General features: G+C 68.1%; 76 protein-coding genes, 1 tRNA gene, 1 pseudogene and 1 CRISPR repeat array (2 of these 79 running past the window's edge). Of the genes and pseudogenes, 47 read left to right on the top strand and 31 right to left on the bottom strand.

Annotation, left to right across the window (positions count from 1 at the left end):
• Both ASG37_RS03550 and ASG37_RS03545 read left to right on the top strand, forming a co-directional pair.
• Window positions 1-1,425, top strand: the 3' portion of a protein-coding gene (locus tag ASG37_RS03550) for a tryptophan halogenase family protein (protein WP_055756104.1). Its footprint begins 96 nt before the window's first position; only the last 1,425 of its 1,521 coding nucleotides appear in the window; the start codon falls outside the window, past its left edge; the stop codon is at window positions 1,423-1,425.
• 110 nt (window positions 1,426-1,535) lie between these two features.
• Complete coding sequence (locus ASG37_RS03545) at window positions 1,536-4,076, top strand: TonB-dependent receptor domain-containing protein (protein WP_055756102.1); 2,541 nt, start codon at window positions 1,536-1,538, stop codon at window positions 4,074-4,076.
• A 152-nt stretch (window positions 4,077-4,228) separates the two neighbouring features.
• Here ASG37_RS03545 and ASG37_RS03540 read toward each other — a convergent pair whose 3' ends face one another.
• Genes ASG37_RS03540 through ASG37_RS03530 form a run of 3 tightly spaced genes read right to left on the bottom strand, consistent with a single transcriptional unit; the run spans window position 4,229 to window position 8,816 of the window.
• Window positions 4,229-5,350 carry a glycoside hydrolase family 68 protein gene (locus ASG37_RS03540; protein ID WP_055756100.1) on the bottom strand — a complete coding sequence of 374 codons (1,122 nt, stop codon included), beginning with the start codon at window positions 5,348-5,350 and terminating at the stop codon, window positions 4,229-4,231.
• A 23-nt stretch (window positions 5,351-5,373) separates the two neighbouring features.
• Window positions 5,374-7,482: an alpha-galactosidase gene (locus ASG37_RS03535; RefSeq protein WP_055756098.1), complete on the bottom strand. Its 2,109-nt coding sequence runs from the start codon at window positions 7,480-7,482 to the stop codon at window positions 5,374-5,376.
• Complete coding sequence (locus ASG37_RS03530) at window positions 7,479-8,816, bottom strand: MFS transporter (protein WP_055756097.1); 1,338 nt, start codon at window positions 8,814-8,816, stop codon at window positions 7,479-7,481. The genes ASG37_RS03535 and ASG37_RS03530 overlap by 4 nt, the downstream gene beginning before the upstream one ends.
• Before the next feature lie 173 nt (window positions 8,817-8,989).
• Here ASG37_RS03530 and ASG37_RS03525 point away from each other — a divergent pair, with 173 nt between their 5' ends.
• Window positions 8,990-9,838: a family 16 glycosylhydrolase gene (locus ASG37_RS03525; protein ID WP_082447961.1), complete on the top strand. Its 849-nt coding sequence runs from the start codon at window positions 8,990-8,992 to the stop codon at window positions 9,836-9,838.
• 1 nt (window position 9,839) lies between these two features.
• Here the strand turns inward: ASG37_RS03525 and poxB are convergent, their stop codons facing one another.
• Window positions 9,840-11,594: a ubiquinone-dependent pyruvate dehydrogenase gene (poxB, locus tag ASG37_RS03520; RefSeq protein ID WP_055756095.1), complete on the bottom strand. Its 1,755-nt coding sequence runs from the start codon at window positions 11,592-11,594 to the stop codon at window positions 9,840-9,842.
• Between the two features lie 157 nt (window positions 11,595-11,751).
• Between poxB and ASG37_RS03515 the strand changes: the two genes are divergently transcribed.
• Complete coding sequence (locus ASG37_RS03515) at window positions 11,752-12,861, top strand: ABC transporter ATP-binding protein (RefSeq protein ID WP_055756092.1); 1,110 nt, start codon at window positions 11,752-11,754, stop codon at window positions 12,859-12,861.
• Here the strand turns inward: ASG37_RS03515 and ASG37_RS03510 are convergent.
• Genes ASG37_RS03510 through ASG37_RS03500 form a run of 3 tightly spaced genes read right to left on the bottom strand, consistent with a single transcriptional unit; the run spans window position 12,822 to window position 15,813 of the window.
• Window positions 12,822-13,670, bottom strand: a complete 849-nt coding sequence (locus ASG37_RS03510) for a carbohydrate ABC transporter permease (protein ID WP_235525113.1) — start codon at window positions 13,668-13,670, stop codon at window positions 12,822-12,824. The genes ASG37_RS03515 and ASG37_RS03510 overlap by 40 nt on opposite strands.
• On the bottom strand, window positions 13,667-14,548 hold the full coding sequence (locus ASG37_RS03505) for a carbohydrate ABC transporter permease (RefSeq protein ID WP_055756087.1): 882 nt from the start codon (window positions 14,546-14,548) through the stop codon (window positions 13,667-13,669). Before ASG37_RS03505 ends, ASG37_RS03510 begins: the two co-directional genes overlap by 4 nt.
• Window positions 14,545-15,813, bottom strand: a complete 1,269-nt coding sequence (locus ASG37_RS03500) for an extracellular solute-binding protein (RefSeq protein ID WP_055756085.1) — start codon at window positions 15,811-15,813, stop codon at window positions 14,545-14,547. The genes ASG37_RS03505 and ASG37_RS03500 overlap by 4 nt, the downstream gene beginning before the upstream one ends.
• Before the next feature lie 174 nt (window positions 15,814-15,987).
• Between ASG37_RS03500 and ASG37_RS03495 the strand changes: the two genes are divergently transcribed.
• Genes ASG37_RS03495 through ASG37_RS03480 form a run of 4 tightly spaced genes read left to right on the top strand, consistent with a single transcriptional unit; the run spans window position 15,988 to window position 21,946 of the window.
• Window positions 15,988-18,873 carry a TonB-dependent receptor plug domain-containing protein gene (locus ASG37_RS03495; RefSeq protein WP_082447959.1) on the top strand — a complete coding sequence of 962 codons (2,886 nt, stop codon included), beginning with the start codon at window positions 15,988-15,990 and terminating at the stop codon, window positions 18,871-18,873.
• A gap of 38 nt (window positions 18,874-18,911) precedes the next feature.
• A complete protein-coding gene (locus ASG37_RS03490; protein ID WP_055756084.1) occupies window positions 18,912-19,658 on the top strand; it encodes a glycosyltransferase family 2 protein in 747 nt (248 codons plus the stop codon).
• 51 nt (window positions 19,659-19,709) lie between these two features.
• Complete coding sequence (locus ASG37_RS03485) at window positions 19,710-21,065, top strand: ABC1 kinase family protein (protein ID WP_055756082.1); 1,356 nt, start codon at window positions 19,710-19,712, stop codon at window positions 21,063-21,065.
• Entirely contained in the window at window positions 21,065-21,946 is an 882-nt protein-coding gene (locus tag ASG37_RS03480; protein WP_055756079.1) for a type 1 glutamine amidotransferase, read from the top strand. The genes ASG37_RS03485 and ASG37_RS03480 overlap by 1 nt, the downstream gene beginning before the upstream one ends.
• A gap of 14 nt (window positions 21,947-21,960) precedes the next feature.
• On the opposite strand, the gene ASG37_RS03475 is transcribed toward ASG37_RS03480, so the two are convergent.
• The 3 genes from ASG37_RS03475 to cas3 all read right to left on the bottom strand — a co-directional run bounded on the left by ASG37_RS03475 (window position 21,961) and on the right by cas3 (window position 28,663).
• On the bottom strand, window positions 21,961-22,356 hold the full coding sequence (locus ASG37_RS03475) for a hypothetical protein (RefSeq protein WP_055756077.1): 396 nt from the start codon (window positions 22,354-22,356) through the stop codon (window positions 21,961-21,963).
• A gap of 5 nt (window positions 22,357-22,361) precedes the next feature.
• Entirely contained in the window at window positions 22,362-25,796 is a 3,435-nt protein-coding gene (locus ASG37_RS03470; protein WP_162233451.1) for a S8 family serine peptidase, read from the bottom strand.
• A 383-nt stretch (window positions 25,797-26,179) separates the two neighbouring features.
• Window positions 26,180-28,663: a CRISPR-associated helicase Cas3' gene (gene cas3 / locus ASG37_RS03465; protein ID WP_235525121.1), complete on the bottom strand. Its 2,484-nt coding sequence runs from the start codon at window positions 28,661-28,663 to the stop codon at window positions 26,180-26,182.
• A 248-nt stretch (window positions 28,664-28,911) separates the two neighbouring features.
• Here cas3 and drmD point away from each other — a divergent pair, with 248 nt between their 5' ends.
• The 11 genes from drmD (at window position 28,912) to cas2e (ending at window position 47,490) form a co-directional block, all read left to right on the top strand.
• Window positions 28,912-32,082 (top strand): DISARM system SNF2-like helicase DrmD, encoded by a 3,171-nt coding sequence (gene drmD, locus ASG37_RS03460; protein ID WP_235525112.1) that lies wholly within the window; start codon window positions 28,912-28,914, stop codon window positions 32,080-32,082.
• Window positions 32,079-36,011: an Eco57I restriction-modification methylase domain-containing protein gene (locus ASG37_RS03455; RefSeq protein ID WP_235525111.1), complete on the top strand. Its 3,933-nt coding sequence runs from the start codon at window positions 32,079-32,081 to the stop codon at window positions 36,009-36,011. Before drmD ends, ASG37_RS03455 begins: the two co-directional genes overlap by 4 nt.
• Window positions 36,008-39,469, top strand: coding sequence for a DISARM system helicase DrmA (gene drmA / locus ASG37_RS03450; protein ID WP_055756072.1), 3,462 nt, complete (start codon window positions 36,008-36,010; stop codon window positions 39,467-39,469). The genes ASG37_RS03455 and drmA overlap by 4 nt, the downstream gene beginning before the upstream one ends.
• A complete protein-coding gene (gene drmB / locus ASG37_RS03445) occupies window positions 39,466-41,337 on the top strand; it encodes a DUF1998 domain-containing protein (protein ID WP_055756070.1) in 1,872 nt (623 codons plus the stop codon). The genes drmA and drmB overlap by 4 nt, the downstream gene beginning before the upstream one ends.
• A 123-nt stretch (window positions 41,338-41,460) precedes the next feature.
• A complete protein-coding gene (locus ASG37_RS03440; protein WP_055756068.1) occupies window positions 41,461-42,963 on the top strand; it encodes a hypothetical protein in 1,503 nt (500 codons plus the stop codon).
• The gene (locus tag ASG37_RS17560; RefSeq protein WP_156349033.1) at window positions 42,953-43,501 is read left to right on the top strand and encodes a hypothetical protein; all 549 of its coding nucleotides are present in this window, start codon (window positions 42,953-42,955) and stop codon (window positions 43,499-43,501) included. Before ASG37_RS03440 ends, ASG37_RS17560 begins: the two co-directional genes overlap by 11 nt.
• 17 nt (window positions 43,502-43,518) lie before the next feature.
• Window positions 43,519-44,748 carry a type I-E CRISPR-associated protein Cas7/Cse4/CasC gene (gene cas7e / locus ASG37_RS03435; RefSeq protein WP_055757260.1) on the top strand — a complete coding sequence of 410 codons (1,230 nt, stop codon included), beginning with the start codon at window positions 43,519-43,521 and terminating at the stop codon, window positions 44,746-44,748.
• Between the two features lie 11 nt (window positions 44,749-44,759).
• On the top strand, window positions 44,760-45,497 hold the full coding sequence (gene cas5e / locus ASG37_RS03430) for a type I-E CRISPR-associated protein Cas5/CasD (protein WP_200909692.1): 738 nt from the start codon (window positions 44,760-44,762) through the stop codon (window positions 45,495-45,497).
• Entirely contained in the window at window positions 45,494-46,270 is a 777-nt protein-coding gene (locus ASG37_RS03425) for a type I-E CRISPR-associated protein Cas6/Cse3/CasE (RefSeq protein WP_162233449.1), read from the top strand. Before cas5e ends, ASG37_RS03425 begins: the two co-directional genes overlap by 4 nt.
• Window positions 46,271-47,170, top strand: a complete 900-nt coding sequence (gene cas1e, locus ASG37_RS03420) for a type I-E CRISPR-associated endonuclease Cas1e (protein ID WP_055756066.1) — start codon at window positions 46,271-46,273, stop codon at window positions 47,168-47,170.
• 5 nt (window positions 47,171-47,175) lie between these two features.
• Window positions 47,176-47,490 (top strand): type I-E CRISPR-associated endoribonuclease Cas2e, encoded by a 315-nt coding sequence (gene cas2e / locus ASG37_RS03415; RefSeq protein WP_055756064.1) that lies wholly within the window; start codon window positions 47,176-47,178, stop codon window positions 47,488-47,490.
• Between the two features lie 46 nt (window positions 47,491-47,536).
• Window positions 47,537-52,323: direct repeats of the CRISPR family, unit length 29 nt; unit sequence GGCTCCCCCGCATGCGCGGGGATAGACCC.
• A 422-nt stretch (window positions 52,324-52,745) separates the two neighbouring features.
• Here cas2e and ASG37_RS03410 read toward each other — a convergent pair.
• On the bottom strand, window positions 52,746-53,021 hold the full coding sequence (locus ASG37_RS03410) for a hypothetical protein (RefSeq protein WP_055756061.1): 276 nt from the start codon (window positions 53,019-53,021) through the stop codon (window positions 52,746-52,748).
• A gap of 76 nt (window positions 53,022-53,097) precedes the next feature.
• On the bottom strand, window positions 53,098-54,090 hold the full coding sequence (locus tag ASG37_RS17555; RefSeq protein WP_156349031.1) for a hypothetical protein: 993 nt from the start codon (window positions 54,088-54,090) through the stop codon (window positions 53,098-53,100).
• Window positions 54,091-54,150: 60 nt separating this feature from the next.
• On the opposite strand from ASG37_RS17555, the gene ASG37_RS03400 reads away from it, so the two are divergent.
• Together ASG37_RS03400 and ASG37_RS17245 are read left to right on the top strand one after the other, a co-directional pair.
• Window positions 54,151-55,152, top strand: coding sequence for an NAD-dependent epimerase/dehydratase family protein (locus tag ASG37_RS03400; protein WP_055756058.1), 1,002 nt, complete (start codon window positions 54,151-54,153; stop codon window positions 55,150-55,152).
• A gap of 243 nt (window positions 55,153-55,395) precedes the next feature.
• Window positions 55,396-55,635 (top strand): annotated as a pseudogene (locus tag ASG37_RS17245) (transposase); the annotation flags it as partial.
• Window positions 55,636-55,643: 8 nt separating this feature from the next.
• Here the strand turns inward: ASG37_RS17245 and ASG37_RS03395 are convergent.
• From ASG37_RS03395 to ASG37_RS03370, 6 genes are all read right to left on the bottom strand, one after another.
• Window positions 55,644-57,029: a hypothetical protein gene (locus ASG37_RS03395; RefSeq protein WP_055756056.1), complete on the bottom strand. Its 1,386-nt coding sequence runs from the start codon at window positions 57,027-57,029 to the stop codon at window positions 55,644-55,646.
• 76 nt (window positions 57,030-57,105) lie between these two features.
• The gene (locus ASG37_RS03390) at window positions 57,106-58,182 is read right to left on the bottom strand and encodes a helix-turn-helix transcriptional regulator (RefSeq protein WP_055756054.1); all 1,077 of its coding nucleotides are present in this window, start codon (window positions 58,180-58,182) and stop codon (window positions 57,106-57,108) included.
• Between the two features lie 79 nt (window positions 58,183-58,261).
• Entirely contained in the window at window positions 58,262-59,761 is a 1,500-nt protein-coding gene (locus ASG37_RS03385) for a hypothetical protein (protein WP_055756052.1), read from the bottom strand.
• 58 nt (window positions 59,762-59,819) lie between these two features.
• A complete protein-coding gene (locus tag ASG37_RS03380; protein WP_055756050.1) occupies window positions 59,820-61,451 on the bottom strand; it encodes a GDSL-type esterase/lipase family protein in 1,632 nt (543 codons plus the stop codon).
• Window positions 61,452-61,469: 18 nt separating this feature from the next.
• Window positions 61,470-63,134: a hypothetical protein gene (locus ASG37_RS03375; protein WP_055756048.1), complete on the bottom strand. Its 1,665-nt coding sequence runs from the start codon at window positions 63,132-63,134 to the stop codon at window positions 61,470-61,472.
• 289 nt (window positions 63,135-63,423) lie between these two features.
• Window positions 63,424-63,912: an Lrp/AsnC family transcriptional regulator gene (locus ASG37_RS03370; RefSeq protein ID WP_055756045.1), complete on the bottom strand. Its 489-nt coding sequence runs from the start codon at window positions 63,910-63,912 to the stop codon at window positions 63,424-63,426.
• Window positions 63,913-64,089: 177 nt separating this feature from the next.
• Here ASG37_RS03370 and ASG37_RS03365 point away from each other — a divergent pair, with 177 nt between their 5' ends.
• The 8 genes from ASG37_RS03365 (at window position 64,090) to ASG37_RS03330 (ending at window position 79,818) form a co-directional block, all read left to right on the top strand.
• Complete coding sequence (locus ASG37_RS03365) at window positions 64,090-67,167, top strand: TonB-dependent receptor plug domain-containing protein (protein ID WP_055756043.1); 3,078 nt, start codon at window positions 64,090-64,092, stop codon at window positions 67,165-67,167.
• Between the two features lie 73 nt (window positions 67,168-67,240).
• On the top strand, window positions 67,241-70,462 hold the full coding sequence (locus ASG37_RS03360; protein WP_156349030.1) for a S41 family peptidase: 3,222 nt from the start codon (window positions 67,241-67,243) through the stop codon (window positions 70,460-70,462).
• Window positions 70,463-70,648: 186 nt separating this feature from the next.
• Window positions 70,649-71,221 (top strand): RNA polymerase sigma factor, encoded by a 573-nt coding sequence (locus ASG37_RS03355; RefSeq protein ID WP_055756040.1) that lies wholly within the window; start codon window positions 70,649-70,651, stop codon window positions 71,219-71,221.
• Window positions 71,191-72,123: a FecR family protein gene (locus ASG37_RS03350; RefSeq protein WP_055756037.1), complete on the top strand. Its 933-nt coding sequence runs from the start codon at window positions 71,191-71,193 to the stop codon at window positions 72,121-72,123. The genes ASG37_RS03355 and ASG37_RS03350 overlap by 31 nt, the downstream gene beginning before the upstream one ends.
• 79 nt (window positions 72,124-72,202) lie before the next feature.
• A complete protein-coding gene (locus ASG37_RS03345; protein WP_055756035.1) occupies window positions 72,203-74,716 on the top strand; it encodes a TonB-dependent receptor domain-containing protein in 2,514 nt (837 codons plus the stop codon).
• Window positions 74,717-74,781: 65 nt separating this feature from the next.
• Window positions 74,782-75,705, top strand: coding sequence for a metallophosphoesterase family protein (locus ASG37_RS03340; protein WP_055756033.1), 924 nt, complete (start codon window positions 74,782-74,784; stop codon window positions 75,703-75,705).
• A gap of 265 nt (window positions 75,706-75,970) precedes the next feature.
• Window positions 75,971-77,599, top strand: a complete 1,629-nt coding sequence (locus tag ASG37_RS03335) for a Na+/H+ antiporter (protein WP_200909691.1) — start codon at window positions 75,971-75,973, stop codon at window positions 77,597-77,599.
• A 146-nt stretch (window positions 77,600-77,745) separates the two neighbouring features.
• The gene (locus ASG37_RS03330) at window positions 77,746-79,818 is read left to right on the top strand and encodes a catalase (RefSeq protein ID WP_055756031.1); all 2,073 of its coding nucleotides are present in this window, start codon (window positions 77,746-77,748) and stop codon (window positions 79,816-79,818) included.
• A 64-nt stretch (window positions 79,819-79,882) separates the two neighbouring features.
• On the opposite strand, the gene ASG37_RS03325 is transcribed toward ASG37_RS03330, so the two are convergent.
• Window positions 79,883-80,380, bottom strand: coding sequence for a hypothetical protein (locus tag ASG37_RS03325; protein WP_055756029.1), 498 nt, complete (start codon window positions 80,378-80,380; stop codon window positions 79,883-79,885).
• Window positions 80,381-80,613: 233 nt separating this feature from the next.
• Between ASG37_RS03325 and ASG37_RS17550 the strand changes: the two genes are divergently transcribed.
• Window positions 80,614-80,793, top strand: a complete 180-nt coding sequence (locus tag ASG37_RS17550) for a DUF6440 family protein (protein ID WP_156349029.1) — start codon at window positions 80,614-80,616, stop codon at window positions 80,791-80,793.
• Window positions 80,794-80,824: 31 nt separating this feature from the next.
• Here ASG37_RS17550 and ASG37_RS03320 read toward each other — a convergent pair whose 3' ends face one another.
• Both ASG37_RS03320 and ASG37_RS03315 read right to left on the bottom strand, forming a co-directional pair.
• Window positions 80,825-81,901, bottom strand: a complete 1,077-nt coding sequence (locus ASG37_RS03320; protein WP_055756027.1) for a DUF1176 domain-containing protein — start codon at window positions 81,899-81,901, stop codon at window positions 80,825-80,827.
• Window positions 81,894-82,244 carry a hypothetical protein gene (locus tag ASG37_RS03315; RefSeq protein ID WP_055756024.1) on the bottom strand — a complete coding sequence of 117 codons (351 nt, stop codon included), beginning with the start codon at window positions 82,242-82,244 and terminating at the stop codon, window positions 81,894-81,896. Before ASG37_RS03315 ends, ASG37_RS03320 begins: the two co-directional genes overlap by 8 nt.
• Before the next feature lie 226 nt (window positions 82,245-82,470).
• Here ASG37_RS03315 and ASG37_RS03310 point away from each other — a divergent pair, with 226 nt between their 5' ends.
• From ASG37_RS03310 to ASG37_RS03260, 11 genes are all read left to right on the top strand, one after another.
• A complete protein-coding gene (locus ASG37_RS03310) occupies window positions 82,471-83,328 on the top strand; it encodes a TorF family putative porin (protein WP_055757254.1) in 858 nt (285 codons plus the stop codon).
• 113 nt (window positions 83,329-83,441) lie between these two features.
• Window positions 83,442-83,531 (top strand): K(+)-transporting ATPase subunit F, encoded by a 90-nt coding sequence (gene kdpF / locus ASG37_RS03305; RefSeq protein ID WP_055756022.1) that lies wholly within the window; start codon window positions 83,442-83,444, stop codon window positions 83,529-83,531.
• A 13-nt stretch (window positions 83,532-83,544) separates the two neighbouring features.
• Window positions 83,545-85,248 (top strand): potassium-transporting ATPase subunit KdpA, encoded by a 1,704-nt coding sequence (kdpA, locus tag ASG37_RS03300; RefSeq protein ID WP_055756020.1) that lies wholly within the window; start codon window positions 83,545-83,547, stop codon window positions 85,246-85,248.
• 13 nt (window positions 85,249-85,261) lie between these two features.
• Entirely contained in the window at window positions 85,262-87,298 is a 2,037-nt protein-coding gene (gene kdpB, locus ASG37_RS03295) for a potassium-transporting ATPase subunit KdpB (RefSeq protein WP_055757252.1), read from the top strand.
• Window positions 87,299-87,310: 12 nt separating this feature from the next.
• Window positions 87,311-87,895, top strand: coding sequence for a potassium-transporting ATPase subunit KdpC (gene kdpC, locus ASG37_RS03290; protein ID WP_055756018.1), 585 nt, complete (start codon window positions 87,311-87,313; stop codon window positions 87,893-87,895).
• Window positions 87,895-90,564 (top strand): sensor histidine kinase, encoded by a 2,670-nt coding sequence (locus ASG37_RS03285; protein ID WP_055756017.1) that lies wholly within the window; start codon window positions 87,895-87,897, stop codon window positions 90,562-90,564. Before kdpC ends, ASG37_RS03285 begins: the two co-directional genes overlap by 1 nt.
• Complete coding sequence (locus ASG37_RS03280; RefSeq protein ID WP_055756015.1) at window positions 90,564-91,241, top strand: response regulator transcription factor; 678 nt, start codon at window positions 90,564-90,566, stop codon at window positions 91,239-91,241. Before ASG37_RS03285 ends, ASG37_RS03280 begins: the two co-directional genes overlap by 1 nt.
• 104 nt (window positions 91,242-91,345) lie before the next feature.
• Window positions 91,346-92,017 carry a PepSY-associated TM helix domain-containing protein gene (locus tag ASG37_RS03275; RefSeq protein ID WP_055756013.1) on the top strand — a complete coding sequence of 224 codons (672 nt, stop codon included), beginning with the start codon at window positions 91,346-91,348 and terminating at the stop codon, window positions 92,015-92,017.
• A 17-nt stretch (window positions 92,018-92,034) separates the two neighbouring features.
• Window positions 92,035-92,523, top strand: coding sequence for a DUF2271 domain-containing protein (locus ASG37_RS03270; RefSeq protein WP_055756011.1), 489 nt, complete (start codon window positions 92,035-92,037; stop codon window positions 92,521-92,523).
• 22 nt (window positions 92,524-92,545) lie between these two features.
• A complete protein-coding gene (locus tag ASG37_RS03265) occupies window positions 92,546-93,391 on the top strand; it encodes a DUF4198 domain-containing protein (RefSeq protein WP_055757250.1) in 846 nt (281 codons plus the stop codon).
• A 29-nt stretch (window positions 93,392-93,420) separates the two neighbouring features.
• Window positions 93,421-94,365, top strand: coding sequence for an FAD:protein FMN transferase (locus ASG37_RS03260; RefSeq protein ID WP_235525110.1), 945 nt, complete (start codon window positions 93,421-93,423; stop codon window positions 94,363-94,365).
• Window positions 94,366-94,377: 12 nt separating this feature from the next.
• Here the strand turns inward: ASG37_RS03260 and ASG37_RS03255 are convergent, their stop codons facing one another.
• Together ASG37_RS03255 and ASG37_RS03250 are read right to left on the bottom strand one after the other, a co-directional pair.
• Window positions 94,378-94,875 carry a metallophosphoesterase family protein gene (locus ASG37_RS03255; RefSeq protein ID WP_055756008.1) on the bottom strand — a complete coding sequence of 166 codons (498 nt, stop codon included), beginning with the start codon at window positions 94,873-94,875 and terminating at the stop codon, window positions 94,378-94,380.
• Window positions 94,872-95,963 (bottom strand): SPL family radical SAM protein, encoded by a 1,092-nt coding sequence (locus ASG37_RS03250; RefSeq protein ID WP_055756006.1) that lies wholly within the window; start codon window positions 95,961-95,963, stop codon window positions 94,872-94,874. The genes ASG37_RS03255 and ASG37_RS03250 overlap by 4 nt, the downstream gene beginning before the upstream one ends.
• Window positions 95,964-96,048: 85 nt before the next feature.
• Between ASG37_RS03250 and ASG37_RS03245 the strand changes: the two genes are divergently transcribed.
• Window positions 96,049-98,805, top strand: coding sequence for a TonB-dependent receptor (locus tag ASG37_RS03245; protein WP_055756004.1), 2,757 nt, complete (start codon window positions 96,049-96,051; stop codon window positions 98,803-98,805).
• Here the strand turns inward: ASG37_RS03245 and ASG37_RS03240 are convergent.
• Window positions 98,789-99,475 (bottom strand): acid phosphatase, encoded by a 687-nt coding sequence (locus ASG37_RS03240; protein ID WP_055756002.1) that lies wholly within the window; start codon window positions 99,473-99,475, stop codon window positions 98,789-98,791. The genes ASG37_RS03245 and ASG37_RS03240 overlap by 17 nt on opposite strands.
• Before the next feature lie 253 nt (window positions 99,476-99,728).
• Between ASG37_RS03240 and ASG37_RS03235 the strand changes: the two genes are divergently transcribed.
• The 3 genes from ASG37_RS03235 (at window position 99,729) to ASG37_RS03225 (ending at window position 104,047) form a co-directional block, all read left to right on the top strand.
• A complete protein-coding gene (locus tag ASG37_RS03235; RefSeq protein ID WP_235525109.1) occupies window positions 99,729-102,422 on the top strand; it encodes a TonB-dependent receptor in 2,694 nt (897 codons plus the stop codon).
• A 147-nt stretch (window positions 102,423-102,569) separates the two neighbouring features.
• Window positions 102,570-103,061, top strand: coding sequence for a sigma-70 family RNA polymerase sigma factor (locus tag ASG37_RS03230; RefSeq protein WP_055755998.1), 492 nt, complete (start codon window positions 102,570-102,572; stop codon window positions 103,059-103,061).
• Window positions 103,058-104,047, top strand: coding sequence for a FecR family protein (locus ASG37_RS03225; protein WP_055755996.1), 990 nt, complete (start codon window positions 103,058-103,060; stop codon window positions 104,045-104,047). Before ASG37_RS03230 ends, ASG37_RS03225 begins: the two co-directional genes overlap by 4 nt.
• Before the next feature lie 6 nt (window positions 104,048-104,053).
• Here ASG37_RS03225 and ASG37_RS03220 read toward each other — a convergent pair whose 3' ends face one another.
• Both ASG37_RS03220 and ASG37_RS03215 read right to left on the bottom strand, forming a co-directional pair.
• Entirely contained in the window at window positions 104,054-104,653 is a 600-nt protein-coding gene (locus ASG37_RS03220; RefSeq protein ID WP_055755994.1) for a DJ-1/PfpI family protein, read from the bottom strand.
• Window positions 104,653-105,495: a PhzF family phenazine biosynthesis protein gene (locus ASG37_RS03215; RefSeq protein ID WP_055755991.1), complete on the bottom strand. Its 843-nt coding sequence runs from the start codon at window positions 105,493-105,495 to the stop codon at window positions 104,653-104,655. Before ASG37_RS03215 ends, ASG37_RS03220 begins: the two co-directional genes overlap by 1 nt.
• Window positions 105,496-105,605: 110 nt before the next feature.
• On the opposite strand from ASG37_RS03215, the gene ASG37_RS03210 reads away from it, so the two are divergent.
• The gene (locus tag ASG37_RS03210) at window positions 105,606-107,015 is read left to right on the top strand and encodes a PLP-dependent aminotransferase family protein (protein WP_055755989.1); all 1,410 of its coding nucleotides are present in this window, start codon (window positions 105,606-105,608) and stop codon (window positions 107,013-107,015) included.
• Between the two features lie 5 nt (window positions 107,016-107,020).
• Here the strand turns inward: ASG37_RS03210 and ASG37_RS03205 are convergent, their stop codons facing one another.
• The 5 genes from ASG37_RS03205 to lon all read right to left on the bottom strand — a co-directional run bounded on the left by ASG37_RS03205 (window position 107,021) and on the right by lon (window position 114,923).
• Window positions 107,021-109,846, bottom strand: a complete 2,826-nt coding sequence (locus ASG37_RS03205; protein ID WP_055755987.1) for a TonB-dependent receptor domain-containing protein — start codon at window positions 109,844-109,846, stop codon at window positions 107,021-107,023.
• A 105-nt stretch (window positions 109,847-109,951) separates the two neighbouring features.
• On the bottom strand, window positions 109,952-111,589 hold the full coding sequence (locus ASG37_RS03200; protein ID WP_055755985.1) for a hypothetical protein: 1,638 nt from the start codon (window positions 111,587-111,589) through the stop codon (window positions 109,952-109,954).
• Between the two features lie 270 nt (window positions 111,590-111,859).
• Window positions 111,860-111,934, bottom strand: a tRNA-Val gene (locus tag ASG37_RS03195).
• 51 nt (window positions 111,935-111,985) lie between these two features.
• Complete coding sequence (locus ASG37_RS03190; RefSeq protein ID WP_055755983.1) at window positions 111,986-112,258, bottom strand: HU family DNA-binding protein; 273 nt, start codon at window positions 112,256-112,258, stop codon at window positions 111,986-111,988.
• Window positions 112,259-112,442: 184 nt separating this feature from the next.
• Window positions 112,443-114,923 (bottom strand): endopeptidase La, encoded by a 2,481-nt coding sequence (gene lon / locus ASG37_RS03185; protein WP_055755980.1) that lies wholly within the window; start codon window positions 114,921-114,923, stop codon window positions 112,443-112,445.
• Between the two features lie 84 nt (window positions 114,924-115,007).
• Between lon and ASG37_RS03180 the strand changes: the two genes are divergently transcribed.
• Window positions 115,008-115,343: the 5' end (the start) of a M1 family metallopeptidase gene (locus ASG37_RS03180; RefSeq protein WP_055755979.1), read on the top strand. 1,335 nt of this gene lie beyond the right edge of the window; 336 of the gene's 1,671 nt are visible here — the first part of the coding sequence; the start codon lies at window positions 115,008-115,010; the stop codon falls past the right edge of the window.

Here is a 115,343-nt window from a genome sequence, read left to right as displayed (position 1 = left end):
CCGCGCGGCTGCACGATCACGCTGATCGAATCCGATGCGATCGGCACGGTCGGGGTCGGTGAGGCGACCATTCCGCCGATCCGCGTCTTTAACCAGACGCTCGGCATCGACGAGGCCGAGTTCCTTCGCGAGACGAAGGGCAGTTTCAAGCTGGGCATCGAATTTGTCGACTGGGCGCGGACCGGGCAGCGCTATTTTCATCCGTTCGGGACGTTCGGCAAGCCGTTCGACCTGCTGGCGGTGCATCAGCACTGGCTGGCGGCGCGGGCCGGTGGATCGCGCGTTCCGCTCGACGAACTGTCGATGGCGTGGGGCGCGGCACGCCACGGCCGGTTCGCGCCGCCGGTCGGCGATCCGCGCAGCGTCGCCTCGACGTTCGACTATGCCTATCATTTCGATGCCGGGCTCTACGCCGCGTTCCTGCGCCGCTATGCCGAGGCACGGCGGGTCGAGCGGATCGAGGGCGCGGTCGTCGACGTCACGCTGCACGGCGACAACGGCCATGTCGCCAGCGTCACGCTTGCCGACGGGCGGCAGGTGGCGGCGGACCTGTTCGTCGACTGCTCGGGGTTTCGCGGGCTGCTGATCGAGCAGGCGCTCGGGACCGGGTATCAGGATTGGACCCACTGGTTGCCGTGCGACCGGGCGGTGGCGGTGCCGTGCGCCACCGGGGGCGAGGGCATGACCCCCTATACTCGGTCGACTGCGCGGGCGGCGGGGTGGCAGTGGCGCATCCCGCTCCAGCATCGCACCGGCAACGGTTATGTCTATTGCAGCCGCCACCTGTCGGATGAAGAGGCCGCCACGACGCTGCTGGCCAATCTCGACGGGCCGGCGCTGGGCGACCCGCACTTCCTGCGTTTCACGACCGGACGTCGCACCAAATTCTGGAACCGCAATGTCGTGGCGGTGGGGTTGGCCAGCGGGTTCATGGAGCCGCTGGAGTCGACCAGCATCCATCTGATCCAGGCGGCGATCGCCAAGCTGCTCGCGTTCTTTCCGACGCGCGACTTCGATCCGGCGGTCGTCGACGAATATAACCGTGTCGCGATCACCGAATGCGAACGGATCCGCGACTTCCTGATCCTGCATTACAAGCTGACGCAACGGAGCGATGCGCCGCTGTGGCGCGACTGCGCGGCGATGGCGATCCCCGACACGCTGGCGATGAAGATCGATCATTTCCGCAGCACCGGGCGGCTGATCGCGCGCGACATGGACCTGTTCGGTCCGGCAAGCTGGCTCGCGGTCCATATCGGTCAGGGTAATGATCCGCGCGGGGGCGATCCGCTCCTGGCCTATGCCGCCGGGGCGCAGACCAGCAGCGGCTTCGTCGACCGGCTGGCCGGCGCGATCGATGCGATGGCGCGGTCGATGCCGGGCCATGCCGCCTATCTGCAACGGATCGGCGCGATCCAGCCGTAACAAAAGACATAAATGCAATCCTTTGCAATTTATATTGCAAACGATTGCGAGACTGCTATTCCAACACTCGACAGCGTCCCCGCCAGTGGGACGAATCAGGAGGGATTGCCATGAAACCCACGCTTCTGCTCGCCTGCACCTCGACGATCGCCTTGCTCGTCGCCGCCCCGGCGCTCGCCCAGACCGATCCGGCCGCGCCCACCGCCCCGGCCGCCGTCGCCGATGCGACCGTGCAGGCCGGCGACACGCCCGACGCCGCCGCGCAGAGTGACGAGATCGTCGTCACCGCCAGCAGCGGCGAACGCTCGCGCTTCCGCAGCTCGATCTCGGTCAGCCAGATCAGCAACGAGGCGATCCAGAATTTCACGCCGCGTTCCGAAGCCGAAGTGCTGCGCAACATCCCCGGCCTCCAGCCCAGCGACACCGCCGGTCCGGGCGGCAACGCCAACATCGGCGTGCGCGGCATTCCGGTGTCGACCGGCGGTTCGGAATATGTCGCGCTTCAGGAAGACGGCCTGCCCACCGTCCTGTTCGGCGACATGAACTTCGGCAACAACGATTACTGGCTGCGCTTCGACCAGAATGTGCAGCGGGTGGAAGCGGTGCGCGGCGGTTCGGCCTCGACCTTTTCCAGCCAGGCGCCCGGCGCGGTCATCAACTATCTGAGCAAGACCGGCGACAAGGCCGGCGGACAGATCGCCTATTCGAACGGCGTCGGCTTCCGCGAACACCGCCTCGACTTCGATTACGGCGCGCCGATCGACGATACGCTGCGCTTCCATGTCGGTGGCTATGCCCGCAACGGCGGCGGCCTGACCAACGAGCGGTTCAACATCCTGCGTGGCTACCAGATCAAGGCCAACGTCACCAAGGATTTGGCCGACGGGCGCGGTTTCGTGCGGCTGTATTTCAAGCGGCTCGACGAACAGGCACCGACCAACACCACCACCCCGTCGATCGCCACGCTCGACGGCAACAAGGTGACGGACTTCAAGCCGCTGCCGACCTTCGACGGGCGCGACGGATCGTCCTATTCGATCTACAACCGCAGCTTCCAGTATCTGGACTATGACGGCCGAGGCATCCGCAACGCCGAGGTAGAGGGCATCCATCCGCGCGTCACCGGGCTCGGCGCGCAGTTCCATTACGAGGTCAACGACTGGCTGACGCTCGACAATGTCGCGCGCTACCAGTGGATCAGCGGCAACTTCACCACCCAGTTCATCAATGTCGCGTCGCGTACCGGTGCCGGCGGGGTGATCGGATCGACCGTTAACGGACAGGTCGTGGGTTCGCTGCGCTATGCCGCCGGGCCGAGCCAGGGGCAGGTCTATACCGGCGCCTATGTGAACAACAATCCGAACATCAACACGTTGATGAAGAACATGAACAACTTCGCCAACAATCTGGCGTTGAACGGCAAGTTCGACGTCGGCGGCGGCAAGACGACGGTGTCGACCGGTGTGTTCGTGATGAAGCAGAACATCGAGCAGGACTGGCACGTCAACCGCAACTTCGCCGAACTGAACGGCGAGAATGCGGCACCGCTCGACCTGTTCTCGACCACCGGCACGCAGCTTACCGCCGCCGGTCAGGCCGGGTTCAACGATAATTGGGGAAGCTGCTGCGCCCGTCGCGTCGACCTGAGCTACACCGACGTCGCGCCGTTCCTTCAGGTCGGTTATGAAACCGGCGGGCTGAACCTCGACGCCAGCGTCCGCTACGATACTGTCAGCGGTAACGGCACTGCGCAGGGCGGCGTCGCTGGGCCGACGACGCGGGTGTCGGATGCGCTGGGATCGGCGCTGATCCCGTCGCTGGTGCTCAGCCCAACGATCGAGAAGATCGACTATAGCGACAGCTACGTCAGTTGGTCGCTGGGCGCGCTCTATGCCTTCAGCGGCAATACCAGCGTGTTCGGTCGCGTCAGCCGCGGCGGTCGCTTCAACGCCGATCGCCGGGTGTTGTCGGGCAACTTCAATGCCGACGGCTCGCTCAACGCGCAGGGGCAGTCGACCTCGGTCAATTTCCTCAACCAACAGGAAATCGGCCTGAAGCAGCGGGGCCAAGTGTTCGGCGGGTCCTATTCGGTCGAAGTCACCGGCTTCCGCTCGACGCTGACCGAGAACAACTACGACTTCACCCGGATCAACAATCCGGCACCGAACAACGACCCGAACATTTCGAATGGGTATCGCTCGTTCGGCGTGGAATTCTCCAGCCGGCTCAACAGCGGCGGGTTCCACCTGTCGGTCGATGCGACCTATTCCAACTCGAAGATCGTCAGCAGCGTGACCCCGGCGCTCGTCGGCAACCGCCCCGGCGGCCTGCCCGAGTTCCTCTATGTCGTCTCGCCGTCCTATGACGCGGGGATCGTCGCCTTCGGCGTGAGCGTGAACGGGCAGACCGCCACGCCGTCGGACGATTTCAATCTCTACACGATCAAGGGGTCGACCTTCGTCAACGGCTTCGTGACCGTGCGGCCGATCGAGCGGGTCGAACTGGGGCTGAACGTCAACAATCTGTTCGACAAGCTCGGCTTCCGTGGCGGCGGCAGCCTGAACCCGATCCTGTCGTCGACCAGCGCTGTGTTCAACAACACCGCGCTCTATGGCCGGACGGTGACGGCGTCGGTGCGCTACCGCTTCTGACCATTTTCTCCCCAGCCTGACCATGGGCGGCAGGACTTCGGTCCCGCCGCCCTTTTTTTGTTCATTGTTTGCCGGGAGGCAGGCCACGCACAACAAAACGCCCGACCGGAGCAGTCCCGGCCGGGCGTCGGCACTTCACATGATACACCTGGTCAGTCGGTGACGATCCGGGCGGTCGTCCCGTCCAGTGCGAGGCGGAAGAACGGCGCGGCCGTTCCGCCGAAATGCGCGCGGCGGGTGGCGGCGTCGGTCGGCTCCGCCCCGGCGAGGCCCCAGCTATCGACGAAGCTGATGACGTCTAGCTCGCCCGTCACCCACCAGCAATAGGCCTGATACGGTTCGGCGGCCGGATTGGCGGCGACCAGCCCCGAGCTGTTGAGCGGCAGCCACGGCCCGGTCATGGTGTCGGCGACCATTCCGTACAGCCCGGTCGGCGCGCCGGTGCCGGGGGCGAACCGCTTCCCCTGCGTTGACCAGAACAGATAATAACGACCGTCGCGAAGCACGATATGCGGTCGTTCGAGTTCGCTGTTGACGCCGATCGCCTCGACCAGCGGGGGGTTAAGCCGCCATGGCGCAGCGGGCGCGGCGCGTTCGGCGACGCCGATGATGCCGTCGTGGACATCGTCGACCCAGCCGGCCGATCCGACGAACAGCAGATAGTCGATGCCGCTCGCGGGATCGCGGAAATAGCCGGGATCGCGGAACCCCTTGATACGGCCATCGACCGCGTCGCCCTGATCCGCGCGCAGATAGGTGACACCGTCCGCCGCGACCGATTCGACCGGTGGCGACCAGTCACCAACGCGGCCATCGGCGAACCGCCCGACCGTTTCGAACAGGCGTTGCTCGAAGGTACGCGCCTCCCCCCGCCGGCCCGAAGCGGTGAAATACATCGTCAGCGTCGTGCCGTCGTCGGCGAGTACCGCTGACCCGGACCATTCGCGGCTGCCCGGCGCGAAGCCGTCGGGAAAGGCATCGCCATGATCGCGCCAGCCGTCCGCGCCATGGCTGGTCAGGCGGATGCGCGCGGCGTCGTGGCGATCGTCGGGATCGGCGAACTGCGGCGTGGCGAGGAAGAACCACCAGCTCCGCCCGTCGACGATCGTGGTACGCCCGTCGGCATCGGCGATCTGCCACATGTCCCACAGGTCATGACCGGGCAGGATCGCGCAAACGTCCGCTTGCATGAACACCGGCAGCGCGGCGGCGGGTTGATCCGCCGCTAGTCGCGCGGCCTCGATCGACCAGTGGGTCGGGGTGGTCCGGGTCATGGCCGGGGAGCAGGCAGTCGTCGTCATAGCGTCTCCAGCGCGAAGAGCGCGACGCTCTCCGCCTTCATTGCGGGCATCGGCAGGCCGGCCTGCGCCAGCCAGTCGCCATCGAACGCCACGCCCTCCCCCCGCATCGCGGCGAACAGCGGGGCGTCGGGGGGCGGGTGGCCGTCCTCGCTCGCCAGATCGATCAGGCGGACGCGCACCGCGCCCGCTCCGCTGAGCGGCGGCAGCGGGATCGCCGGCGGGCGGCGGATGGTGGTCGGATCGGTGCGGGTGACGCTAAGCAGCCAGTCGCCCGGTTCGCCGTGCAACTGCCACACCAGCCCGTCCGCGCCCTCGCCTAGCCACAGCCGGCCATGATGAAGCCAGCCGCGCAGCGCCTTGTAGCGCGCGATCGCCGTTGCCAGGATTTCTGCCTCGCGATCGCGGATCGTCGCGGGGTCGAGTTCGACGCCGAGATGCCCCGGCAGCGCCACGGCGGCGCGGAACGCCATCCCCTGGCGGCGGCCGGTCGAATGCGCCGGGCTGGCGCCGACATGCGCGCCCATCATCTCGGGCGGCAGGAAATGGAGGAAGCCGCGCTGCATCCTGACCCGGCTGACCGCATCGATACAGTCGCTGGTCCAGAACCGGTGGCTGCGCGTGGCGATGCCGGCGTCGATCCGCCCGCCACCGCCGGCGCACGCCTCGATCTCGACCGCCGGGTGCGCCACGCGCAGCCGGTCGAACAGCGCATAGGCACCCAGCACCTGCGCATGATAGCCCGCGCGTCCGTCGGCCCCGCCGGCGGGGGCCAGATCGCGGTTGTGATCCCATTTGAGATAGGCGATCGGCAGGTCGCGCAGCAGCCGGTCGATCGCATCGAACAGATAGTCACGCACTGCCGGGCGCCCGAGATCGAGCACCCACTGGTTGCGCGAGGTAAGCCTGGGCACGCCGGCCACCTGCAACGCCCAGTCGGGATGGGCGCGGGCGAGGTCGCTGTCGGGATTGACCATTTCCGGTTCGACCCACAGCCCGAATTCCATGCCCAGCGCGACGACATGGTCCGCCAGCGGTTTCAACCCGCGCGGATATTTGACCGGATCGGTGCTCCAGTCGCCGAGCGCGGCGGTATCGTCGTTTCGCCCCGTGAACCAGCCGTCGTCGAGGACGAACCGCTCGACGCCGAGCGCGGCCGACCGGTCGGCCAGCGCCATCAACGCCGCTTCGTCATGATCGAAGTAGAAGCCTTCCCAACTGTTGACATGCACAGGGCGCGGCGGCGCGCCGGCGGCGGGCCATGGCGCGCGGGCGCGGACTGCCGCGTGAAAGGCTTGAATCGCCCCGTTGATGCCGTCGGTCGAGCACACCGCGAGCATCTCCGGGCTGTCGTAGCGCTCGCCCGGGGCCAGCCGGACCTCACCGGGGGCCAGCGCCTCGCCCATCTGCAACATCCAGACGCCGTCGTCGTCGCGCTCGACTGCCAGCCGGTGGTTGCCCGACCACGCCAGTTGCGCGCCATGCACCCGTCCGGCATGCCACCCCGCCGCCGGTCCGGTCACGAACAGCCCCGGCGGCCCGGCATGGCCGGTCAGCCCGCGGCGGTTCTCCCGCACCCAGCCATGCGCTGGCATCGGTTCGGCATGGGGCACGAATTCGGCATTGTGCCGCCCGGTGAAGCTGTGGATCGCCGCGCAGTCGGCGGGCAGCGGCAGTGTCCCCGCCGCCAGCCACGCGATGTCGAGCGGGTCGTCGCCGTCGTTCACCACCGATGCCGACAGGACGAGCGCGCCGTTGGTCCGGGCGATCCGCTGGACGAGGGTGACCCGCGCGGTACGATCGACCAGCGTCACCGTGATCGCATCGTCGCCCGTCTCGACCGACTGCGTTTCGAACCAGTGGGCGAACGATCGTCCCGCGCGGTGGCCGTCGAGCGCGGCGGGGCCGAACCAGCCGGTTCCGCGCGCCGGCACCACCGGCAACGGCTGATCCACGTCGAGCGAGAAGGAGGCCGGCGGGCGGACGTCGCCGATCGGCGGCAGCCGGTCGGTCCCGACGCGCGGCCCCCACCAGCGCCACACCGGCGGCAACACGCCGCGCTGTTCGATCACGACGCAGGCGTCGCCGGCATGGAGCGCGGCGATCATGCGGTCGCTCCGACCGGCAGCCCGGCGGCGTTGCGCTCGCGCACGCTCCACACCGCGGCGGCGGCGGCGAACATCAGCACGCCGCACAACGTCAGCACGTTGCGTGGATCGCCACCCAGCAGCCGGTCATAGAACAGCCACATCGTGCCCGAGAAGATCAGCATCGGGATGACGATCATCATGTTAAAGATGCCCATGTAGACCCCGGTCCGCTCCGGCGGGATCGATCCGGCGAGGATGACATAGGGGTTGCCCATGATGCTGGCCCAGCCGATGCCGATGCCGATCGCCGGCAGGAACAGCATCCATTTGTCGGTGATATGCGGCAGCCACAGCATCCCCGCCCCCGCCAGCATCAGGCACAGCGCATGGAGCGACGCCGCGCCCATCCGTTTGGCGAGCGGCACCATCGCGAAGGCGGCGAGGAAGGCGATACCGTTGTAGAACGCCGCCATCTCGCCGTTGGTCAGCACCGCCGAATGGAAGCCCGACGAGGTCGCGACCGACGTGCCATAGACCGACCGGCCGATCGAATAGATGACATAGCCCCAATAGGCCGCCATCGCATACCATTGGAACAGGCTCATCAGCGCCAGCTTGCGCATCGCCTGCGGCATGTCGCGGATCGCCGATCCGATTTCGGTTAGCATCGCGCCGAACCCCTTTGGCTCGGCGGCGATCCGCGCGCGCTCCTCGGGTGCCAGCGGCAGTTCGGGGACGCGCCAGATCGACCACAGGATCGTCGAGAAGCTGAGGATCGCGCCGAGCATGAAGGTGATCCGCGCGGTGTAGGGGATGTTGTGGGTATCGACCCAGTCCTGGTTCATCCCCGCCCACACCAGCAGCGACGGGGTGAGGAACGCCAGCATCTGCGCCAGGCCGGTGAAGGCGCTTTGCGACAGGAAGCCGATCTGGTGCTGGTCCTCGTTCAACCGGTCCGACACATAGGCGCGGTACGGCTCCATCGTGATGTTGTTGCCGGCATCGAGAATCCACAGCAGCGACACCGCCATCAGCAGCGACGAGCTGAGCGGCATGAAGAACAGCCCCAGCGCGCACAGCACCGCACCGGCGATGAAATAGGGCGTGCGCCGTCCGAAGCGGCTGTCGGTCCGGTCGCTGAGCGCACCGATGACCGGCTGGACCAGCAGCCCGGTGATCGGCCCGGCCAGCCCCAGCAACGGCAACGTCGCTTCCGACGCGCCGAGATAGCTGTAGATCGGCGCCATATTCCCCTGCTGCAACCCGAACGAGAATTGCAGCCCGAGGAACCCGAGGTTCATTTCGAGGATACGGGGCAGGGACAGGCGGGGCTTGGTGGCGGGCAGACGCATCGGACATCCTCACAGTCGCGGACAAGCCCGTCTGGCGCGAGCTTGTGAATATGATACGCAGCCGCCGGGATCATTGCAACAATCGATTGCAGGATAGTCTGCGTTGCCTTGGATACCCGACGCATGCCATTCGTGTGGCAAGCGGACCAGAAGGTCCACAACGGGAGAAGGTGATGAAACGGTTGGCATTCATCCTGCTTGCGGCGTCGGCCCCCGCCGTGGCTGGTCCCGTGCAGACTTCGCCGTCGCTGGGCGCGGACAATTACCGGGTGGACGTGCCGATGGCGGCCCCCGCCGGCACCCCGCGCTTCGCCGACGAGTTCGACGCGCCTGCGATCGATACCACCCGCTGGCGCTACGACACGGCGCGCAACAAGGCCGGATGGTACAACAACGAACGGCAATATTACGCCGCCGACCGCCCCGAGAACACGCGGATCGAGCGCGGCGCGCTGGTGATCGAGGCGCGGGCCGAACGGCTGCGCGATCGGCCGGACTGGGGCGGACAGGCGTATAGCTCGGCGAAGCTCGTGACCCGCCAGCCGCTGGGCTACGGCTTCTATGAAATCCGCGCGCAACTGCCGTGCGGACGCGGCATCTGGCCGGCGATCTGGCTGCTGCCACCCGACGGCAAATGGCCCGATGCCGGTGAGATCGACGTCATGGAAATGGTCGGCTCGAATCCCGGCGTGGTGCTTGGCACCGTTCACAGCGGTGCGTTCAACCATGTGAAGGGGACGCAGCGCGGCGCCGAAACCACCCTGCCCCGCGCCTGCGATTCGATGCACCGCTATCAGCTCGAATGGACCCCCGACACGATCACCATCGGCATCGACGGGCGGGGCTATATGCGGGTCCGCAACGACCAGCCGGGCGGGCAAGCGGCATGGCCGTTCACCCGCCCGTATGACCTGATCCTCAACGTCGCGGTCGGCGGCGACTGGGCCGGCGCGCGCGGAATCGACGACACCGCCTTTCCACAGGCGATGCGGGTCGATTACGTCCGTTACTGGGCACGCTGACTCAGCGCCCCAGCAGGCTGCCGATCAGCCCGATATTGGTCCGCCCGAGTTCGACCACCGCATCGCCGCGTCCGCTCAGGATCGCCTTCGCGGCATAAAGGGTGAAGCCGGTCATCTGTTCGAGCGTCAGCTTGGGCGGCATCGACAATTCGGTCCGCGCCGTCACCGCGTCGAGCAGCGCGGGGCCGGGATGCGCCAGCACCTCGGCCACGCCTGCCCGTACGTGCGCCGGATCGGTCACGCGCACGCCGTGAATGCCCATCGCCCGCGCGACGGCGGCGAAATCGGGATTGTCGAGCGCGACGCCCGTCTCGATCATGCCGGCCGCCTTCATTTCCAGTTCGACGAACCCCAGCGTCCCGTTGTTGAAGACGATGATCTTCACCGGCAACCCCGACTGCCGCACCGTCAGCAACTCGCCCATCAACATGGCGAGGCCGCCGTCGCCCGACAGGCTGACGACCTGACGGCCGGGCGCACTGGCCTGCACGCCGATGGCATGGGGCAGCGCATTGGCCATCGATCCGTGGTTCCACGACCCGATCAGCCGCCGTCGCCCGTTCATCTTCAGGTAGCGCGCCGCCCAGATCGTCGGCGTGCCGACATCGGCGGTGAAGACCGCGTCGTCGCTTGCGAGGTCGCTGACCACCCGCGCCACTTCCTGCGGGTGGAGGATGCCGCTCCCCGGCTTGCCATGCGCCAGTTCGTCCAGCCCCTTGCGCGCCTTCGCATAATTCTCGCGCGCATCGGCGAGGAACGCCCCGTCCCGCCCGGTCGTCAGCCGGGGCAGCACCGCATCGATCGTCGCCGCGACATCGCCGACAATGCCCAGATCGATCGCGGTCCGCCGCCCCAGATTCTCCGGGCGCAGGTCGATCTGCACGACCTTCGCCTGTTCGGGGTAGAATTGCCGATAGGGAAAGTCGGTGCCGAGCATCAGCAGCGTGTCGCAACCCATCATCGCGTCGTAGCCGCTCGAAAATCCGATCAGCCCGGTCATGCCGACGTCATAGGGGTTGTCGTATTCGACGAACTCCTTGCCGCCCAGCGCATGGACGACCGGCGCCTGCAACCGCTGCGCGATGGCGATCAACTGCGCATGCGCGCCGCGACAGCCGCGCCCGGCGAGGATCGTCACCTTGCCCGCACCGTTTAGCACCGCCGCCAGCTTCGCCAGTTCGCCCTCGCCCGGCACCACCACCGGTGCGGCCGGCAACAGCGCACCGCCATTGCGCGCCAGCACCCCCTCGGTCGAGGTCAGCGCCACGTCGCCCGGCATCGCCACCACCGCGACGCCGCGATGCCCCGTCGCCGCGCGGATCGCGGTGTCGAGCGTGCGCGGCATCTGCTCGCCGGTCGTGATCGTCTCGCAATAGACGCTGCATTCGCGGAACAGCGCCTCGGGCCGCGTCTCCTGGAAATAATTCGATCCGATCTCGCCGCTGGGAATCTGCGCGGCGATCGCCAGCACCGGCACGCGGCTGCGATGCGCGTCGTACAGCCCGTTGATGAGGTGCATGTTGCCCGGCCCGCACGATCCCGCGCATACCGCCAGCTTGCCCGTCAACTGCGCCTCGGCGGCGGCGGCGAACGCGCCCGCCTCTTCGTTGCGGACATGGACCCATTCGATCTTGCCCTGCCGCCGCAGGCTGTCGGTCAGGCCGTTGAGGCTGTCGCCGACCACGCCATAGATGCGCTCGACCCCGGCCAGATGCAGGGTTTCGGCAAAGAGATCGGCGACGCTGGTCTTGGGCATGAACTACTCCGGGGAACGAACCGGCCAGTGATGCCGGTGCGCGCTGAACGCTCAGGCGCCCCAAGGGTTCGGTACGCCGCGCCGGTTTGACGCTGCCGCCGGTTCCTGTTTGATAGGGCACGGTCGTTGCTTCGGTCCGAAACGTGAAGGAGGAACGATGGCGGCGGTCGACATCAGGGGGCTGTCCAAGCGCTTCGGCGACACGACGGTCCTTCACCCCAGCGACCTGACCATCGCCGACGGGGAATTCGTCGTGCTGGTCGGCCCATCGGGGTGCGGCAAGTCGACGCTGTTGCGGATGATCGCCGGCCTCGAAGATCCGAGCGGCGGCCGCATCACCATCGGCGGACGCGACGTCACCCACGCCGCCCCCGCCGATCGCGGCGTGGCGATGGTGTTCCAGTCCTATGCGCTCTACCCGCACCTGACCGTCGCCGGGAATATCGCGTTTCCGCTCAAGGTCGCCCGCCTGCCCAAAGCGGAGATCGCCCGCCGGGTCGAGGAAGCGGCGGCGATGCTCGACCTCACCGACCTGCTCGACCGCCGCCCCCGCGCCTTGTCGGGCGGACAGCGCCAGCGCGTCTCGATCGCCCGCGCGATCGTGCGCCGCCCGCAGGTGCTGCTGCTCGACGAGCCGCTCTCCAATCTCGATTCGTCGCTGCGCGCGCGGATGCGGCACGAATTCGCCCGGCTGCACCAGCAACTCGGCGCGACGATGATCTATGTGACGCACGACCAGTTGGAGGCGATGACGCTGGCCGAACGCATCGTGGTGATGAGCGCCGGCCGCATCGAACAGGTGGGGCAGCCGATCGAGGTATATCACCGCCCCGCCAGCCTCGCGGTCGCCGCCGCGATCGGATCGCCGGGGATGAACCTGCTGCCCGTCATGATCGTCGCCGCTGGCCCCTCGGGCACGCAGGTGCGGCTGCCCGACGGCACGCTGCTGTCGACCGCCGCGCAGGTCCCGCCCTCCGCGATCGGCAGTCAGGCCACCCTTGGCATCCGCCCCGAACATCTGCGCGCGGCGGACGATGGCGCGTTCTGCGGCGCGGTGGAGCTGTTCGAGCGGCTCGGGCCGCTATCGTTCGCGCATCTTGGCCGGCGCGGCGCGACCGATACCATCGTCGCCCAGCTTCCCCCCGACCGCCATGTGACGCTCGGCCAGACCTTGTGCTTCGCCGCCGACCCGGCCGAAACGCACCTGTTCGCGCCCGACGGTCGCGCCTATCCCTTCACCGATCCGCCGAGCAGCCCGGTCAGATAATAGCGTTGGAGCAACAGGAACAGCAGCAATACCGGCATCGTCGTCACCACCGATGCCGCCATCATCAGTTCGCCGTCCGCCGCATGTTCGCGCGCGATCGCCGCCACCGCGACGGGCAGCGTGTAGCGATGCTGGTCCGCCAGCACGATCAGCGGCCACAGGAAATCGTTCCAGCTCCCGAGGAACAGGAACAGCGCGAGCGTGACCACCACCGGCGTCAGCAGCGGCAGGACGATGACGCGAAAGATGCGCCGCTCGCTCGCCCCGTCCATCCGCGCGGCATCGATCAGTTCATCGGGGATCGACAGCGTCGCCTGCCGCACGAACAGGATGGCGAAGATTCCCGCCAGCCCCGGCAGGATCACCCCGGCATAGCTGTTCACCAGCCCCAGTTGCCGGAAGATCAGAAACAGCGGCAGCATCGCGACCTGCCCCGGCACGATCAGCGACGCGATCAGCAGTTTCAGCAACCGGTCGCGCCCGCGAAACCGCAGCTTGGCGAAGGCATATCCCGCCGGCACCGTCAGCAGCAGCCCGAGCAGCGTCGATAGCGCGGCGATGCCGATGCTGTTCCTGAGCGCGGGCAGGATGCGATAATCGAACCACGCATCGTCGATCCGGCGGCGCACCAGCAGTTCGTGATAATTCTCCAGCGACCAGCGCGACGGCCACAGCGGGATCGGCAGCATCGTCGATTCCCCGCGCGGCATGAACGACACGATCAGCATGTAGAGTAACGGCGCGACCGTCAGCAGGGTGAGGCCCGCGACCAGCGTCGTCATCAGGGTGGCGCGCAACGGCTTCGTCACAACCACTCCGCCCGGCGCGCCAGCCGCGTCTGGACGAGCGTTACCGCCAGAATCATCAGGAACAGGATGAAGGCGACCGCGCTCGCCTGCCCTAGATTCCACCATTTGAAGCCTTCGTCGAACATGAAATACAGCACCGTCGTCGTGCTCTGCGCCGGCCCGCCCATCGTCATCACATAGGGTTCGGCGAAAATCTGGAGGAAGCCGGCGACGCTCATCACCGCCGCCAGCATCAGCGTCGGCCCGATCGCCGGCAGCGTCACATGGCGGAACCGGGTCCAGCGCCCCGCACCGTCCAGTCGCGCCGCCTCCATCAGATCCTGCGGCACCGCAGACAGCGCGGCGGTGAACACGATCATGTTGTAGCCAAAGATCTTCCACGTCACGAAGATCAGGATCGCGGGAATCGACGTCGCCGGATTGCCCAGCCAGTCGACCGGCCCCAGCCCGATGATCGCCAGCCCCTGGTTGATGAGCCCGAAGCGTTCGTTGAACAGGAACCGCCACACCACCGCCGTGGCAACCACGCTGGTGACATAGGGGGCGAACAGCGCCACCCGCCACAACGGCTTCCACCGGACGGTCGCATCGTTCAGCAGCAACGCGGCGGCGAGCGACGCGCCGATCGCCATCGGCACGCCCAGCACGGCGAACAATATGGTATTGCCCAGCGCCCGCCAGAACAGCGGGGTGGTGAGCAGTCCGGTGAAATTGTCGAGCCCGACGAACTTCAGGTTCGCCCGATCGATCAGCGCATAGACCGAATAATCGGTCAGCGAGAGCGCCAGCGCCAGCAGCGTCGGCACCACGAACACCAACAGGATGATCGCCAGCACCGGCAGGGTGAAGCCCCATGCGGTCCGTTCCTGACGGGTCATGCCAGCCGCCCCGCATCCACCAGCGCACGCCGCTTGGCCAGCAACCGGTCGACCCGTTCGTCGAGCACCACCAGCGTCTCGTCGATCGTCAGCGTGCCGCGCACCATCCGTTCGGCGGCCAACTGGATCTCGGTCTGGATGCGCTCCCATTCGATCACCGGCGGGATCGGCGCGGGCTGGCGCATCTGTTCGCGAAATGCGGCGAGCTGGGGCTGGGCGAGCTGTGGCGAGGACCACGCATCGACCCGCGCGGGCAGGTTGCCGATCAGGTCCTGAAACCGCAATTCGCTCTGCACCGATGTCAGATGGCGGACCAGCGCCCATGCCTCGGCCGGGCGGGTGGTCGACATCGAGACGCACAGGCTGGCGCTGTCGCCCGATACCGGCCCCGGTCCACGCGGACCGGCCAGCCGCGCGGTGCCCCATCGCTCCGCCGGGATTTCCTTCGCCCGCCGCGTCAGGTCGCGCAATGTCGTCGGCGCGCTCGGCCATATCGCGAAATAGCCCTGCGCGAACGCCGCCAGCGGATCTTGCACCTCGGTCGACAGCGCGCGCGGGGCCAGCCCTTCGTCGAACAGCGACTTGTAGAAGGCGAACGCCTCCCGTGCGCGGGGGGCACGGAAATTGCCCCGTGTCGCTCGGTCGCGCAGCGGCTCGGCACGGCTCTGGTGCAGCATCGTCACCAGCGCGCCGGGCCAGTTGAGCAGCATCAGGAACACATACTCGTCCGGCCGCCGCCGTTTGAGCGCCCGGCCCATCGCGCGCCATCCCGCCCAGTCGAGCGGTGGCGTATCATAGCCCGCCTGCCCAAGAATATCGCGGCGGAAATACTGGACCTGCGGCGCGACCGACCACGGAATCGCAAAGTCGCGTCCATCGACCGCGACCCCGGCGCGCATCTCGGGGAACAGCGGTGCGACCAGCGCGGGGGAGCGCACCGGCGCGATCGCCCCGATCAGCGCGAATTCGCGAATCCAGCTATTGAACAGCATGAACACATCGGGCAGCGCCGCGCCGGCGAACGCGGTCAACAGTTTCTCATGGCTGGCAGTGCTGGGCAGCGACTGGACGTCGACCGCGATGCCGGTCGCGGCGGTAAAGCGCGGCATCAGCATCGGCGAATAATCGCCCTCGTAGCTCATCGCCCACAGCTTGAGCGGTTCACTGATTGGCGTCCGCGCGCAGCCGCCGATCGCCAGTGCCGGAACCGCCTTCAGGACGCTGCGCCTGCTCGGGCGTTCGAAGCTGACACTCGCCCTCATCATCGGACGATGGCGCAATGCAGCGCTTCGCGCCAGTGGCTGACGGTACTTTCGATATGCCCGGTATGTTCAGCGTCCGTTCCGTACACAATTGAACCGCAATGGTTTTCATGGGTTGATACCGGTTAGTTTCGCGCCGGCCGGGGGAATTTGGCGGGCGTCGTCAGGGGAATATTCATGTCGGTTTCCGGTCGTCGTCGCCTTTCGTGCGGCGTTGCGCTGTTCGTCCTGTTCACGGCAAACGCCCATGCGCAGGAACAGGTGTCGGTGCCCCAAAACGACGAGGGTGCCGAGATCGTCGTCACCGGATCACGCATCGCCCGGCCGGATTATACCGCGCCCAATCCGGTCGTGTCGTTCGGCGCGGAGGATTTGCAGCAGTCAGGCAACACCAACGTCACGACCTTTCTCCAGCGGGTGCCGGCACTCACCAACTCGCGCGATTCCACCCGGACCGCCGGCAATTCGCAGGCCGATGGCGCGGTGGGACAGGTCGGGCTGAACCTGCTCGATCTGCGCGGCCTCGGCCCGTCGCGAACGCTGGTGCTGGTCAATGGCCGTCGCCATGTCGCGGGACAGGCCGATACCGCCGCCGTCGACATCAACACCATCCCGACCGACCTGATCCAGCGGGTCGACGTGCTGACCGGCGCCGTCTCGGCGATCTATGGTGCCGATGGCGTGTCGGGCGTCGTCAATTTCGTTCTGCGCCGCGATTTCGACGGGGTCGCCGCGCGTGGCCAGGTCGGCATTTCCGAGCGCGGCGACGCGGGCAATCGCTTCGCCTCGATCATCGCCGGGCGCAATTTCACCGATGGTCGCGGCAACGTCACGCTGGCCTATGAATATAACGCCGACGATCCGCTGGCGAACGACGATCGCGATTATCTGTCGCTCGCCCAGCGGCAGTATTTCGTGAACAGCGACACTTACGATCCGGCCCGCGCGGGCAGTTACAAGATCGAACCGGTGCGCGACCTGCGCTATCCCTATGGCTCGAACCAGGGCTATGTCGTCATCGGCGATCAGGTGTTCCGGGGCGACGGCGCGCGTTATACGCCGGGCCGCAACCTCGTGAATGACGGCTATTCGATCGGCGGCGACGACACGCCGGTCGCGGGCTATATCGGCGACATCTTTCCACGCACCGAGCGGCACGCGGTGAACGCGCTGACCCATTTCGACGTTTCGGATGCGTTCAAGCTCAGCCTCGAAGGAAAGTTCGTCCAGACCGAGGTGACGACCTTCGGCGGCTATGGCGGCAATTACCCCGCCACCATCGCGCTCGACAATCCGTTCCTTCCGCTGTCGATCCTGAATGCCGCACGCGCCGCCGGCCTTTCCTCGGTGGATGTCAGCCGCAACAACTTCGACATTCCCCGCCGGGGCGAGCGCGACCGCCGCCGGACGTGGCGCGGCGTGGTCGACGTGACCGGGGCGATCAGCGATCATGCCAGCTACGACGTGTCCTACACCTATGGCCGCACCGACATCCGCGCAACCAAGCTGAACGACCGGTTGAACGACCAGTTCGTCAATGCGCTCGACGCGGTACGCGATCCGGCTTCGGGGGCAGTCGTGTGCCGCTCGGCGGCGGCACGCGCGGCCGGCTGCCTGCCGGTCAACACCTTTGGCGGCAACAGCGTCGATGGTCGCTCGTTCGGCTATTTCCTGTTCGATCCGGTCAGCAACGCCCGTATCGAACAACATGTCGCCAATGCGGCGCTGACCGGCGACTTCGGCCAGGCGTTCACCCTGCCCGGCGGCCCGGTCGCCTTTGCGGTCGGTGGCGAATATCGCCGCGAATCCAGCCGCTTCGATCCCGCGCAGGAACTGGTCGACAATCGCTTCTATCAGTATGACGAATATATCATCCCTACCCCGTCGGCCGGCGCGTTCGACGTATGGGAAGCGTTCGGCGAACTGAACGCCCCGCTGTTGAAGGACGTGCCGTTCGCGCACCTCCTGTCGGTCGGCGCGGCGGGCCGCCTGTCGGACTATTCGACGATCGGCTCCACCCGCACCTATCAGTTCAACGGCATCTACGCGCCGATCCGGGCGATCACCCTGCGCGGCTCCTATGGCCGGTCGGTCCGGGCGCCCAACATCGGCGAGATCTTCCGCCCGCGCACCGGCACCAGCAACTTCTTCTCCGACCCTTGCTACGTCGCCAATCGCAGCCTCGGCACCTCGTTCCGGTCGGAAAACTGCCGCGCGCTGATCGCCGCCGCCGGGGGCAATTTCGGCAGCTTCACCGCCGCCAACAATCCCAACGCCACCATCTTCATTCCCGGCACGCAGGAGGGCAATCGCGACCTGCGTCCCGAAACCGCCCGCACCTGGACGGCGGGCGTGGTGCTGCGCCCCGACTTTGTTCCCGGCCTGTCGATCGCGGTCGACTGGTACGACATCGACCTCAGGAACGCGATCAACACCCCCGACGCCAACACCGTCGCCGAACTCTGCGTCGACCAGCCGACCCTCGACAACGCCTATTGCCGCTCGATCACCCGCGCACCGGGCAGCGGCTTCATCAACGGCTTCATCGTCCAGCCGCAGAATGTCGCCGCTTTCCGCACCGCCGGCGCCGAACTGAATATCGCCTACCGCTTCACCACGGCGAGCGCGGGGACGTTCGACCTCCGGTTCGTCGGTGGCTATCTCGACCGGCTCGAACAGATCGCGACGCCGGGGGCCGTGACCGAGAACAACGTCGATCAGCCGTTCCGCCCGCAATACAACTTCGTGTTCTCGCCAAGCTGGATCGCCGGGCCGCTGACGCTGTCGTACAATCTGCGCTGGCAGAACGGCGTCCGCCGTTTCGCGCGGATCGATACCGACACCAACCCGACGCTCGTCGCCCCGCGATATTTCCGCTACAACGAACTGTGGCAGCATGACCTTCAGGCGGAAGTGGCGGCCGGCGACGACTTCTCCTTCTACGGCGGTGTCAACAATCTGGCCGACCAGAAGCCCGATATTGGTTTCGAGACGAACGTGCCGATCTCGCCGGTCGGGCGCTTCTTCTACGTCGGCGCCAAGCTGCGCTACGGTCCACGCTGAGCCTATGATCCGTCGCGGAAATCCGGCATGGGGCGTGCATGCTGCATCGCCCCGTTCCGCTGTTCGCGCCGCTTGGGCGCTACGACGTCGTCATCCCGTGCCATAACCGTGCCCATGTCGTCGCCGACGCGGTGGAAAGCGTGCTGACACAGGATCATGCGCCCGATCACGTCATCGTCGTCGACGACGGGTCGCGCGACGATAGCGCAGGCGTGATCCGCGCGCTGGCCGATGTCCATCCGCAGGTGACGGCGCTCATCCTGCCGCGCAACGTCGGCGCATCGCAGGCACGCAACACCGGCGCGGCGCTCGCCCGTGCCGACTGGATCGCCTTCCTCGACAGTGACGACATCTGGTTGCCGGGTGCCGCTCGCACGCTGCTCGACCCCAAGGTCGCGCACGGCCATGACATCGTCGTCGGTCATTTCGCCCGGGTAGAGGGCGATGCCGCGCCACAGGACCCCGAATGCGGCTGGGACGGCGACTGCATCCGGCGGGGTCTGGCCAGCGGCGGCGTCATCGGGCCGAGCTGGTCGGTGGTCCGCCGGGCGACGGTCGAGGCGGTGGGCGGATTCGATCCGAGCTTCCACAATTGCAACGACTGGGATTTCTACACCCGCGCCGGCGCGGCCGGTGCCCGCTTCGCGCGGATCGATGCCTGTGTCGCGCTGTACCGCACCGTCGCCGGCAGCAGGCTGGTCAACGATACCGCGATCGGTGCGCGCAACGCCGCTCGAGTGCTCGCCCATCCCTATCTGGCGGAGCTGCTGCCGGTCGCCGGCTGATCCATTGCGTACCGCACGGAACCCGACCGGGGCGGCGGGAGCTATGCGCGCATGGCAAACGATGATTTCCCCGCCGCACGCGGCCGCGCCGTTCCCACCGGACGCTTCGCGCGGCTGAGCGGCTTCGGCCGCCTTGCCGGTGGCGTCGCCGGTGGCATGCTGGCCGAGGGCGCACGGCGACTGGCAAGCGGCGAACGGCCGCAACTGAGCGACCTCGTCCTCACCCCCGCCAATGCCACGCGGGTGGCCGACCGGCTGTCGCACATGCGCGGCGCGGCGATGAAGCTGGGCCAGATGATCTCGATGGATGCCGGCGACGTGCTGCCGCCCGAATTGTCGACGATCCTGTCGCGCCTGCGCAATCAGGGATACCGAATGCCGCCACAACAGCTCGACCGGGTGCTGCGCGGCGAATGGGGCAACGACTGGCGTCGTCGCTTCCGCCAGTTCGACGCGACGCCGATCGCCGCCGCCTCGATCGGGCAGGTCCACCGCGCCACGCTGCCCGACGGCAGGCTGCTGGCGATCAAGGTGCAATATCCCGGCGTCCGCGACAGCATCGATGCCGATGTCGACAATGTCGCGACGCTGCTGCGCATCTCCAACCTGCTGCCATCGACGCTGGACCTGAAACCGCTGCTCGGCGAAGCGAAGCGGCAACTGGCCGAGGAAGCGGATTACCGGCGCGAGGGCACGCAGATGCAGGCCTATGCCGCGCGGCTGAACGGCGACGCGCGCTTCGTCGTGCCCGATCTGTATGAACCGCTGACGACCGGACAGGTGTTGGCGATGTCCTATGTCGAGGGCGAGCCGGTCGAGAGCCTGAGCGATGCGCCGCAGGAGCGCCGCGACGCGGTGACGACCGCGCTGATCGAGCTGGTGCTGCGCGAAATCTTTGAATTCGGGGTGATGCAGACCGATCCCAACTTCGCCAATTACCGCTGGCAACCGGCGACCGGCGCGATTGTGCTGCTCGATTTCGGCGCGGCGCGAACGGTGCCGGCGACGACCGCCGATGCCTATCATTCGCTGATCGAGGCCGGGCTGGCGCGCGACCGGAACCGCATCCGTGAAACGGCGGTCGCGACGGGGTTTCTGGGGGCAGCGGCGGCTGAGGCGCATCGTCCGGCCGTCGACCGGATGATCGCGGCGATCGACGAAGCGATGAACCGCTCCGGCCCGTTCGACTTCGGCGATCGCGCTTTCGCACCGGTCGTGCGCGAGGAAGCAAAGGCATTGGTTGCCGATCGCGCGACATGGCACGTTCCCGACGTCGAAACGCTGTTCGTCCAGCGCAAGGTCAGCGGCACCGCGCTGCTTGCCGCACGGTTGAAGGCGCGGGTCGACGTCCGCGGCCTCGCCAGCCGGGCGATCGGTGCCTCCCCCGCGCTTGCCGAAGAATCGTGATGCCCCGTTTCCTGATTGCCGAAAGCGAAACGCGGGAAGAACGCGATGCCCGCCGCGACCATGCCGGCAAGAGTTCGGGCGAAAGCTATGCCGCGACCTTGCGGCAACTGGCACCGCATGCCGACATCACGATCGTCGCGCCCGCCGACGCCGATGGCGAACCGATCGGGATCGACGCGCTGGAGCGTTTCGATGCGGTGTTCCTGACCGGGTCGCCGTTGCACGTCTATGACCCGACCCCGGAGGTCGAACGACAGATCGCTTTCATGCGGGTGGTCTTCGCCTCGGGCACGCCGGCGTTCGGCTCGTGCGCCGGGCTACAGGTCGCGGTAGCGGCGGCGGGCGGCACGGTCCGCAAGATGCCGGAACGCATGGAGGCCGGCATCGCGCGCAGGATCGTCGCGACCGCCGATGGCCGCGATCATCCGCTGCTCGACGGGCGACCATGCTGCTGGGACGCGCCGGCGATCCATGGCGACGAGGTCGAAATCCTGCCCGATGGCGCGACGCTGCTCGCCGGCAATGCCGCGACGCGGGTGCAGGCGGCGGAGATTCGCCATGATCGCGGCGTGTTCTGGGGCGTACAATATCACCCCGAACTGGCCCCCGGCGAGATCGCCGTCGCGCTGGAGCGGCAGGCGGACCAGTTGGTCGACGCCGGGCTGGCGGACGACACCGGTGCGGTACGCGATCGCGCCGCGCAGTTGACCGCGCTGCACCGCACGCCGGAGCGACTGGCACCGCGATGGATGCTGGGCGTCGACGATCAGTTCGCCGACGAGCATCTCCGCCGGACCGAGCTGCGCAACTTCCTCACCCATGCGCCGAGACTGAAGGCCGAGGCGAGCCAGCGCTTGCCGATCGCGGTCGCGGCGGACTGATCGGCGCAGCGGCTTCAGTCCGGGCTGAGTGGCGAACGGAGCATCGGTTCACCAGCATCGACCAGCCGCCCCATCGCGGGCTGCCTTGCACTGCGCAATGCCGCGAGGGTTCGCATCCGCCGCGCTGCGGACATTCGCGCCAACGCGCGTTGTTCGCCGAAGGACAGGACGAAGCGCCGCCAACCGCGCGCGATCATGCAGGTGTCGGTCGATGACCGGACCGGTTCGATCGCGCGCGGCAATGGCGTCGGCACGGCAGGCGTCAACTGCCTGCCGTCGATCGTCGTCGCCGGGCCGGTGGCGATCGCCCGACACCGTGCCGTCTCGCGATCAAGCAAGGCGGCGGACGCACCCGGCCGGTTGAGGAACGTCGGCGGAACCGCTTCCGGTCCCGCCAACACCAGCAGCAACGCGATCAGAAGCGCACCTTCACGCCGGCACGGTACGACTGGTTGCGCACATCGTCGCGCCCGACCGAGGCATCGGCCGCGATCGAGAATTCGACACGCTCGCCGCCATAGGCAAGTCCCGCGCCGATCTCGCCCCAGTTCTGGTCCTGCCCCGCCACCGCGAACGGTGCGCGCACCCCGGTGCCGCCGACGAAGCCGGCGTCGAACACGCCCGGCCGGTCGTGAAAGTCATGGACGAAATATGCCGAACCGAATGGCCGCAGCCCGTTCGCCTGTCCGTCGAACGACAGTCCGGCGCGACCCTGCACGCTGGTGAAGCGGTCCTCGGCGATCAGCAATGCCGGCCCGGTGCCACGCTCGGCGATCGGCGTGAAGTCGATCCGGCTCGCGCGGATCGCGACGCGCGGCCCGATGCGCAGCGCCTCGCTACCGAGGCTGTAGCTCGCGCCGACCTCGCTCGACAGCGCCAGCGCATTGTCGCGCCCGCGCAGGTCGACCGCCGTGCCGACCAGCGTGCCGGCACGCCGCGTCTGCGACTGGAACACGCCCGCGCCGAACTGCGCGTCGAGCGCCGGCCCGGTGACGGTCCCGATCTTGCCGTACAGCGTGCCGAGGATCAGTTCGCCGTTCGCGACCTGACCGAAGCGGCGCTCGCCGTCAATGTCCGAATAGGACAGGCCGAAGCCGAGCATCGCGGTGTCGGTGACGGCCGCTTCCACGCCACCGGCGATGTAGAAGCCGTCGAACGGATCGCGCGTGTCGCTGCCGAAGGTGCTGGGCATCGACGCGCCCGATCCCTTGAGATAACCGCCCGCCAGATAGGCGGAGACGGTGTCGGGCAACACGTTTTCGCGGACGTTGGTGATCGGCGTGTCGCCGACGCTCATCGCCTGCCCCGGCGCGACCACGGCGGTCGCGGCGAATTCCAGCGGCTTGCCGATCATCGCGACCGATCCGCCGGTGAAATTGCCCGGCTGCATCGCCGCCGTCCGCTCGCGATAGAAGCGCGCCATATTGTCGAGGCTGACCGTCCCGATCGCGCGGCGCGCGGTTTCTGCACGGGGGGCGAGCCCTTCGAGCGAGGCGCGGATCGTCGCGACATCCTGCAAGTCGAGCAGATCGTACGTGCCGCGCAGCGAGGCATAGGCCGCGCGGTTGTTGTCGAGCAGGCGGGCGTAGGACGTCTGCACCGGCGTGACCGCGACCACGCTGGCATAGGGGCGCGCGGCGACGGTTGCGGCGACCTGCGTCGCCGAATAGCGCAGTTCGGGGAACAGGATCGCGCTGAACGAGGTTGCGGCGGCGAAGGTGCCGGTGACACCGCCATTGGCGCTGAGCACTGTATAGGCATCGCCGAAGCGCGGCAGCCGGTCGAGCGGGCGCAGCGTGAGCGTGCCGCCGAGCGATGCAGTGCCGGCGACCAGCCGGTCCGACGTGCCGCTGGCGCCGATGTCGACCAGCAACTGGCTGCCGCTGCCGAATGCCGCCGCACCGGCGACGGAGAGCGTGCCGATCGCATTCGCGCTGCCAGGCGACACGATGCCACCCGAGGCGGCGGTCAGCGTGGCAAGCGTGCCGTTGCCGCCGATGGTGCCGCCACCGGCGGCGGTCAGTGCCGATCGGGTAAGTTGCCCGTTGACGGTCAGCAGGCCCTGTTCGACCCGGGTCGGGCCGCCGTAGCTGCTGACCCCGGCAAGGATCAGCTCGCCGCCGCCGCGCTTGGTCAGCCCGCCGATGTCATTGCCGAAGCCGGCGAGCACTTCCGCCGAATAGCGATCGCGCGCGTCGGTGATGCCGTTGGTCCAGACGTCGACGGTGCCCGACGCGACCGTGACCTCGCGGGTCTGACGCAGCGCGGTCGGCCCGGCCAGCGCCACGCCCATCTGCGGCGCGCCCCAGCCGGACTTCAGATCGACGCCCGGCGTGTCCAGATCGCGCGAGCTGGACACGAGGATGTCTGCGATCAGCCCGGTGTTATATTCGGGAAACGCCTGCATCAGCAGCGCGGCGAAACCCGACACATTGGGCGCGGCCATCGACGTGCCGGTCAGCGCGCCATAGCCCGGACCGCTGAAGCGGATGAACTGCTGCAATTCGGCGGTGATGATCGTGTTCGCCTGGGTCAGCACCGATGCCGAGAAGTCGCGGCCGATCAGCGCGACGTTGCCGGGCACGGTCAGGATGTTGGCGAGCGTGCTGGTATAGCCGTCGGGATCGCCACCGACGAAGCGCGCGCCATAGGCGAGCGAGATGCCGACCGCCTGCTGCGCGGCGAAGGTCCGCTCGGCCGCCTCGTCGAAACTGGTGCCGGCGGCAGCGGCGGCGGCGCGACGGTTGAGATAGCCGTTGAGGACGGTCAGCCATGCGTTGGTCGCGGCATTCTGCAACGTGGCCAGCGTGGTCGCGGCATAGATGCCGGGATAGGCGGCGCGGGTATATTTCGCCTGAATCGCGGCGGTATCGACGGTATAGGTCGTGACGCTGGAGATGACCGAGCTGCCCGGGCCGGCGACGCACCACGTTGCGGTCTGGCCGCAGAAGCTGGTGCTCGGCGCTGCGGTGCCGTTCGCCTGGTAATTGGCGACCGACAGCCAGTTCGAACGCAGCCGCATGTCGTTAAGCGGCGTCACCGCATCGATGCTGGCATGGACGCCGCCGCCGTTCCCCGCCGAAAAGACGACCAGCACATCGTTCTTCAGGACCGGATCGTAGAAGCCGTTCAGCACCTGGCGGAACTGCGCCTGCGCGGTGGCGAGCGACGCGGTATAGGGCAGCGAAGTGCCCGATCCCCAGCTATTGTTGATGATCCGAACCTTCCCCGTATTGGCAAGGTCGACGATGTTGTCGCGCGGGGTCGACACGGTCGTGCCGTCGAGCACCTGATCCTTCCACCACAGGAAATCGCCCGCCGCGAAGTTGATCGTCGCCGACAGGATGTTCGCGCCATAGGCATTGCCGAACATCCGCTGCCCGGCGACACGCGCGCCGGCGGCGGTTCCGGCGACATGGGTGCCGTGGATTTCCCACGGGCGACGGGGATTGACCTGCCCGTCATTGCCATAGCCGGCGGGGGCGACGGTGCGGATACCGCTGATCTTGCCGCTGCCGCCGAACAGCGGATGGCCGAAGGCGACGCCCGAATCGTTGATGCCGATCGTCTGCCCGCTGCCGTTCAGTCCGAGGACATAGGCATATTCGAGACCGAGATAGCTCTTGGTATAATCGACCGCGAACTGCGCGTCCTTGCGCCATGAATCGAGTGCTGCGGCATAGTCGGTCGTCCGCTGTCCGTTGGCCATGAAATAACCGCCGGTCGGTGCCGGCGGTGCGGGCAGGTTGGTTGATTGCGCGGCGGCCGGCATCGCGACCAGCGCGGTCGATCCCAGCCACGCCGCCCCCAGCAGCATTGCAAGACGATTGCGACGCGAAACAACAGTCATACGATACCCCACCGGTGACGGATCAATCTAAATCCCTGTTAAGGTTATGGAAGGGTTTGGTGGCTGTCCATCAGCCATCGGCGGAACCGGATACGAAACCGGCGAGTGCGACATTTACGTTACACCCGATACGATTTTGGCCGGTGGTGACAATCGGTGCAAGGGCTAGGGCCGATCGTCATCCAGCTATTCTGGTGCAGTCCGTAGTCGAAAACACCACCCTACCTTCGTCACCCCGGACTTGTTCCGGGGTCCACCTGGCCGCGAACGCTGTCGCAAGCGCCTCGATCGGCATCGATCGTTGTACTGTGGACCCCGGAACAAGTCCGGGGTGACGGAAATGGTCTATGCGGACGTCACGGCCAATTAAGTGTCGATCGGCCCTAGCCGGCGCGCAATCCCCATTGGTCGTAGCGGTAGCGGTGCTCGCCAAGGGTCAAGCTGGCGGTGTCGACGATCGTGACCGGACTGTCGGGCTTCATCCCCTTCGCCATCCAGTCGGGAATCTTGAGCCGTGTGACTGACCCGCCGAACGGTCCGGCAAGACCTTCGGGAAGATCGACGATCAGGTCGCGCCCACCGAGGCGGGTGGCGACCGCGACCTCCACATCGGGGGCGAAGCTCAGCAGGCGATAGTCCCGCGTCAGATCGATCGCCAGCGCCTCGGCTGTTTTGGCCTCCGTATGTTTGCGACCGGCTTCCTCATTGGCATGGTTCTGCCAGGTGTTTGCTCGCGCCGTCGCGGTTGCCTTGATGGCGTCCGGGTGGAGCGCATGCTCGACCAGCCGACGGTTGTCGTGCGGTATCGCGATGTGCGGATTCGCTTCGATCAGGGCGAGCGTCGTCTCCAGCACGACGACATTGCGATAGACCGGATTGCCACCACGCAGCATCGACGTCAGATCGCGATCCGCCGGCCGCAGGACCAGGACACGCGCCGCACCAAAGGCGCCGCGATCGTTGCGATCGTGCCGATGGAGACGGCCGATCCGCTGGAGCAGCACGTCCATCGGCGCAAGATCGGTGATGAGATAATCGGCGTCGATGTCGAGCGACTGTTCGAGTGTCTGCGTGCCGACCAGTATCCGCCCCTTTGCCGAGCGTCCCTTGCCGAAAGCCGCCTCCACCGCGCGATCGAGCTTGCGACGATCATCGGGCGCGAACCGGCCGTGGTGGACCGTGGCGACGTCGCCTACCGCGAAGGCGAGATCGCCGGCACGCGCCGCGACTGCCTCCGCGACATCTACCGCATCGTCGACGGTGTTGCGGATGACCAGCACCGATGCCCCGGCACGCGCCGCGTCGATCGCGGCGGCGGCGATGGCGTCCACATCGTCGATCCAGCCGACCGTCGTGATGCCGACCTGCTTCGTTCGCCCACCGGTCCGCACCGCGCGCGCAATGCCGTCGGACGCGGTCAGCGCGGGATAGGGGGCCGCCTCGGCCTCGGCCAGCGTCGGCTTGGGGCCGGCCGGGTTCAACAGATCGGCGCGCGCCGTTCCGCCGAGCGTGGCCGACAGGAGCAGCGCATGACCGCCCGCCGCGCGATGATTGGCGAGCAGTTGCTTGAGCAGACCGGTCATATAGGCGTCCGACGCATGAACCTCGTCCACCACCAGCAGGCTGCGCGACAGCGCGCTGGCGCGGAAGAGTGCGTGGCGGATCGGAATCGCGCCGAACAATGCCTGATCGATCGTGCCGACCGCGACCCGCGCCGCAAGATACCGGTCCGATCGCTCCGCCGCCCAGCGCGCATCCACCGCCATATCGGGTTCGCCCCTATCCCAGCGGACCGCGAAGTCGGGCAGCGGCTGCCCCTCCGCGTCGCCCGAGCGCAGATAGCCGGGCACCGCCAGCACCGCTTCGGGCGCGCCATCGCCCCATACTTGCTGCAACATCCGGTCGACCCGGCCGTGCAATTGCACCGCCGCCGATCGGGTCGGCAGCGCGAAATAGAGTCCGTCGACAAGGCCTTGCCGGCGGAGTTCGAGCCAGCGCCACATCGCCGCCTCGGTCTTGCCCGATCCGGTTTCGGCTTCGATCAGGGCGATCGGGCCGAGATCGTCGGCGGCTGCGGCGTACTGGAAGTCGTACGGGTCATTGCCGAACGCCTGGGCGAAGTCGGCTTCGGGCGTCGGCAGGAGGGTCATGCCGCGCGTCGTGACCGCCACCTGTGCCGATGCCTGACGCAGCGCCTCGCGTTCGGTCCCATGCGGTGCGCCGACCGGAAACCGGCGCGTGTCCGATCCGACCCAGTCGGCCAGCGTCACCAGCCCGGCGAACAGCGCGGTGAATCGCGGCGCGGCGGGAAGCGGCGGGCCTTCCGCCCATGCCTGCGGGTAGCGGTCGCGGATGGCGGCAAGGACGTCCAGCAGCGCCGCGATCGGATCATAGCCGGCGTCGGAATGCCAATAATCGACCAAGCCGACCCGAGAGTCGACACTCGCACCCTTACAGAACGCCTCGATCGGCCGGCCGTGATGCGCCAGCGCCGCCACGAACAGATCGGCCGCGTTCCACGATCGGAGCAGCGCCTTGACCATCGTCGCCGCGTCACCTTGGCCTAATTCAGTGTGCAGCAGCAGTCCCGCCACCTGCGCGGTATGGCCAATCGGCTCTCGACCGGGGGTCGAGCGTGCCTGAAACCCCCAGTTCACCTTGCCGATGTCGTGGAGCGCGACCAGCACCGCGAGGCGGATGACATCCTGTTCGGTCAACGACCTGCCCGCCGCCGCTTCCAGCGCGGGCCGCCATGCCGGGAGCAGCGCGAGGAACGCCGCCGCCACGTCGAGGCAGTGATCGAGCAGCGGCAGCGCCGCGACGATGCGGTCGTCCCCGTCCCGCTCGAGCTTCGCCCATGGTCGCATGACGTCCACTTGCTTTCTCCCCATTCCCGTACCGCCGGCATATTCATCATCGGTCGGCATCGCCGCCCCATTCATATCCATAACGGATGTATTCTCGCCAGCGGTCGCGGGCCGAACGGTCGGTAACGGACCCAGTCCGCGTTGTCCCCCTCCCCCCACCCCCTCACCCTCTCCGTTCGGGAGGGGACACGGACCGGATGGACGGGTTACGGGAACGACGGGGCGCAACAGGCGGATCAGGCCCGTCGGTGGGACAGTTCGTGTCGCTGCGCGGCCGGCTGTGGCTGGTCGAAGGCGAACCGGATGGCCCGTATGACGGCCATCATCTCGCCTGCGTCGACGACGATGCCGGCGGCGAGGAAGCCCGCGTCCTGTGGAGCGCCGAGATCGATCCCCGGCTGCGCGACGAGGAGGCGTGGGACACGCTGGCCAACAGCGGCGGCGACGCCCGGCTGTTCGCCGCCTATCTGCGCACCGTCCGCTGGCGCACCGCGACCGCCGCCGAACGCGATCTGTTCCAGGCGCCGTTTCGCGCGGGCATCCGGCTCGACCCCTATCAGTTGCTGCCGCTGCGCAAGGCGCTGCGCCTGCCGCGCGTCAACCTGCTGATCGCCGATGACGTCGGGCTGGGCAAGACGGTGGAGGCCGGGCTGATCCTGCGCGAACTGCTGTTGCGGCGGCGGGTCGACTATGCGGTCGTGGTCGCCCCGGCGGCGATGACCGGCCAGTGGCGCGATGAGTTGCAGACGAAGTTCGGCCTCGCGTTCGAGATCGTCGATCGCCAGCATCTCGAAACGCTGCGCCGCCGGCGGGGATATGGTGCGAACCCATGGGCGACGGGATCGCGCTTCATCCTGTCGCACCGCTTGCTGACCGACGAAGCCTATGTCGCGGGCTTACGCGACGTGCTGGAGGATTTTCGCGCCCGTTCGCTGCTGATCCTCGACGAAGCGCATCATGCCGCGCCGTCGGGCGGCGGGCGCTATGGGATCGAAAGCCAGTTCACCCGCGCGCTGCGCGACCTGTCGGACCGGTTCGAACATCGCCTGTTCCTGTCGGCCACGCCGCACAACGGTCACGCCAACAGCTTCGCGACCTTGCTCGAACTGCTCGATCCGCAGCGGTTCACGCGCGGGGTGCCGGTGCGGCCCGCCGATCTCGAACCGGTCATGGTCCGCCGGCTGAAAAGCGACCTGCGCGCATTGGGCGAGGCATTTCCCGAACGGGTTGTCGAACCGGTCGTCCTGACCGGCCTGCCCGCCGACGCGCCCGAGATTCGCCTTGCCGCGATGCTCGCCGCCTATCGTGAGGTGCGCGAGCGGCGGATCGGCGCGCTCAAGGGGCCAGCGGCGGCGCGGGCGCGCCTTGCGTTCGTCGGCCTGCAACAGCGGTTGCTGTCGTCGATCCCGGCCTTCGCACGGACGCTGCGGGTGCATCTCGCGACGCTCGACCGGGCGATCGCCGGGCCGGCGGCACCGGTTGCGATGCCCGACGATGTCGAGGTCGAGCCCCCCGAACGCGCCGATCAGGAAGCGGCCTCGCTCGACCGGCTCGACAGCGCCGCCGCCGTCCAGACCGAGGCGGCGACGCTGGCCGGGATCGGTGGCGCGTCGCATGCCCATCTGCTGGCCGAGCGGGCCTGTGCCGCCGCGATGCTCGACGTGGCCGACAGCGTGCGTGGCCAGGGCGATGCGCGGGTGCGCTGGCTGCTCGACTGGGCCGCCGCGCATCTGCTCGACGGGAATGGGCGGTGGCGCGACCGGCGGCTGATCCTGTTCACCGAATATGAGGATACCCGCCGCTGGCTCGAACGGCAGTTGGGGGTGCTGCTCGATCCGGCCGACGGCCATGAGGCGTCGCGCATCGCCAGCTTCACCGGCATCACCTCGGCCGAACGGCGCGAGGCGATCAAGCGGGCATTCAACGATCCCGACGATCCGCTGCGTATCCTGATCTGCACCGATGCCGCGCGCGAGGGCATCAACCTTCAGGCGCAATGCCACGACCTGATCCATGTCGACCTGCCATGGAACCCCGCCCGGCTGGAACAGCGCAACGGACGGATCGACCGCAAGCTGCAACCCAGCCCGACCGTCACCTGCCGCTATTTCGTCTATGCCGACCGGCCAGAGGACGTCGTGCTCGACGCGCTGGTCCGCAAGACCGAGCTGATCCGCCGTCAACTGGGCTCGGCGGGTCAGGTGCTGGGCGCGCGGATCGCCGATCGTATGGGCGGGGGGATCGCCCGCACGGCGGCCATCGATCTCGCCGCCCGCATCCGCGACGAGGAAGCCGACGAACGGGTCCGCGCGGCGGTCCGCGATCTCGACGATGGCGACGTCGCCCGCCGCGCCCGGCTGAAACGCGAGCAGGCCGAGCTTGCCGTCGCGCTGGAACGCGCGCGCCGCCGGGTCGGCGTCGAGCCGGACGACCTGCGATCGGTCGTGGCGCTGGCGCTCGAACGGTCGGGTGGCGGCTGGAGCGATGGTGAACGGATCGGAGAAACTCCGGTATTCCGGCTCGATCCGGCGTTCGCGAGCGATTCCGGCTGGCAACCGCTGTTCGACGAGTTGCGCGCCCGTGGCCCCCGCCCCGGCGAGCGGCCGGGGGAATGGCGTGCCAGCGCCGATGCGCAGGTCCGGCGCGTCAGCTTCGCACCCGCGATCCTGCCCGACGGCCGCGACGCCGGCGATGTGGTGCAGGTACATCTGGAACATCGCCTCGTCCGCCGGCTGCTCGGCCAGTTCCTGTCGGCGGGGTTCCAGCAGGGATTGGAACGGGCCTGCGTCATCGAAACCGGCAGCGTGCCGCGCCCGCGTGTCGTGCTGATCGGACGGCTGGCGTTGTTCGGCGAACGCGCGGCCCGGCTGCACGAGGAGGTGATGAGCGTCGCCGCCGACTGGCGGCCCGCCCCGCGCGACGGGTCGCTCCGGGCACTGGCCGAGGGCGGCGAGGCGGAGGGGCGCGTGCTCGACGGGCTGATCGCGGCGCTGGGCGAGGCGCGGATGGCCGCGCCCGACGTCGCCGCGGCGATCACCGCGCAGGCCGCCGTCGACGTCGCCGATCTTCGCCCGGTCCTTGCCGAACGGGCAGCGGTGCGGCAGGCGCGCATTGCCGCCGAACTCGACCGTCGCGCCGCCGGTGAGGCCGATACGCTCCACGCGCTGCTGCAACAGCGGATCGATCGCATCCGCCGCGAACGGGGCAGCGACGATCGCCAGTTCGCGCTGCTGCTCGATCCCGCCGAGGCGCGCCAGCGCGCCGCCGACCGCCGGTCGTGGGAGCGCGCGGCGACGCGGCTCGACGACGAACTGGTCCGCGAGCCGGAACGGCTGCGCGCGGCGGCCAGGGTGCGCGCGAGCCGGCTGGAGCCGATCGGGCTGGTCTATCTCCATCCGCCCGGCTGGAGCGGCGAATGAGCCGGCCATCGCCCACCGATGCGCACGACTGGATCGGCTATCTCCAGCCGACCGGGCTGGTCGTCGCGTCCGCCGCGCTCGCGCGGATCGGCGCATGGCCGACGCCGCAGGGCGCGGATGACGGCGCGGCCGTGGCACGCGCGCTGGCGGGCACGGATCGCTGGCCCTTCTTTCGGGACGCGCTGGGCTGGCCCGCCGAGCGGGTCGCGGGGGCACCCGGCGGACCGGCGCTGCCCGATGGGTTGCGATGCTCGCTCGATGATGGCGCGACGCTGCTTGAACCGGACTGGGCGGTGTTCGCCGCCGACGGGTCGGTGCAGTTGCTCGTACGGATCGAGGGCGATGACGTCGACCTCGACCGGCGGGGCATGCTGGACGGTTGGGCGGCTACCGCGCACCAGCGCTTCGAACGCCTGCTGCGTGAAACCGGCGTTCCGGCAGGCGTGTTGATCGGCGCGCGGCCGACCGGGCGGAAGGAGGGACCGGCGCACGAGGCGGTCCTGCGCCTCGTCGTCGCGCCGCGCGGCGACGTGTCGGGGCATATGACGTGGCCGCTGGCCCCGCTGGGCGAGGTGTCGGGCCGGGCGATGCTCGGCGGGCTGAAATTGTTGCTCGATGCCCATGCGCTGTTCACCGGGCCGCCGTCGCACCGGCTGCCAGCCCTGCTCGCCGAAAGCCGTGCCGCGCAGGCCGATGTGTCGATCCGGCTGGCGGGGCAGGTCCTCGCCAGCCTGCACGAACTGTTGCGCGGTATCGACGCGGCGTCGCCCGAACCCGTCCGCCGGCTGGCCGCGCACGACCCGCAGCATTTGTACGAAGGGCTGCTGACCGTCCTGTTGCGGCTGATCTTCATCCTCTATGCCGAGGATCGCGCGCTGATGCCCTCGGCAGGCGGCGCGGCGGCGGCGATGCTGTACGAACGCGGCTATTCACTGGGCGCGCTTCACCTGCACCTGCGCGACGATGCCGCGCGCCACCCCGATGGCATGGACGAGCGGCGCGGGGCATGGGGGCGGTTGCTGGCGCTGTTCCGGCTGGTCGAGCGCGGGCATCCCTCGGGCTTCATGCAGGCGCGCGGCGGCAAGCTGTTCCGCGAGGCGGCGTTTCCGTTCCTGCTCGGGCAAGATGGCATCGACGATCTGGCGCGGGTGCTGCCGGTCGGCGACGGCTGTATCCTGCGCGTGCTCGACGGGCTGCTGCTGCTGGACGGCGAACGGGTCGCCTATCGGTCGCTCAGCGTCGAACAGATCGGGTCGGTCTACGAAACGGTGATGGGCTTCACCGTCGAGGCGGCGGGCGGCGCGATGCTGGCGATCCGCGCGGGCAAGACCAACCGCGTGCCGGTGTGGGTCGATCTCGCTGCGCTCGCCGCGGTTCGTGGCGGCGAGCGCGAGAAGTGGCTGAAGGAGGCGACCGGGCGCGGTACCTTTCCCGCCGCTGTCGCGAAGGGGCTGCGACAGGCGGTCGACGTCGCCGCGCTGGTAGCGACGCTCGCCCCCGTCGTCGATCCGCGCGCGTCGCCGCGCGGCAGCCCGGTCGCGGCCGGCACCCCGATCCTGCAACCCACCGACGAACGCCGCCGGACCGGCAGCCATTATACCCCGCGTTCGCTGACCGGGCCGATCGTCGCCCATGCGCTGCGGCCCGCGTTCGACCGGATCGGCCCCGATGCGCGCCCGTCAGAGGTCCTCGATCTGAAAGTCTGCGATCCCGCCGCCGGGTCGGGCGCGTTTCTGGTCGAGGCGTGCCGGCAGCTCGGCCAGCGGCTGGTCGATGCGTGGGGGCGCTGGCCGGTGCAGCGGCCGACGATCCCCGCCGACGAGGACGAACTGCTCCATGCCAAGCGGCTGGTCGCGCAGCATTGCCTGCGCGGCGTCGATCGCAATCCGCTGGCGATCGATCTCGCCAAGCTGTCGCTGTGGCTGGAGACGCTGGCGAGCAACCATGAATTCACGTTCCTCGACAATGTGCTGCGTGCCGGCGACAGTCTGGTCGGGCTGCCCAATCCCAAGATCGTCGCCGTCACCTGGGGCAAGGTGTCGGGCCAGCACAGCTTTGTCGAGGCGATCGTGCAGGACGGCATCGATGCGGCGGCCGAACTGCGCCGGCTGGTCCGCACCGAGGCGGAGGTCGCCGCCTATGACGTGCAGGAAGCGCGTCACCGCGCCGCCGGAACCGCGCTGAAGCGCGCGCATCTGGTTGCCGACGCGATCCTCCAGTCGTTCTTCGAGGGCACCGGCGCGCGCGATCGCGACGTGCGGCTGGCGGAGGTGCAGCAACTGGTATTGGCACCGAGCGAGCGAAGCTGGGCCGCGCTGGAGGCGTTGCGCGATCGGTTGCAGGCATCGCCGATCGGGATCGCCAGCTTCCATTGGGAACTGGAATTCGAGGATGTGTTCACCCGGCCCAATCCGGGGTTCGACGCGATCATCGGCAACCCGCCGTTCGCCGGCAAGAACACCATCGCCGCCGGTCACGCCCGCGCCTATCCCGACTGGCTCAAGACGCTGCATCCCGGCGCGCACGGCAATGCCGATCTGGCGGCGCATTTCTTCCGCCGCGCGTTCGCGCTGCTGCGGCGGGGCGGCGCGTTCGGCCTGATCGCGACCAACACCATCCGCCAGGGCGATACCCGCGAAACCGGGCTGCACCGGATCGTGCAGGACGGCGGCACGATCTACCGCGCGGTCAGCCGGTATCAATGGGAAGGCGACGCCGCCGTCGTGGTGGCGCAGGTCTTCGTGGTGAAGGGTGCGGCGAGCGGACCGGTGATCCTCGACGATCGCCCGGTGCAGCGGATTTCGGCCTATTTGATGGAAGGGGATCTCGACGGATCGCCGGCCCGGTTGGTGAAGAATGAAGGTCAGTCGTTCATTGGTTCGTTCCTGCTCGGCATGGGTTTCACCTTCGACGATGTGAACGCGGCCAAGGGTAAGGCATCGCCACTCGCCGAGATGCAACGATTGTTGTCCGTCGATCCGCGAAACGGAGCGGTAATCAAACCCTATCTCGGCGGCGAGGAGATCAACAATTCTCCGACCCATGCCCATCATCGCCATACCATCGATTTCGCCGACTGGCCGCTCAGACGCGAAAGCGACCTTGTCTGGCATGGCCTTTCGGACGCGGAGCGCGCCGATCGCCTGCGCCATGGCATCGTGTCGCCGCAGTACGCCGGACCGGTCGCGGCGGATTGGGCGGACCTGCTCGCTATCGTCGAACAACGGGTAAAGCCCGACCGGCTTTCGCAGGGCGACCCCAATGGCCAGCGGATATGGTGGCGATTCCTGCGGGGTCGCGGCGAATTGTACCGCACGATCGCACCGCTCGATCAGGTACTGGTCATCAACTGTGGTGCGACACCGCATGTCTGTTTCGCGCGACGTCCCGGGAATGTCGTGTTCTCCCACACCGCCGCTGTCTTCGCACTTCCGACGCTGTCGGCGTTCGCGGTGCTGCAATGCCGGGTCCATGAGGTTTGGACGCGGTTCTTTGCGTCCTCAATGAAAGACGACGTTCGCTACACACCATCCGACTGTTTCGAAACCTTCCCCTTCCCGACCGACTACTCCAGCAACGTGTCGTTGGAAACCGTCGGCCAAGCCTATCACGACCATCGCGCCGCGCTGATGATCGCCTGCGATCAGGGCATGACGCCGACCTACAACCGTTTCCACCGGCCGGGCGATACCGCCGCCGACATCGTTCGCCTGCGCGAACTGCACCATGCGATAGATCGCGCGGTCCTCGTCGCCTATGGCTGGGACGACTTGGCCGATGCCGCCGCGCCGGTGTTCCTGACCGCCGGGAGCGAGGACGATCATCGCTATCAGAACCGGCTGTTCTGGCCGGCCGCGTTCCGCGACGAGGTGCTGGCGCGATTGCTGAAACTCAACGGAGAACGCGCGATGCAAGGGGCGCTGCCATGACCGCCGCCGGAGTTCGCACGGCGATCGTCGATCGCCTGCGCCGCAATCTGATCGGCCCGTCCGACCCCGCCGATGCCGATCTCGCGAGCGAACGGCTGCCGCCGGGCGAGAGCCCGTCGCGCTGGTATCTCGCCGGCTTCATCGCGCCGTCGGGCGAACTGACCGTGCTGGGCGACCTCGCCGGCGAAGCGCAGGAGGACGAGGTCGACAGCTTCATCCCCGACACCGAGGGGTTCGGTGCCGGCGGTGCCGCCGGCGACCATGACGAGCCCGATCCGCCGGCCACCCGGCGACGGTTCCTGCCCAGCAGCATCGGCCTGTCGACGATGGTCGATGCGGCGGCAACGACGATCGACGTGACCGTGCGCTGGGGCGACTATGTCCCCGAACCACCGGTGCCGTTCGAAATGCTGGAAAGCGGCGGCGAGCCCAGGGGCCAGCCGATCAGTTGGCGGCGCGTGCCCCGCGACGCGACGATCACCATCGCGTTGCCCGACGCGGCGGCGGGGATCGTGCATCACCCCCTGCCCGGCTCGGCGGCGACCGCGCGGCCCGGTGGCGCGCTCGAACTGGCGGTGCGGACGCGGCCGTTCCGCCTCAACCTCGCCACCGGTGCCACGCGCGCGGTGCAGGTCGTGACGGTCTTTCTCATCAACAAGCGGCTGGAACCGGCGTCGCACTACCGCGACCTCGCCTATGCCTATCAGGTGCAACTCGACGTGACCTGCGCCGGGGGCTTCGTGGCGCAGCACGACCTGTCGCGCATCGCCCGCGACGACTGGGACGACCAGTTGGCGGACCTGCATTACCGCGACAGCGCCGCCTATTCCGCCGGCCTCGGCTGTTCGACCGGCCATGTCGTCGGGGGCGACGGGCAAGTCCGGTGCATCCATACCACCCATCTGCCGCGCGCGGCGGTGGAGCGTACCGTTGCGGCCCCGGTCGCCGACGTGACCTTCGCCATGGACCGGCTGGCCGACCTCGCGCGAACCGATGGCACGGCACTTGCCGACGCGCTCGCCCCGCTCATCCCCGCCTATCGCGCATGGTCGCTCGCGCAGGAGGCGATGGCGGCGAGCGATCCGGCGATCGTCGGCGCACCGCAACGCACCCGCACCGCCGCCACGCTGCTGGCGGCGCAACGGGTGGCCTGCGACCGGATCGCGGCGGGCATCGCGCTACTTGCCCAAGACGAACGCGCGCGCACCGCGTTCGAGATCGCGAACCGCGCCATCGCCGATGCCGCCCGCGCGCGCCGGCCGCAGGACAGCGCACCGGCGTGGCGACCGTTCCAGCTCGCCTTCCTGCTGCTGAACCTCGCCGGGCTGGTCGATCGCGGCCATGACGATCGCGAAACCGCCGACCTGTTGTTCTTCCCGACCGGCGGCGGCAAGACCGAAGCCTATCTCGGCCTCGCCGCCTTCACCATCGCGCTGCGCCGGCTGGGTGCGGACGGCGTCCTCGGGGCCGGGGTCGCGGTCATCATGCGCTATACGCTGCGGCTGCTGACGCTCGACCAGTTGGGACGCGCGGCCGGCGTCGTCTGCGCGCTGGAGCTGTTGCGCACCGGCGATGCTTACCGCGACGATCGGGGTCGTCCCCTGCTTGGCGACTGGCCGATCGAGATCGGGCTGTGGGTGGGATCGGACGCCAGCCCCAACCGGCTGGGGCGACGCGGCGACCGCAGCGACGGCACCGCCGTCCGCCGCGTCCGCGCCTATACCAGCGGTCGCGACACGCGCGCGCCCGCGCCGATCAAGACCTGCCCGTGGTGCGACACGGCGTTCACCCCGCAGAGCTTTCGCTGCGTACCCAATGCCGACGCGCCGACCAACCTCGAACTGCGCTGCGTGAACCTCGCCTGCCCGTTCACCGGCGACCGCGCACTGCCGGTGGTGACGGTCGACGAGGCGATCTATCGCCGCCTGCCCGCCTTCCTGATCGCGACGGTCGACAAATTCGCCGCGCTGCCATGGAACGGGCCGGCGGGGGCGTTCTTCGGCCATGTCGACCGGCACGACGATACCGGCTTCTATGGCGCGGCCGAACCGGGGCATGGCCGCACGCTCGGCGATCATCCGCTCGCGCCACCCGATCTGGTGATCCAGGACGAGCTGCATCTGATCTCCGGTCCGCTCGGCACCGTCGCCGGGCTGTACGAAGCCGCGATCGACGCGCTGGCAACTCGCGACGTCGGCGGACGGCGGGTGCGGCCGAAGATCGTCGCCTCGACCGCGACGGTCCGCCGCGCGAGCGACCAGATCCGCGCACTGTTCGACCGGCACGACACGCGCATCTTTCCCGCCCCCGGCGTCGATCGCCGCGACAGCTTTTTCGCGCAAACCCGGCCCGAAAGCGATGCCGATCCGGCACGCTGGTATGTCGGCATCGCCGCGGCGGGGCGCGGACCGAAGCTGGTGTTCCTACAAGCGCTCGTCACGCTGCTCGGCGCGGCGCAGGGCCTTGCCGACGAGGGCGGCGACGCCGATGCCTATCGCACCGCGCTGTGTTATTTCAACGCGCTGCGCGAACTGGGCGGCGCGCGGCGGATCGTCGAGGACGAGGTGGCGACCCGCCTGCTCGATTACGGCGACCGCCGCCGCCGGATCGAGCCGGTCGACCGCCCGTTCGGCAACCGCCTGCTGGGCGAACCGGTCGAGCTGACCTCGCGCGTGTCGACCGATCAGGTGGCGGCGGCCAAGCGCCGGCTCGAAACGTTGTTCCTGCCCGATCCGGCCGGCGAAGCGCCGGTCGACGTCGCGCTGGCGACCAACATGATCTCGGTCGGCCTCGACATCGACCGGCTGGGACTGATGCTGGTGCAGGGGCAGCCCAAGACGGCGGCGGAATATATCCAGGCGACCAGCCGCGTCGGGCGCAATCCCGCCCGGCCGGGGCTGGTCGTGGCGGTGCTGAACGTCCACAAGCCGCGCGACCGGATGCACTTCGAACAATTCGGTCATTTCCACGACACCTTCTACCGCGCGGTGGAAGCGACGAGCGTGACGCCATGGTCCGCCCGCGCGCTCGACCGGTCGCTGGCCGCCGTGGTCGTGGCGATCGCCCGCCATCTCGATCCGGCGCTGACCCCGTCCGATGCGGTCGACGCGCTGGCGAACGCGCCCGCCGTCCGGGCCGCCGTCCTCCGCCATCTGGTCGATCGCGCGCCCGCCGATATTGCCGGGGGCAAGGAACGGCTGGCGGCGACGATAGAGGGCCTGCTCGACGACTGGACCGCCATCGCCGATGCCCAGATCGCGACCGGCGCGGGCTTCACCTACGACACCCGGCCGCAACGGCTGCTCCATCCCCCGCTCGACCCGGCATTGCCCAACCTCGACCCCGCGCACCGCCGGTTCCAGGCGGGGTGGAGCATGCGCGACGTCGAGCCGGGCGTCCTCGTCAAACCCCGTGGACCGACCGGCGAGACGGTCAGCGGCGCCGGAGACATGACATGAGCGGACACCGCCCGACGCTGCGCCAGTCGCAGCTCATTACCGGTTTCGGTCCCGGCGCTATGGTCGACCTGCCGACCCGGTCGGTCATCATCGGCGGGCTCGACCTGTGGCACATGCGCGAACGCGGCAGTTGGCGGCCGATCCACGAACCGCGCGCGGTCGCGGTGCTCGAAACGCTGCTGCGCGCCGGCGGGCGGCTCGACGACGGCGTTCGCCTGTCGCTGCGCACGCCGCCGGCGCATGACGAAGGAGCGAACGGTCGGGCCGATCCGCCGGGGATCGAGGCACGTATCTTTCCGGCATGGTTCGTCGCGCGCGATGCCGAGGTGGTCGGCGACGTCCGCCGCCGCCGGCTGGTGCGCTGGCGTGACCTCAATCCACGCGGCCGTGCCGATTTCGTCGACGACGACGGCCGGCGCAAGGCGGTGACGCCGATCCGCTTCGTCGCCGGCTGCCGCAAGGGGCATTTGCAGGACATCGACTGGACCTTCGCGGTCCATATCGGATCGCCCGATCGGTGCGCGCAGCCGCTGTGGCTGGAGGAACAGGGCACGTCGGGCAGCCCGGCGGCGACGCGGATCGTCTGCGATTGCGGCGCGGCGCTGTCGCTGCGCGATGCGCAGACGAAAGGCCGGTTCGGCCCGTGCCGGGGACGCCGCCCATGGTTGCGGACCGACGAACCGGGCGGATGCAGCGAGGATCTGCGCTTTCTCACCCGCACCGCGACCAACTCCTATTTCCCGCAGGTGCTGACCGTCATCTCGCTGCCCGCCGCCGAGGACGAACTGACCCGGCTGATCGAACAGCATATGGACGCGATCGGCTGGGTCGAGCGGACGGCGGAGATGGCCATCGCCCGCCGCGCCAACCCCGCCGTCGGCGCCGCGCTCGCCGGCTGGAGCGACGCGGAGATCGTCGGGCGCATCGGCCAGCTTCGCGCGACCGGCCAGCAGAATCTGGACAAGGCCCCCAAGGTCGCCGAATTCGACCTGCTGGCCAGCGGACTGGCCGAGATCGGTTCCGACCATGCCGAAGCACGGCTGCACGCCCGGACGCTGCCGCGCGAGGCATGGGACGGCAACCGCGCGCGCCTCGCCCCGATCGCCTCGGTGGTGTCGGTCCACCGGTTGCGCGAAGTGTCCTGCCTCTACGGCTTCACCCGGTTCGAAGCGGCCCCGACCGCGATCGACGGCGATCTGGAGGAACTCTATCTCGCGGTCGAGGGCGCGGCGCTGGCCGACCATCTCGAATGGCTACCGGCGGTCGAGCAACTTGGCGAAGGCATTTTCCTGCGTTTCGACCCGGCGGTGATGCGCGACTGGCTGAGCCGCCCCGAAGTCGCGCGACGCCACGACCTGCTCTATCGCGGCTGGGACCGCTGGCGCGACGGGCAGATCGGCGGCGACCGGCTGCGCTTCCCGACGCTGGCCTATTACGCGATCCACAGCCTGTCGCATGCGCTACTCAACGAGATCGCGCTGGAGTGCGGCTATCCCGCGACCTCGCTCAAGGAACGGCTCTACGCGCTGCTCGACCCCGATGGCGAGCGCTACGGGCTGCTACTCTATACCGCCAGCACCGGCGCGGGCGGTACGTTAGGTGGCCTCACCGCCGTCGTCCCCCGGCTGGGCGCGATCATCGAACGCGCGCTCGACCGGCTGGCGCTGTGTTCGGGCGATCCGATCTGCACCGAACATGATCCCGATTCCCACATGGACGAACGCGCGCTGAGCGGTGCCGCCTGCCACAGTTGTCTGCTGGTCGCCGAGACGAGCTGCGAGGCGCGTAACCTCTATCTCGATCGTACGCTTGCCACGGCGACCGTGCTCGATCACGGCGCTGCGCTGTTCGGGCAGGCTACCGGATGAGGAGCGTCGCAATCATGGCCGGGCGGCGGTTTAGCGCCAGTTTTCATGCTGTTCCTGTTGGTAAATTTCGGCTTGCGTCGCGCGGTGCTTCCCGGCAGCTTGGCGTGAACGGGAGGGGAACGCATGATCGGTTGGCGTGACGGCGACGGAGCGGTGCATCGTGGCTCGCTGTTCGCCGCGTTCGCGGCATTGTCGCGTGGCGAGGCATGGAGTTTCCCCGCGCTGCGCCCGCATCAGCGCGAGCCATGGCATAGTTTCACCGTACAGGTCGCAGCACTCGCCTTGCTGAACGCCGGAACCGACGAACCGCCGCACGACGAAGCCGCTTGGCGGGAGCTGCTGCTCGCGCTGACCCCCGCGTATCCCGACGGCGAGCCATGGTCGCTGGTCGTCGAGGACTGGACCAGACCCGCGCTGCTCCAGCCGCCGGTCGTGATCCCGGCCAATCGCGCCGACTACAAGAACCCGCTACGCACCCCCGACGCGCTCGACATGCTCGTCACCTCGCGCAACCACGACGTAAAGCAGGAACGCATCGCCGTCGCGAGCGAGGAGGACTGGCTCTTCGCCTTGGTCACGCTCCAGACGACCGAGGGGTTTCTGGGCGCGGGCAACTACGGCATCTCGCGGATGAATGGCGGGTTTGCCACGCGGATGACACTGGGCATCCGGCCGGGCAACGGTGGCGCGGCGGCGGCGTTCTGGCGCGATGTGGTGCGGCTAGTGCAGCATGGCCGCGCCCGTCCCCAACGTCGACAGGGCACCGCGCTGCTCTGGACCGTGCCGTGGGACGGGACGCTGTCGCTACGCTTACCCGACCTCGACGAACTGTACGTCGAGATTTGCCGTCGCATCCGCCTGACCCACACGCCGTTAAATGGGGTCGAGGGACTGGCCGCTGGATCGAAGGTCGCGCGGATCGCCCCCGGCGATTCGAAGGGCGTCACCGACGATCCCTGGGCGCCGATCAAGGTTGACCGGTCATCCAGTCATACCCCTAGCAGCGCCGGCTTCGGCTATCGTCAGATCACGCATCTGCTCGACGACAAGAAGATCACCCGTCCGTTGCTCGCCAATCCCTACGACGGCGACGATCCCGCGGGCCTCACCATCCTCGCCGCCGCACTGGTGCGCGGACAGGGCAAGACCGAAGGACTGCACCGCCGCCCGGTACGCACCAGCCGGATGGGCGAATGGGACGGTTTCAGCGAGGACCCGCTCGACCGCGTCGGCAAGGTAGCGGAAGAACGCGCGGTTCAGGCCGGAATGGCTGCTAAATTTCTGCGCGACGCTTTGCTGGTGTTGGTTCAGGGCGGGCCAGACGAACCGCGCCTTGACGACAGTTCGGGGCGGAAGAAAACCGACCGCTACGTCGAACGGTTCGACGCCTGCGTCGACCAGGTGTTCTTTGACAAGGATTTCTGGGCCGAAGTGGTAAACGACCCGGGCAACCATCTCCAGGAATGGCGCAAGCGGTTGCGCCTGATGGCAGGTGCCGAACTGGACCGCGCGGCCGATGCCGGACCACTTGGCGAAATGCGCCTGCTGCGAGCCCGCCCCAAAGCTCGAATAAAGTTCGACGATAAAATGGACCCGTGGATAAAGAAAGCGGAACATGGCAAGTAGCGCAACCACCGTTGCTACCCAGCGAAGCAGTTCGGTAAACGTCAACGACTGGATGGAATGCCTGTCGTGGCAATTGCAGTACAGTTCGACCGGCCAGCGAGCCAGCCTGCGACGGATACCACTGACCAAGTCGTTCAAAGCCGATGGCACTATCATCGCCTTCATTACCAAGGCGAATGTTCCATTATACAAGCGGGAACACGACTTCGATCGCTGGCGAATGCTAACGCACTTCGCCGCCATGCTGGTTGGAACGGGCGAGGCAGGGCCTAACTTGCCTTTTGTTCACAAAGAAAAAAAGTGTCTGGGCACGATATTAGGGACGCTCGATTATCCCGAAGTTCGGCTGTTACGGCTGCTGAGTGTGCGTGGCGAAGCACTCGACGACCAAGTTCGGCGCGTTGCCCGGATATTGGCGCAGAAAGGCGAACGTCAGGTGAATCTTTGGAGATTGTACCACCTCCTGAGCGGCGATGCGAAGAGTGCCGAGGCCGCCCGCATCGCAATCGCGCATAATTTTTACATTGCCAAACCATGATTCACGACGGGGATCCCATGACGAACAGCGACATGCTGCCAAAATTCCTGCAAATCCATTTCCTCGCGGCATGGCCCGGCGCGCTGCTCAACCGCGACGATGCCGGTCTGGCCAAGCAATTGCCGTTCGGCAATGCGACGCGGACGCGAATTTCGTCGCAATGTCTCAAGCGGCATTGGCGGACCGCCGATGACCAGCATGCGATCGACAAGCTGGCAAAGGCACATGGCGCGGACGGCGTTCGCAGCAAGTTCGCGATCGAACAGCGGGTTACGGACGGTTTGCGACAAAGGCACCCCAAGAAAGATTTGGTCGACGCGATCGAACTGGCGATCCTGAAAACGATCTATGGCGACAAGGCCAAATTGTACGATGGCACGTCGGCCAGCGTCCGCGAACGGCAGGCGCTGCTGCTCGGCCCCGTCGAACTGGCGTATCTGAAGGCGCAGGCGGAACGCTTCGCCAGCGAAACCGACGATCCGAAAGAGGCCAAAACGCTGGTTGAGACATGGGCGAAGGAACGCGACCAAAAAGGCAATCTGAAGCAGTTGCGTGAACAAAACGCACTGGCATCAAGCCTTGAAGCGGCACTGTTCGGCCGGATGGTAACGAGCGATGCGCGCGCGAACCGTGACGCCGCAATCCACGTCGCCCACGCCTTCACCGTCCATCAGGAACAGTCCGAACTCGATTATTTCACGGTCGTCGATGATTTGCGCCAGGAAGAGAGTGACGCCGGTGCCGCCGGTGTATTCGACACGCAACTGACCTCGGGCCTCTATTATGGCTATGTCGTGGTCGACGTACCGCTGCTGGTCTCGAACCTGACCGGCTGTGCGCGTGGCGACTGGGCCAGCGATCAGGACCGCGATCTTGCCGCGCAGGTCGTCGAACATCTCGTCTACCTCATCGCCGAGGTGACGCCGGGCGCGAAGAAGGGATCGACCGCCCCCTATGGTCGGGCGGAACTGATGCTAATCGAAGGAGGCGATCGCCAGCCGCGCACGCTGGCCAACGCCTTTCGCGACGCGGTGCCGCTGGTCGACAAGAACAGCAACGCTTCGCTCGGCATGCGGACAGCGCAGACAATGGCCGATTGGCTAGGTGCCATGGATGGAATGTACGACACCGGTGAAAAGCGGCGTTGGGCTGCGCTGTATCCTGCAATGCTGCCGGACGTGACCAACCACAGCCTGCGCGAACTGGCCGACTGGGCCGGTCATGTCGTGCGCACGGCAACGTTGTAAGGCGCCGGAGCGTGAGGCATCTGCTTCTCGATCTCGACGCGCCGCTGATGAGTTTCGGCGGCGATCTGGTTGATGCGTACGGGGTGGTGCGCGATTTTCCCGCCAAGTCGATGCTGGCCGGGCTGCTCGCCAACGCACTCGGCTGGGAACGGCATGATGCGGCGGCGCATGCCGCCTTGCAGGAGCGGATCGTGATGGGGTCGGTGCGGGTCGTCGCCGGACAACGGCTGCGCGAGTTCCAGACCGCGCAACTGGGCGCGAACGATCGCGGCTGGACGACGCGCGGCCGGGTGGAGGGACGTGCGGGCGGTGCGGCGACCTATAACGCGCCGCACATCCGCTATCGCGACATGGATGCCGATGCCCGCGTCCTGATCGCTTTCCGGCTGACCCCGGCGGAGGTCGCGCCCGACCTCGACACGCTGGGGGCAGCGCTAGACCGGCCGGAACGCCCGCTGTTCATCGGCCGCAAGCCATTCGTGCCGTCACGACCTCTGGTGCTGGACATCGTCGACGCGGCGACGATCCCCGCCGCGCTGGTAGACGGGCTAGCGCTGCTCAAGGACTTGCCGACGGGCTTCAACGCGGCCGCCACCCTGCCCGCGCAATGGCCGATCGGCGAAGCAGTGGACGTGGCAAGTGCGGAGGAAGAGGAACTGACCGACGAACGCCACTGGCCGGCCGGGGTCCATGCCGGACTGCGCCGGGTGATGCGCGGATCGATCGCATGGCCGGAGACGACCGCATGACGCTGCATCTCGTCCGGCTGGCGATCGACCGGCATCCGCTCGCCGTCTACGCCGCCGAGCGGCGGCTGGCCGACGATGACGGCGGCTATGCCTTGCACCATGCGCTTCGCAACCGGTTCAGCAGCGCCGCCCCGCAACCGTTCCGCTATTTCGCCGAACATCCGCGCGGTCCGCATCTGCTGGGCTATGTTGCCGACCGGTCGGCGCTTGATGATGCGGCGGCCCTTCCCTCCGCCGACGATCTGCTGCGCTCGGTCTTTCCCACACCGCCCGATGTTCAGGAAATGCCGGCGACGTGGCGCGCCGGCAGCCGCTATGATTTCGAGGTTCGCGCCCGCCCGGTCGTCCGTTTCGGCAAGAAGAAGCGCGCCGAACGGGCCGGGCGGCAGGACGCGTGGCAACGTAGCGCGAGCGAGATCGACGCCTATGTCGCGGCCTGCGAACGGGTGGTCGCGGCAGGTGGCGACAGCAAGACCGTCCATCGCGAACACGTCTATCGCGACTGGCTGCTCGCCCGGCTCGACGGGATCGCCGAAATCGAGGCGGTCGATCTGCGCATGGCGCTGCGCCAGCGCACCCGGCGCAGCCGGCATGCCACGCCCGACAAGCCGGCGCGTACCTGCCCGGTGGAAGGACCGGATGCCCTCCTCGCGGGTACGTTGCGCGTGACCGACCCCGACCGGTTCGCCGCGCTGCTGGCGCGCGGCGTCGGCCGGCATGCCGCGTTCGGCTTCGGCATGCTGCTGCTCCGGCCGCCGGGGCGGAACGGGTAGATGCTCTCCGGTCGGCTGGGCCTCGAGAAAGCCCGCATCCCGCATGCCGACCGTCAGGGGCTGGTCTGGCTCGATCGCGGGCGGCTGGAAGTTGAGAACGGCTGCCTGCGGTTCGTGACCGCGGGCGGCGGGCAGATGGCGGCCGGGGACTATCAGATCCCCTATCACGCCATCTCGATCGTGCTGCTCGGCCCCGGATCGAGCGTCACCCATGATGCGCTGCGCCTGCTCGCCCGCCACGGATGCGCGCTGGCGGCGATCGGCGACGGCGCGGTCCGCTTCTATACCGCACCGCCGCTGATGCCCGACAGTTCGGCGCTGGCGCGGGCGCAGGTGACGCGCTGGGCCGACCCCAAGTTGCGTATGGAAACCGCACGCGCGATGTACGCGATGCGCTTCGGCGAGATCGTGCGGACGCGCGAGATCGCCGTACTGCGCGGACAGGAGGGCGCGCGGATCAAGCGGGCCTATGCGCTCGCGGCCGAACGACACGGCATCGTGTGGAACGGGCGACGCTACGACCGTGAGAACCCCGAAGCCAGCGATCTTGCCAATCAGGCGATCAACCATGCCGGATCGGCGATGACCGCCGCCGCCTGCGTCGCGGTAGCGGCGACCGGTGCGATCCCGCAACTGGGCTTCGTCCACGAGGATTCGGGCCAGAGCTTCGTCCTCGACATCGCCGATCTCTATCGTCACGACGTGCTGCTCGACATCGCCTTCGGCGCCGTCCGCGAGGCGCGCGCCCGGGGTGCCGCCCCGATTGAACGTCTGGTGCGCAAACGCTCGGCATTGCTGTTCCGTCAGCGTGCCGTCATCCCCGGCATGATCGACCGGATCAAGACGCTGCTGCTCCCGGGCGAAACGCCGCCGCCGGCGCCCCCGGCGGGCATGGCCTGACGTCGATGCCGCTTACCGTCGTCATCACCCGCGACGTCGAGGATCGCTACCGCGGGTTTCTCGGCTCGGCGATGCTCGAACTGGCCCCCGGCGTCTATGCCCAGCCCCGGATGAGTGCTGGCGTGCGCGGCCGGATCTGGGCCGTGGTCGAGGAATGGCATGGCCGCCTGCGCCGCGGCAGCATCGTGATGTGCTGGGCCGAATCCGCCGCCGCCGGCGGTCTGGGGCTTGCAACGCTGGGCGAACCGCCCAAGGATGTGACGGCGCACGACGGCATCCTCCTGGTCCGCCGCGCGCTCCCCGCCCGAACGGAGGATTGAATGGATCTTTGACATTGTTAGAGAGAACAGCCAGTTGGGTGGCAGAGGCTCCCCCGCATGCGCGGGGATAGACCCTGTGCGGAGGCAGGAGCCGCCACACAGAGAACGGCTCCCCCGCATGCGCGGGGATAGACCCCCTACTCCAAAGAAAGCGAAGGTCATCCAGATGGCTCCCCCGCATGCGCGGGGATAGACCCGCGCAATTTTCGTCGGAGACTTCGTCGCCGGCGGCTCCCCCGCATGCGCGGGGATAGACCCTGGGTTGGCATGAATGGCGGGATTCCTTGCAAGGCTCCCCCGCATGCGCGGGGATAGACCCGAGATCAGCCCGTTCGGCACGTCGGTGATGATGGCTCCCCCGCATGCGCGGGGATAGACCCCCTGTTGCATCACCGGCTTTGCGCGCGTGCAGGGCTCCCCCGCATGCGCGGGGATAGACCCCGTCAGTTCGGCCGCGAGATCGACGTCGCCGGGGCTCCCCCGCATGCGCGGGGATAGACCATGATCGGCAAGCCGTGGGAAGCCGTCGAGGATGGCTCCCCCGCATGCGCGGGGATAGACCCGCCTGCTCGTGGCCGCGCAGCGGTTCACCGGCGGCTCCCCCGCATGCGCGGGGATAGACCCGCGGCCGCGCCATGGTCGGCCGTCGAAGGATCGGCTCCCCCGCATGCGCGGGGATAGACCCCCGAGCGCGACGACTTCCGTGGCATCTCCCTCGGCTCCCCCGCATGCGCGGGGATAGACCCCGGTCGCCGCATTTTTCGTCGCAAAAACGCTTGGCTCCCCCGCATGCGCGGGGATAGACCCACTGACACCAGCAATTTTCGGCGCATCGCGTCGGCTCCCCCGCATGCGCGGGGATAGACCCGTCCTCTAATGACACGATCCGATTCACTATGTGGCTCCCCCGCATGCGCGGGGATAGACCCGGGTTGTTGCTGCCCGGCGATTCGGCGTCCGTGGCTCCCCCGCATGCGCGGGGATAGACCCATCAAGGTCGGCGGCCGAGTGCCGGACTTCGGGGCTCCCCCGCATGCGCGGGGATAGACCCGTCGCGCTGACCCCCGCCAGCTTCGGCGACCTGGCTCCCCCGCATGCGCGGGGATAGACCCGTGGGTGTCGCCAGCATGGCGGCCGACGTGCCGGCTCCCCCGCATGCGCGGGGATAGACCCCTTGCGTCGCGGCTGACCAAGCTGATCGAGGCGGCTCCCCCGCATGCGCGGGGATAGACCCGGCGGCCTCGACGGATTCGACTGGCTCGCGATGGCTCCCCCGCATGCGCGGGGATAGACCCGTGCAGCAGTCGTGCGCGCCCCAGGCGAAGGCGGCTCCCCCGCATGCGCGGGGATAGACCCTGTTCGGTCGCTTTGTCGCCGGCGGCGTTGACGGCTCCCCCGCATGCGCGGGGATAGACCCTCGTAATTCCGAGCGCGACCACGGCGCAGTTGGGCTCCCCCGCATGCGCGGGGATAGACCCTTTTCAGGGCCGGTAATGGCTGCAAGCTGCACGGCTCCCCCGCATGCGCGGGGATAGACCCCCCTCCCTCCCGCCCCGGAGGCAGCGCGATGAGGCTCCCCCGCATGCGCGGGGATAGACCCGTCGGCCGCGTGCAGGCCGCGTTCAATTGCACGGCTCCCCCGCATGCGCGGGGATAGACCCGCAATCGTGGAAGCCGCCGGTGCTTTCGAGGAGGCTCCCCCGCATGCGCGGGGATAGACCCGTCTTTGCGCAACGCGGGCTTATGGCTGGCGTGGCTCCCCCGCATGCGCGGGGATAGACCCGGAGTCGAGCGGGGTTCCATCCCAGCTTGGCCGGCTCCCCCGCATGCGCGGGGATAGACCCGCGACCAGCACCGCCCCGCCGCCGACACAGGTGGCTCCCCCGCATGCGCGGGGATAGACCGCTCGACCAGATGGTCAAACAAATTCAGGAAGAGGCTCCCCCGCATGCGCGGGGATAGACCCGCAGCACCGGCGATCAGGCCAAGCCCGTAGCGGGCTCCCCCGCATGCGCGGGGATAGACCCCGCGATGTAGGTGGCGTGGCCAACAGCAGCCAGGCTCCCCCGCATGCGCGGGGATAGACCCAGGGTCGGCAAGATCGCGCCACTGACCTGTTGGGCTCCCCCGCATGCGCGGGGATAGACCCGCGTCACGGCTTGGCTGCGGCCATCTTCCTCGGGCTCCCCCGCATGCGCGGGGATAGACCCTTTGCTGAACTGGTGAAACTGGCTCGTTCCAAGGCTCCCCCGCATGCGCGGGGATAGACCCGTCACGGCGCGTCCGGTGGCCGCAACGCACCAGGCTCCCCCGCATGCGCGGGGATAGACCCGGCGACTATGCGATCGTCGAGGTGCTGGGGCAGGCTCCCCCGCATGCGCGGGGATAGACCCCCGGGGATCTCCGCGCGTGCGCGGGCTGACCAGGCTCCCCCGCATGCGCGGGGATAGACCGTCGGTGGGCGTCACAGGGCCGGTCGATGGCAAGGCTCCCCCGCATGCGCGGGGATAGACCCGGCGGACGGCATCGGCAAATGGGCGGTCGGCAGGCTCCCCCGCATGCGCGGGGATAGACCTTTCGATCCCTTCTTTCAGGCGATCTGCCGGCAGGCTCCCCCGCATGCGCGGGGATAGACCCCGCGAGCGCGACGACTTTTATCCCACCCATCCGGCTCCCCCGCATGCGCGGGGATAGACCGGTAGCACGACCTTGTCAGAGCGCATTGAGATCGGCTCCCCCGCATGCGCGGGGATAGACCCAGCAGGGTGTCGCCTTTCGCCACCCCGGCGAGGGCTCCCCCGCATGCGCGGGGATAGACCCGGCGCAGTCATCACCTACCCGTGCTTCGGGTAGGCTCCCCCGCATGCGCGGGGATAGACCCGCGGCATCGGCATCTTGGAGGTCAAGACTGCCGGCTCCCCCGCATGCGCGGGGATAGACCCACCACCACGCCGCGCATCAGGCGGCGGCCTTCGGCTCCCCCGCATGCGCGGGGATAGACCGTGGGTGCGCTCGACGTCGTCGGCGGTTTCGTCGGCTCCCCCGCATGCGCGGGGATAGACCCCGGGCCTTCGCGTCGCCGCCGGCCACCCGCGCGGCTCCCCCGCATGCGCGGGGATAGACCTCTGCTATGGGAGCGCGACCTCTCGCTGAGCGAGGCTCCCCCGCATGCGCGGGGATAGACCTCGACTTGTGGGAAGGCGATGCGACCGCCTTCCGGCTCCCCCGCATGCGCGGGGATAGACCCAAGGACAAAGACCCTGCCGAAGCAGATGGGCAGGCTCCCCCGCATGCGCGGGGATAGACCCTCACGGGCGGCGGTCATGAAGCGCCTCAGGTCGGCTCCCCCGCATGCGCGGGGATAGACCGTTCGCCGTCGGGATCCACGAACGTCGCCACGAGGCTCCCCCGCATGCGCGGGGATAGACCCCCGCTCGGTGCGGTCGTGCGCTTCGACACCAGGGCTCCCCCGCATGCGCGGGGATAGACCCGGGACGGGGCGTTTGGTGTGGGCCACGAGGTTGGCTCCCCCGCATGCGCGGGGATAGACCCCAGCTCGACGTCTGGTCGCGCTTTCCCGATTTGGCTCCCCCGCATGCGCGGGGATAGACCCGACGGCGACGTCCGTGCCGCGATCGTCGAGTTGGCTCCCCCGCATGCGCGGGGATAGACCCCGCTCGGCGATCATTGCGAAATCGAAGGTTTCGGCTCCCCCGCATGCGCGGGGATAGACCCGTACAGCACGCCGGCCACCAGCGTAACCTTGCGGCTCCCCCGCATGCGCGGGGATAGACCTTCGCCGCAGCGTCGGCGGCCGTCGCGGTGGCCGGCTCCCCCGCATGCGCGGGGATAGACCCCGGCGGATGCGGCCGGCACCTTCGTCGACGGCGGCTCCCCCGCATGCGCGGGGATAGACCCCACGGCGCACCATGGCGCGGTCGGCTCACGCAGGCTCCCCCGCATGCGCGGGGATAGACCCATGCCGGGTTCCCCCTCGATAGGGATGCAGCGGGCTCCCCCGCATGCGCGGGGATAGACCCAGCAGCGCCAAGCCCCGCAGGATGTTCCCGATGGCTCCCCCGCATGCGCGGGGATAGACCCTGCGACGCACCGCCGCCAATGGCTACCCGGTTGGCTCCCCCGCATGCGCGGGGATAGACCCGGGCCAGGACAGCGGCGAATATACTCCCACGTGGCTCCCCCGCATGCGCGGGGATAGACCCACGCCCCTCGCTCGCTATATGCAGGAGACGCAGGCTCCCCCGCATGCGCGGGGATAGACCATCGACGAAGCCGAAAGCGCGCTCGCGCGACTGGGCTCCCCCGCATGCGCGGGGATAGACCCTCGCTTCCGAAGCACGTGACGATTATCCATGGGGCTCCCCCGCATGCGCGGGGATAGACCCGCACCGGGCAGGCCGGGGCGGAATCCAGCACCGGCTCCCCCGCATGCGCGGGGATAGACCCTCGCCGTTTCCTGCCGTTCTATCCGTTCTGACGGCTCCCCCGCATGCGCGGGAATAGACCCTTGCATCCTTCGCCCTTCAGTCGGCCATCACCGGCTCCCCCGCATGCGCGGGGATAGACCCTATGTCGGGTGCTTCGGAACAGGTCGTAACGGGGCTCCCCCGCATGCGCGGGGATAGACCCCTCAACGCGTCGCTCGTCAATGCGCAGGCGGCGGCTCCCCCGCATGCGCGGGGATAGACCCGTCATCCGCCCGAGCATCTTGTCGACGTCGGAGGCTCCCCCGCATGCGCGGGGATAGACCCCCGCTCGAACCGCTCGGCCGCGCGATCGGCGCGGCTCCCCCGCATGCGCGGGGATAGACCCACCACTCCGGCCGTATTCGCTGCCGAGCTCTAGCAGCAACTGGCGGGGTTAATCTCACCCGTTGCTTCACCTGCACTCCTGGGCGACAACATCGGTCGGCCTCTGGTTGCCACTGAATGAAAGAAAGGGGTTACGTCAGCTTTAACTCGGCGATTATATCGGCCTGCAACGCATTATCAGACATCTCTACCAGACGCTCCTGGCTGTGGTCGATCCAGCGCATCATCGTCGATAGCTCGATACCCAGATTCTCCGCTAGCTCCTGCTGCGTCCGTCTGCTGGTTGCCACCAGCCGTGCCGCTTCGTGCTTATTCCTTCATGAACCGTCGCTGCTTCGTCATCGAGTTCGCCTTTTGCTTCAAGGTAACTCTCCATTTTCCGGGGGCACGTTCGTTCCGTTGCGTGCAACGGCAAGAACGCCATCAGGACGGCAAGATCGACCAGTCATCCGTTCCATGATCGTACCACAGCATCAGCACCTTGTTACTTTCGGCGTAGACGGCGACGGCGGCGGCGACCTGTTGCGTTCCGTCGGCACGGGCGTCGAGGAAAAGATACGGGTTGCCGGTGATGCCGCTGGCAAACGGTTGCTTTGGCGAGCGCACCCTGCCCACGCCCTTTTCCATGTCGATCGAAAAGCCCTGGAGCTCCTGCCCTACCCGCCCGAGCAGGATCACGCGGTCGCCATCGACCATCATCTGGAAAGCGCAACTGCGAACCGCCCGACGGGCTGAGGACGTGGAAGGTCTGCTTGGGCTTGTCGTCGTGCTGGTGTCAGGTTTCCAAGGCGGCCAGCGTACCCGTCGGACGACCAACATCGAGCTTGCGGCTACCCCATTGCTGGCCAGGGGTGTGGAAGGCGTTGGTGATCGGACTGGTCGGGAGCAGAAGATTTACGGTGCCGATACGATCGAAGAAGCCGGAGAAACTGCCCGAATAGGTGCATCCCGGGTCGTAGCGGTGTCCGTCGAACAAGTCCTTGAACATGCCATCGGCTTTCACGCCATAGATGGCGATGCCGTCGTACGCTCGTCGCCATGGACCATGATAATCGTCGCCCGCATGCCGTCCACCGTCGACACGACCAGCGGGCTGCAGCGAAGCTTGATCGGCCGCTGGGTACAAAGCGGATGGTTCCATGGGCGGGACGGCTTCAGCACGAGATAGCCTCCGCGCTCCGCTACGATAAGAAGGCGCCGATCTCCACCGTCTTGCGATCGGCCGGAAGCGTAACCGCAGGTGAAACCGAAGCAGGCACCTTTTGAGCCGCTGGATCGATACGATACCGCCGGGTTGCAAGACGTCGGCGACGGCCGGTCTGGATTCGGCGTTCGACTGTACGATGGCCTTATCCACCAGAAAGCTGTCGGTCTTCTTGATCGCCCTGACGGTTTCCAGTCTGCTGCGCAGCGTCGCGAGCTTCGTGACCATCGAATAAATCACGCGCCAGATCTCGACCCGATCGCCATCGAACCGAAGCTGGATGGCCGTTTCCGTTTCGATGTCGCTCTGGATCGTATCGCGAAGGGCCCGTAGCGTCTTCGTAGACTCATCGGTTTCACTCGCTGCCGGGACCGGCGAGCGCTTGTGAGGCACGTCGTCCTGTGTGGATCGTGGAGCCTTGTCAGGATTCTCCCTGCTCGTCGGTTCCTGCGCCAACCTGTCCTCCCCCTCGTTCTGGTTGCCGTACGGAAATGAAACGGCGGGAAGGCGGCAGCGCATTGTTCCGTCGGATTTGCTCGCGTTTTGATGCTGCCCGAACGGCAAATCTATGGCAACGGCAAAGCCCGGACGCTTCCTTGCGTTACCAGCAGACGGAGACAGGCATTGAGTATCGTCGTCACCGGAGCTGCCGGGTTCATCGGTTCGCATGTCGCGCGCCGGCTGATCGACAGCGGGCGCAACGTGATCGGCATCGATAATTTCGAGCCTTATTACGACGTCGCGCTGAAGCATGCCCGCATCGCATCGATCAAGGCGTCGGAACACGGCGGCCGCTTCACGCTGCGCGACGTGGATATTGCCGACGACGTCGCGCTCGATGCCGCGCTGGAGACCGATGCGATCGACGGGATCGTCCATCTCGCCGCGCAGGCCGGGGTGCGCTACTCGATCCTCGAACCGCGCAAATATGTCCGCGCGAACCTGGTCGGCCATCTCAACATGCTCGAGGTCGCGCGGGCGCGGCCGGGGGCGCCGTTCGTCTATGCGTCGTCCTCCTCGGTCTATGGCGGCAACACGGCGCAGCCGTTTCGGGTGGAGGACCGGGTAGATTCCCCGCTCTCGCTCTATGCCGCAACCAAGCGCGCCGACGAGCTGATGAGCGAAACTTATGCCCATCTCTACCGCATTCCGCAGACGGGGCTGCGCTTCTTTACCGTCTATGGCCCATGGGGTCGGCCCGACATGGCGATGTGGCTGTTCACCGACGCCATCCTGTCCGACCGGCCGATCACCGTGTTCAACGGCGGACGCATGGTGCGCGACTTTACCTATATCGACGATATTGTCTCCGGCGTGGTCGCGGCACTCGACCGGCCGCCGCTCGACGATGGCGAGGAAAAAGCCGGGGGCAGCCGTTCGCCGCACCGGCTCTACAACATCGGCAACAACCGGCCCGAAGCGCTGGAGACGCTGATCGCGACGCTGGAGGACGCGCTCGGCCGCAAGGCGATCCGCGACTATCAGCCGATCCAGCCGGGCGACGTGCCCAGCACCAGCGCCGACATCAGCGCGATCAGCCGCGATCTGGGGTTCAGCCCGACGACGCCGATCACCGTTGGCGTGCCGCGCTTCGTCGATTGGTATCGTGACTATACCGGACGCTAAACGCGACAGCATTTGCGCAGTGCGTCGAGCGCGCCTATCGCAGAACGTACGGTCCAACGGAGAAGGACCGGGAATATCGGTCGCCAGGACATGGTTGGCAGTAGGCACGGCGGCCGCGCTGCTGACCGGATGTGCGGGCAGTCGCGGCGGGGACTTCCCCTACAACCCGGACGGCTTCGTCGCTGATGATCCCCCGATTTAGCGTACACCTTTCCTAAGCCCATAAAGGCATGGAGGTGTACAATGCCGAAGACGAGGCGAGAGTTTTCTCCCGAGTTCAAGCGGGAGACAGTTGCCCTGCTGGAAAGCAGCGGGCGGCCGCTGATGCAGGTGGCGACCGAGGTATGGAATTCGCCATCGATGTTACGGAACTGGCGGGCAATGATCCGTAGCGGCACGGCACAGTCAAGGGTAGCGACGCCCGTGGCATCACCACTGCCGTCGCTGGCTGACCAGGCGTCGGAGATCGCGCGACTGAATCGATTTCGACTCTAGATTCTCCGGCGGGCGATGAGCGCGTCCCAGACCTTGGCATCGGGGGATAAGCGAACCACGCGATCGAGAATCCCCGCCTCGCCCCAGCGTTCGCGGCGAGCCTCGCCGATGCGCAGGCGGGTCGCCACCGCGTCCCATCGCCCGGCCCGTGCCGCGATCAGCATCGCGACGGCGGGGAACGGGTCCGCGCCGGCTTGCAATTGCCGCACTGCCCGGTCGGTGACGACACGGCGGACTTCCGCCGGACCGGCAGCGAGCGCGCGGTCCAGTCCCGCGGCGTCGCGTTGCAGCGACTGGCCCTGTCGCAACCGGGCCACGCGGACGACGTGGCGGGCATGGGCGGTGAAATCACCCTCGACCAGCGCGATGATCGAGAGACATTCATGCGCTACCGGGGAATCGGGGTGCGCCCGTTCGACCCAGTCTAGGATGGCGCGGCCTTCGGCATCGCGGCCGGCGGCCCAGAGCGCCCAGCCGTAATCGGTCATCAGCGCGATCGATCCGGGCAGCGCGAGGCGGGCGCGGTCCAGTTCGCGCAAGCCCGCGACATGGTCGCCACGGTCGGACAGGATGTTGCCGTACCAGAAGCGCGTCAGCGCATCGTCGGGATCAGCGGCAAGCGCCGCGCCGAATTGCAGATCGGCCTCCGCCCGGTCGTGATCGGCCCAATAGGCGATGAACCCCATCGCGCGGCGCGCCATCGGCAGGTCGGGGGCAAGGCGCAGCGAGCGCCGCGCCGCCACGCGGGCGCGGTCGAACGCCTCGGCATCGTCCTGCTGCGCGAACTCGCGCGACAGCAGCAGCGCCTCGGCAAGTGCCGCATGGCCCGGCGCGAAGCCGGGCGCGGCGGTCGTCACAGCCTGAAGCAGCGCGACGCCACGGGCAAGCGTGGCAGGGCTGCGCGCGGCGACCAGATCGCGCGCCATCAGGAAGCGCGACGCCACCGCCGGATCGGCCGGCAGCACGACGCCCGAGGCGCGCGGTGCGGCGGGCCACACCGTCACCAGCGCGACGATAGCGATCACCAGCAGCGCCGCCAGTATCGCCAGCAGGCGGGGACGGGGACGGCCCTGGGCGACCGGCGCGGACGTGGCAGGAGGATCAGGCGACAGCGCGGGCGGTGCCGACACGACGGTCTCGCCCGCATCCGCGCCATTGACGGGCACGCTGGCCCAGCGATCCAGTTCGCCGCGCAGGGCATAGACGGTGCCGACCCGGCCGCCGGGCAGGCGATGGACCGGCAACGCCCGTTCGCGCGCCCAGCGGATGACGGTGGTCCGGTCACGCCCGAAATAGGCCGCGATCGATTTCCAGCCATCGATCCGGTCCTCGGCGAAGCGCGACGCGACGTCCCGCTCCGGCAATGCGGTTGCGCGATCCATGTCAAATGTGGTCTGCATCGCCCCACCCCGCCCGTCTGCGCAGATGTTTACCCCGGTGGGCGGCGGCGTGCGTCCATCATCTGTTTAGGGCGTCACCGCCGGAAATGGTGACGAAGCGATGCGCCAGTGCGATCAGCGCGGCCTGTCCGCCGGTCGCGGTCTTTTCATAGATGCGGTGGAGATGGGTTCGCGCGGTCGCCCGCGCCATGCCGAGCCGGGACCCGATACCGATCAGGTCGGCATGGGTGACGACATCGTCCAGCACGCGCGCCTCGGTCGGGGTCAGGCGGTAGAAGGCGGCGATCGCGCCGATCGCGATGGTCGAGGGACGGTCGAGCCGGGTAAGGTGGACGATACAGGCGATGCCGCCGGTGTCGCCCAGATCGGCGAACCGGTCGCGGATGACCGGCAGCACCTGCACCAGCACGGGCAGCGGGGTGGCGACACCGTCCGCCAGTTCGACCGCGACCGGCTGTCCCACGGTCCGGGCGAGGTCGATCGCGCGGGCCAGCGCGGGCAGGCGCACCGGTTCGCCGTGGCGCAGCGCCAGCAGGTCGGCGGCGGCGGGATCATGGTCGATCACGCGGTGCTGGGCATCGAGCATCAGCACCGCATCGCCGCGTGCCGCGACCAGCGTGCGCAGCGCCGCCATCTGATCGATCGCGCGCGACAGGTGCGACCCGACATAGACCGCGCGGCGTAAATGCGGGACCAGCGCCTGCAACCGGTCGCGATCGGTATCGGCGAAGGGTGCCACGGCACCGCGCCGGATGAGCGCCAGATGCGCGCTCAGCCCCGGCTGTTTGAACAGGTTGACCGCCAGATTGTCGACCACGCCCATCGGCGCCAGATAGTCGCGGTAGAAGACGCTGGCGCGCACCGCCGGTTCGGCCAGCATCGCGTGCGCGGTGACGCACTGTCCCTCGGCCGCCTGCATCAACCGGGGGAACAGGATGTCGTGCTGGTGATAGCGGGTGGCATACAGGTCGAGCCACGCGGGGTCGTTGCCGAACTGCGCCTGGAACGCCGCACCGTCGGGCACGGTACAGGCGAGGAACCCCGACTGGGCATCGAACGACCGCACCAGTTGTTCGAGCAGGGTGGCGAGATGTTCGCGCCCGAACGCCGCTGCATATATATCCTCGATCCGCATCGGCGCTCCCTTTGCCCGCCACCCTATCCGCGCCGGCCCGCCACGCCCAGAGGGTCGCGCGGCGGGCCGGCCGCGCCGGTCAGTCGACGAGGAGCGGCGGGGTGAGCAGCACCGGCGACAAGGACCCGACCGTCACTGCCGCCAGCAGCGCGGCGGCCAGCGTCGGATGGTGGAAGCACACCTTGCCATCGGCGGCGACGTCGCTGAAGCGCAGCGCGAGCGTCAGTTGCGCCGAGATCACCACCGCATGATAGATGGCCGCGATCAGCAGCGAGGCGATCGCCGCCCCCGCCGCGACCGCCATCGGCCCGAGGCCCGACACCGCCGTCGCCAGTTCGGCGATCGGCGCGATGTTGAGCGCGGTGGCGACCCCCGAATGGAACGTCGCCAGCAGCGACAGCGCGGTGCCGAGCGCGTCGGCGGTGTCCGCCCCGACCCGGTCGAGCGTCAGCGAACGGGCGCAGGCGGCATCGATGCAGATGTTGACGCCGAAGGGGATGCCGAAGCCCGCGACCAATGGCAGCGCGGCGATGCTCCATTCGCCTTCGATGAAGCAGCGGAACGGCCCCAGTTCGGACAGCACGCCGTCGAGGTGCCGCCGCAGCAACTGTACCGCGCGCAGCACGTCCTGCGACTGCATGATGCCTTCGCGGATCTGGCGGATGAAATCGGGTTCCTTCAGCTCCGGGATCGGCAGGGTGGGCAGGTCGAACCGGTCGGGCAGATAGCCGCGCAGCGGGGCGGTGCATTCGGTCACTTCGCGCGTGACTTCATCGACGATGGTCGACCAGACGGTGATCGTGCCGACCACGATGTCGACGAACCCCTTGCCCACGCAATAGGTCGCGGCACAGACCCGCGCGGGCTGGAACGAGGGATCGCCGGCGCCGAACCATCCGCAGGCCCCGTCCCTGTCGCGCACCGTCTCGTCGAAACACTTCGCATAGCGTTCCTGCGCCGACATCCAGACGTCGACCGTTTCGCGCACCCGGCGTTCGACCGATTCGGTGATCGTGGTGGTCGTGCAGTTGGCGGCGCTGCCCAGATCGTCCCAGACCTGCCCGATCGTCGCCATCTGCCGTTTGCCGACCGGCTGTTTCTTCTGCGCGGCCAGCACCGGGAAGGCGGTGGCATAGGCTGAGCGGAGCTGCATCGCGCTGCGCGTCCAGCCCTTGTTGCCGCGGATCAGCTTGACCAGCGCGGCGACATTGCCTTTCAGCGGGCGCGGCTTGTCCTTGCCGACCGCGAACCCCTCAGCGGTCAGCGTCAGGCCGGTGGCCTCGTCGCCGAGGCGGATCGTCGCCATCCGCCCACCGAAATCGAACAGGCCGTTGCCATCGGCCGAGCGGATCAGGAACGGGCAGAGTTCGCCGTCGATCACCGTGGCGCGCACCAGCCCCCATGGTCCCTTGATCCCGTCGGGGATGGCGGTGAACAGCGCGGGCAGCTTGACCGGTGCCTTGGTGAAGCGTGGCTGCGCGGCGATCGGTGCGCCGATGCCGAACAACCCGCCAACGGCGGTGGTGCCGGCCAGCAGGTGGCGGCGGGACAGGACAGACGTCGAGGCAGGGGTGGTCATGACGGATACTCCGGGGTTCGAACGGGAAGGACGGGATGGACGGGGCGCGCGCGACGGATCATTCGCGCCCGTCCGCGATGCGGTTGTCGGGAATGGCATCGCCCGGGACTGCCTTGCCCGTCGCCTCGGCGCGGGCACGGGCGAGCAGATCGGTGATCGCCGCGCGGTCGCCGGCCGGCGCGGTCAACGGCGGACGGTTGACCAGCCCGGCGGGCACCGAGACGCGCAGCACGCCGCCGGCGGCACCGGGACGGATGGCGGTGCGCGCGGCGATGGCGCGGGCCATGGCGGCGGCCTGTGCCTTTTCCCTCGCGCTGCGCTTCGCGGCGAGTATCGCCCATTTGCGGCGGATGTCGCGCACCGCGTCGCGCAGCGCGATCTCATAGGCCGGCCGGTAGGTGCTGACATGGCCGGTGCGGGTGGGATGGACGATGCCATAGGCATCGCCCTGCATCGCGAACGACGCGACCAGGTGGTTGTTGAAATAGGGTTCGCGATCGTTGCACAGCCCGTGGCCGCGCGCGCGATCCGCCGTCGCCACCACCGACCATTTCGCCCCGTCGCCGACCGCGCCGCGGATCGCGGCGTTGAGCGGGCGCAGGAACGCCGCGTCGAGTGCCGCGAATTCCGATCGCGGGCTGAATGGCGGCAGATCGCAATAGGTGCCGTCCGCCCCGCGCATCGGATCGGCATATTCGGACACCAGCACCCGGTCGTAGGTGAAGTTCGCGTCGAACGCCTGGCGCAGACTGGCATAAAGCTGCGGCACGTCCTGCGCGATGCGGCGACGCAAATTGGCGCCGGCTTCGTCGTCCGGCCCCATGACGCCCGGCAGGACGAGGTAATCCCGGACGAAATCGCCGAAATCGACGTCGTTGCCGCCGCCCGACACCATCGCGATGTTCAGTTCGGCATAGCCATTGTCGGCCAGCCAGTCGCGGACCACCGCCAATTGCGGCCGGACCGGCGTCTGCAGATTCGTCTGGACCTCTTCCCAGATCCAGCTCGGCCGGAGTTGCGACAGCAACAGCCCCTCGGTGATCTGCGCGCCCGAACAGGCGACGTTCTTGAACGCGATGGCCGTTTCTGGATTTTCGTCGATGATCGTGGCGACGGCGCGCGCCTGCCCCGAATTGCCGCTGCGATGGCACAGTTCATTGTCCCATTTCGCCCCGGTGCGATACGGCGCGCCCTCGCCGCTGGCATAGGAATCGCCCAGATTGGCGATGGTCAGCTTGTCGGGCATGACGAAGGCGACGACCGGGGATTCGACGAGGGCGGCCCCACGCGCCTTCACCACCTTGTAGAAGACGCGGTCGCCCGACGACAGCTTGCGCGCGCGGACGTCCTGCGCGTTGGGCGTCGTGTTGTCGGAGTGGGGAAACACGAAGCGCGCTCGCGCCACCCCCTCGGCCGAGGTCGCGGTGATCGCGACGCGGCCGCGCGGCTGCTGGCCGGTCAGCGTCGCCGCCCGCACCTCGGCCGCATCGTCGCCATAGACGACCCAGATCGCGATATTGGCCGAGGTGTCGCCGGGATCGAGCTTCACCGCCAGCGGCAGCGCGCGGTCGCCGGGGCCGAACGGCACGTCGTCATAGGCGACGAACTGCGGCGGCGCGTCCTGCGCCAGTGCCGGCAGCGCGGTGGCGGCGAGGAGCAGCGCGAGCGCGCGGGACAGGGTCCTGGACATGTCGGAAATCCTTTCGGGTCAGCGATGCGAGGGGAGCAGGAGGTCGGACAGCATCTCGCCCGCCGCCTGCACCGCGTCGGGAAAGGGCATGGTCACGTCGCCGCGGGTCATGCGGGTAAAGAAGCGTGTGCGCTCCAGCCGGGCGGCGGTGGCGGCGGCGTTGCTCGCCGGGTCGACCACCTGCGTCCACAGCCGGGTCAGCCGCGCGGCATGGTCGCCGCGCGCGAACGGGCGCGCGGCGATGCCGGTCGCACGGGCGGGGGTGACGAGCACGATCACCGCGTCGCGCCGCTGGGTGCGGGCACGCTCGTGGAACAGGTTGCCGACCACCGGCAGGTCGCCGAGGATCGGGGTCTTGGAAAAGGTCGCGTCGTCGACGGTTTCGTTGAGGCCCGAGAGCAGCAGCGTCTCGCCGAAGCGGATCTCGGCGGTGGCCAGCACTTTCTGCCGGAAGGTGGTCAGCGCCTCGCTGAACGAGCCCGCCGGGTCGGCGGTGACAAAGCTGCGCTCCGCCTCCACCTTGACGCGGGTGCCGGTGGCGGTGATCTCGACCGGGGTGACTTTCAGCGCGACGCCGATGTCGATCTGTTCGAGCGAGCCCGACTGGATGCCGTTGACCGCGACCTTGATCGTACGGCCGACGAAGAACTCGCTGGCCTCGCCGCGATAGGCGGTCAGTTGCGGGCGGGCGACGACCGAGTAGAATTGCCCGCCCCGGCTGAACAGGTTGAGGTTGTAGTTGAGCTGCGGCACGCCGATCGCGCTGGTCAGCACGCGCTGATATTCGTTGGTGCCGCCGCCCGCGCCGTCGTCGCGGGTGGTGCGGGTGCCGGTGCGGGTCAGGCCATATTGCAGGCTCAGCCCGTCGAGCAGGTTCATCCCCGTCCGCTCGCGTCGGGTGTTCTGCGACAGGATGATCGCGACGTCGACCGAGACCTGGCCGGGCACGCCGTCCTCGACCACCGGTGCCGGATCGGGCGCGGCGTCGAGCGCGGCGGTGCGTTCGATCTGCGCCACGCGCGCGCCGGTGGGGGCGGCGAGATCGGGGGCGACCACCTGTAGCCGGGCGAGGCGGGCGCGGGCGGCGGCGGGATCGCCCGCTGCTGCTGCTGCCAGCGCGGCGAGGCGCAGCAGCCCCGCATCGCGTTCGCCGTCGATCGTCGTCGCGCGGGTCGCCGCCAGCATCGCCAGCGCCGGATCGCCCGCCATATAGGCCGATGCCGCCAGCGCGCCGAGCAGCCGCGCGTCACCCGGACGGAGCGCGGCGGCGCGGGCGAAATGCTCGCTCGCCTCGCCATAGCGACCCTGATCGAACGTCGCCCGGCCCGCGAGGGCGGCCGGCCACATCTCCCCCGGATCGGCACGGGCCGCGATCTCATAGCCGGCCAGCGCCAGATCAGGGGTGTCGCCGCGCACCTGCGCCGACTGGTGATAGGCGAGCGCCAGCAGCGTCTGCGCGGTCGCGTCGCGCGGCTGGCGCGAGGCGAGTTCCGACAGCATCGGGATCGCCCCCGCCGGATCGCCCGCCCGGAGCGCCGCCACGCCGTCGCCGCGCAGGACGGCGGGGGTCAGGCCCGCCGGATCGATCCGGGGCTTCGCCGCCAGTGGCGAGGCGAGCGCCAGCAGGGTTATGCCCGCCGCCACCGCCCCCGATCGTCGTGCCGCACCGATGTCGCCCCGCATTCGCCTGCCCCCTGTCTGCTGTGCGGCAAGGATGGCGGATCAGGCGGAGGGCAAGGAACCGGGCAAGGGGTGGCAAACAGTGGTAATCGGTGGAAACCACCGGGTGAGGCGGTGTCCCGGAACGACCTGCGCGGTGCCGTCAACGTCCGGCCGGGTCGTCGTAACGACGATCCGCCGGGACCGGGTCTGGAGAATGTGGCGGGAACTCGGTCGAGGATCTACGCCAGCCGAGCGCCGACGCCTGCCGGAAACCCGTGTCCCCGCGATGCGCGCGTTGCGCGACGGCGGATCAATATTTGATCGCGGACGGTGGCGTGGCCCGGTCCAGCACCCGCCGCAGGACGAACGAGCTGCGGATCTTCGCGACATTCGGCAGGATCGATAGTTCCTGACGATAGGTTTCGTCATAGTCCTCCAGCGAGGTGACATGCACCAGCGCCAGAAAATCGACGTCGCCTGAAACGAACCAGCATTTCGACACCGCCGTGCAGCGCTGGATCGCCTGCTCGAACTCCCCGATCGCCCGGTCGGATTGCGAGGCGAGTTCGATCTGGACGAGGATCAGCAGGCCATACCCGATGCGTCGCAGATTGATGTCGGCCGAATAGCCGGCGATCACGCCGCTTTCCTCCATCTGCCGGCGGCGGCGCGCGACGGCGTTGCTCGACAGCCCGGCTTCCTCGCCGATCGCGACATCGCTCGACCGCCCCTGCGACGAAAGCACGCGCAGGATGCGATAATCGATTCGATCGAGATCAACCGCGTCGGTTTTCGTCATCCGATCATCCTTTCGCTGCAATATCGTGCATCGATACATGATTTCCGGGGAAAGATTGGTGAGAACCCCCATCCGGTTTGGTGTTAGCAAGCGCACAATGGAATCCGAAAGAGATTCCGCACCGCCACAACGGCATCACGCAGGGGTGAAAGCAGTCATGAAGCTGGGGGCTACATCATGCGCTATCATACCGGAGTATCGTCGCTCGTTCTTTCCATCGCGCTGATTTGCGGCACCGCCGCATCCGCGCAGACCACGCCGAAGCGCGGCGCGCAAAGCGCCGCGCCCGATCCCGTATCGACCGATCCCGACGCGGCCCCGCTGCCCGCGACCGATCCGGTCGTGCCGGACGCCGACGACGACGCCATCGTCGTCACCGGTTCGCGGCTGCCTTCCGAATTTTCGCTGACCGCGCCGGTGCAGGTGATCCGGGCCGATACGGCAGCCAATGCCGGCCTGGCCACCGCCGCGGAAATGGTCGCGCGATCGACGGCGGCGCTGGGCACGCAACAGGTCAACAACCAGATGGCGGCGACCGGGGCGGGCGGCATGGTCGTCAGCGGCGGCGCGAACGTCAGCACCATATCGCTGCGCAACCTGTCGGCAATCCGCACCCTGACCCTGCTGAACGGACAGCGCATCGCGCCGTCGGGCACCGGCAGCCAGGTCGCGCCGGTCGATTACAATGTCATTCCGGCGATCGCGCTCGACCGGGTCGAGGTGCTGACCACCGGCGCATCGTCGGTCTATGGATCGGACGCGATCGCGGGCGTCGTCAACGCGATCACCCGCAAGGGCGGCAACGGGCTGGAGATCGGCGGCTTCGGGCGCGTGTCGCAGGCGGGCGGCGGCGAGTATCTGAACGCCAACGCCTATTGGGGCCGCAATTACGAGAATTTCTATGCGTCGCTGGCGGTCGAATATGACCGGCAATACGAACTGAACCTGAAGGACCGGGCGGAAACCGCCTGCGCGCAGGACTTCGTCTATTCCTCGACCAGCGGCGAGCGGGTCGATGCCCGCGACCGGTCGGGCAACTTCCGCTGCTACAACCATAATCCGACCGGCATCTTCTTCGATCCCTATTGGTATGGCGGCAGCTTCACGCTCGATCCGGGCCGGGCCAACGGCCCCTACCCCGCCGCCGCGCTGAACCTGCAATCGCTCGCCAATCCCGCGACCGCGCCGCTGCGCGACTGGGTACGCACCAACCGCGCCGGCTTCCCCGACACCTTCGCCTATTCGCCCAATACCAGCCGCGCGTTCGAGGAAGCGGATTCGATCTCGCCGTACAGCCGGCTCAATGCGTTCTTCTCGGCCGGGTTCGACGTTGCGGGGCACAGCGAATTCTATCTGACCGGCCTGTATTCGCATCGCGAATCGACGTCCAATAGCTGGTATTTCCTCTATCCGCTGCTGGCGGCGACCAATCCCAACAACACCGTCGGATCGGCGCTGATCGCCGCCAGCGGCGGCAATTCGCCCGGCGTCGTCGGGCCGCAGGTCGTGCACCCGTTCCGCGCCGAACAGAGCGTCGATTTCGCCCAGGCCAGCTTCGGCTTGCGCGGCACCTTCACCGGCGGCGCGCTCAAGGGGTGGCGCTACGACGCCAATGCCCGGGTCGGCCTGTCGCGCGGCACCTATGGCCAGACCTTCTATTATCAGGACCGGCTGAACGCGGCGACCGCGCCGGGCACCGCCTGCGACGCGCGCCGGATCACTATTTCCGGCCCAACGCCGTGCGTATCGATCCCGTGGCTGACCAAGCGGTTCCTCGTCGACCAGAACTGGAGCGATGCCGAACGCGGTTTCCTCGAAGGCTATGAGGAAGGCCATACCCGCTACGACCAGTTCGCGCTGGAGGCGAGCCTGTCGGGCACGCTGTTCACGCTGCCCGCCGGCGACGTGGCGCTCGCGGTCGGCGGCACGGTCAGGACCGACGATCTCGACGACACGCCGGGCTACAACGCCCGCAACCAGAATTATTTCGCCTTCTCCACCGCCGGACGCACGGCGGGGTCGGACACGGTGCGCGAGGTGTACGGCGAACTGGGCGTCCCGCTGCTCGCCGGCCTGCCGCTGATCCGCAGCCTGCAAGTGACCGCATCGGGGCGCTATACCGATTACAGCTCCTATGGATCGAACGGCACCTACCGGGTGGCGGGCGCGTGGGAGGTGGTGAAGCCGATCGCGCTGCGCGCTTCCTATGGCACGTCGTTCCGCGCGCCGACGATCTACGAACTCAACCTCGCCGACCAGACATCGTTTTTCGGTTATACCGACCCCTGCCAGCGCTATGGCGAGGGGGCCAACGCGACCGTCGCCGCCAATTGCCGCGCCGATGGCTTCGCCGCCGACTTCACCCCCGCCAACATCACCTCGATCCGCGGGATCAGCGGCGGCGGCGCGGGCAATCTGAAGGCGGAGACGTCGACCAACCTCAACTTCGGCGTGGTGGTGCGGCCCGGGTTCGCCGGCTTGCAGCTCGCGGTCGATTATTACGACATCCGCGTCCGCAACCAAGTGACGACCTTCGGCGTGTCGAACATTATCGGCAGTTGCTACCGGCTGAGCGGCCCCGAGCGGCAAAGCTTCTGTTCGCAGATCACCCGCGATCCGGTGACGCGGGCGATCACCGAAGTGTCGAACCGCTATCTGAACCTGTCCGAACAGCGCGCACGCGGCATCGACGTGGCGCTGCAACTGGCGGTGCCGCTGCCCGGCGAGGTCCGGCTGGGCTTCGAACTGCGCGGCACCCGTGCGCTCGAAACCTCGGTCACGCGCGACGCGCTGAGCGCGAAACTGGAGCGCAACGGCCTGTCGGGCTTCCCCGAACTCAGCGGCTATGCAGAGGCGAACCTGAGCTGGCGCAAGCTGAGCTGGTTCGTCGGCGCGAACTATATCGGGAAGGTCGACGACACGCGCTACTGGACGGACGAGGAAGCGTTCGTTCCCGGCACCGATCATTTCCGCTTCTACGGCGGCTATGCGGGCCGCAACACCTATGGCAATTCCAACGACTTCGCCGAAGTGGTCGAGAAGCTGTCGGTGCCGGCCTATGTCACCGCCTACACCTCGCTGCGCGCGCAGGTGCTGGAACGCACCAACCTTCAGGTCGGCGTGACGAACCTGTTCGACCGGCGACCGGCGGTGATCGGCCCCGATGCCTTCACCTATCGCATCGGATCGGTCGCGGGGAACCAGTACAACCTGACCGGCCGGTCGTTCTTCGTCCGGTTGAAGCAGGGCTTCTGATCCGCCAGGGGGCCGGGCGTGGCGACACGCCCGGCCCCTTGCCAGTTTCGCGTTTCGCATGGATGTTGCCCGCATGATCGCCCGCCTCGCCGCCTTGTTGCTGGCCACCGCCGCCGTGCCGCTCGCCGCACAGGATTCCGCCGCCCCCGTACCGCGACCGATGCTGTCCGAACCGGCGCTGTCGCCCGACGGCACGACGATCGCGTTCGTATCGGGCGGTGACATCTGGGAAGTGCCTGCCGCCGGCGGGATCGCCCGCCTGCTCGTGACCGATCCGGCGACCGAGGGGCGGCCACGCTATTCGCCCGATGGCCGCCGCCTCGCCTTCACCTCCAACCGGGGTGGCAGCACCAACATTCATGTCCTGAACCTCGACAGCGGCGCGATCACCCGGCTGACCTATGCCGAGGCGAACGAGGAGCTGGACGGCTGGTCGGGCGACGGCCGGTGGCTCTATTTCGCATCGAGCGCGGGCGACGTCGCGCGCCAGAGCGATATTTTCCGCGTGCCGGTCACGGGCGGCACGCCGCAGCAGGTCAGCGGCGAACGCTATCTGTCCGAGTTTCAGGCGGCGCCCGCGCCCGATGGCGGCCGGATCGCGCTGGTCGCGCGCGGCATCGCCAATGCGCAATGGTGGCGCAACGGCCACAGCCATATCGACGAGAACGAAATCTGGCTGAAACAGGCGGACGGCACCGGAGCCTATCGCCTGCTGCTGGGCGACGGGGCCAAGCACGCATGGCCGATCTGGTCGGCCGATGGCGGGGCGATCACCTATATGAGCGACCGCGACGGCACCGAGAATCTGTGGCGGGTCGCGTTGACGCCCGGCGCGGTGCCGCAGCAACTGACCCGCTTCACCGATGGCCGGCTGCTGTTCCCCTCGGGTGCGCAAGCAGGCGGTGACATCGTGTTCGAACGCGACATGGGCGTATGGCGGTTCGATGCCGCGACCGGCGCTGCGGCTCCGGTGCCGATCCGCCTGCGCGGTGCCCCCGCCGCCGAACCGCGCCGCCATCAACGCTTCGCCCGCTTCGATCGCATGGCGCTGTCGCCCGACGGGCGCAAGGTCGCGCTGATCGCGCATGGCGAGGTGTTCGCCGCCGCGGCGAAGGACGGCGGCCCGGCGCAGCGCATCACCACCAGCCTCGCCGCCGAGCGCGAGGTCGCGTGGTCGCCCGATTCGCGCCGTCTGCTCTACGTCACCGAAGCGGGGCAGGATCGCCGCCTTGCGCTCAGCGACATCGCCGGCGGGCGCGAAACCATGTTGACCAGGGCCGGCGTCGCCGTCGCGCCGTCATGGTCGGGTGACGGCCGTGCCATCGCCTATGTCCGCAACCGCCGCGAATTGCGCGTCTATCGCCCGGCGCAGGGCAAGGTCGCGGCCAGCGACACGCTGCTGTTCACCGGCGCGCTGGCGGTGGACGAGGACGGGCCGCGTCCGGTGTGGTCGCCCGATGGCGCGTGGATCGCCTTCCCGGTGCGTGACGCGCGGTCGTTCGTGAATGTCCATGTCGTGCCGGCGGCGGGTGGCGCGGCGCGACAGGTCGGGTTCCTCGCCAATGGCTGGCTGGGGCAGATCGCATGGTCGCCCGATGGCCGCTACATCCTGTTCGACACCGCGCAGCGGACCGAACCGTCGCGCATCGTCCGCATCGACCTGATCCCCCGCGTGCCGCGTTATCGCGAGGATCTGTTTCGCGGGCTGTTCGACGACACGCCCGACGCGACGCCCGATGCCGCCAAGGCCGCCGCGCCGAAACCCGTCGCCGATGCCGCCCCGGTCCGCCCGATGGTGCGGATCGAGTGGGACGGCCTGCGCGATCGCGCCAGCGTGCTGCCGCTGGGGATGAGCGCCGAGGCGCCGGTGATCGCCGCCGACGGCAAGACGCTGGTGTTCCGCGCGCAGGAACGCGAACGCGACAATCTCTATCGCTACAGCCTCGACGAACAGGCCGCCACGCCGCCGTCGGCGCAACAGATCACCGCCAACGACCGGCCCAAGGGCGATTTCGACCTGTCGGGCGACGGCAAGCTGCTGGCGTGGCTGGAGGACGGGCGGGTGATGACCACGCCGCTCGCCGAACCGAAACCGCAGATGGTCGACATCGGCGCGGAGATGGACGTCGATTTCGCCGCCGAACGTGGCATCGTGTTCGATCAGGCATGGGGCACGCTTGATCGCGGCTTCTTCGATCCCGGCTTCACCGGGCACGACTGGCGCGCGATCGGGGCGCGCTTCCGCCCCTATGCGCTGGCGGCGGCGACGCCCGACGAACTGCGCCGGGTCATCAACCTGATGTTCGGCGAACTGAATGCGTCGCATATGGGGATCAACCGCCCGATGCGCGGCGACGGCGCGCTGCCGGTCGACCGGGTCGGCAATCTCGGCGTCACCTTCGATCCCGCCGCTGCCGAGGCGGGACGCGGGCTGGTCGTCGCCACGCTGGTGCCCAACGGCCCGGCGGCGGTCAGCGCGGCGATCGCGCCGGGCGACCGGATCGTCGCGATCGACGGGGTGGCGATCGGCCCGCACGACAATCTCGACGCGCTGCTCGACCACCGGGTCGGCGACCGGGTGAGCGTGACGATCGATCGCGGCGGCACGCGCCGCCAGACGGTGGTCCGCCCGGTTTCGGCCAGCGTCGCCGCCGGGCTGCGCTACCGGGCATGGGTGGCGGAGCGGCGGGCGATGACCGAACGGCTGTCGGCCGGGCGATTTGGCTATGTCCATATCCCCGACATGTCGGCGGAATCGCTGACCCAGCTCTATCTCGACCTCGACGCCACCAATCAGGCGCGACAAGGGGTGGTGATCGACCTGCGCCACAACGACGGCGGGTTCGTCAACGGCTATGCGCTCGACGTGTTCGCGCGGCGCAACTTCCTGACCATGCAGACCCGCGGCCAGCCACCGGTGCCCAGCCGCCAGGCGCTGGGCCAGCGCGCGCTGGGGCTGCCGACGGTGCTGCTGACCGACGAATCGTCGCTCTCCGACGCGGAGGATTTCACCGAGGGCTATCGCACGCTGGGGCTGGGCAAGGTCGTCGGCCAGCCCACGGCGGGCTGGATCATCTATACCAGCCCGACGGCGCTCATCGACGGATCGATCATGCGCGTGCCGCACACCCGCATCCGCGATACCGCCGGCCGCGACCTCGAAATGCACCCACGTCCGGTCGATGTCGACGTCACCCGCCCGCTTGGCGAGAGCGGCGATGCGCAGTTGATGAAAGGTATCGAAGTGCTGGGGTCGGGGCAGCCCATGCCGCCGATCGCGAGGGGAAGCAGGTGAAAGGCTGCAAGCGGTAGGTCGAGCCTGTCCGACAGCCGCGCCGCCTGCGTCGGCCTGATCGGCGTCGCCGGGTTCATGCTTTCGACAACGCCATGTTCGCCGGGGTGAGGGAGCACCGATTCGGGCTGTCGCTGTCGCGTCATATCGGTCGACTAGGAGCGGCCGTGACGTTCGAGGGTAACGGGTGTGAGCTGGCTCCGCGACATTGACCGATGGTTCATGGCCGAGGTGCTGCCGTTCGGGCCGGCCTATGTTCGCAAGGCCGCGCTGTTCTGTGGTGCGGGCGAGGCGGACGATCTGGTGCAGGAGGCCTATGCCCGCGTGCTGGCCGTCGCCGATTATCGCGCAATCCAGCATCCCCGCGCCTTCGTCCTGACCATCGTCCAGAACCTCGCAATCGAGCGGCTGCGCCGGGCGCAGGTGGTGTCGATCGATCACCTGGCGTCGATCGACACGCTGGTGCTGGCCGATCCGGCGCCCGATGCCTTCTCGGTCGCATCGGCGAAGTCCGATCTCGATCATCTGCTGCAATTGATCGATGCGTTGCCGCCGCAATGCGCGCGCGTCGTCCGGCTGCGCAAAATCGACGGCCTCTCGCCGGGCACGATAGCGGAAAGGCTTTCCATCTCCGTCTCTACCGTGGAAAAGCATCTCGCCAAGGGATTGTCGCTGCTCACCACGGCGATGCGTTCGACGGAATCGGGCGCGCAAGAGAATAGCCGGACGGAATGGACCAGCACGCACAAGGCACGGAACTGACCGACACGGCGGCGGCATGGCTGGTGGCGCTCGACGCGGGTACGGCGGACCGTGCGGCGTTCGAGGGGTGGCGCGATGCCGATGTCCGGCACGCAATCGCCTTTGCCGAGGTCGCCGCGACCTGGCGGGCGCTGGATGGCGTGCGCGCGCTGCGACCGTTGCAGCAGCAGGCACCGCCGCCGCCCCCACCCCGGCGTCATCCGCGGCGCGCCATCCTGCGCGGTGCGATCGGCACCGGCGTCGTGGCGGCGATGGGCGGCGGCTTCGCCTATAGCGCCTATGCTCGCGAACGTGCCGTCACCGATGTCGGCGAACGCCGGACGATCCGCATCGACGACCAGTTGACGGTCGATCTCAACACCGACAGCATCCTGTATTGGCGAATCGGTGGCGACCGACCGATGCTGTGGCTCGACCGGGGCGAGGCGGCGATCGACTGCCGCAGCGATGCGACGCCGGTCGAATTGCGGACGTCCGCCGGGCGGTTCGTGCTTGGTAGCGGGTCGTTCAACGCCCGGCTTGGCGGTGCGGCATGTACGCTGACCGTGCTCGAAGGCAGCGGGACCGGCAACGGCCGGACCGCGCGTACCGGCCAACGGCTGTTGCTGGCGGGCGGGACGGCACGCATCGAACCGGGCGATGATGCGGCCATCGATCGGCTGCGTGGATGGCGACAGGGGGTACTCGTGCTCGAGGGCGACCGGCTCGATGCCGCGCTCGCCGAATATAACCGCTATCTGCGCGACAAGATCAGGATCGGCGAACCGGGGCTGGCCGGTCTGCGCATTGGCGGACGGTTCTCGAACGGCGACGTTCGCGAATTCCTGGCAGCGATGCGGGCCAGCTTCGGCATCGCCGCGCGTCGCGACGCCAACGGCACGATCATTCTGGTCACTGCGTAAATAAATTTGCCGAAGCGATAGCGGTTCGTCCCCGACCACCCGTCCTGCATTCCGAACGACACATTGTTCGGGGGATTGCATGTTTCGGTATCTGAACGGCGTCGCGCTGCTGTGCGCGGCGGTGCCCGCTGCTGCGCAGGTTGCGGAGCGGACCTATCATTTCGACATCGCGGCAGGTGACGCCACCGTCGCCTTCAACCGCTTTTCACAACAGGCGGGGGTGCAGATCCTGTTCCCCTATGATGCGCTGGCCGGACGCAGGGTGAAGGCATTGCGCGGTTCCTATACCCGCGACGCCGCGCTCCGCCACCTGATGGCCGGGCAGCCGCTTGAAATCCGCACGCGGAGCGCGACGATGATCGCGCTCCGCGCGGTCGCGCCTGCCGCCGCACCGCGCCCGACGACCATCGGTGCAGCGACCGCGCCCGAGCCGGAACCGCAGGAGATCATCGTGCTTGGTCGCGGCCAGTCGCGCCAGAGCCAGACGCTGTCGCCGCGCGAACTCGCCAAGGAAGCGCCCGGCACCTCGCCGTTGCAGACGCTCGCCAAGCTGCCCGGCGTCGATTTCGTGTCGTCCGACCCGCTGGGTGCGTATGAATGGGCGCAACAGATCACTATCCGCGGCTTCACCACCGACCAGATGGGCTATACGCTCGACGGCGTCCCGCTGGGCAACATGCAGTATCGCAACAACAACGGCCTGGCGATCGGCCGCGCCCTCATTACCGAGAACAACGGTGCGGTGACGTTGTCGCAGGGCAGCGGCGCGCTGGGCACCGCCTCCACCAGCAACATCGGCGGCACGATCGATTTCACGTCGTTGCCGCCGGCCGACAGCTTCGGCATCGACCTCGCCCAGACCTATGGCAGCGCGGATACGTGGCGCACCTTCGCCCGGGCGAACAGCGGCATCCTGCCCGGCGGCGGGCGCGTGGCGCTGTCCTTTGCGCATCAGAATACCGGCAAATGGAAGGGGTCCGGCAAGCAGAAACAGGACCAGTTGAACGTCCAGTTCGTGCAGCCGATCGGCGACGCGATCACCTCGACCACCTATCTCAACCTGCAGGATCGTCGCGAGGACGATTATGCGGACGTGTCGTTCGATCTGGTCAACCGGCTGGGCTGGGACGTCGACAACGTGACCGACAATTTCGCGCTGGCCGAGGCGCTGGCGCGCGCACTCCAGAACGGAACCGCCGTACCCGCACCCTATAAGAATGCCGACGACGTCTATTACAACGGCGGCGGCGTACGGCGCGACATGCTGGCGTATGAAAAGCTCGCCTATCGCCTGTCGGACGCGATCAGCGGCAGCACGACCGTCTATTGGCATCTCGACAAGGGTATCGGCACCTTCGCCAGCCCCTATGACCCCTCGCCCGCGGCATTCGGCGGGTCGCCGGTTTCGGTATCGGCGGTCAAATACGACATCAACCGCAAGGGGTTGATCTCCCGCCTTGCCGCCGACCTTGGCGATCATCATGTCGAGGGCGGGATCTGGATCGAGGACAACCGTTTCCATCAGCAGGCGTATTATTACGGGTTGCAGGCGGGCGTCGCACCGCGCCGGTTCCAGAAATTCTACGAAAATCCGTTCTTCACCCGCTGGAACTATCGCTTCACGACGAAGATCACGCAGGTGCATCTGGGCGATACGTGGCAGGCGAGCGAGGCGCTGAAACTGAACGCCGGCGTGAAGGCGCTCGTCACCAGCAACACGGCGGAGACGATCACGAGCCGCCAGCCGATCGACGGCACGATCCGCGCGACCAACTGGTTCCTGCCGACCGTCGGTGCGCTCTACCGGCTCGATGCGCACAACGAAGTCTTCGCCGACTATACGCGCAACATGGCGGGCTTCGTCGCCTCCGCCGCGAGCGGCCCGTTCTCGACCACGCAGGCCGGGTTCAACTTCATCCGCGACGATCTGAAGCCCGAGACGACCAGCACGATCGAGGGCGGCTATCGCTATCACGATGCCGCGCTGCAATTGTCGCTCACCGGCTATCATGTCCGCTTCGCCAACCGGCTGCTCGCATCGTCGATCAGCGCGACGATCGTCGGCAACCAGAATGTGCTCCAGAACGTCGGCAGCGTGACGTCGCGCGGCGTAGAGGGCGCCGCCAACTGGCGGTTCGCCCCCGACTGGTCGTTGTACGGAAGCTGGGGCTATAACGTCGCGACCTATGACGACGATGTCGCGGTGCCCGGCCGTGCGCCGGTGGCGATCGCGGGCAATCAGGTCGTCGCCTCGCCGCGCAACACCGGCAACCTCGAACTGGCGTATGACGACGACCGGTTGTGGGGACAGGTAAGCGGCCATTATCGCAGCAGCCGCTATTATACCTTCACCAACGACCGCCCGGTGCCCGGCGCAGCGACGGTCGACCTTTCGGCAGGCTATCGCCTGACCGGCACGAAGGCCCGGCCCGGTGCCGAGCTGCTCGTCAATGTCGTGAACCTGTTCGATCGCCGCTATTATGCCTCGCTCGGCACCAGCGGTTTTCGCAACAGCGACCCCGGCGGCACCTATACGACGTTGCAGGTCGCCGCACCGCGTCAGCTCTACGCCACCCTCCGCGCCCATTTCTGAAACAAGGCGGGGGCGGGCGGCGCGATCATCGGGATCGCGCCGCCCGTCGTTGCGAAGGATTTGCCATGAACCGTCGCCATCTGCTGTCCGGGGCGCTCGCCGCGCCGCTCCTGCTGCCCGCCGCGCGTGCCGCTGATCGCGGCCGGGCGGAACCGTCCTTCCGTTTCGCCTTCGTCACCGATTGCCATATCCAGCCCGAACTGCAGGCGGCGGACGGATGCCGCCAATGTTTCCGTGCGGTCGCGCGCGGGCGTTACGACTTCGTCATCCAGGGCGGCGACCATGTCTATGACGCGCTGGAAGTCGATCGCGCGCGGGCGAACCGGCTGATGGACCTGTATGTCGAAACCGAACAGGCGATCGGATCGAAGGTGCATCACGTGCTGGGCAATCACGACTGTTTCGGCGTGTTCCCGACCAGCGGCATCGCACCGTCCGCGCCCGATTATGGCAAGCAATATTATATCGAACGCTTCGGCCCGACCTATTACGCCTTCGATCACAAGGGCGTGCATTTCGTCGTGCTCGATTCGATCGGGCTGACCCCGGATCGCAGCTATGAAGGGCGGATCGATCCGGCACAGCTCGCCTGGCTGGCGCGGGATCTGGCCGCGCAGCCCAAGGGCACGCGGATCATCGTCGCGACCCATATCCCGATCGTCACCGCGCTGTCGATCTACGAGCCGGAGGAATGGACGAGGACGCCGCACAACTGGACCAACGTGGTGAACGCCCGCGAGGTGTTGCGCGTCCTGCGCCCCTATCATGTGATCGCGGTGCTCCAGGGGCATAGCCATGTCGCCGAGACGGTGACGCTGAACGGTATCCCGTTCATTACCGGCGGAGCGGTCAGCGGCAACTGGTGGCAGGGCAGTTTTCTGGGCACGGACGAGGGGTACACGGACATCGCGGTCGATGGCGATCAGGTCATCCCGCGCTATCGCGGCTTTGGTTTTCGTTCGATCGACCGACACGATGTGATCATCTGAACGAGACGCCAACATTCGAGCCCGTCTTCTGGCGTCCGAACGCCAGACGTTCCTCCCGGGTCGATGCGGATACTGGGTGGCGCCCCGGCGGAACGGGTACGCGATCGGCCACGCATGATCGCCCTGCCCGACGCCGGCCTGGATCGTAAAGGTGGGTCGGCGCCCGGCCGGCAAGCACCTCGACCAGCGTGCCGTCGGCCAGTTGCGGGTTGCCCTACACCGCGACACTTCTCTACCAACCCGCTGACGTCTGGGGAGAAGCTATTTGGAAGTCGTGTCGATCAGTCTGTTCCTGTTGCTGGCGGTGGTCGTCAGCGGCGCGATCGCGCGGATGCTGCCGTGGTCGATGCCGACGCCGCTGGTGCAGATCGCGCTGGGCGGAGTGATCGGGCTGTCGACCGCGCATCGCGTGACGCTCGACCCCGAACTGTTCCTGTTCCTTTTCCTGCCGCCGCTGCTGTTCCTCGACGGCTGGCGCATCCCCAAGGACGAGTTGTTCAAGGATCTGTCGACCGTCGTCGAACTGGCGCTGGGGCTGGTGTTGCTGACCGTGGTGGGCATGGGGTTCTTCATCCACTGGATGATCCCGGCAATGCCGCTGGCGGTCGCGATCGCGCTGGCCGCCGTCGTTTCGCCGACCGATCCGATCGCGGTATCGGCCATCGCCGCGCGGGTGCCGATCCCCAAGCGGATGATGCACATCCTCGAAGGGGAGTCGCTGCTCAACGACGCCTCGGGCCTCGTCTGCCTGCGTTTCGCCATCGCCGCCGCGCTGACGGGCAGTTTTTCGGCGACGCAGGCCGCGTTCAACTTCCTGTGGGTCGCGGGCGCGGGCCTTGCGATCGGCGTCGCGCTCACCCTCACCGTTTCGCGCGCCAAGGCGTGGGTGACGCGCCGCTACGGCGAGGATACCGGGTCGCAGATCCTCGTCAGCCTGCTGATCCCGTTCGGGTCCTATCTGCTCGCCGAGCATGTTCATGCCTCGGGCATCCTCGCCGCGGTCGGGGCGGGCGTGACGATGACCTATGCCGAAATCTCGCGGCAGGCGATGGCGGTCACGCGGATGCGACGCAATTCGGTGTGGGACATGGTCCAGTTCGCGCTGAACGGCATCATCTTCGTCCTGCTCGGCGAACAATTGCCCGCCATCCTCGACGGCGCGCGCGAAACGGTGGCGCTGACCGGCCATGCCTCGCCATGGTGGCTGGCGGTCTATGTCCTCGCGATCGTCGGCGGCCTCGCGCTGCTGCGGTTCTGCTGGGTATGGGTGTCGCTGCGCCTCACCATCCTGCGCAAAGCACCGCCGGGAGCGATGCGCAGCCCCGACTGGCGGCTGGTCGCGACGACCTCGTTCGCCGGGGTGCGCGGCGCGATCACGCTGGCCGGCGTGCTGACCCTGCCGCTCACGCTGAACGACGGCACCGCCTTTCCCGCGCGCGACCTGGCGATCTTCCTCGCCGCCGGGGTCATCATCGTCTCGCTGCTGCTGGCGACCGTCGCGCTGCCAGTGCTGCTGAACGGCCTGACGCTTCCCGCCGAACCGTCGCGTCAGGCCGAGGAGGACGGCGCCCGCATCGCGACCGCCAAGGCGGCGGTGCGCGCGATCGAGCGGCAGCAGCACGCGCTGGCCGAAGCACATGACGATCCCGACCTGTATGCCGCCGCCGGCGCGCGGGTGATGGACTTCTATCGCGAGCGGATCGACGGGCTGACCGGCGGCACCGCCGATGCGATGCGGACGCAGGAACGGCTGTCGGCCGAACTGGGGCTGATCGGGGTGAAGGCAGAGCGCGAGCAACTGACCGAACTGATCCGTGGCCGCACCATCGGCAGCGAAACCGCACGGAAACTGGTACGCGAACTCGATCTTGCCGAGGCCCGGTATCGGGGGTGACGGAAGCGTGAGCCGACGCCAGACCCGGCGTCGGGGTCGTGTCGCGCTCCGTTGCCGGCAAGCTGTTGATAAGCGTTCGCGAATGGGTCCTTCGCGGCGCTGCTTCGTTAGGACGGGGGAGCCCATCCGGGGAACGAAGGATCGACATGAGCGACACGAACACAGCGATCGGCAAGGGCGGCGAGACGCACCAGCGCGCAACCGGTGACGACGCCGTCCTGACCACCAACCACGGCGTACCGATCAGCGACAACCAGAACAGCCTGAAGTCCGGTGCGCGGGGACCGACGCTGCTGGAGGATTTCGTTCTCCGCGAGAAGATCTTCCACTTCGATCACGAACGCATCCCCGAGCGGATCGTCCACGCGCGCGGTTCGGGCGCACATGGCGTGTTCGAGGCGACCGACGACCTATCGGACCTGAGCCGGGCGGCGGTATTCACCAAGGGCGAGCAGACCGAGGTCTTCGTGCGCTTCTCGACGGTCGCGGGCGGCGCGGGATCGGTCGACACGCCGCGCGACGTGCGCGGTTTCGCGGTGAAATTCTACACGCGCGAAGGCAACTGGGACCTCGTCGGCAACAACATTCCCGTGTTCTTCATCCAGGATGCGATCAAGTTTCCCGACCTCGTCCATTCGGTGAAGATGGAGGCGGACCGCGCCTATCCGCAAGCGGGCAGCGCTCACGACACCTTCTGGGACTGGGCCAGCCTGATGCCCGAGACGACGCACATGCTGATGTGGGCGATGTCGGACCGTACCCTGCCCCGCTCATTCCGCACGATGGAGGGGTTCGGCGTCCATACCTTCAAACTGGTCAACGCCGAGGGCAAGGCCAGCTTCGTCAAATTCCACTGGAAGCCGAAACTCGGCCTGCAATCGACGATCTGGGACGAGGCGCTGAAGCTTCAGGCCGCCGACAGCGACTATCAGCGTCGCGACCTGTGGGAAGCGATCGATACCGGCGCGTTTCCGCAATGGGACCTCGGCGTTCAGGTGTTCGACGAAGCGTTTGCCCAGGCGCAACCCTATGACGTGCTCGACGCGACCAAGCTGATCCCCGAGGACGATGTGCCGGTGCGCATCATCGGCACGCTGACGCTGAACCGCAATCCCGACAATTTCTTCGCGGAAACCGAACAGGTCGCGTTCCTGCCGACCAACATCGTGCCGGGCATCGACTTTTCGAACGATCCGTTGTTGCAGGGTCGGCTGTTCAGCTATCTCGACACGCAGAATTCGCGACTGGGCACGACCAACTTCCACCAGATCCCGATCAACGCGCCGCGTTGCCCGTTCGGCAATTTCCAGCGCGACGGCAAGATGCAGACGCAGGTGCCCAAGGGCCGGGCCAATTACGAACCCAACAGCCTTGCCGCGCATGGCGAGGACGGCGGCCCCCGTGAGAGCATCGAGCGCGGTTTCGCCACGGTGAACGCGGCGACCGGTCCCGACGAACAGGGCGACAAGCTGCGCGTCCGGGCCGAGCTGTTCGCCGATCACTACAGCCAGGCGCGGCTGTTCTATCGTTCGCAGACGGAGAGCGAGCAGGCGCATATCGCATCGTCGTTCGTGTTCGAACTGTCGAAGGTCGGTGTGCTCGATCAGGTGCCGCCGCGGATGGTCGCGAACCTGCGCAACGTCGACGAGGATCTGGCGAAGCGCGTCGCCGACGGCCTCGGTATCGACCTGCCGGACAAGGCGGCAGCGGCGCGCGAGCCGGTGGACATGGCGCCGTCCGACGCGCTGTCGATCCACAAGAACATGAAGACGACGCTGGAAGGACGCAGCGTCGGCATCCTGTTCACCGACGGCAGCGACGGCGCGGCGATCGACACGCTGGTCGCGGCGGTCAAGGCGGCGAAGGGCAAGCCGGTTCTGGTCGCGCCCAAGGTCGGCGGCGCGACGCTGGCCGACGGATCGAAGCGCAAGGCCGACGGCCAACTCGCCGGCACTCCGAGCCAAATCTTCGACGCGGTCGCGGTGATCGTGTCCGATGAAGGCTGTCGCACGCTGTTGAAGGAAGCGGCGGCGGTGCAGTTCGTCATGGACGCCTTCGGCCACCTCAAGGCGATCGGCGCGAGTGCGGGCGCGAAACCGTTGCTGGACAAGGCCGGCGTCGAACCCGACGACGGGATCGTCGGGGTGGAGGACGATTTCGTCGCTGCGGCGGCGCGGCGCTTCTATGCCCGCGAACCCGGCGTGCGTACGCTGGCGTGATCCGGGTGGCGAGCCGGTCGTGCCGGCTCGCCACGCACCTTACTCCCGATGCTTCCGGGGCAGCCTACACTCGCAGGTAGAGCAACCGGGGATCGTCGAGCATGCTTGCGGGCGTCGGCATGATCCAGTCGGCGCCGCGTTCGGGATAAGGCCCGTAGAACAGATCGCCCAGCGCCCGGCGATAGTGCGCGTTCATCCAGCGGCGGCGGCGATGCTCGGGCGCGTCGTGGATCATGTGGCAGCGTTGGCACAGCGCGGCGAGCTTCTCGAACCGGCTGTCGCTGGGATCATGGGTCAGGTGGGCGCAGGCCAGTACCACCGACGTCCATCGCCCGGCGTGGAGGATGTCCTCGGTCGGACGGCGCACCCGCCGCCCCTCCCCGTTGCGCCAGTAGCGCCGGTCGGCATCCCACCATCGGCCGTCGCCCATGTGAAACACCCGTTGCAGGTGCCGCCGGCCGCAATGTTCGCAGCAACCCTTCGCGCGCACGAACCTCACGAAATGCGAGATATGTCGCCAATCGATCGGATAGAGATAGGTGTGCTCGGGACGGATCGGCATCGCTGGCCGCACTATGCGGCAGGGCGGAGTCGGATGGCAAGACACCGTTCGTTCTTTGTGCCGCTGGCGGCAGAATCATGGGCATGGCCCGATCTTGCGCCGGAACGGCCCAGGCCATAGGCTGGCATCATCGGATGTGCCGATGGCGGGGGGAATTGATGCGCGCGGCTTTGGCCCTTTGTCTGTTGACGTCGCTGCTTGCCGGCTGTGACAAGTTCGATTCGTCCCGGTCTGTGCCGGACAACACTGCGACGACCGAAGCCGAGGTGCTTCGCCGTAGCACGGGGAACGAACGGGTGCGGGTCTGGCGCGACCCCGAAACCGGCTGCCAGTATCTGGCATTGGGCCGGCGGCGAACCGGCAGCCTGACCCCGAGGTTGAAGGCCGATGGTCGCCCGATGTGCGGTAGCTGATACTGGTTTCGTCTTCTCCGTCCGCCTAGGCCTACCGCCTCGTCTGATAGAGTACCGGCCATTCGCCGGGTGTCGTCCCGGCGCAACGATCCTGCCAGCGAAAGGCGGATACGCGGAAGGCCGTGCCGTCGAAGGTCCATTCGGTCGCGCTGCCGCAATCGGCCATGCCCCGGCCTTTCGAAACCTCAACGAAGGTCCGGGTCGCCGGATCATAATCGCCCTCGACATATTCCCCGGCGCTGGCCGGGTCGGTCGGACGCGCGGCGGGCGGGTCGGGCAGCGTCAGCAGCGTCGCCGCCGCCGGCCGGTCGCGCGGGGTACGGAACAGCAGTACCGACGCCTGATAGGCGAACCGGCCACAGCCGAGGACGACGATCGCCTCCGTCCGCGTGAGCGGATAGGCCGCATCGTCGTCCGGCAACCGATCGCATTCATGCGCGGCGATGATGGTGGCCTGTCCGCGCCGGACAGCCCGCGCCAGACGCCGCGCATCGGCCAGTGCCGGCGCGGGTGGACCGACCCGGATACGCGGCGGCAGCATCGGCGGCGGTGTCAGGCCGGCCGGGCCGGGACCGGGGCGGACCAGCGCGCTGGCGTTGCCCACCCGCCCCTGCGCCTCGTCCATCGCCAGCAGAACGGCGGCCAGCCCGCGCAGGCTGATCTGCGCCGGTCCGGCGCGGGCCAGCATCAGTGCGGGCGCATCGACGATCGCGCGGACGAACCGCCGGGCCGGCTCCCCGGTCAGCGAGGCGTCCTGCCCATCGCCGCCGGTCCGCCACGGCAGGTCCCGTGGCGGCGGCCGTGTGCCGATATGGATGCTTGTCGGATCGATCCGATGCTCCGCCTGCAACCGGACCGCGACGGCGCCGTTCGGTCCTGAATCGCGAGCGATGTCCATGCGGACCTCCGCGTCGTCGCCCGCCACCGGCGCGGCCGCCGGGTCCCGCGCCGCCCGGGCCACGCAGTTGCGCAGATTGTCGCAGGCGAGCAGCCAGTCGCCGATCTCACGATAGACCGGCCGTGCGTCGGTGGCCGCCATCGCCGCCGGTCCCTGTATGCACAACGCGAGCGGCAGCAGCAGGATCGATCGCGCGAGCCGGTCAGCCATGAAGCGCTCCCGGCAGCGCCAGCAACGGGACGAAGCCCAGCAGCGCCACGAGAAACGACCAATATTCCATCCTGATCCAGAACAGCCGGTGCGTCCGGGTCAGCACGACGCGCTCCCCGGTCGCGGGGTCGACCAGTTCGCGCGGCGGTGTCGCGTTCATTCGCCTGCCGACGATCCAGTTGACCGCCGCCGCCGAGAACAGGCCGATACTCACCGCGACGAACGCCCAGCCGGGATAGCCGATGGCCGTGAGCAGCAACTGTCCGATCGCACCCACCACGATCGTTACCGCCACCACGATGACAATCGTCAGCGCGCCCCAGCCACTCCAGATGATGAACATCGGCTTCTCCCGTTGAGAAAGTCTCCCGCCGCCATGGTCCCTCGCCGACGCAGGGTGATCGAGCGTCGCTTGGGAGAACCGGTACGGACGGATAAAATGCGTCGCCTATATGCGCGCTATACGGCTTTTGCCGGAATCGATCTCGAATTGCTACGCGGCATGCGCCTAATCGCAACGCCCTGAAGGTGCCCGTCACGGGACGGTGCCGTCTGCAAGGGGTGTCATGATGAACTTCCGTCCTGCGGCCATGGCCGTCGCATGCGCGACGTTGCCGATCGCCGCGCATGCGCAGTCGCTGCCGGCCGCACCGCCGCCTGCGATCACCGTCAGCGGATCGGCGACCATCGCTTCCGATTACCGGTTTCGCGGCGTGTCGCAGTCGGACGGAGGCATGGCGGTGCAGGGCGGGATGACCGTCGCGCATGAGAGCGGGGCATATATCGGCCTATGGGCCTCGAACCTTGCCGGATGGGGGACGTTCGGCGGCGCGAACATGGAACTGGACCTGATCGGCGGCTACAAGGCCAGGCTTGCCGACGATGCCGTGCTCGACGTCGGCCTCACCTGGTATCTGTATCCCGGCGGCGCGGACAAGACCGATTTCGCCGAACCCTATGTCAAGCTGACCGGCACCGCCGGCCCGGCGACGCTCACCGCCGGTGCCGCCTATGCGCCGCCCCAGCAGGCGATCGGCAAATGGTACGCCACCGGCGCCGATGCCGCCGCCGGTATCTATACGAACCCCGGCGCCAAGCACGACAATCTGTACCTGTGGGGCGACGGCGCGCTGGCGGTGGCGGTGGCGGGTACGCCGATCATGGCCAAGGCGCATCTCGGGCATAGCCGGGGACAGGACGGCCTGGGTCCGAACGCCACCGCCGTCGCCCCGACCGGCGCCTATTGGGACTGGTCGCTGGGTGTCGATGCGACATGGCGCAACCTGACGCTGGGCGTCGGCTATGTCGGCACCGACATTTCGTCCCGCGACGCCCGCTACCTCCGCCCCGGCTTCAGCCGGGGCCAGGACGGCACCGGCACCATCGCCGGCGACACGCTGCTGGTCGCGCTGACCGCTGCCTTCTGAACCCCGAAAGGACCGTATATGCAGGATCTGCTCTGGATCGCGATCATGGCCGGACTGGTGGCGCTGACGCTCGCCTATGTTCGCCTGTGCGACAACGCCTGAGGGAGACCGCGATGACTCCCGACCTGTGGCTGGCGGCGATAACCGCGCTTGGCCTTCTCGTCTATCTGGTGGCGGTTCTCCTCCGCCCCGAACGTTTCTGAAGGAGGCGAACCCGTGACCATTCAGGGATGGCTCCTGATCCTCGCCTTCGCCGGCGTCCTGCTGGCGTTGACGAAACCGGCCGGCCTGTGGCTCTTCGCGCTGTACGAAGGCCGCCGCACGCCGCTCCACCGCCTGCTCGGACCGGTCGAGCGTGCCTTCTACCGGCTGTCGGGCATCGACCCGGCCGAGGAACAGGGCTGGCGGCGCTATGCCGTGCACATGCTGGCGTTCAACGCGCTGCTGACGTTCTTCACCTATGGCGTATTGCGGTTGCAGGGCGTGCTGCCGGGCAATCCGCAGCGGCTGGCCGGGGTCGGCGAGCATCTGTCGTTCAACACCGCGATCAGCTTCGTCGCCAATACCAACTGGCAGAGCTATGCCGGTGAGGGCACCATGTCGAACCTGTCCCAGATGCTGGGGCTGACCGTCCTCAATTTCCTGTCGTCGGCGACCGGCATCGCCCTCGCCTTCGCGCTGTTCCGCGGCTTCGCCCGCGCGCAGGCGAAGGCGATCGGCAATTTCTGGGCCGACATGACGCGGATCACGCTCTACCTGCTGCTGCCGGCCTGTGTCGTGCTGACGCTCGTCTACATTGGCGGCGGCGTGCCGCAGACGCTGGCCGGCGTCGTCGACCTGCAGACGCTGGAAGGCGCTCGCCAGTCGATCCTGCTGGGACCGGTCGCCAGCCAGGAAGCGATCAAGATGCTCGGCACCAACGGTGGCGGCTTCTTCAACGCCAACAGCGCGCATCCGTTCGAAAATCCGACCGCGCTGACCAATTTCGTGCAGATGCTGTCGATCTTCGTGCTGGGCGCGGGGCTGACCTGGACGTTCGGCAAGGCGGTCGGCAACACGCGCCAGGGCTGGGCGATCCTGTCGGCGATGATGATCCTGTTCCTCGCGGGCACCACCGTCACCTACTGGGCGGAGGCGGCGGGCAATCCGGTGCTGCACGGCATCGGTGTGGCGGGCGGCAACATGGAGGGCAAGGAGGTCCGCTTTGGCATCGCCGCCTCCGCGCTGTTCTCGGTCGTCACCACCGCCGCGTCGTGCGGCGCGGTCAATGCGATGCACGACAGCTTCACCGCGCTGGGCGGGCTGGTCCCGCTGTTCAACATGCAGTTGGGCGAGGTCGTGATCGGCGGCGTTGGTGCCGGCATCTATGGCTTCCTGCTCTTCGCCATTCTCGCGGTGTTCGTCGCCGGGCTGATGGTCGGCCGCACCCCCGAATATGTCGGCAAGAAGATCGAGGCGCGCGAGGTGAAGCTGGCCGTCCTCGCCATCGCGGTGCTGCCGCTCATGATCCTCGGCCTCACCGCACTGTCGTCGGTGCTGGAACAGGGGCTGGCCGGGCCGCTCAACAAGGGGCCGCACGGGTTCAGCGAGATCCTCTACGCCTTCACCAGCGCGGTCGCCAACAACGGGTCGGCCTTCGCCGGCCTCACCGCCAACACCCCCTATTACAACGGGCTGCTGGGGGTGGCGATATGGGTCGGCCGGTTCTTCATCATCGTGCCGATGCTGGCCATCGCCGGCAGCCTCGCCGCCAAGAAATACACGCCCGAAAGCGCGGGGTCGTTCCCGACGACGGGCGGACTGTGGGTGGGGCTGCTGGTCGGCATCATCCTGATCCTCGGCGGCCTCACCTTCCTGCCGGGCCTCGCGCTCGGTCCCATCGCCGATCATCTAGCGATGATCCGCGGCCAGTTGTCCTGACACGGGGGCCATGATGGCAAAGACCCAATCGAACAGCCTGTTCACCGCCGACCTCGTCCTGCCGGCCTGCCGGGCGGCGTTCGTCAAACTGAACCCGCGCGACCTCGTCCGCAATCCGGTGATGTTCGTCACCGCCGTGGTCGCCGCATTGATGACCGTCCTGCTCGTGATCGGGCAGGACGACCTCACCACCGCGTTCAAGCTGCAACTGGTCGTCTGGCTGTGGCTGACGGTGCTCTTCGGCACCTTTGCCGAGGCGCTGGCCGAAGGGCGCGGCAAGGCGCAGGCCGCGTCGCTGCGCGCGACCAAGGCCGACCTGACCGCCAAGCGGCTGACCGGAGCCGGCCGCGCATGGGACGACGTCCCGGCCAGCCAGTTGCGCGTCGGCGATGTCGTGCTGGTCGAAACCGGCGACCTGATCCCGTCGGACGGCGAGGTCGTCTCCGGCGTCGCCTCGGTCAACGAGGCGGCGATCACCGGCGAGAGCGCGCCGGTGATCCGCGAGGCGGGCGGCGATCGTTCGGCGGTGACGGCGGGCACGCGCGTCATTTCCGACGAGATCCGCGTGAAGGTGACGGTCGAACCCGGCAAGGGATTCCTCGACCGGATGATCGCGCTGGTCGAGGGGGCCGAGCGGCAGAAGACGCCGAACGAGATCGCGCTGACGCTGCTGCTGGTCGGGCTGACGATCATCTTCCTGATCGCGGTCGCCACCATTCCCGGCTTCGCGCGCTATGCCGGCGGCGGGATACCGGTGGCGATCCTCGCCGCGCTGCTCGTCACGCTGATCCCCACCACGATCGCCGCGCTGCTCTCCGCGATCGGCATCGCCGGGATGGACCGGCTCGTCCGCTTCAACGTGCTGGCCAAATCGGGCCGCGCGGTCGAGGCGGCGGGCGACATCGACGTGCTGCTGCTCGACAAGACCGGCACGATCACCATCGGCGACCGACAGGCATCCGAATTCCGTAGCGTCGGCGGCACCGGCGACGCCGAACTGGCCGAGGCGGCGTTGACCGCCAGCCTTGCCGACGAAACGCCTGAGGGCCGATCGATCGTGGCGCTGGCGCGACAGCGGTTTCAGGTGACGACGACCGCGCTGCCCGACGATGCCGAGGTGATCGCATTCACCGCGCAGACCCGGATTTCGGGCGTGCGCATCGGCGGGTCGCTGATCCAGAAAGGCGCGGTCGATTCGATCCTGCGCGCCAATCCGGGTGCGGGACAGACGGCGGCGGCGACCGAACTGCGCCGTATCACCGACGAGATTTCACGCGCGGGCGGCACCCCGCTGGCGGTCGCCCGTGACGGACGGTTGCTCGGCGCGATCTTCCTGAAGGACGTGGTGAAGGCGGGCATCCGCGAACGCTTCGGCGAACTGCGCACCATGGGTATCCGCACGGTGATGATTACCGGCGACAACCCGCTCACCGCCGCCGCGATCGCCGCCGAGGCCGGGGTCGACGATTTTCTGGCGCAGGCCAGTCCCGAGGACAAGCTGGCGCTGATCCGCAAGGAACAGGAAGGGGGCAAGCTGGTCGCGATGTGCGGCGACGGCACCAACGACGCGCCGGCGCTGGCGCAGGCCGACGTCGGCGTGGCGATGAACACCGGCACGCAGGCCGCACGCGAGGCGGGCAACATGGTCGACCTCGACAGCGATCCGACCAAGCTGATCGAGGTCGTCGGGCTCGGCAAGCAGTTGCTGATGACGCGCGGCGCGCTGACGACCTTCTCGGTCGCCAACGACGTGGCGAAATATTTCGCGATCATCCCGGCGATGTTCGTCGTCCTCTATCCGGGGCTGGGCGTGCTGAATGTCATGCGGCTGGGCTCGCCCGAAAGCGCGATCCTGTCGGCGATCATCTTCAACGCGGTCATCATCCCCTGCCTCGTGCCGCTCGCGCTGCGCGGCGTCACCTATCGCCCGATGGCGGCCGGCCCGCTGCTCGCCCGCAATCTCGCGATCTACGGTCTGGGCGGCCTGATCGCCCCGTTCATCGGCATCAAGCTGATCGACCTGTTGGTCAGCGGCCTTGGTCTCGCCTAAAGGAATATCGACATGGGCAAGGATTTCTCTTCCGCGCTGCGACCCGCGATCGTGATGACGATCCTGTTCGCGCTGCTTCTCGGGATCGCCTATCCGCTGGCGATGACCGGCATCGGCCAGATGCTGTTCCCGGCACAGGCCGGCGGCAGCCTCGTCCGCGACGCACGCGGCACGGTGATCGGATCGACCGTCGTCGGACAGGCATTCACGTCGGACCGCTATTTCCAGACACGGCCATCGGCGGCGGGCAAGGGCTATGACGCGCTCGCCTCGTCGGGATCGAACCTCGGCCCAGCTTCGCAGGCGCTGGCCGACCGGGTGAAGGCCGATGTCGCGACGCGGCGCGCCGAGGGCGTGGCAGGTCCCCTCCCCGCCGATCTCGTCACCGCCAGCGGGTCGGGGCTCGACCCCGACCTGTCCCCTGCCGCCGCGCTGGCGCAGGTGCCGCGCATCGCCCGCGTCCGGGGCCTGCCGGTCGATCGGGTCCGCGCGCTGGTGGCGGCGACGACCGGGACGCCGGTGCTCGGCGACGCCCATGTCAACGTGCTGGCGCTCAATCGCGCGCTCGACGCCCTGCCCGGCGCGCGCCCACGCTGATGGCGGGTCCGGGTGACGGCCGCCCCGATCCCGACGCCCTCCTGCGCGCCGCCGCGCAGGAGGGTCGCGGCCGGCTGAAGATCTTTCTGGGCGCCGCCCCCGGCGTCGGCAAGACCTTCGAGATGCTGTCGGAAGGGGCGGCACGCCGGCGCGACGGCACCGACGTGGTCGTCGGCATCGTCGAGACGCACGGCCGGATCGAAACCGAGGCGCTGACCCGTGGCCACGAGATCGTGCCGCGTCGCCCGGTCGCCCATGAAGGGCGCAGCCTCGACGAGATGGATCTTGACGCGATCCTCGCCCGTGCGCCGCGTCTCGTCCTCGTCGATGAACTGGCGCACAGCAACGCGCCGGGCAGCCGCCATGCCAAGCGGCATCAGGATGTCGAGGAACTGCTGGCCGCCGGGATCGACGTCTATTCCACGGTCAACATCCAGCACGTCGAGAGCCTGAACGACGTCGTCGCCAGCTTCACCCGGGTCCGCGTCCGCGAAACCGTGCCCGATTTCGTGCTGGAAATGGCCGAGATCGAGGTCGTCGACATTCCCCCCGACGAACTGATCGATCGGCTGCGCGCGGGCAAGGTCTATCTGCCGCACGAAGCGACACGGGCCTTGTCGCACTTCTTCTCGAAATCGAACCTGTCGGCGCTGCGCGAACTGGCGCTGCGCCGCGCGGCGCAGGCGGTCGACGCGCGGATGCTCGACGACGTCCGCGCGCTGGGGCTGGGCGGGACATGGGCGGGCGGCGACCGGATCGTCGTCGCGATCAACGAACTGCCCGGTTCGAACACACTGGTGCGTGCCGCCAAACGGGTCGCCGATGGCCTGCGCGGACCATGGACCGCGCTGTTCATCGAAACCCCGCGCACCGCGCATTTTTCCGACGTCGAACATCGGCGGATCGCGGCGGCGATGACCCTCGCCACCCAGCTCGGCGGGGCGGTGGCGACCGTGCCGGCGACCGATGTCGTGACCGGTATCCAGAGCTTCCTTGCCGATGCGCGTGCGACGCAACTGGTGATGGGCAAATCGCGGCGGTCGCGCTGGTTCGAACTGCTGCACGGATCGGTCGTCGATCGCGTGATCCGCGACACGCCCGGCGTCGCCGTCCACGTCCTGCCGGTGGTCGCCGATCCGGCGGCGCGCGGCCGGCGGCGGCCGGCACCATGGGGGACGCCCGCCGGCTATGCCTTTACGACCGTGATGGTCGCGGCGATCACCGCGGTGGCCAGCGCGCTGTTCCGCATCCTCGACCTCGGCAACGTCGCGCTGCTCTATCTCCTGCCGGTCATGGCGGCGGCCAGCCTTTATGGCCTGCGCACCGGCGTCTATGCCGGCATCGCCTCCAGCCTCGCCTATAATTTCTTCTTCCTGCCGCCGGTCGGCACGCTGAGCATCAGCAACCCCGAAAATCTGGTGTCGGTCGTCGTCCTGCTCGGCATCGCGGTCGCGACCAGCCAGTTGACGTCGCGCGTCCGGGCGCAGGCCGATCTCGCCGCCGCCAGCGCCCGCACCAACGCGACGCTGGCCGGTTTCCTGCGCCAGATCACCAGCGTCAACGACATCGGCGTTGCCGCGCAGAGGATCTGCGACGATGTTCGCGGGCTGCTCGACGTGCAGGCGATCCTGATGGTGCCGGGGGCCGACCGGACGCTCGAAATCCTTGGTGCGAGCGACCCCGGCTATCGCCTTGGCACCATGGACACCGCCGCCGCCGCATGGTCGCTCGACACCGGCACGGCGGCGGGCAAGGGATCGGGGACGCTGGCGGCGTCGGAATGGCTGTTCCGCCCGCTGAAGGCCGGCGGGCGGGTGCTGGGCGTCCTCGGCATCGCCAAGGATTCGGCCGCCGATCCGGTCCGGCCCGATCAGTTGCCGTTGCTCGGCAGCCTGCTCGACCAGTCGGCGCTCGTCCTCGAACGCCTGCGGCTGGAGGTCGAGATGCGCGATGTCGAGACGGTGCGGACTCGCGACCGGCTGCGCGCGGCGCTGCTGTCGTCGGTCAGCCACGACCTGCGCACGCCGTTGACGGCGGTGATCGCCGCCGCCGACCAGCTCGATCATGGCGCGACTCCCGAACTGATCGGCACGATCAAGGCCGAGGCCGCGCGGCTCAACCGTTTCGTCGCCAACCTGCTCGACATGGCGCGGGTCGAGGCCGGCGCGCTGAGGCTCAACATCCAGCCGGTCGACCTTGAGGAAGCCGTCAGCGGTGCCGCGCATGACGCGCGGCGCGCGCTGGCCGGCCATCCGGTCCGGTTCGACGTGCCGCCCGACCTGCCGCTGGTCCGCGCCGATCCGCAGCTTCTGCACCATTGCCTGCTCAACCTGCTCGACAATGCCGGCCGCTATGGCGACAGCGGGACCGAGATCGTCATCGAGGGGCGGCACCGCTTCGGCGAGTTGCGCCTGCTGGTGTCCGATCGTGGCCCCGGACTGCCGCCCGGCCGCGAGGCGGAGGTATTCGAGACGTTCCGCCGCCTCGAAGGGTCGGACCGCGCCGTCGGCGGGACCGGCCTTGGCCTCGCCATCGTGAAGGCGTTCGCCGAGGCGATGGGCATGACCGTCGAAGCCGCCAATCGCGACGACGGGACCGGTGCCGTCTTCGCGCTGATGTTCCCCGCCGCGCTGATCGTCCGCGATGCCGCACCCGAAGGGCTTGTCTGATGCCTGCCAAAATCCTCGTGGTGGATGACGAAACCGCGATCCGCCGCCTGTTGCGCAACACCCTCCTCCACGCCGGCTATCTGGTGATCGAGGCGGGGGACGGCCGGGCGGCGTTGCAGCAGGCGGCGGCGGAACATCCCGACGCGATCCTGCTCGACCTGGGGCTGCCCGACCGCGACGGGCTGAGCCTGATCCCGCTGTTGCGGCCGGCCGTGGTCCTCGTCGTCTCCGCGCGCGACGCCGTGGACGAAAAAGTGACCGCGCTCGACCTTGGCGCCGATGATTTCGTGACCAAGCCGTTCGATACGCAGGAACTCCTCGCCCGGCTGCGCGTGGCGCTGCGCCATCGCCAATCGCCGGAAACGACGCCGAAGGTCGTCCGCTGCGGCGATGTGGGCATCGATCTCGACCGGCGAATCGTATCGCGCGGTGGCGGCGAACTGCATCTGACGCGCAAGGAATTCGACGTCCTCGCCGTCCTCGCGCGACATCTCGGCCGCGTCGTGACGCACGACCGCCTCCTTACCGCCGCATGGGGCGGCGACGAAGACCCACGGGTTGAATATCTGCGCATCGTCATCCGCAACCTGCGCCAAAAGCTCGAAACTCCGGGGCCGATGGGTAGCCTGATCGCCAACGAACTGGGCGTCGGCTATCGGCTTCGCCCCGATGCGTGACGAGCGACGACCGACGCCATCCGGTCGGCTGTAGCCGCCAAACAACCCTGTATCACCGCTTGCTAATGATAATAGGTCGCAGTAATTGCGGTGCAGAGGGGTAGATGACCAACAGCAATCTTCACGCCGAACGAGGGGTACGGACATCGGCCGGTCCGCGCAGGCGGCCGCGCAACTGGCGGGCGTGGTGGGCGAAGCAGATCATCGCATGGCACTGGATCAGCGCCGGCGTCGCGCTGGCGGCGATGCTGTTGTTCGCCGTCACCGGCATCACGCTGAACCACGCGGGGTCGATCTCCGCCGAACCGGTCGTCGCCGAACGTAGCGCGACCCTGCCCGCCGGGCTGACGGCGTCGCTCGAACCCGCGGCGCGCGCGAAAGCGGTGCTGCCATCCGCCGTGGCCACCGCAGTCGAGCAGGCGGTGGGCCTGAACGTCGCCGACCGCCCGGTCGAATGGTCCGATGGCGAAGCCTATGTCGCGCTGCCCCGGCCCGGCGGCGACGCATGGGTCAGCATCGACCGGGCCAGCGGCGCGATCCGTGCCGAGACGACCGATCGCGGCTGGATCAGCTACCTCAACGATCTGCACAAGGGCCGCAACGCCGGGACGGCATGGTTCTGGTTCATCGACGTCGTCGCCATCGCGTGCGTGTTGTTCTCGATCACCGGGCTGCTGCTGCTGCAACTCCATGCGAAGCGGCGCCCGACCACTTGGCCACTGGTCGCGACCGGCATCGTCCTGCCGGTCGTGCTCGCGTTATTCCTGATTCATTGACGAAGGGGGCTTGCCCGATGCGTATCCTTTCCCTCGCGGTGCTGGGCAGTGCCACCGTCGCCGCCGCGCCCGCGCCGCCGACCGGAACGGTCAGCGTCACCATCCCGCGCCTGTCGGTCGCCGAATATCACCGCCCCTATGTCGCGATCTGGATCGAACCCGCCGGTGGCGGCGCGCCGCGCACGCTGGCGCTGTGGTATGATGTCCGCAAGACCGGGGCGGAACCGGGGACCAAATGGCTGGCCGATCTGCGGGCGTGGTGGCGCAAGGGCGGACGCAGCCTGCGCCTGCCCGCCGACGGGATCAGCGGCGCGACCCGCGCACCGGGCACCCACAGCATCCCGCTGCCGGCCGACCTTCGCCCCGGCCCCTATGTGCTGAACGTCGAGGCGGCGCGCGAAACCGGCGGCCGCGAACTGGTGCAGGTGCCGCTGACCATACCCGCCAAGGCGGCCCGCGCCAGCGGATCGCACGAACTGGGTGCCGTCACCATCGCCGCCCGCTGACCTCTTGACCAAGGAACCGCTGATGCCCCGTTTCGCCCGGCGCCTGCTCGCCGCCGCCGTTCTCCTGTTGATCCCCGCCGGCGTGTCCGCGCACCGCCTGTGGCTGCTGCCGTCGGGCACGGTGTTTTCGGGCACCGATAGCTGGGTCACAGTCGATTTCGCCGCGTCGAACGACCTGTTCTACGCCGATCACCAGCCCGGCCGCCTCGACGGGGTCAAGGTCTGGCAACCCGACGGCACCGCCGGACAGGTGCAGAACGGCGCGACCGGCCGCTATCGCTCGGTGTTCGACGTGAAGCTCGACAAGCCGGGTACGTGGAAGATCGGGACCGAGATGTCGGGGCTGATGGGCAGCTTCAAGGTGAACGGCGAGGAGAAGCGCGTCGGTGGACGCGGTGGCCCGCCGGGGCCGGACGGCGTGCGCCGCCCGCCGCTGACCGTCGCCGACATTCCCGCCAATGCAACCGACGTGACGCTGACCGAAACGAGCAACCGCAACGAGATTTTCGTGACGGCGGGCGAGCCGACCCGTGCCGTGCTGAAGCCCGTGGGCAAGGGGCTGGAGATCGATTACCTCACCCATCCCGACGAACTGGTCGCGGGCGAAACCGCGCGGTTCCGCTTCCTGATCGACGGCAGGCCCGCGCCGGGGCTGAAGGTCACGGTGGTGCCCGGCGGCAAACGCTATCGCAATGCCGAGGGTGCGCGCGAACTCACCACCGGCGCGGACGGGGTGCTGGCTCTCGATTGGCCGCAGGCGGGCATGTACTGGCTGAACGCCACCCATGACGATGCGAAGCCCACCGTGCCGCGCGCTACGGCACGGCGGATGGGCTATGTCACCACGCTGGAGGTGATGACGCCCTGACCCCGCTCCCGCGCATCGCGCTGCCGGTCATGCCCGACGCGGCGATGCTGGTAACGCATAATCCGTGCGCGTCGGTGGTGACGCTGACCGGACGGACGATGGGCACCGGCTGGAGCGTGCGCTGCGCGCTGCCCGAGGAAGCCGATCCGGCAGCGATACGGCGCGCGATCGACACCCGTCTCGATGACCTCGTTGGACAGATGAGCCATTGGGACGGCACGTCGACGCTGTGTCGCTTCAATGCGTCGCCTGCTGGCGCGATCGTCGAACTACCGAACGATTTCGCGGCGGTGATCGACCTGTCGCTGCGGATCGCCCATGCGAGCGGCGGCGCGTTCGATCCGGCGATCGGGCATCTCGTCGACCTGTGGGGGTTCGGCCCGCCGGGGCCGCAACCCTCGCCCGGCGGAGCGGCCATCGCGGCAGCGCGCGCCGGTTCGGGATGGCGGCGGTTGCGATGGGACGCCGCCGGGCGGCGCCTGCGCCAACCCGGCGGACTGGCGCTCGACCTGTCGGGTGTCGCCAAGGGGCATGCAGTCGATGCCGTCGCCGATTGTCTCGCCGGCCATGGCATCCGCCATTGCCTCGTCGAGATCGGCGGCGAACTGGTCGGGCGTGGCCTGCGCCCCGATGGCGATCCGTGGTGGGTCGACCTTGAAGACCCGCCCGGCATCGCCCTGCCCCCGATCCGCGTCGCGCTGCATCAGTACGCGGTGGCGACCTCGGGCGACTATCGGCGCGGACGGCACTCGATCGATCCGCGCAGCGGTCATCCTGCCACCAATGGCGTGGCGGCGGTGAGCGTCATCGCCGCCACCGCCGCGCTTGCCGATGCGCTGGCGACCGCGATCACCATCGCATGGCCCGACGACCGGCTGATCGCGGCGATGCGCATCGCCGCCCGGATCGTGGTGCGCGACGGGGACGATCTGCGCGAAACCCTTACCCCCGCATTCGCGGCGATGCTGGCGTAGCGGATCGTCGCGTCATAGCGCCGGGCGGGTCGCGAGCAACGTCGCCAGCGTGACCGGGGCAAAACCATGGACATCGACACCGACGTCGAACTGGCGCAGCAACGGCTTCAGCCGGCCATGGCTGTGCCCGTGAAGATTGATCGCGCGCTTGTGCTGCCCATGCCAGCTTCGGAACGGATAATGGCACAGGACCAGCGCGTGGCCGTCGACCGCGATCTCGGCATAGTCGCCGACGCTGGCCCAGCCGGTAGCGGCGGTGGTCGCGTCGGGATCGTTGTTGCCGCGCAGCAGGTGTTTGGTGCCGTGCAGCCGGGCGAGCAGTCCGGGGACGTCGGCCGGACGGCGGGCGACGTCGCCCAGATGCCACACGCTATCGTCGGGCGCGACGACGGCGTTCCACCGTTCGATGAGGCACGCATCCATCGCGGCGACGCTGTCGAACGGGCGGCGCTGGATATTGATCGTCCGGTGATCGCCGAAATGGGTGTCGGCGGTGAAGAAGACCGTCATGTCCAGTAGAGGACGCGCGCCGCCGGCAGCGCGGCCGCGATCCGTTCCTCGAAGAAGCCGCGCAGCGACCGCATCGTCGCCGGATCATACACCTGTTTCTCGGTGCCGAACTTCGTGGTTTTGGTGGTGCGACCGATCATCGTCATGTCGAGCGCCGAGCCGGGATACCAGCGCTCCAGCACCGCCTTCGATCCGGCGTTGAAGCGATGGGTGATGAGTTCGATGGTCAGGTCGAGATCGGCGATTCCGCCAAGCGCGGCGGCGGCATCGTCGATCAGCGCGCCATAGGCCTCGCGCCAGCCCGGCATGGCGAGGATCGGCGCGATCGTGAGCCCGACCGGGTATCCCGCCAGCGCCATCCGCCGCAGCCCGGCAAGCCGCGCCGCGACCGGCGACGTGCCGCCCTCGAACCGGGCGAAGGCGCGCGGGTTGATCGACGCCCGCATCCGGGTACGGCCGCCGTGGTCGATGGCCAGCAGCGGCGCGACGTCGGCGAACTTGGTGGTGAAGCGCAGTTGCACCGGCGCCTGCCACCGGCCGAACCACGCGATCGTCGCCGACAGCGAACCGGTGATCGGCTCCAGCGCCAGCGGATCGGTATAGCAGGATGCCTCGAACGTGGTGCCTTCGTGCGCGCGGTGCCGGTCGCGCGAGGTGATCGTCCCCTGCCCCATATGGTCCGGCAGGACGGCCAGTATCTCGTCGAGATTGGCATAGACGCGGGTGATCGGCGGCCCCTTCAACGATCCGGCAAGATAGCAATAGCCGCAATGTGCCGGGCATCCTTCGGCAAGGTCGACCCTCCAGTCGGCGCTCGGCGCGATCGGTTGCAGCCGGCGTTTCGACGGCGGCGCGACGACAACCGCGAGCGTCGACTTGGCGGCGGCATAGGCGCGGCGGGGATCGTCGGGCAGGTCGAGCGAGAGGCGGTCGCCCGGCAATTCGACAATCTCGATCCCGCCGATCGCCGCCGCCCGTTCGGCAATGGCGCGACCATGGGCGAACGCCCGTGCCGCGCGGGTGAGGAGGAGGCGGCGTGGCCGCCATCCGGTGCGCGAATCACTTGCGGGTTCGGGGACGATGGGCATCGACGGTGAACGATCGGCGCTCCGGGATGGTCCGGCCGCCCGGTTCGGCCTCGATCGAAATCTGGCCCGACGCCATACCGGCGTAATGATCCGGCGCTATGCGCCGCCGCGCGATGCAGGGCGACGGACGATCGGGAATGGACGGGCGGGGACGATGGTGCCGCTGATCGCGCTGCTGGTGGGGATCGCCGCGCCCGACGATCCGGTCATCGTCGTCGACCTGCCGCGCGGGCCGGCGGGACCGGGGTTACGGGCGATCGCGCGCAGCGCCGACCAGCCGCTGGTCGCGCGGCCGCAGGATCTGGCGGGGCGCACCGGCCCGCCGTTGAAAGGGCGGATGGCGTTGTCGCGGGCGCTGGCGCGGTGGTGCGGCGCGGCGCGGCTCGATTGCCGGCGCGAGGCGCATGGTATCGTCGTCCGCGCCGCCGCCGTGCCACCGCCACAGCGGTTGCGATTGGCGGCAGCTCCATCCGGTCCCGGCGATGTTCCGGTCGTGGCCGACATCGTCGTCACCGGGCGGCGGGGCGTCACCGCACGGCCGGCACAGGATCGCAGCTATTCCGCGACGCATATCGATGCCGACTCGTTTGCCCGGCGGCAACCCGACAGTCTGGCCGAGGTGCTGGCGACGGTGCCCGGGCTGTGGGTCGATCCATCGGCCGGCACCGCCGCCAATACCGTCCGGGTGCGTGGCCTGCCACTCGACGGGTATCAGGCGCTGGCGGTGCAGGAGGATGGATTGCCGGTGCAGCACGACACGCTGCCGTGGAGCGACATCGACCAGTTCGTCCGCCCCGACCTGATGATCGACAGCGCCGATTATGTGCGCGGGGGGCCGTCGGCCATCTTCGCGAGCAACGCGCCGGGGGGCATCCTGAACCTTCGTACCCGTGCGCCAACGGCCGGTGGCGGCGGCGCGGCGCGGGTGACGGCCAATGATCGCGGGCTGCTGCGGCTGGAGGGCTATCGCAACGCCGGGATCGGCCGTTGGTCGGTGATCGCGGGCGGCGGCGTGTCGCGCGATCCGGGGGTCCGGCGGATCGCGACGACGCTGGGCGGATGGCAGGCGCGGCTTCGCGCCGACCGCCCGATCGGCAGCGACGGCCGGCTGACGCTGGCGGTACGGCTGCTCGACGACGACACGCTGAACGTCTCCTCGCTCCCGCTGCGCCGCATCGGGACGAAGGTGACGCCGTTGCCGGGGTTCGATCCACGGCAGGATTCGTGGTTCGGCCCCGACCTGGCGCGGGTCGATTTCGCGGCGCTGGGGGTGCGTCCGGTTGCGCGCAACAATCGCAATCGGCTGGTCGCGGCGACGGCGACGATGGTGCTGCCGGTCGGCGACTGGCGCGTCACGTGGCGCGGGCGACAGCGAATGTCGCGGACCAACCGCTATGCGCTGTCGACCTCGGGCGTGCCGCAAAGCGCGCGGGCCGTGCTCGATGCCGCCGTGCCACGGCTTGCGGCCACCTTTCCGGCGCTGGCTGGCGTCGCGCTGCGCCGGACGGTCGACGGCAGTCCGTTCGCGGCGCTGCCCGGCAATGATCTGGTGGAGACGATCAACCCCGTCGCCGCCGATGTTCGCCTGCGCGAAACGATCGGCGAGATGACCGCCACCCGCACCGTCGATCTCGCCGGGCGGCATGACCTGACGTTCGGCGGCTACGGCGTCGCCTATCGCTGGCGGTTTGCGCGGGCGGTGGCGCGGGCATTGGTCGAGGCGCGGGGCCAGGGGCGGCTGCTCGATCTGGTGGCGATCGACGGCGACGGGCGGACGATCGGCAGTCTGACCGACCATGGCCTGCTCAGCCGCGGCAGCACCTATGAGGCGATCGACGCGTGGCAGCGGACGGCCGCGCTGTTCGCCGCCGACGAATGGAACCTGACGCCGCACCTGCGCCTCGACACCGGGCTGCGTCACGAATGGCTGACGATGAACGCCACGATCGCGCAGCCCGTCCGGATCGATGGGGGCGATCCCGCGACGATCGCCGACGATGCGCTGGTCGTACCATCTGGGCAGACCCGGCCGGCCCGTGCGCGGGTCGCCGGGGGGAGCGCGACGGCGGCGCTGCACTGGCGCGCGACCCCTACGATCGGCCTGTTCGCGCGGGCGACGCGGGCGACACGGATGCCCGACCCCGGCCTGTTCCGCAGCGCCGATGCCGACCCCCGCCGCACGACGCAGGTCGACCAGCAGGAACTGGGCCTGTTGTGGCGGACCGCGGGGGTGTCGGTGGATGCGACGCTGTTCGCCAGCCGCTTCGCCCGGATCGCGATCGACACGCTGGTCGTCCATCCGCACAGCGGTGCGATCGTCCCCGACCGGACCGGGGCACGGGCGCGGACGATCGGCGTGGAGATTGATGCGCACTGGCGGGTGGCACCGTCGATCGGGATAGACCTGGCCGCGACGCTGCAGGACCCGCGACTGATCGACTATCGCGTCGACGAACAGATCGACGGCACGGTCGTCCGTACCGATCTGAGCGGGCGGACCCCGCGTCGGGTGCCCTATGCGATGGCCCGCATCGGACTGGTCGGCGACGTGCCGGGCCTGCCGATCACCCTCGACCTCGATGCGACGGCGATGGGGCGGCGCTATGCCGACGATGCCAACACCTTGCCGCTGCCGCCGTTCGCACTGATCGACATCGGCGCGCGCTGGCGGTTGCGGGACGAACTGACGCTGCGACTGCGCGCGACCAACTTGTTCGATGCGATCGCGGTGATGCAAGGCGATGCGATCGGCGGTGAGGTCCGCGCCCCCGCCGGTGAAATTTTCGTCGGCCGTGCCCAGCAGGGCCGCATCGTTGAGGCGGCGATCAACTGGCGGTTCTGAGCCGCCGGCGATAGCGGGCGAGTTCGCGCGCGGCGCGGCGCAGGTCGGCGCGAAATGCCGCCTCGCCATGGTCGCGGGCGACGATCGCGGCGGCGGCGAGGTATCCGCCTTCGACCGCGCTCCACGAATGCGATCCGCAGATCCAGCGGCTCGCGCCATAGCTGCGCCCGCGGGCGAGGATCGGCTGCGCGCGGTCGGGCAACAGCTCCGCCATTACCAGCGCGAAGGCCCAGCCGTGCGCGGTATGGCCGGACGGATAGTCGCCGTTCGCCGCCAGCGCCGCCGTCCGTGGTTCGCAGATCGGCGCGGCGCTTGCCACGAACGGCCGACGCGACTGCCAATGTGCCTTGGCCTGGCCGATCGCCGCCGACCGGTCGCTGCCGAACCGGTCGAGCAGCCGCCGCGTCGCGGGCAGTCGCGCCAGATCGAGCCGAAAGCCGATCGCGTCGGCGAAACGCTCGGGCAGGTCCGACGACACGTCGACCGCCGCCAGCCGCCAGCGCGCATCGTCGGGCGCGCCGCGTTCGGTCGCGAAGATCCGCGCATCGGCATCGGCCCGCGCGCTGCCGGCCAGGGGCGGCCCGGGCAGGATCGCGGTCAGGTCCAAGCGTTGCGCCGGCGTGAGATAGCCGGGCTGAACCGCCGCGATGGCGAGTAGATAAACGAACATCGATCCAACCTGCTGCTGTCTGTATGAACGGTAGAGTATCGTTCCTATCAGTCGGGGACAGTCCTGTTACATTACGGGCTTCGTATCGATGACTTATATCCGGTAACAAAACTGCAATAACTGTCACAAAAATTTTACAAATTTCTTTGTCCCCACCCGAACCAGTCGATGTTCTTCCCAGTCAATCGTTCGATGCCGGACGATACCGGGGTTTGATTGGGGGATTTTCATGCAGAACAATAGCTGGCGGTGGATGGCATCCACCGCGCTGATCCTGTGCGCGCAACCGGCGCTGGCGCAGGTCGCGCCGGGCGATACGACCGACATGGGTGCCGCCGACGAGATCGTCGTCAGCGGCTATCGCACCGGGCTGGCGCAGGCGCGCGATATGAAGCGTCGCGCGACCGGCATTCAGGATTCGATCGCCGCGACCGACATCGCCGCCTTCCCCGATCTGAACCTCGCCGAAGCGCTGCAACGCCTGCCCGGCGTCGCGATCAACCGCGAGGCGGGCGAAGGACGCCGGATCAGCCTGCGCGGCCTCGGCCCCGATTTCGCGCGGGTGCAACTGAACGGCATGGAAGTGCTGGGCAACGTCGATTCGCCGCAGGACAGCCGGGGACAGACGACCCGCGACCGCGCGTTCGATTTCAACCTGTTCGCCGCCGAACTGTTCAGCCGGGTCGACGTCCGCAAATCCTATGCCGCCGACCAGACCGAGGGCGGGCTCGCCGGAACCGTCGGGCTGTTCAGCGCGCGACCGTTCGACAACAAGGGCTTTCGAGCGGCCGTCGGCGGACAGATCGGCACCAACAGCCTGACCCGCGACGTGCAGCCCCGCTTCACCGCGCTGGTGTCGCAGAACTGGGGCGATGTCGGCATCCTGCTGTCGGGGGCGTACAGCCGCCGCCAGACGCGCGAGGAAGGGTTCGACACCTATCGCTGGCGGCTGAACAATGCCGCCGGCAGCAACATCGCCAAATTGTCGGCCGAGGATCAGGCGGCGGTGCGATCGGGCACGCTGCGGTTCGCGCGGGGCAATCGCCTGTCGGTATGGGACAGCACGCAGGAGCGGATCGGCCTGACCGGATCGATCCAGTGGAAGCCGATGCCGAACGCTACGGTGACGCTCGACGGTCTGTACGGCCGGTTCAGCGGCGACCGGTTCGAAACCCATCTGGCCTCGCGCGGTGGTGGCGGTTCGACGTGGCTGGGCGGCGGCGGCACCTTTGCCGGCGTCACCTATCCCAACGCCACCATCAACGCGCTCCAGTATAACGACCAGCGCGAGGTCGTGTACCTCGACGTCAGCGGCGCGAACACCGCGACCGAGACGCGGCGGCAGGACACGAAGAACGTGTTCAGGCAACTGGTGCTGAGCGGCGACGCCGAAGTGGCACCGGGCGTCCGGCTGACCGCGCTGGGCGGTGTCGAGCGGTCGCGCTTCTCGATCCCCCTCAGCGACAAATTCTACCTCGAAACCTATGGCGACGTGGTGTCCGACTATCGCGGCGGCACCTATTCGCTGGTCAACACCTATAAGTACGACACCGCCGATGCCACGCGCTGGCACGCGCGCAACATCAACATCGGCGCCAGCTATCAGGATTCGGCGTTCGACAATGCCAAGGGTTCGCTTGGCTGGGACGTGATGCCCGGCGGCACGATCAGCGTCGGCGGCGAATGGCGCCGGTTCGGCAACAGCGGCTATGGTCAGGGCGTCGACAACGTGCTGCTGCCGCAATTCCGGTCGGGCGCGGTCAGTTCGAACATCGCCGCCTATGCCCGCACCTATCGCGACTATCCCGGACAGGACTGGACCGTCGTCGATTATGCCAAGGCATTGCAGACGCTGGGCGTCAACCGCGCCGATTATCTCGGCACGCGCCAGAACGTCTTCACTGTCGAGGAACGCACCGGCGCGGGCTTCGTGCAATATGACTGGGACCAGATGCTCGGCGCGCTGCCGTTCCGCGGCAATGCTGGGTTCCGCTATTACCGTACCGACGTGATCTCGTCGGGTGTCGCCAATGTCGGACAAGTGACGGTGCGCGGCGACTATGACGGCGTGTTGCCGGCGATGAACCTCGTCGTTGAACCGGCACGCGGGCTGATCGTCCGGGCCGCCGCCGCACGCAACATCAACCGGCCGGGCCTCGGATCGCTGGCGGTGAACGGCAGCGTGGCGCGCGACAATGGCGAAGTGACGGTATCGATCGGCAATCCGAACCTGCGGCCCTATCGCTCGACCGACCTCGACCTGTCGATCGAACGCTATTTCGGTAAGGTCGGCTATGTCGCCGCCGCGCTGTTCCACAAGAAGCTCGACGGCTTCATCACCAACCGGACGATCAACAACGTCGCCTTTGCCACCACCGGCCTGCCGACCAGCCTGCTGCCCGGATTGACCGACACGACCAACGTCGCCTCGTTCAGCCGGCCGGTGAACATCGGCAAGACCGACATCACCGGTCTGGAGCTGTCGGGGCAGAGCGACTTCACGTTCCTGCCCGCGCCGTTCGATCATCTGGGCACGGTGCTGAACCTGACGCTGATCGATTCCAAGTTCGACTATGCGACGATCATCCCCGGCAGCACGCGGACGACGCTGGAGGGATTGAGCCGGGTCAACGCCAATGCGACGCTCTATTATCAGGACGATCGCTTCAACGCGCGCGTCTCGGGCAATTATCGCAGCCCCTATGTCTTCAGCGCGTCGCCGGTGTTCAGCACGTTGGGCAAGGATCAGGACATCACCGGCTATGAGAGCACCTTCTATGTCGATTTCTCGGCGCGCTATACCATCGTGCCGGGAATGCAGTTGACGCTCGACGGCATCAACCTGACCGATCAGCGCGAACGGCAATATTCGGACTCGACGAAGCGTCTGTACGTGTCGACCCATTCCGGGGCGACCGTCCTCGGCGGGGTGCGCGTCACCTTCTGAATACCCGGGCGGGGCCGCTGCGGCGGTCCCGCCCGATTGTCGTTGCCCGCGTGCCGCCACGCGATAAAGGACCGGCGTGCCGCCACCTGTGCCCCCACGATGTCCCCGATCCCGGTGCCGCCCGCTCTACGGGCAGGGGACGCGCGCGTGAGCGGCACGGCGGCGGCGCTGACGGCGGGCTATGCCCGGCTGCTCGCCTATGCCCGCAAACGGCTGCGCGATCCCGATCAGGCGGAGGAGGTAGTGCAGGAAACGATGCTGCGCGTCATCGAACAGGACCGGCGACAGACGATCGAGCAACCGCTCGCCTATGCGTTCCGCGTGGCGGATTCGGTCGTCTATGCCGGTGCCCGGCGCGACGGGCGGGCGGGCGAGCCCGTCGATCCCGACCTGGTCTGCGCCGCGCCGCTGCCCGATGCCACGCTGGATTACCGGCAACGGCTGGCCCGGTTCGAAACCGTCCTCGCCACCCTGCCCGCGCAGCGCCGCACGGTGTTCGTCAAACGCCATATCGAGGGCAAGTCGCGCGGCGAGATCGCCGAGGAGCTGGGCATAGGAATCGAAGCGGTGAAGAAGCACCTCGTCCGCGCGATGATCGATCTTGCCGCTGTCGCCGACGCACTGGACCTCGGGCAATGATCGCTGACGGGGTGCTGGCGATCGCCGCCGACTGGGCCGATCGCGGTGAAACGCTGGACGCCCCCGGCCGTGCCGAACTGCGCGCGTGGCTGGCGGAGTCGCTCGATCATGCCGTCGCGTTCGACCGGTTCCGTCGCCTGCTGGGCGATCCGGCCCTGTTCGATGCGGTGGCGAGCGAACCCGCCCTGCCGCCGACAGCGGCACCCCGCCGGGCGCGCTGGCGGGGACGTGCGGTCGGCACCCGGTTGCGGCGGAGGCTCGCCATCGCCGCGGCGGCGGCGCTGGTGATCGTCGCGGTACCACTCGGCTGGCGGGCGGTCGCCCCCGGCTTCGTTGACCGGCGGGACTATGCCAGCGCCATCGCTCAGCGGCGCGCGGTGATGCTCCCCGATGGATCGGCGATGACGCTCGATGCCGCATCCCGCATCACCATCGCCTTCGGCAGCGGCGGGCGCGACCTGTCGCTCGCCACGGGGGCGGCGCGCTTCGACGTCCGCCACGACGGCACGCGACCGTTTCGCGTGAACACCGGCGATGCGACGATGACCGCGCTCGGCACCAATTTCAGCGCCGAACGACTGCCGGGGGGCAGCGAGCTGCGGGTCTTTCGCGGCCGCGTCCGGCTCGACGTGCCCGGCAGCGAACCGGTGGTGGTCGAGGCGGGACGCTATGCCAGCGTTCGCGACGGCGGCATCCTGCTCCATCGGTTGGGCGATGCCGACCGGATGAGCTGGCGCGGCGCATGGATCGATGGCGACGCCATCCCGCTCGCCACCGCCGTCGCGCGGCTGCAACGCTATAGCGCCACGCCGATACGGCTCGCCGACCCGATGCTCGGACGGCTCAGCGTCAGCGGCCGCTTCCCGCTCGATACGCCCGACCGCTCGATCGCGCTGATCGCGTCGCTGTTCGATCTGTCGATCGACCGGCGAAGCGGAGGGCTGTGCCTGACGTCCGCCCGCTACCCACGGTGCGATGTACGATAGGCGAGGTCATCGCCCGCCCGCACCGACGACCGCCATGGCGTGATCCACGAACCGCGCCTTCTCCCCGACCGGCGCGACATAGTGCAGTGCCTCGCGGGCCATGGCGGTCGATCCGCCGCGCGCAATCATCCATGCGGCGAGATAGGGCGCGGCAAGGCAGCCGCCCGCGGTCGCGACGTTGCCATGTGCGGCGAACGGCGCGTCGAGCACGGTGACGCCTGCCTCCACCACCCATGGCCTGGTGGTGAGGTCGGTGCAGGCCGGCAAGGTGCCGAGCAGGCCGAGCTTCGCGAGCAGCAGCGTCCCCGAACATTGCGCCGCGATCAACTGCCGCGTCGGATCTAGCCTGAGCCGCGCAAGCAGGCCCGCATCGGCGGCGATCTCACGGGTGCGGATACCGCTGCCGATCAGCACCGCATCGGCTTCCTCCACGAATGCGATCGGGCGCTGGCGGTGAACGGTGACGCCGTTCATCGACGTCACGCTTTCGTCCGGCGACGTGATGTGCGCCGCCCAGCCATGTAGGCGAAGCCGGTTGAGGATCGCGGCGGCCACGAACGAATCCAGTTCGTTGAAGCCGTCGAAGGTGAGGATCGCGACCTGCATCAGCGCTGCATCCGCCCGGTGAACAGCGTCCGCGTGGCACCCGCGACCCACACCTGTCCGCTGGCGTCCTGCGATACATGGATGCGTCCGGTCCGCCCCAGCCGCGTGCCCTGCGCGGCGACATAGCTGCCGCTCGCCCGGCCGCTGGCGAACAGCCACTGGCCGACCGAGGCGTTGAGGCTGCCGGTCACGGGGTCCTCGATCAGCCCGCCATGCGCGTCGGTGAAGAAGGCGCGCAGCTCGAACGCGCTTTCCGCGCCGGACGCATGCGGACCGACGATACCGATGTCGATATGCTCGGGATGGTGGCGTACCGGTTCGATCGCCAGCACCGCGTCGGCCGATTCGAGCAGGACGGCGATCCAGCCCGGACCATTGTCCGCCCATGCCGCATCGACGATCGCCGCGCGGTCGATCCGCAGCAGCGTCACCACCTCGGCAATCTCCGCTTCGGTCGGGGTGCCGCCGCGCAACAGCGGCGGGGCGGCGAAGGCGAGGCTATCGCCCCCCTGCCGGATCGTTACCAGCCCGACGCCACATTCCTGCACGATCATCCCGTCCTGCTTCGGCTGCCCGCCCGTCGCCAGCCACGCATGCGCGCTGCCAAGTGTGGGATGCCCCGCGAAGGGCAGTTCGTGCGCCATGGTGAAAATGCGGACGCGATAGTCCGCCGCCGGGTCGGTCGGCGGCAACAGGAAGGTCGTCTCCGAAAAGTTCAGCCAGCCGGCAATCGCCTGCATCTCTTCGCCCGACAGCCCCTCGGCATCGGCGATGACCGCCAGCGGGTTGCCGGTCAGCGGATCGGTGCCGAACACGTCGACGAGGTGGAACGGGCGGGTCATGGTCGTGGATCTCCTGCGGATGCGGGCTCTTCCTATCGCGCGCCGACTGGCGTCGACAGACACGCATCGGTACAATCGCGTCGAACTGTATTGGCGACACCGGCAGCACAATGGCGACTATTTCCCCCGACGAAACCCGCACCGGACGAGTGGTCCGCATGATCCGCAACCGGATCGAAGCGCGCACGCTGACGCCGGGCGCACGGCTCCCGTCGATCCGGGCGATGGCGGAGGCGAGCGGCGTCGCGCGATCGACGGTGGTCGACGCCTATGACCGGCTGGCGGCCGAGGGCACGATCCGGTCGCGGCCGGGATCGGGCTTCTATGTCGCAGCACCACTGGCCCCGCTCGCGCTCGGCCGGATCGCCCCCGTGTCGGAACGCGAGGTCGATCCGCTGTGGATGCTGCGCCAGTCGCTGGGCGAGCAGCGGCACGGCCCGATGCCCGGCTGTGGCTGGCTGCCCGACGACTGGCTGGCGGGCGACGCGCTGCGCAAGGCGATGCGCGGTGCCGCCCGTGGTGGTGGCGACGGCGCGCTGTCGGGCTATGCCTCGCCGCTCGGCTCGCTCCCGCTGCGCGCACTGCTGGCCCGGCGCATGGCCGATCAGGGGATCGAGGCCGGACCCGACCGGATACTGCTGACCGACAGCGGCACCCACGCGCTCGATCTCGTCTGCCGCTTCCTGCTCCAGCCCGGCGATACGGTGATCGTCGACGATCCGTGCTATTTCAACTTCCTCGCGCTGCTGCGCGCGCACCGCGCCACGGTGATCGGCGTGCCGATGACCCCGACCGGGCCGGACGTCACCGCTTTCGCCGCCGCCGTCGCGACGCACCGGCCGCGCTTCTACCTGACTAACTCGGGCGTACATAACCCGACCGGGGCGACGCTCGGCGCGCCGAGCGCGCACCGGCTGCTCAGGATCGCCGAGACGCACGACATGGTCATCGTCGAGGACGACATCTTCGCCGATTTCGAACATGCCCCGGCACCGCGCCTCGCGGCGTTCGATGGGCTCGACCGGACGATCCGTATCGGCAGTTTTTCAAAATCGCTGTCGGCGGCGGTGCGCTGCGGCCATATCGCGGCGCGACCCGACTGGATCGAGGGGCTGGCCGATCTGCGCATCGCCACCTCGGTGGCCGGCAGCCCGCTCACCGCCGACCTGCTGCATGCGGTGCTGACCGATGGCAGCTATCGCCGCCATGTCGAGGCGGTTCGTACCCGCCTCGCCCGGGCGACCGCGCGGGTGGTCACGCGGTTGCGCGCGGTCGGCGTCGAACCGTGGATCGAACCGGCCGCCGGCATCTTCCTGTGGGCACGGTTGCCCGACGGGGTCGACGCCGTCGATCTCGCGCGGCGTGCGGTGGCGCACGGGATCGTGCTGGCTCCGGGGCCGGTGTTCAGCACCAGCGGCGGATGGCGCGATCATATGCGGTTCAACGTGGCGCGCAGCGACGACGATCGTCTGTCGGACATTCTGCGTCAGGCCGGGAGCGATCAGACTCCCGGCCTGTAGATCATTCAGAACGCCGCCGTGACGCCCAGCGAGAAAATCCGCCCCTGATCGTAGCGGTTGATATACACCATGTTCCCGCCGTCGAACGTCTGCCCTTCGTTGAAGCGCGTTCCCGTCAGGTTGCGCGCTTCGGCCTTCACCTCCAGCTTGGCGCCGGCGATCTCGAAACCTTGCCGCCCGACGATGTCGAGGCGGATGCCCGGACGCTCGATGATGTCGGGCTGGAAGCCGACGCCCGACAGGTTGGCCGGGCCACGGTTGGTCACGCGGTCGCTGGCATAGTTGAACAGCAGGGTGAGCTGCGAAAGCGTCGCCGTGTCCTCAAGGCCCAACTGGACGTTGACCAGATGGTCCGACTGGCCGGTCAGCGGTGCGCCGTCGCGGAACTGCAACTCGGCGGGACCGAAGCCCGCCGCGGTGCAGGGGGCGAGACGCTGGCCCAGCACGTTCGGCACACAGGTGGCATCGGCGGTGATCGAAGACTTGGTGTAGGTATAGTTCACCAGCACGAGCGCGCGGCGCGTGGCGAAGAAGCCCCCGTCGATGAAATCGAGCGGGAAGTATTTCTGCACCTCGAACTCACCGCCATACAGCGTCGCCTTGGGCAGATTGGTGAAGCCGGTCTGCAACCGGTCGTCCGACCCGGTGTAGAAGCCGACCTGCTCGATCGGATTGTCGATCCGCTTGTAGAAGCCGGCCAGCGTTAGCCGCTGATCGCGACCGAAGAACCATTCGTACCGCGCTTCGCCGTTATAGAGCTGGGTGTCGGTCAGGAACGGGTTGCCGAAGAACAGGCGATCCGAATCGGGATCGCGGAACTGCTGCGCGGCGAGTTCGCGGAACTGGGGACGGGAAATCGTCTTGGAACCGCTCAGGCGAAGCTGCATGTTGTTGGTGAAGTTGTAGGTCAGCGTGAGCGCCGGCAGCCAGTAATCATTGTCGAGCACGGTCGGCGCGACATCGACCGGCGTCACCGTTTCCTTCGCCGTTTCGTACCGCACGCCGACGACGCCGCGCAGGCCGTCGGCCAGTTCGGCCTCGCCCTGCACATAGCCGGCGTGGATCAGCAGCCCCGCGTCATAGGCATAGGCACCCAGCGGCGTGTTGAACTGCAATTCGATCGTGCAGCGCCCCGCCCCCTGCAACGGACACGCATTGTAGAGCGAGTCGGGACCCAGCAGATAATCGGGCCGCAGCAGGTTGTTGGGGAAGCCCGGCGCGGTGCCCGCTCCCTGGCTCGTCTGGTAATTGAACTGGAGACGGCGCGAGTTACGGCTGGTGTCCGAGTAGAAATAGCCGGTCGACAGCGTGATCGGCCGGTCGGTCGGCAGCTTGTACGACAGGTCGGCCTGGCCGGTGTACAGGTCTTCGTTCAGCTCGCTGAACACGACGCTGGCGAACGGCGAGAAGCGCTGCGTCACCTGATACGCGCCGTTGCAGTTGAACCGCGACGATACCGGGGCGCCCTGCGTGGTGATCGACAGGCCGTTGGTCGTGCGGTTCGAACACAGATAGTCGAACTGGCGCTCGTACGGCGCATTGCGCTTCGAATTGGCGAAGGCACCCCGCGCGTCGAACTTCAGCGCGTCGGTCAGCTTGAACTCGCCGACCAACTGGGTTTCGATGAGCTGGCGTTCGAACCAGTTGGTGTTCTGCTGGACGCGCAGCCCGCTCGGGTTGTTATATTGTTCGGCGGCCGACAGGCGGCCTTGCTTCAGCGTGTCGTGAATGTAGACGTTGGTCCAGCGGACCGTGCTGTCGGCGAACTGATAGCCGACGCCGAGCAGCGCGTTGGCGACGACCCGGTTGTCGGTCAGCACCGTGCGGAAGTCGTTGCGGATGTTGCCGTTCTCGCTGACGGTGTCCTGCTGGATCGCGTCGCGGGTGCGGAACGTGTTCGACAGGCCAACCGACCCGATCAGGCCGAGGCGGTCGCTGCCGATGTCATAGACCGAGCCGCCCGAGATTTCGCCCGAGAAGTTGGCCGGCAACTGGTTGTTCTGTTGCAACAACGTGGTGCGGGCATTCGACAGGCGGGCGACCTGATCGACCGGGATCAGGCCGGTGCCCTTGTCCGCGTTCCGGATGAAGTCCGGCACGCCGCGCGTGCCGTCGTCGAACCCGGTCCAGTCGGCCTTGCCGCCGGCATAGGTATAGCCCAGTTCGCTGGTCGTGACCGTGTCGGCGCTGATCGATCCGCCGATCGACACGAAATTCTTGGTCGGGATCGCCTTCGACGTCAGGTTGATGACGCCGCCGCCGAATTCGCCGGGGAAATTGACCGAATAGGTCTTCTGGACCATCGCCGATCCGACGATCGAGGTCGGAAAGATGTCGAGCGGGACCGAGCGGCGCAGCGGTTCGGGGCTGGGCAACGGCGATCCGTTGAGCAGCGACGACGAGTAGCGATCGCCGAGACCACGAACATAGACGAAGCCGCCACCGACGACCGACAGGCCGGTCACGCGGGTCAGCGCGCCGGCGATGTCGCCGTCGCCGGTGCGGGCAATGTCGGCTTCGGACAGGACCGAGACGACCTGCGGCGTGGCGCGCACGACGTTGGGGATGTTGCGGCCGACGACGACAATTTCCTCGGCCGTGCCCTGATCGAAGCCGGGCGAGGACACCTCGACTGCGGTTTCGGCACCGGTCGCGGGGTCGATCGTGGACCCCGGCTGGTTCGGATCGGGCTGTGTTCCGGTCTGCACCGGCGGTGCGGTCGCCGGTGCCGGGGCGGGTGCGCTGGGAGCGGCGGTCTGCGCGAGCACGGCCGGCGCGACCAACTGCGACGTCAGGAGAAGAAGAGTAGCATAGGCGCGACGGTGCTGCATGACCGGGGCTCCAACAAGGAATTCTCGAAAGACGAATGCCGGGGCGGGCGTAATGGCCCGCCCCGGCATCGGCGTGTCATCGCTGGATAGCGACGCTCAGGCGGATCAGCGGCCCGAGCAGGCGAAATAGACCGAGCTGAACACCGGCGGGCCGGCATCCTGCTTGGTCGTGTCGGCGGCGCGGATCGTCGAACGGTCCGTCGCGCTGGTTTCACCCGCGATCAGGTTGAGGCAGGGCACGCCCGACGGCGACTTCACGATGCCGTTGACATAGCGCATGTCCGACCCGCCCCGCTGACGGATGGCGGCCGGGGCCGACGCCGTCTGGATGAAGGTGAAGTTCGCATAGGTGCTGTAGGTACGCGGCAGCAGGTCTTCGTTGTTGTTCGAATCGATCTCGGTCGAGAACGAGTCGCTGGTCGCGCCCGATGCGCGCTGCACCGCGATCATGAACTGCATGAAGCCGCGATAGCCGTTGTCGATGTCGAAGCCGTCATCGTCGGCACCGGTGATCGCGATATACTTTGCATTGGTGGTGCCGCCGAAGATCTCGACGCCGTCATCGGCCGAATTGTGGCTCTGGATATGGTCGAGCACGGTGCCCGAGCCGGTGCCGCCCAGCGTCAGGCCCTGCAACTCGTTGCCGTCGCTGATCGCGATGCCCGAGTAGCGGATCTGGACGTAGGACATCTGGCCCGAACTGTCGGTCGCGGTCGGGCCGCCGTAGAAGCGGCCGGTCACACCCTCGATCGCCTGCTGGCAGGTCGTCGACGACCCGTCGGCGTTGTTCGGACCGGTGCCGGCGGCGCAGACGCCGGTCGCGGCGCGGCCGAGCAGGATGATGCCGCCCCACAACCCTTGCGAACCGTCACCGAAGTTGTTGTTGCCGCCGATGTTGAACTGGCCCGAGAAGATAATCGGCAGCGCGCGGGTGCCGATCGCGTTCAGGCGCGAACCGCGGTTGACGAGCAGCAGGTCGTTGGTCGCCTCGCTCGCGTCGTTCAGCACGACGACACCCGGTTCGATCGTCAGCGTCGCGCCGGTGCCGCCGGTCGAGCCGAGATCGGTGCCGACTTCGGTCTGGCCGCGCAGGCGATAGAAGACGCCGGGGACGCGCGTCAGGGTCAGGTTGCTGGTGATGGTCTGCGGAATGCGGCACGCCTTGCGCGCCTGCACCAGACCGTCGTCGATCGTACCGGTCGGGCAGACTGCGGCCGATGCCTCGGCCGAGGTGCCGATGTAGTTGGCGAGCGCGGTCGTCGACGAGCACGACGTGGCGCTGCCGCCGAAGTCGATGCCCGGCGCGTTGCAGGTCCAGCCCTGGAATGCGGTGTCCGACGGGCCGTTGAGCGCGCCGACATAGTTGGTGCTGGTGAAGAAGCTGTTGATCGTCGACGGGTCGGTCGCGGTCGTCGCCGAGGCATTGGCGACCGGATACAGGCCGTTCAGCACCGAACCGACGCCGCTGACGTTGTTGTTGGTGCCGGCGTTGACGATGGCGAGCTGTTCGTCGGAGGTGATGCTGATGCCATTGACGGTCGTCGACGTCGCGAACTGCGCGGCGGTGATCGCCGATGGCGTCGCGGCGGGGGTCGGCGTCGGCGTGGGGGCCGGTGCCGGAACGGTGATGTTCACGCTGCCCGCGCCCGGCGAGGCGACACCGTCGGCACCGCTGCAGCCGGCCAGCGCGGCGCTGGCCGTCGTCGCCAAAAGAATAAAGCCGAAGCGCTTGCTGTTGGCCATCACCGTGAACTCCCGAAACGTGGTTGATCGTTGCTGCGGGCTCTTTGACCCGGCGATCGTCCAAGGTTTCCCCCTTTGGCCGACCCACGACCCGCCCGTTAGGCGCGGCGCATGACTCTTGCGTGCTGTTTCGATGACGGTTCGACGTAGAAATGATGGCGTAATTATTACAACCACCCGTGTCCGACCGGAAAGCGCACCGGAATCAGAAACGGCCGCCCCGCCCGCCGCCTTCGCTGGAAGGTCGTGCGGGCCGGACGGCCGTTGATCTGGTGGGCGCGACAGGGATTGAACCTGTGACCCCACCCGTGTGAAGGGTGTGCTCTACCGCTGAGCTACGCGCCCGGAAACCCGGAGGACGGCCCTCTAGGCCGACTGATAACCGCTGTCCAGCGCTTAATTCACCGAATCCTTGAGGCCCTTGCCGGCCTTGAACTTCGGCTGCGACGATGCCTTGATCGTCATCGGTTCGCCGGTGCGCGGGTTGCGACCGGTCGATGCCTTGCGCCGCGACACCGAAAAGGTGCCGAACCCGACGAGGCGGACTTCATCGCCCTTTTTGAGCGCGGCGGAGATGACGTCGAACACGGCTTCGACCGCCTTCATCGCGTCGCCACGGGTCAGTCCCGAATGGTCGGCGACCTGTCCGATCAGCTCCTGCTTGTTCATCCCGACGAAACCCCTTGATTTAAAAATACCGGTACACTCGAACGCGGCAATAAGGCCGCTTCACCGCCGGGTGTCAAAGCAAAATGGCGGGAGTTTCGCAACCACCGGGAATGCAACGCAGTCACGGGCCACCGAATGCGACGAACGGTGGCGGGGAACGCCGCCCCTGCCACCGTCCGGCCGGTCAATGCGGCCGCGATTCGCCGATCCCGGGCACCGGCTGCGGCGGTTGCGCGGCCAGATCGTCAGCTTCGCTCCAATCGATCGCGACCAGCGGTTCGGTAAGCGCCAGCCGCAATACCTCATCGACATGCGCGACCGGCACGATCTCCAGTCCGCGCAGGACGTTCGCCGGAATCTCGGCCAGATCCTTCTCGTTCTCGGCCGGGATCAGCACCGTCTTGATCCCGCCGCGCAGCGCCGCGAGCAGCTTTTCCTTCAAGCCGCCGATCGGCAGCACCCGTCCGCGCAGCGTCACCTCCCCGGTCATCGCGACCTCGCGCCGCACCGGCACGCCGGTCAGGGTCGAGACGATCGAGGTGACAAGACCGATACCCGCCGAGGGGCCGTCCTTCGGCACCGCGCCTTCGGGCAGGTGGATATGCACGTCCTTGCGGTGGAACAGGCTGGGCTTGATGCCATAGCCGGGCGAGCGCGCCTTGACGTAGCTCCACGCCGCCTCGACCGATTCCTTCATCACGTCGCCGAGCTTGCCGGTCGTCTTGACCCCGCCCTTGCCCGGCACGGTCACGCTCTCGATCGTCAGCAGCTCGCCACCGACCTCGGTCCATGCCAGCCCGGTGACGCCGCCGATCTGATGCTCCTCCTCACCCACGCCGAAGCGATACTTCCGCACCCCGGCGAACTCGGCGAGGTTGTCGGGCGTCACCGTGACCGACGTCGCCTTGCCTTCGAGGATACGCCGCAGCGCCTTGCGCGCCAGCTTGGCGATCTCGCGCTCCAGCGTGCGGACACCGGCTTCGCGCGTGTAATAACGCAACAGGTCGCGCAACGCCCCCTCGGTCAGCTCGAACTCGCCGGGCTTCAGACCATGGGCATCGACCTGCTTGGCGACCAGATGGCGCTCGGCGATCTCGACCTTCTCGTCCTCGGTATAGCCCTCCAGCCGGATGATCTCCATCCGGTCGAGCAGCGGCTGCGGAAGGTTCAGCGTGTTCGCGGTGCACACGAACATCACGTCCGACAGATCGATGTCGATCTCCAGATAATGATCGTTGAACTTCGCATTCTGTTCGGGATCGAGCACCTCGAGCAGCGCCGATGCCGGATCGCCACGGAAATCCTGACCCAGCTTGTCGATCTCATCGAGCAGGAACAGCGGGTTGGACGCGCCGGCCTTCTTCAAATTGGTGACGATCTTGCCCGGCAGCGACCCGATATAGGTCCGGCGATGGCCGCGAATCTCGGCCTCGTCGCGCACGCCGCCCAGCGACTGGCGGATGAACTCGCGGCCGGTGGCCTTGGCGATCGACTTGCCCAGACTGGTCTTGCCGACGCCGGGCGGGCCGACGAGGCACAGGATCGGACCCTTGAGCTTGTTGGTCCGCGCCTGCACCGCCAGATATTCGACGATCCGGTCCTTGACCTTCTCCAGCGCATAATGGTCCTCGTCGAGCACGCTCTGCGCGACGGCGATGTCCTTCTTGAGCTTCGACTTCTTGCCCCACGGCAATCCGAGCAGCACGTCGAGATAGTTGCGCACGACGGTCGCCTCGGCGCTCATCGGCGCCATCGTCTTGAGCTTCTTGAGCTCCGACGTCGCCTTGGTCCGTGCTTCCTTGCTGAGTTTCAGCGTCGCGATCTTCTGCGTCAGCTCGGCGATCTCGTCGCCGTCGCCATCCTCGCCCTCGTTGCCGAGTTCGCGCTGGATCGCCTTCAACTGCTCGTTCAGATAATATTCGCGCTGGGTCTTCTCCATCTGCCGCTTCACGCGGCTGCGGATCTTCTTCTCGACCTGGAGCACGCCCAGCTCGCCCTCCATGAACGCGAACACCATTTCCAGCCGCTTGTGCGGATCGGCCTCGACCAGCAGCGCCTGCTTGTCCGCCACCTTGACCGCGATATTGCCCGCGACCGCATCGGCCAGCCGTGACGGGTCCTCCAGCTCGGCGAGTTGCGTCGCGGTTTCGGCCGGAAGCTTCTTGTTGAGCTTGGCGTAATTCTCGAACTGATCGACAACCGAGCGCATCAGTGCCTTCAGCTCGGCACTCGGATTGGCGACGGCCGCTTCGACACGCTCGTCCACACCCTCGGCCGCGTCCTCCAGCGTCGTGTCATCGTCCGCCGCCAGATCGATCGTCGCGACCAGATGATTGTCGACCGTCTCCAGCGAGGTCAGCGTTGCGCGGCGCTTTCCCGACACCAGCACCCGGACGGTGCCGTCGGGCAGCTTAAGCATCTGCATGACCTCGGCCGACACGCCGACATCGTACAGGTCCTCGCGCGCCGGATCGTCCTCGCCCGGATCGAGCTGGGCGACGAGGAAAATCTCCTTCGATCCCGCCATCGCCGCTTCGAGCGCAGCGACCGACTTGTCGCGACCGACGAACAACGGCACGATCATGTGCGGAAAGACGACGATGTCGCGCAGCGGCAACACCGGCAGCGTCAGCGATGGGGCAGGAACAGGATCGATCTTCGACATGCAGACTCCACGACCCGGCCACCCTGCCGGATCCACGACACTATATGGTGGCTTGGGCGACGCCATCAATCACCGAGACGTATCATGACGCCATCGCTCGCCGCATTGCTGCTGGCGGCACAGGCGCCGGCGTCCCTCCCCGCCCCTGTTCCACCGATGACGGCGCGGTCGGGCGGTGCGATCGCTCCCGAACGCGCGGCGCTCCGGCTGGAACAGGCCGACATCGCGATCGAGGCGCTGCCGGCCAAGCGACGGCTGTCCGGGCGGGCGACGCTGACGATCGTCGCCACGGCGGCGGTGCCACGGATCACGCTCGATCTCGACGGGGTGCTGACCGTCTCCGATGTTGCGCTGGGCAGCGTCCCGCTCCCGCGCGAGGCATGGCGGCAGGTGGATGGGCAGATACGGATCGATCGCCCG

It is taken from the genome of Sphingomonas sp. Leaf407 (assembly GCF_001425385.1).
Taxonomy (GTDB): Bacteria; Pseudomonadota; Alphaproteobacteria; order Sphingomonadales; family Sphingomonadaceae; genus Sphingomonas.
The sequence above is the reverse complement of the archived record's forward strand: the minus strand, read 5'-3'. Positions and strand labels throughout refer to the sequence as shown.

Bases quoted from the DNA above. Each gene is read 5' to 3' on its own strand.
- kdpC (WP_055756018.1), top strand. From the start codon at position 87,311: ATGGGCAAGGATTTCTCTTCCGCGCTGCGACCCGCGATCGTGATGACG.
- ASG37_RS03480 (WP_055756079.1), top strand. From the start codon at position 21,065: ATGCCCCGTTTCCTGATTGCCGAAAGCGAAACGCGGGAAGAACGCGAT.
- ASG37_RS03260 (WP_235525110.1), top strand. From the start codon at position 93,421: ATGCCCGACGCGGCGATGCTGGTAACGCATAATCCGTGCGCGTCGGTG.
- ASG37_RS03190 (WP_055755983.1), bottom strand. From the start codon at position 112,258: ATGAACAAGCAGGAGCTGATCGGACAGGTCGCCGACCATTCGGGACTG.
- ASG37_RS03515 (WP_055756092.1), top strand. From the start codon at position 11,752: ATGGCGGCGGTCGACATCAGGGGGCTGTCCAAGCGCTTCGGCGACACG.
- ASG37_RS03385 (WP_055756052.1), bottom strand. From the start codon at position 59,761: ATGACCACCCCTGCCTCGACGTCTGTCCTGTCCCGCCGCCACCTGCTG.
- poxB (WP_055756095.1), bottom strand. From the start codon at position 11,594: ATGCCCAAGACCAGCGTCGCCGATCTCTTTGCCGAAACCCTGCATCTG.
- ASG37_RS03205 (WP_055755987.1), bottom strand. From the start codon at position 109,846: ATGCAGCACCGTCGCGCCTATGCTACTCTTCTTCTCCTGACGTCGCAG.
- ASG37_RS03225 (WP_055755996.1), top strand. From the start codon at position 103,058: ATGATCGCTGACGGGGTGCTGGCGATCGCCGCCGACTGGGCCGATCGC.
- cas1e (WP_055756066.1), top strand. From the start codon at position 46,271: ATGCTCTCCGGTCGGCTGGGCCTCGAGAAAGCCCGCATCCCGCATGCC.
- ASG37_RS03440 (WP_055756068.1), top strand. From the start codon at position 41,461: ATGATCGGTTGGCGTGACGGCGACGGAGCGGTGCATCGTGGCTCGCTG.
- ASG37_RS03320 (WP_055756027.1), bottom strand. From the start codon at position 81,901: ATGGCTGACCGGCTCGCGCGATCGATCCTGCTGCTGCCGCTCGCGTTG.
- kdpB (WP_055757252.1), top strand. From the start codon at position 85,262: ATGGCAAAGACCCAATCGAACAGCCTGTTCACCGCCGACCTCGTCCTG.
- ASG37_RS03245 (WP_055756004.1), top strand. From the start codon at position 96,049: ATGATCCGGCGCTATGCGCCGCCGCGCGATGCAGGGCGACGGACGATC.
- ASG37_RS03350 (WP_055756037.1), top strand. From the start codon at position 71,191: ATGGACCAGCACGCACAAGGCACGGAACTGACCGACACGGCGGCGGCA.
- ASG37_RS03390 (WP_055756054.1), bottom strand. From the start codon at position 58,182: ATGCGGATCGAGGATATATATGCAGCGGCGTTCGGGCGCGAACATCTC.
- lon (WP_055755980.1), bottom strand. From the start codon at position 114,923: ATGTCGAAGATCGATCCTGTTCCTGCCCCATCGCTGACGCTGCCGGTG.
- ASG37_RS03325 (WP_055756029.1), bottom strand. From the start codon at position 80,380: ATGCCGATCCGTCCCGAGCACACCTATCTCTATCCGATCGATTGGCGA.
- ASG37_RS03490 (WP_055756084.1), top strand. From the start codon at position 18,912: ATGCTGCATCGCCCCGTTCCGCTGTTCGCGCCGCTTGGGCGCTACGAC.
- ASG37_RS03340 (WP_055756033.1), top strand. From the start codon at position 74,782: ATGAACCGTCGCCATCTGCTGTCCGGGGCGCTCGCCGCGCCGCTCCTG.
- ASG37_RS03275 (WP_055756013.1), top strand. From the start codon at position 91,346: ATGACCAACAGCAATCTTCACGCCGAACGAGGGGTACGGACATCGGCC.
- ASG37_RS03375 (WP_055756048.1), bottom strand. From the start codon at position 63,134: ATGCGGGGCGACATCGGTGCGGCACGACGATCGGGGGCGGTGGCGGCG.
- drmB (WP_055756070.1), top strand. From the start codon at position 39,466: ATGAGCGGACACCGCCCGACGCTGCGCCAGTCGCAGCTCATTACCGGT.
- ASG37_RS03365 (WP_055756043.1), top strand. From the start codon at position 64,090: ATGCGCTATCATACCGGAGTATCGTCGCTCGTTCTTTCCATCGCGCTG.
- ASG37_RS03310 (WP_055757254.1), top strand. From the start codon at position 82,471: ATGAACTTCCGTCCTGCGGCCATGGCCGTCGCATGCGCGACGTTGCCG.
- drmA (WP_055756072.1), top strand. From the start codon at position 36,008: ATGACCGCCGCCGGAGTTCGCACGGCGATCGTCGATCGCCTGCGCCGC.
- cas3 (WP_235525121.1), bottom strand. From the start codon at position 28,663: ATGCGACCATGGGCGAAGCTCGAGCGGGACGGGGACGACCGCATCGTC.
- ASG37_RS03285 (WP_055756017.1), top strand. From the start codon at position 87,895: ATGGCGGGTCCGGGTGACGGCCGCCCCGATCCCGACGCCCTCCTGCGC.
- ASG37_RS03530 (WP_055756097.1), bottom strand. From the start codon at position 8,816: ATGCGTCTGCCCGCCACCAAGCCCCGCCTGTCCCTGCCCCGTATCCTC.
- ASG37_RS03360 (WP_156349030.1), top strand. From the start codon at position 67,241: ATGATCGCCCGCCTCGCCGCCTTGTTGCTGGCCACCGCCGCCGTGCCG.
- ASG37_RS03380 (WP_055756050.1), bottom strand. From the start codon at position 61,451: ATGTCCAGGACCCTGTCCCGCGCGCTCGCGCTGCTCCTCGCCGCCACC.
- ASG37_RS03525 (WP_082447961.1), top strand. From the start codon at position 8,990: ATGAAACGGTTGGCATTCATCCTGCTTGCGGCGTCGGCCCCCGCCGTG.
- ASG37_RS17560 (WP_156349033.1), top strand. From the start codon at position 42,953: ATGGCAAGTAGCGCAACCACCGTTGCTACCCAGCGAAGCAGTTCGGTA.
- ASG37_RS03535 (WP_055756098.1), bottom strand. From the start codon at position 7,482: ATGATCGCCGCGCTCCATGCCGGCGACGCCTGCGTCGTGATCGAACAG.
- ASG37_RS03345 (WP_055756035.1), top strand. From the start codon at position 72,203: ATGTTTCGGTATCTGAACGGCGTCGCGCTGCTGTGCGCGGCGGTGCCC.
- cas7e (WP_055757260.1), top strand. From the start codon at position 43,519: ATGACGAACAGCGACATGCTGCCAAAATTCCTGCAAATCCATTTCCTC.
- ASG37_RS03240 (WP_055756002.1), bottom strand. From the start codon at position 99,475: ATGTTCGTTTATCTACTCGCCATCGCGGCGGTTCAGCCCGGCTATCTC.
- ASG37_RS03315 (WP_055756024.1), bottom strand. From the start codon at position 82,244: ATGTTCATCATCTGGAGTGGCTGGGGCGCGCTGACGATTGTCATCGTG.
- kdpF (WP_055756022.1), top strand. From the start codon at position 83,442: ATGACTCCCGACCTGTGGCTGGCGGCGATAACCGCGCTTGGCCTTCTC.
- ASG37_RS03505 (WP_055756087.1), bottom strand. From the start codon at position 14,548: ATGACCCGTCAGGAACGGACCGCATGGGGCTTCACCCTGCCGGTGCTG.
- ASG37_RS03265 (WP_055757250.1), top strand. From the start codon at position 92,546: ATGCCCCGTTTCGCCCGGCGCCTGCTCGCCGCCGCCGTTCTCCTGTTG.
- ASG37_RS03495 (WP_082447959.1), top strand. From the start codon at position 15,988: ATGTCGGTTTCCGGTCGTCGTCGCCTTTCGTGCGGCGTTGCGCTGTTC.
- ASG37_RS03455 (WP_235525111.1), top strand. From the start codon at position 32,079: ATGAGCCGGCCATCGCCCACCGATGCGCACGACTGGATCGGCTATCTC.
- ASG37_RS03215 (WP_055755991.1), bottom strand. From the start codon at position 105,495: ATGACCCGCCCGTTCCACCTCGTCGACGTGTTCGGCACCGATCCGCTG.
- ASG37_RS03200 (WP_055755985.1), bottom strand. From the start codon at position 111,589: ATGGCCAACAGCAAGCGCTTCGGCTTTATTCTTTTGGCGACGACGGCC.
- ASG37_RS03500 (WP_055756085.1), bottom strand. From the start codon at position 15,813: ATGATGAGGGCGAGTGTCAGCTTCGAACGCCCGAGCAGGCGCAGCGTC.
- ASG37_RS03270 (WP_055756011.1), top strand. From the start codon at position 92,035: ATGCGTATCCTTTCCCTCGCGGTGCTGGGCAGTGCCACCGTCGCCGCC.
- ASG37_RS03425 (WP_162233449.1), top strand. From the start codon at position 45,494: ATGACGCTGCATCTCGTCCGGCTGGCGATCGACCGGCATCCGCTCGCC.
- ASG37_RS03330 (WP_055756031.1), top strand. From the start codon at position 77,746: ATGAGCGACACGAACACAGCGATCGGCAAGGGCGGCGAGACGCACCAG.
- ASG37_RS03250 (WP_055756006.1), bottom strand. From the start codon at position 95,963: ATGCCCATCGTCCCCGAACCCGCAAGTGATTCGCGCACCGGATGGCGG.
- ASG37_RS03470 (WP_162233451.1), bottom strand. From the start codon at position 25,796: ATGACTGTTGTTTCGCGTCGCAATCGTCTTGCAATGCTGCTGGGGGCG.
- ASG37_RS03545 (WP_055756102.1), top strand. From the start codon at position 1,536: ATGAAACCCACGCTTCTGCTCGCCTGCACCTCGACGATCGCCTTGCTC.
- ASG37_RS03540 (WP_055756100.1), bottom strand. From the start codon at position 5,350: ATGACCCGGACCACCCCGACCCACTGGTCGATCGAGGCCGCGCGACTA.
- ASG37_RS03280 (WP_055756015.1), top strand. From the start codon at position 90,564: ATGCCTGCCAAAATCCTCGTGGTGGATGACGAAACCGCGATCCGCCGC.
- ASG37_RS03210 (WP_055755989.1), top strand. From the start codon at position 105,606: ATGGCGACTATTTCCCCCGACGAAACCCGCACCGGACGAGTGGTCCGC.
- ASG37_RS03255 (WP_055756008.1), bottom strand. From the start codon at position 94,875: ATGACGGTCTTCTTCACCGCCGACACCCATTTCGGCGATCACCGGACG.
- ASG37_RS03395 (WP_055756056.1), bottom strand. From the start codon at position 57,029: ATGGATCGCGCAACCGCATTGCCGGAGCGGGACGTCGCGTCGCGCTTC.
- cas2e (WP_055756064.1), top strand. From the start codon at position 47,176: ATGCCGCTTACCGTCGTCATCACCCGCGACGTCGAGGATCGCTACCGC.
- ASG37_RS03220 (WP_055755994.1), bottom strand. From the start codon at position 104,653: ATGCAGGTCGCGATCCTCACCTTCGACGGCTTCAACGAACTGGATTCG.
- ASG37_RS03485 (WP_055756082.1), top strand. From the start codon at position 19,710: ATGGCAAACGATGATTTCCCCGCCGCACGCGGCCGCGCCGTTCCCACC.
- ASG37_RS03410 (WP_055756061.1), bottom strand. From the start codon at position 53,021: ATGATGGTCGATGGCGACCGCGTGATCCTGCTCGGGCGGGTAGGGCAG.
- ASG37_RS03235 (WP_235525109.1), top strand. From the start codon at position 99,729: ATGGCATCCACCGCGCTGATCCTGTGCGCGCAACCGGCGCTGGCGCAG.
- ASG37_RS03370 (WP_055756045.1), bottom strand. From the start codon at position 63,912: ATGACGAAAACCGACGCGGTTGATCTCGATCGAATCGATTATCGCATC.